100 protein-coding genes, 1 tRNA gene, 1 pseudogene and 2 riboswitches (2 of these 104 running past the window's edge) are annotated in these 115,343 nt (G+C 65.7%); of the genes and pseudogenes, 53 read left to right on the forward strand and 49 right to left on the reverse strand.

Features of this window, described 5'->3' with window-relative positions; all coding sequences use genetic code 11:
- Nucleotides 1-297, forward strand: the end of a protein-coding gene (ligK, locus tag NF551_RS02630) for a 4-carboxy-4-hydroxy-2-oxoadipate aldolase/oxaloacetate decarboxylase (RefSeq protein ID WP_227897509.1). It extends 387 nt beyond the left edge of the window; the window shows 297 of its 684 coding nt (coding positions 388-684); its start codon lies off the left edge, out of view; its stop codon occupies nt 295-297.
- A gap of 33 nt (nt 298-330) precedes the next feature.
- Nucleotides 331-969, forward strand: a complete 639-nt coding sequence (locus NF551_RS02635) for a peptidyl-tRNA hydrolase (protein WP_227897510.1) — start codon at nt 331-333, stop codon at nt 967-969.
- Nucleotides 970-1,008: 39 nt separating this feature from the next.
- Here NF551_RS02635 and NF551_RS02640 read toward each other — a convergent pair whose 3' ends face one another.
- Nucleotides 1,009-1,761, reverse strand: coding sequence for a hypothetical protein (locus tag NF551_RS02640; RefSeq protein ID WP_227897511.1), 753 nt, complete (start codon nt 1,759-1,761; stop codon nt 1,009-1,011).
- 152 nt (nt 1,762-1,913) lie between these two features.
- Here NF551_RS02640 and NF551_RS02645 point away from each other — a divergent pair, with 152 nt between their 5' ends.
- Nucleotides 1,914-4,646, forward strand: a complete 2,733-nt coding sequence (locus NF551_RS02645) for an alpha-amylase family glycosyl hydrolase (RefSeq protein ID WP_227897512.1) — start codon at nt 1,914-1,916, stop codon at nt 4,644-4,646.
- A gap of 132 nt (nt 4,647-4,778) precedes the next feature.
- Nucleotides 4,779-5,081 carry a hypothetical protein gene (locus tag NF551_RS02650; protein WP_227897513.1) on the forward strand — a complete coding sequence of 101 codons (303 nt, stop codon included), beginning with the start codon at nt 4,779-4,781 and terminating at the stop codon, nt 5,079-5,081.
- 30 nt (nt 5,082-5,111) lie between these two features.
- On the opposite strand, the gene nhaA is transcribed toward NF551_RS02650, so the two are convergent.
- The 5 genes from nhaA to NF551_RS02675 form a co-directional block, all read right to left on the reverse strand.
- The gene (nhaA, locus tag NF551_RS02655; RefSeq protein ID WP_227897514.1) at nt 5,112-6,938 is read right to left on the reverse strand and encodes a Na+/H+ antiporter NhaA; all 1,827 of its coding nucleotides are present in this window, start codon (nt 6,936-6,938) and stop codon (nt 5,112-5,114) included.
- Between the two features lie 39 nt (nt 6,939-6,977).
- Nucleotides 6,978-7,361, reverse strand: coding sequence for an RNA-binding S4 domain-containing protein (locus NF551_RS02660; RefSeq protein WP_227897515.1), 384 nt, complete (start codon nt 7,359-7,361; stop codon nt 6,978-6,980).
- Between the two features lie 14 nt (nt 7,362-7,375).
- A complete protein-coding gene (locus tag NF551_RS02665) occupies nt 7,376-8,260 on the reverse strand; it encodes an HNH endonuclease (protein ID WP_227897516.1) in 885 nt (294 codons plus the stop codon).
- A gap of 22 nt (nt 8,261-8,282) precedes the next feature.
- Nucleotides 8,283-8,573, reverse strand: coding sequence for a DUF1540 domain-containing protein (locus NF551_RS02670; RefSeq protein WP_227897517.1), 291 nt, complete (start codon nt 8,571-8,573; stop codon nt 8,283-8,285).
- Between the two features lie 124 nt (nt 8,574-8,697).
- Complete coding sequence (locus NF551_RS02675) at nt 8,698-9,555, reverse strand: hypothetical protein (protein ID WP_227897518.1); 858 nt, start codon at nt 9,553-9,555, stop codon at nt 8,698-8,700.
- A 165-nt stretch (nt 9,556-9,720) separates the two neighbouring features.
- Between NF551_RS02675 and zapE the strand changes: the two genes are divergently transcribed.
- A complete protein-coding gene (zapE, locus tag NF551_RS02680) occupies nt 9,721-10,800 on the forward strand; it encodes a cell division protein ZapE (protein WP_227897519.1) in 1,080 nt (359 codons plus the stop codon).
- On the opposite strand, the gene NF551_RS02685 is transcribed toward zapE, so the two are convergent.
- From NF551_RS02685 to NF551_RS02700, 4 genes are all read right to left on the reverse strand, one after another.
- A complete protein-coding gene (locus NF551_RS02685; protein WP_227897520.1) occupies nt 10,789-11,739 on the reverse strand; it encodes a transposase in 951 nt (316 codons plus the stop codon). The genes zapE and NF551_RS02685 overlap by 12 nt on opposite strands.
- Nucleotides 11,736-12,107 carry a DoxX family protein gene (locus tag NF551_RS02690; RefSeq protein ID WP_227897521.1) on the reverse strand — a complete coding sequence of 124 codons (372 nt, stop codon included), beginning with the start codon at nt 12,105-12,107 and terminating at the stop codon, nt 11,736-11,738. Before NF551_RS02690 ends, NF551_RS02685 begins: the two co-directional genes overlap by 4 nt.
- A gap of 96 nt (nt 12,108-12,203) precedes the next feature.
- Entirely contained in the window at nt 12,204-13,247 is a 1,044-nt protein-coding gene (locus NF551_RS02695; RefSeq protein ID WP_227897522.1) for a LacI family DNA-binding transcriptional regulator, read from the reverse strand.
- A gap of 5 nt (nt 13,248-13,252) precedes the next feature.
- The gene (locus NF551_RS02700; protein ID WP_227897523.1) at nt 13,253-14,977 is read right to left on the reverse strand and encodes a glycoside hydrolase family 13 protein; all 1,725 of its coding nucleotides are present in this window, start codon (nt 14,975-14,977) and stop codon (nt 13,253-13,255) included.
- 278 nt (nt 14,978-15,255) lie between these two features.
- Here NF551_RS02700 and NF551_RS02705 point away from each other — a divergent pair, with 278 nt between their 5' ends.
- The 3 genes from NF551_RS02705 to NF551_RS02715 all read left to right on the forward strand — a co-directional run bounded on the left by NF551_RS02705 (nt 15,256) and on the right by NF551_RS02715 (nt 19,157).
- A complete protein-coding gene (locus NF551_RS02705) occupies nt 15,256-16,545 on the forward strand; it encodes a sugar ABC transporter substrate-binding protein (protein ID WP_227897524.1) in 1,290 nt (429 codons plus the stop codon).
- A 72-nt stretch (nt 16,546-16,617) separates the two neighbouring features.
- A complete protein-coding gene (locus tag NF551_RS02710; RefSeq protein ID WP_227897525.1) occupies nt 16,618-18,225 on the forward strand; it encodes an ABC transporter permease subunit in 1,608 nt (535 codons plus the stop codon).
- A complete protein-coding gene (locus tag NF551_RS02715) occupies nt 18,222-19,157 on the forward strand; it encodes a sugar ABC transporter permease (protein ID WP_227897526.1) in 936 nt (311 codons plus the stop codon). Before NF551_RS02710 ends, NF551_RS02715 begins: the two co-directional genes overlap by 4 nt.
- A gap of 10 nt (nt 19,158-19,167) precedes the next feature.
- Here NF551_RS02715 and NF551_RS02720 read toward each other — a convergent pair whose 3' ends face one another.
- Nucleotides 19,168-20,145: an aldo/keto reductase gene (locus tag NF551_RS02720; RefSeq protein ID WP_227897626.1), complete on the reverse strand. Its 978-nt coding sequence runs from the start codon at nt 20,143-20,145 to the stop codon at nt 19,168-19,170.
- Nucleotides 20,146-20,279: 134 nt separating this feature from the next.
- Nucleotides 20,280-21,113 carry an ACT domain-containing protein gene (locus NF551_RS02725; RefSeq protein WP_227897527.1) on the reverse strand — a complete coding sequence of 278 codons (834 nt, stop codon included), beginning with the start codon at nt 21,111-21,113 and terminating at the stop codon, nt 20,280-20,282.
- A 105-nt stretch (nt 21,114-21,218) separates the two neighbouring features.
- On the opposite strand from NF551_RS02725, the gene NF551_RS02730 reads away from it, so the two are divergent.
- Together NF551_RS02730 and NF551_RS02735 are read left to right on the forward strand one after the other, a co-directional pair.
- Nucleotides 21,219-22,136 (forward strand): CHAD domain-containing protein, encoded by a 918-nt coding sequence (locus NF551_RS02730; protein WP_227897528.1) that lies wholly within the window; start codon nt 21,219-21,221, stop codon nt 22,134-22,136.
- Nucleotides 22,137-22,260: 124 nt separating this feature from the next.
- Nucleotides 22,261-23,826, forward strand: coding sequence for an MFS transporter (locus NF551_RS02735; protein ID WP_227897529.1), 1,566 nt, complete (start codon nt 22,261-22,263; stop codon nt 23,824-23,826).
- Here NF551_RS02735 and NF551_RS02740 read toward each other — a convergent pair.
- Nucleotides 23,823-24,866: an LLM class flavin-dependent oxidoreductase gene (locus tag NF551_RS02740; protein WP_227897530.1), complete on the reverse strand. Its 1,044-nt coding sequence runs from the start codon at nt 24,864-24,866 to the stop codon at nt 23,823-23,825. The genes NF551_RS02735 and NF551_RS02740 overlap by 4 nt on opposite strands.
- 226 nt (nt 24,867-25,092) lie before the next feature.
- On the opposite strand from NF551_RS02740, the gene NF551_RS02745 reads away from it, so the two are divergent.
- Together NF551_RS02745 and NF551_RS02750 are read left to right on the forward strand one after the other, a co-directional pair.
- Nucleotides 25,093-26,166 (forward strand): lipid II:glycine glycyltransferase FemX, encoded by a 1,074-nt coding sequence (locus tag NF551_RS02745; protein WP_227897531.1) that lies wholly within the window; start codon nt 25,093-25,095, stop codon nt 26,164-26,166.
- Nucleotides 26,167-26,397: 231 nt separating this feature from the next.
- Nucleotides 26,398-27,927, forward strand: a complete 1,530-nt coding sequence (locus NF551_RS02750) for a threonine/serine exporter family protein (RefSeq protein ID WP_423722593.1) — start codon at nt 26,398-26,400, stop codon at nt 27,925-27,927.
- A gap of 18 nt (nt 27,928-27,945) precedes the next feature.
- Here NF551_RS02750 and NF551_RS02755 read toward each other — a convergent pair whose 3' ends face one another.
- Entirely contained in the window at nt 27,946-28,791 is an 846-nt protein-coding gene (locus NF551_RS02755; RefSeq protein WP_227897532.1) for a siderophore-interacting protein, read from the reverse strand.
- Nucleotides 28,792-28,823: 32 nt separating this feature from the next.
- Nucleotides 28,824-29,669 (reverse strand): uracil-DNA glycosylase, encoded by an 846-nt coding sequence (locus NF551_RS02760; RefSeq protein WP_423722490.1) that lies wholly within the window; start codon nt 29,667-29,669, stop codon nt 28,824-28,826.
- A 127-nt stretch (nt 29,670-29,796) separates the two neighbouring features.
- Here NF551_RS02760 and NF551_RS02765 point away from each other — a divergent pair, with 127 nt between their 5' ends.
- The 3 genes from NF551_RS02765 (at nt 29,797) to NF551_RS02775 (ending at nt 31,133) form a co-directional block, all read left to right on the forward strand.
- A complete protein-coding gene (locus NF551_RS02765) occupies nt 29,797-30,105 on the forward strand; it encodes a DUF3263 domain-containing protein (protein ID WP_227897534.1) in 309 nt (102 codons plus the stop codon).
- A 32-nt stretch (nt 30,106-30,137) separates the two neighbouring features.
- A complete protein-coding gene (locus NF551_RS02770) occupies nt 30,138-30,743 on the forward strand; it encodes a LytR C-terminal domain-containing protein (RefSeq protein ID WP_227897535.1) in 606 nt (201 codons plus the stop codon).
- Nucleotides 30,744-30,929: 186 nt separating this feature from the next.
- Nucleotides 30,930-31,133: a cold-shock protein gene (locus tag NF551_RS02775; protein ID WP_066301805.1), complete on the forward strand. Its 204-nt coding sequence runs from the start codon at nt 30,930-30,932 to the stop codon at nt 31,131-31,133.
- A gap of 104 nt (nt 31,134-31,237) precedes the next feature.
- On the opposite strand, the gene NF551_RS02780 is transcribed toward NF551_RS02775, so the two are convergent.
- On the reverse strand, nt 31,238-31,858 hold the full coding sequence (locus NF551_RS02780) for a TM2 domain-containing protein (protein WP_227897536.1): 621 nt from the start codon (nt 31,856-31,858) through the stop codon (nt 31,238-31,240).
- Nucleotides 31,859-32,255: 397 nt separating this feature from the next.
- Between NF551_RS02780 and groL the strand changes: the two genes are divergently transcribed.
- The gene (groL, locus tag NF551_RS02785; RefSeq protein ID WP_227897537.1) at nt 32,256-33,890 is read left to right on the forward strand and encodes a chaperonin GroEL; all 1,635 of its coding nucleotides are present in this window, start codon (nt 32,256-32,258) and stop codon (nt 33,888-33,890) included.
- 101 nt (nt 33,891-33,991) lie between these two features.
- On the opposite strand, the gene NF551_RS02790 is transcribed toward groL, so the two are convergent.
- The 11 genes from NF551_RS02790 to NF551_RS02840 all read right to left on the reverse strand — a co-directional run bounded on the left by NF551_RS02790 (nt 33,992) and on the right by NF551_RS02840 (nt 44,632).
- Nucleotides 33,992-34,282 carry a WXG100 family type VII secretion target gene (locus tag NF551_RS02790; RefSeq protein ID WP_227897538.1) on the reverse strand — a complete coding sequence of 97 codons (291 nt, stop codon included), beginning with the start codon at nt 34,280-34,282 and terminating at the stop codon, nt 33,992-33,994.
- A 163-nt stretch (nt 34,283-34,445) separates the two neighbouring features.
- On the reverse strand, nt 34,446-35,897 hold the full coding sequence (locus NF551_RS02795; protein WP_227897628.1) for a sensor histidine kinase: 1,452 nt from the start codon (nt 35,895-35,897) through the stop codon (nt 34,446-34,448).
- Nucleotides 35,898-35,951: 54 nt separating this feature from the next.
- Complete coding sequence (locus NF551_RS02800) at nt 35,952-36,665, reverse strand: response regulator transcription factor (RefSeq protein WP_227897539.1); 714 nt, start codon at nt 36,663-36,665, stop codon at nt 35,952-35,954.
- 123 nt (nt 36,666-36,788) lie between these two features.
- Nucleotides 36,789-37,607 (reverse strand): hypothetical protein, encoded by an 819-nt coding sequence (locus tag NF551_RS02805; RefSeq protein WP_227897540.1) that lies wholly within the window; start codon nt 37,605-37,607, stop codon nt 36,789-36,791.
- Nucleotides 37,600-38,055: a hypothetical protein gene (locus NF551_RS02810; RefSeq protein WP_227897541.1), complete on the reverse strand. Its 456-nt coding sequence runs from the start codon at nt 38,053-38,055 to the stop codon at nt 37,600-37,602. Before NF551_RS02810 ends, NF551_RS02805 begins: the two co-directional genes overlap by 8 nt.
- Nucleotides 38,042-38,491 (reverse strand): hypothetical protein, encoded by a 450-nt coding sequence (locus NF551_RS02815; protein ID WP_227897542.1) that lies wholly within the window; start codon nt 38,489-38,491, stop codon nt 38,042-38,044. The genes NF551_RS02810 and NF551_RS02815 overlap by 14 nt, the downstream gene beginning before the upstream one ends.
- Nucleotides 38,467-39,675, reverse strand: a complete 1,209-nt coding sequence (locus NF551_RS02820; protein WP_227897543.1) for a hypothetical protein — start codon at nt 39,673-39,675, stop codon at nt 38,467-38,469. The genes NF551_RS02815 and NF551_RS02820 overlap by 25 nt, the downstream gene beginning before the upstream one ends.
- Nucleotides 39,672-40,031 carry a DUF6507 family protein gene (locus tag NF551_RS02825; RefSeq protein WP_227897544.1) on the reverse strand — a complete coding sequence of 120 codons (360 nt, stop codon included), beginning with the start codon at nt 40,029-40,031 and terminating at the stop codon, nt 39,672-39,674. The genes NF551_RS02820 and NF551_RS02825 overlap by 4 nt, the downstream gene beginning before the upstream one ends.
- A gap of 180 nt (nt 40,032-40,211) precedes the next feature.
- On the reverse strand, nt 40,212-41,858 hold the full coding sequence (locus NF551_RS02830; protein ID WP_227897545.1) for a DNA repair helicase XPB: 1,647 nt from the start codon (nt 41,856-41,858) through the stop codon (nt 40,212-40,214).
- Entirely contained in the window at nt 41,851-44,286 is a 2,436-nt protein-coding gene (locus NF551_RS02835) for a helicase-associated domain-containing protein (RefSeq protein WP_227897546.1), read from the reverse strand. Before NF551_RS02835 ends, NF551_RS02830 begins: the two co-directional genes overlap by 8 nt.
- Before the next feature lie 40 nt (nt 44,287-44,326).
- Entirely contained in the window at nt 44,327-44,632 is a 306-nt protein-coding gene (locus NF551_RS02840; protein ID WP_227897547.1) for a hypothetical protein, read from the reverse strand.
- Nucleotides 44,633-44,860: 228 nt separating this feature from the next.
- On the opposite strand from NF551_RS02840, the gene NF551_RS02845 reads away from it, so the two are divergent.
- From NF551_RS02845 to NF551_RS02855, 3 genes are read left to right on the forward strand one after another with little or no spacing between them, the layout of a single operon-like run.
- Nucleotides 44,861-45,244, forward strand: a complete 384-nt coding sequence (locus tag NF551_RS02845) for a cold-shock protein (RefSeq protein ID WP_227897548.1) — start codon at nt 44,861-44,863, stop codon at nt 45,242-45,244.
- A 15-nt stretch (nt 45,245-45,259) separates the two neighbouring features.
- Nucleotides 45,260-45,781, forward strand: a complete 522-nt coding sequence (locus tag NF551_RS02850; protein WP_227897549.1) for a DUF3027 domain-containing protein — start codon at nt 45,260-45,262, stop codon at nt 45,779-45,781.
- A gap of 54 nt (nt 45,782-45,835) precedes the next feature.
- Entirely contained in the window at nt 45,836-47,110 is a 1,275-nt protein-coding gene (locus tag NF551_RS02855; protein ID WP_227897550.1) for an MFS transporter, read from the forward strand.
- Nucleotides 47,111-47,160: 50 nt separating this feature from the next.
- Here NF551_RS02855 and serC read toward each other — a convergent pair whose 3' ends face one another.
- Nucleotides 47,161-48,288, reverse strand: coding sequence for a phosphoserine transaminase (gene serC / locus NF551_RS02860; protein ID WP_227897551.1), 1,128 nt, complete (start codon nt 48,286-48,288; stop codon nt 47,161-47,163).
- A 231-nt stretch (nt 48,289-48,519) separates the two neighbouring features.
- Between serC and NF551_RS02865 the strand changes: the two genes are divergently transcribed.
- From NF551_RS02865 to NF551_RS02900, 8 genes are all read left to right on the forward strand, one after another.
- A complete protein-coding gene (locus tag NF551_RS02865) occupies nt 48,520-49,233 on the forward strand; it encodes an iron-dependent transcriptional repressor DtxR (RefSeq protein ID WP_227897552.1) in 714 nt (237 codons plus the stop codon).
- A 68-nt stretch (nt 49,234-49,301) separates the two neighbouring features.
- Nucleotides 49,302-49,505, forward strand: a riboswitch (cyclic di-AMP (ydaO/yuaA leader).
- A 3-nt stretch (nt 49,506-49,508) separates the two neighbouring features.
- Nucleotides 49,509-50,273: a M23 family metallopeptidase gene (locus tag NF551_RS02870; RefSeq protein WP_227897553.1), complete on the forward strand. Its 765-nt coding sequence runs from the start codon at nt 49,509-49,511 to the stop codon at nt 50,271-50,273.
- 124 nt (nt 50,274-50,397) lie between these two features.
- Nucleotides 50,398-50,554, forward strand: a riboswitch (cyclic di-AMP (ydaO/yuaA leader).
- A gap of 4 nt (nt 50,555-50,558) precedes the next feature.
- Nucleotides 50,559-51,353, forward strand: coding sequence for an NlpC/P60 family protein (locus NF551_RS02875; protein ID WP_227897554.1), 795 nt, complete (start codon nt 50,559-50,561; stop codon nt 51,351-51,353).
- A gap of 36 nt (nt 51,354-51,389) precedes the next feature.
- Nucleotides 51,390-52,172, forward strand: coding sequence for an NlpC/P60 family protein (locus tag NF551_RS02880; RefSeq protein ID WP_227897555.1), 783 nt, complete (start codon nt 51,390-51,392; stop codon nt 52,170-52,172).
- Nucleotides 52,173-52,448: 276 nt separating this feature from the next.
- Complete coding sequence (locus NF551_RS02885; RefSeq protein WP_227897556.1) at nt 52,449-52,946, forward strand: HNH endonuclease; 498 nt, start codon at nt 52,449-52,451, stop codon at nt 52,944-52,946.
- Entirely contained in the window at nt 52,946-53,596 is a 651-nt protein-coding gene (gene mobA / locus NF551_RS02890; RefSeq protein ID WP_227897557.1) for a molybdenum cofactor guanylyltransferase, read from the forward strand. Before NF551_RS02885 ends, mobA begins: the two co-directional genes overlap by 1 nt.
- A 43-nt stretch (nt 53,597-53,639) precedes the next feature.
- Entirely contained in the window at nt 53,640-53,921 is a 282-nt protein-coding gene (locus NF551_RS02895) for a DUF6457 domain-containing protein (protein ID WP_227897558.1), read from the forward strand.
- On the forward strand, nt 53,918-55,210 hold the full coding sequence (locus tag NF551_RS02900; protein ID WP_227897559.1) for a molybdopterin molybdotransferase MoeA: 1,293 nt from the start codon (nt 53,918-53,920) through the stop codon (nt 55,208-55,210). Before NF551_RS02895 ends, NF551_RS02900 begins: the two co-directional genes overlap by 4 nt.
- Here the strand turns inward: NF551_RS02900 and NF551_RS02905 are convergent.
- Nucleotides 55,161-57,512, reverse strand: coding sequence for an FdhF/YdeP family oxidoreductase (locus NF551_RS02905; protein WP_227897560.1), 2,352 nt, complete (start codon nt 57,510-57,512; stop codon nt 55,161-55,163). The two genes, NF551_RS02900 and NF551_RS02905, sit on opposite strands and share 50 nt — an antisense overlap.
- 75 nt (nt 57,513-57,587) lie before the next feature.
- Here NF551_RS02905 and fdhD point away from each other — a divergent pair, with 75 nt between their 5' ends.
- Nucleotides 57,588-58,451: a formate dehydrogenase accessory sulfurtransferase FdhD gene (gene fdhD, locus NF551_RS02910; protein ID WP_227897561.1), complete on the forward strand. Its 864-nt coding sequence runs from the start codon at nt 57,588-57,590 to the stop codon at nt 58,449-58,451.
- Here the strand turns inward: fdhD and NF551_RS02915 are convergent.
- Complete coding sequence (locus NF551_RS02915) at nt 58,448-60,118, reverse strand: ATP-binding protein (protein WP_227897562.1); 1,671 nt, start codon at nt 60,116-60,118, stop codon at nt 58,448-58,450. The genes fdhD and NF551_RS02915 overlap by 4 nt on opposite strands.
- 218 nt (nt 60,119-60,336) lie before the next feature.
- Between NF551_RS02915 and NF551_RS02920 the strand changes: the two genes are divergently transcribed.
- Nucleotides 60,337-62,220, forward strand: a complete 1,884-nt coding sequence (locus NF551_RS02920) for an ABC transporter ATP-binding protein (RefSeq protein WP_227897563.1) — start codon at nt 60,337-60,339, stop codon at nt 62,218-62,220.
- On the opposite strand, the gene NF551_RS02925 is transcribed toward NF551_RS02920, so the two are convergent.
- The 5 genes from NF551_RS02925 to NF551_RS02945 are packed head-to-tail and all read right to left on the reverse strand — an operon-like array spanning nt 62,217 to nt 66,722.
- Nucleotides 62,217-63,005, reverse strand: coding sequence for a DeoR/GlpR family DNA-binding transcription regulator (locus tag NF551_RS02925; protein WP_227897564.1), 789 nt, complete (start codon nt 63,003-63,005; stop codon nt 62,217-62,219). The two genes, NF551_RS02920 and NF551_RS02925, sit on opposite strands and share 4 nt — an antisense overlap.
- Nucleotides 63,006-63,011: 6 nt before the next feature.
- Nucleotides 63,012-63,872, reverse strand: coding sequence for a class II fructose-bisphosphate aldolase (locus NF551_RS02930; protein ID WP_227897565.1), 861 nt, complete (start codon nt 63,870-63,872; stop codon nt 63,012-63,014).
- Complete coding sequence (locus NF551_RS02935) at nt 63,869-64,846, reverse strand: 1-phosphofructokinase family hexose kinase (RefSeq protein WP_227897566.1); 978 nt, start codon at nt 64,844-64,846, stop codon at nt 63,869-63,871. Before NF551_RS02935 ends, NF551_RS02930 begins: the two co-directional genes overlap by 4 nt.
- Nucleotides 64,843-65,784 carry an ROK family protein gene (locus tag NF551_RS02940; protein ID WP_227897567.1) on the reverse strand — a complete coding sequence of 314 codons (942 nt, stop codon included), beginning with the start codon at nt 65,782-65,784 and terminating at the stop codon, nt 64,843-64,845. Before NF551_RS02940 ends, NF551_RS02935 begins: the two co-directional genes overlap by 4 nt.
- An 8-nt stretch (nt 65,785-65,792) precedes the next feature.
- Complete coding sequence (locus NF551_RS02945; RefSeq protein ID WP_227897568.1) at nt 65,793-66,722, reverse strand: SIS domain-containing protein; 930 nt, start codon at nt 66,720-66,722, stop codon at nt 65,793-65,795.
- A 305-nt stretch (nt 66,723-67,027) separates the two neighbouring features.
- On the opposite strand from NF551_RS02945, the gene NF551_RS02950 reads away from it, so the two are divergent.
- The 3 genes from NF551_RS02950 to NF551_RS02960 all read left to right on the forward strand — a co-directional run bounded on the left by NF551_RS02950 (nt 67,028) and on the right by NF551_RS02960 (nt 70,219).
- A complete protein-coding gene (locus NF551_RS02950) occupies nt 67,028-68,260 on the forward strand; it encodes an extracellular solute-binding protein (RefSeq protein ID WP_227897569.1) in 1,233 nt (410 codons plus the stop codon).
- Between the two features lie 192 nt (nt 68,261-68,452).
- Nucleotides 68,453-69,310 (forward strand): carbohydrate ABC transporter permease, encoded by an 858-nt coding sequence (locus tag NF551_RS02955; protein ID WP_227897570.1) that lies wholly within the window; start codon nt 68,453-68,455, stop codon nt 69,308-69,310.
- Nucleotides 69,311-70,219, forward strand: coding sequence for a carbohydrate ABC transporter permease (locus NF551_RS02960; RefSeq protein ID WP_227897571.1), 909 nt, complete (start codon nt 69,311-69,313; stop codon nt 70,217-70,219).
- A 26-nt stretch (nt 70,220-70,245) separates the two neighbouring features.
- Here NF551_RS02960 and NF551_RS02965 read toward each other — a convergent pair.
- Both NF551_RS02965 and NF551_RS02970 read right to left on the reverse strand, forming a co-directional pair.
- Nucleotides 70,246-70,319 (reverse strand) — tRNA-Arg (locus NF551_RS02965).
- A 32-nt stretch (nt 70,320-70,351) separates the two neighbouring features.
- Nucleotides 70,352-70,864 (reverse strand): MarR family winged helix-turn-helix transcriptional regulator, encoded by a 513-nt coding sequence (locus tag NF551_RS02970; protein ID WP_227897572.1) that lies wholly within the window; start codon nt 70,862-70,864, stop codon nt 70,352-70,354.
- A gap of 91 nt (nt 70,865-70,955) precedes the next feature.
- Between NF551_RS02970 and NF551_RS02975 the strand changes: the two are divergent.
- Nucleotides 70,956-72,923: pseudogene (locus NF551_RS02975) on the forward strand (MMPL family transporter); the annotation flags it as partial.
- 18 nt (nt 72,924-72,941) lie between these two features.
- On the opposite strand, the gene NF551_RS02980 reads toward NF551_RS02975, so the two are convergent.
- Complete coding sequence (locus NF551_RS02980) at nt 72,942-73,586, reverse strand: hypothetical protein (RefSeq protein ID WP_227897573.1); 645 nt, start codon at nt 73,584-73,586, stop codon at nt 72,942-72,944.
- A gap of 68 nt (nt 73,587-73,654) precedes the next feature.
- On the opposite strand from NF551_RS02980, the gene NF551_RS02985 reads away from it, so the two are divergent.
- The 5 genes from NF551_RS02985 (at nt 73,655) to NF551_RS03005 (ending at nt 80,821) form a co-directional block, all read left to right on the forward strand.
- Entirely contained in the window at nt 73,655-74,458 is an 804-nt protein-coding gene (locus NF551_RS02985; protein WP_227897574.1) for an inositol monophosphatase family protein, read from the forward strand.
- An 80-nt stretch (nt 74,459-74,538) separates the two neighbouring features.
- Nucleotides 74,539-77,052, forward strand: a complete 2,514-nt coding sequence (gene pcrA / locus NF551_RS02990) for a DNA helicase PcrA (RefSeq protein WP_227897575.1) — start codon at nt 74,539-74,541, stop codon at nt 77,050-77,052.
- 201 nt (nt 77,053-77,253) lie between these two features.
- Complete coding sequence (sucC, locus tag NF551_RS02995) at nt 77,254-78,423, forward strand: ADP-forming succinate--CoA ligase subunit beta (protein WP_227897576.1); 1,170 nt, start codon at nt 77,254-77,256, stop codon at nt 78,421-78,423.
- 31 nt (nt 78,424-78,454) lie between these two features.
- Nucleotides 78,455-79,357: a succinate--CoA ligase subunit alpha gene (gene sucD / locus NF551_RS03000; protein ID WP_227897577.1), complete on the forward strand. Its 903-nt coding sequence runs from the start codon at nt 78,455-78,457 to the stop codon at nt 79,355-79,357.
- 81 nt (nt 79,358-79,438) lie between these two features.
- Nucleotides 79,439-80,821, forward strand: coding sequence for a sugar porter family MFS transporter (locus NF551_RS03005; protein ID WP_227897578.1), 1,383 nt, complete (start codon nt 79,439-79,441; stop codon nt 80,819-80,821).
- Between the two features lie 56 nt (nt 80,822-80,877).
- Here NF551_RS03005 and NF551_RS03010 read toward each other — a convergent pair whose 3' ends face one another.
- On the reverse strand, nt 80,878-82,419 hold the full coding sequence (locus tag NF551_RS03010; protein WP_227897579.1) for an alpha/beta hydrolase family protein: 1,542 nt from the start codon (nt 82,417-82,419) through the stop codon (nt 80,878-80,880).
- Nucleotides 82,420-82,559: 140 nt separating this feature from the next.
- Nucleotides 82,560-83,156, reverse strand: a complete 597-nt coding sequence (locus NF551_RS03015) for a hypothetical protein (protein ID WP_227897580.1) — start codon at nt 83,154-83,156, stop codon at nt 82,560-82,562.
- 360 nt (nt 83,157-83,516) lie between these two features.
- On the opposite strand from NF551_RS03015, the gene NF551_RS03020 reads away from it, so the two are divergent.
- The 3 genes from NF551_RS03020 to NF551_RS03030 all read left to right on the forward strand — a co-directional run bounded on the left by NF551_RS03020 (nt 83,517) and on the right by NF551_RS03030 (nt 86,915).
- Nucleotides 83,517-84,572, forward strand: a complete 1,056-nt coding sequence (locus NF551_RS03020; RefSeq protein WP_227897581.1) for a zinc-dependent alcohol dehydrogenase family protein — start codon at nt 83,517-83,519, stop codon at nt 84,570-84,572.
- A 76-nt stretch (nt 84,573-84,648) separates the two neighbouring features.
- A complete protein-coding gene (locus NF551_RS03025; RefSeq protein WP_227897582.1) occupies nt 84,649-85,287 on the forward strand; it encodes a TetR/AcrR family transcriptional regulator in 639 nt (212 codons plus the stop codon).
- On the forward strand, nt 85,284-86,915 hold the full coding sequence (locus NF551_RS03030) for an MDR family MFS transporter (RefSeq protein ID WP_227897583.1): 1,632 nt from the start codon (nt 85,284-85,286) through the stop codon (nt 86,913-86,915). The genes NF551_RS03025 and NF551_RS03030 overlap by 4 nt, the downstream gene beginning before the upstream one ends.
- A 96-nt stretch (nt 86,916-87,011) precedes the next feature.
- On the opposite strand, the gene NF551_RS03035 is transcribed toward NF551_RS03030, so the two are convergent.
- A complete protein-coding gene (locus NF551_RS03035) occupies nt 87,012-88,142 on the reverse strand; it encodes a VIT1/CCC1 transporter family protein (protein ID WP_227897584.1) in 1,131 nt (376 codons plus the stop codon).
- Nucleotides 88,143-88,521: 379 nt separating this feature from the next.
- Here NF551_RS03035 and NF551_RS03040 point away from each other — a divergent pair, with 379 nt between their 5' ends.
- The 4 genes from NF551_RS03040 (at nt 88,522) to NF551_RS03055 (ending at nt 95,215) form a co-directional block, all read left to right on the forward strand.
- The gene (locus tag NF551_RS03040) at nt 88,522-90,228 is read left to right on the forward strand and encodes a long-chain-fatty-acid--CoA ligase (RefSeq protein WP_231704722.1); all 1,707 of its coding nucleotides are present in this window, start codon (nt 88,522-88,524) and stop codon (nt 90,226-90,228) included.
- A gap of 19 nt (nt 90,229-90,247) precedes the next feature.
- Nucleotides 90,248-91,402 carry an AI-2E family transporter gene (locus NF551_RS03045; RefSeq protein ID WP_227897586.1) on the forward strand — a complete coding sequence of 385 codons (1,155 nt, stop codon included), beginning with the start codon at nt 90,248-90,250 and terminating at the stop codon, nt 91,400-91,402.
- 194 nt (nt 91,403-91,596) lie between these two features.
- Nucleotides 91,597-92,175 (forward strand): helix-turn-helix domain-containing protein, encoded by a 579-nt coding sequence (locus NF551_RS03050; protein ID WP_227897587.1) that lies wholly within the window; start codon nt 91,597-91,599, stop codon nt 92,173-92,175.
- 40 nt (nt 92,176-92,215) lie between these two features.
- The gene (locus NF551_RS03055; RefSeq protein WP_227897588.1) at nt 92,216-95,215 is read left to right on the forward strand and encodes an alpha-mannosidase; all 3,000 of its coding nucleotides are present in this window, start codon (nt 92,216-92,218) and stop codon (nt 95,213-95,215) included.
- Here NF551_RS03055 and NF551_RS03060 read toward each other — a convergent pair.
- Nucleotides 95,175-96,839, reverse strand: a complete 1,665-nt coding sequence (locus NF551_RS03060) for an FAD-dependent monooxygenase (protein WP_227897589.1) — start codon at nt 96,837-96,839, stop codon at nt 95,175-95,177. The two genes, NF551_RS03055 and NF551_RS03060, sit on opposite strands and share 41 nt — an antisense overlap.
- A 188-nt stretch (nt 96,840-97,027) precedes the next feature.
- On the opposite strand from NF551_RS03060, the gene speB reads away from it, so the two are divergent.
- The 3 genes from speB to NF551_RS03075 all read left to right on the forward strand — a co-directional run bounded on the left by speB (nt 97,028) and on the right by NF551_RS03075 (nt 101,348).
- Nucleotides 97,028-98,005, forward strand: coding sequence for an agmatinase (gene speB, locus NF551_RS03065; RefSeq protein WP_423722570.1), 978 nt, complete (start codon nt 97,028-97,030; stop codon nt 98,003-98,005).
- The gene (locus NF551_RS03070) at nt 98,002-99,654 is read left to right on the forward strand and encodes a thiamine pyrophosphate-binding protein (RefSeq protein WP_227897591.1); all 1,653 of its coding nucleotides are present in this window, start codon (nt 98,002-98,004) and stop codon (nt 99,652-99,654) included. Before speB ends, NF551_RS03070 begins: the two co-directional genes overlap by 4 nt.
- Before the next feature lie 113 nt (nt 99,655-99,767).
- A complete protein-coding gene (locus NF551_RS03075; protein WP_227897592.1) occupies nt 99,768-101,348 on the forward strand; it encodes a Na+/H+ antiporter in 1,581 nt (526 codons plus the stop codon).
- A 21-nt stretch (nt 101,349-101,369) separates the two neighbouring features.
- Here NF551_RS03075 and NF551_RS03080 read toward each other — a convergent pair whose 3' ends face one another.
- Genes NF551_RS03080 through NF551_RS03090 form a run of 3 tightly spaced genes read right to left on the reverse strand, consistent with a single transcriptional unit; the run spans nt 101,370 to nt 104,448 of the window.
- On the reverse strand, nt 101,370-102,524 hold the full coding sequence (locus NF551_RS03080; RefSeq protein ID WP_227897593.1) for an FAD-dependent oxidoreductase: 1,155 nt from the start codon (nt 102,522-102,524) through the stop codon (nt 101,370-101,372).
- A complete protein-coding gene (locus tag NF551_RS03085) occupies nt 102,521-103,252 on the reverse strand; it encodes a class I SAM-dependent methyltransferase (protein WP_227897594.1) in 732 nt (243 codons plus the stop codon). Before NF551_RS03085 ends, NF551_RS03080 begins: the two co-directional genes overlap by 4 nt.
- Nucleotides 103,253-103,257: 5 nt before the next feature.
- Nucleotides 103,258-104,448, reverse strand: a complete 1,191-nt coding sequence (locus tag NF551_RS03090; RefSeq protein ID WP_227897595.1) for a type III polyketide synthase — start codon at nt 104,446-104,448, stop codon at nt 103,258-103,260.
- A gap of 268 nt (nt 104,449-104,716) precedes the next feature.
- Here NF551_RS03090 and NF551_RS03095 point away from each other — a divergent pair, with 268 nt between their 5' ends.
- Nucleotides 104,717-106,126, forward strand: coding sequence for an MFS transporter (locus NF551_RS03095; RefSeq protein WP_227897596.1), 1,410 nt, complete (start codon nt 104,717-104,719; stop codon nt 106,124-106,126).
- Between the two features lie 48 nt (nt 106,127-106,174).
- On the opposite strand, the gene NF551_RS03100 is transcribed toward NF551_RS03095, so the two are convergent.
- Entirely contained in the window at nt 106,175-107,083 is a 909-nt protein-coding gene (locus tag NF551_RS03100; RefSeq protein ID WP_227897597.1) for a LysR family transcriptional regulator, read from the reverse strand.
- Between the two features lie 142 nt (nt 107,084-107,225).
- Between NF551_RS03100 and mmsB the strand changes: the two genes are divergently transcribed.
- Complete coding sequence (mmsB, locus tag NF551_RS03105; protein WP_227897629.1) at nt 107,226-108,218, forward strand: 3-hydroxyisobutyrate dehydrogenase; 993 nt, start codon at nt 107,226-107,228, stop codon at nt 108,216-108,218.
- Between the two features lie 24 nt (nt 108,219-108,242).
- On the forward strand, nt 108,243-109,727 hold the full coding sequence (locus NF551_RS03110) for a CoA-acylating methylmalonate-semialdehyde dehydrogenase (protein ID WP_227897598.1): 1,485 nt from the start codon (nt 108,243-108,245) through the stop codon (nt 109,725-109,727).
- A 4-nt stretch (nt 109,728-109,731) separates the two neighbouring features.
- Here NF551_RS03110 and NF551_RS03115 read toward each other — a convergent pair whose 3' ends face one another.
- Nucleotides 109,732-110,484, reverse strand: a complete 753-nt coding sequence (locus NF551_RS03115) for a cytochrome c oxidase assembly protein (protein ID WP_227897599.1) — start codon at nt 110,482-110,484, stop codon at nt 109,732-109,734.
- A gap of 166 nt (nt 110,485-110,650) precedes the next feature.
- Between NF551_RS03115 and NF551_RS03120 the strand changes: the two genes are divergently transcribed.
- The gene (locus tag NF551_RS03120) at nt 110,651-110,947 is read left to right on the forward strand and encodes a DUF503 domain-containing protein (RefSeq protein ID WP_227897600.1); all 297 of its coding nucleotides are present in this window, start codon (nt 110,651-110,653) and stop codon (nt 110,945-110,947) included.
- Between the two features lie 3 nt (nt 110,948-110,950).
- Here the strand turns inward: NF551_RS03120 and NF551_RS03125 are convergent, their stop codons facing one another.
- Nucleotides 110,951-112,627: a thiamine pyrophosphate-dependent enzyme gene (locus NF551_RS03125; RefSeq protein ID WP_227897601.1), complete on the reverse strand. Its 1,677-nt coding sequence runs from the start codon at nt 112,625-112,627 to the stop codon at nt 110,951-110,953.
- A 181-nt stretch (nt 112,628-112,808) separates the two neighbouring features.
- Between NF551_RS03125 and NF551_RS03130 the strand changes: the two genes are divergently transcribed.
- The gene (locus NF551_RS03130) at nt 112,809-115,229 is read left to right on the forward strand and encodes a Tex family protein (RefSeq protein WP_231704706.1); all 2,421 of its coding nucleotides are present in this window, start codon (nt 112,809-112,811) and stop codon (nt 115,227-115,229) included.
- Between the two features lie 24 nt (nt 115,230-115,253).
- Here NF551_RS03130 and NF551_RS03135 read toward each other — a convergent pair whose 3' ends face one another.
- A protein-coding gene (locus tag NF551_RS03135; protein WP_227897603.1) for a hypothetical protein crosses the window boundary here: on the reverse strand, nt 115,254-115,343 show its final stretch. Its footprint extends 165 nt past the window's final position; the window shows 90 of its 255 coding nt (coding positions 166-255); its start codon lies off the right edge, out of view — the gene reads right to left on this strand; its stop codon occupies nt 115,254-115,256.

A 115,343-nucleotide genomic window follows, 5' to 3' on the forward strand; every position in this document is an offset into this window, starting at 1 on the left:
CCCGTCTTCAGCCGCGCGATCCATGCCAAGGGAACGGTGAAGGCGACGCTGGGGTCGGTCAACGTGCCCGTGGTCTGCGCCAACGCGCTGGTCCATCCCGGGGACATGGTGGTCGCGGACATCGACGGCGTCGTGGTCGTCCCGGCGGCCCGCACCCGTGAGGTGGCGGAGGCGTCCAGGGAGCGCGAAGAGAACGAAGCGGCCAAACGCAAACGCCTGGCCGCAGGGGAACTGGGCCTGGACATGTACCAGATGCGCGGAAAGCTCGAAGCGGCCGGTCTGCGTTACCTCGGCTAAAAACGCCGGTACGGCGCATGGCAAGCTGGAGGGGTGCAACCGAGTGATACCGTCCAGCCGATCCTGCTTCGCGTCGACAAGGAAGAACCTGCAGCGCACCGCGACGCTGTCGCAGCTGCCGCCGTCGCCGGGGTCCTCGCCTACGCTGCCCGGACCGGTGATGATGCCTGGGCGGACTGGGTCTCGGGACGCTTCACCAAGACCGTGCGGCGTGCCGGACCAAAAGCGTTCGCGAAACTCTGTGCCGAAGCGCCTTCGGGGGTTGTCCGGATAGGCAAGGCCGAGGCAGCCGCTTTCGAACCCCAGCGCTATGAGGACATGCCGCGGGCGGTACGTTCGCTCCAGGTCTCCGGCACGCAGCTTCCCGACGACCAGCCGGCACCCCCTGCCGGGGACGTTCCGGTGATCATCCTGAACCGGGACCTGGGAATGTCCACCGGGAAGGCAGCCGCCCAGGCCGCCCATGCGCTGCTTGCCTGGTACCTGGAACAGGAAACCGCGCACCAGCAGGCATGGGCAGCGCGGCCTGGAGCAACGGTCCTCGAAGTCCCGCAGGGGAGGTTCGGCCACGCCTTGTCCCTGCCGGGCGCCGGGCCGTTGATTGTTGATGCCGGCCTGACTGAAATCGATCCCGGGACCCCGACAGCTTTCGTCGTGGAGCCTGTTGCCTAGTTAGCCGCCTGAGGACGTGGGCTGGAGATCGCCGGCTGCTTAGGTGCTCACCGAAGCTGACCCGAGCCGCCTGGTCTCGCGTGCCCGGGATTCCAGGTCGGCAGCGGCTGGTGCGGGCAGGTCGATGATGCCGCGCAGGGAACCGCGCAGGGTGCGGTAGGCGCCGTCGACTTCCGACGGGGCTGCTGCGCCGTCGAGGATCAGGTTCAGTGCCGCGCGGGCTGTGGCCAGCTTGCCGCGCTCCTGCTCCGTCAGCCGTGACTGTCCGCAGCGGCGTGCGTAATTCTCAGCGGTCCGCAGGGCGACGTCGAAGCGGTCAACGGCGAGATGCAGCCGGTCCGGATCCGTTCCGCGCTCCGCCTCCCGGATGCCCTGCATGGCCACGATGACTTCGCGGATGACCGGATCGGAGTAGTCGGTCATGACCGGGTACTCGATCAGCAGCGATACGTCCGTTTCATAGCGGGACCAGCTCACGAGCGAAGCGTCCCGGCGCTGGCACGCCGCTTCCCAGGAGGCGCTGCGGGCCTGCGACTGCACCCGGAGCCCGCGGCGGGCCTGGAGCCCTTTCGAGGTCCTCCGCACCGTGAAGACCAGCCCTGTCAGGGCGGCGATGGCCAACGGCGGTACAGCGAACGCGAGCACGAACGTGTAGGCAGGCGGAACCGCGCCCCAGACGGCCCAGGCTGCGAAGCTGATCAGCGCATAGACCCCCAGGACGACCATCCCGGAAGCGAAGGCAAACAGGACCAGTGCCGCTGCGGCAATTTTGCGGGCGACTCGTTTCAGCATGCCGACAGAATAGTCCCCCAAGCTGGAGTGCGGCAGGGAACGCAGGCGGGGAATCGGCAACGGACCCACCGAATAACGGGACTTTCCCTAGGGCTGGGCGGATCCGGCGCTTACGGTGTGCCCATCACTGATCTCGATGAGGAGACACCCTTATGCACTCCCGGAATCTGCCTTTGGTGTTCGCTTTGACTGCAGCGCTCGCGGCCGGCGGAGCTGCCGTGCCCTCCGCAGCCCACCCCCGCCACGACCCGAAACCGGACCAGGGGAGCCTGCAGTCACTGCGCGGTCCCGTCACGGATGAGAACTTCTACTTCGTTATGGCCGACAGGTTCGCCAACGGCACTAAGGACAACGACGACGGCGGCCTGGGCCCGGACCCGATGGTTTCAGGCTTCGATCCCACCTCCAAAGGCTTTTACAACGGGGGAGACCTGCAGGGACTGATTGGCCAGCTGGACTACATCCAGGGGCTGGGAACAACCTCGATCTGGCTCACGCCCAGCTTCAAGAACAAGGCCGTCCAGCCCGAAGACAACTCGGCGGGCTACCACGGCTACTGGATCACCGACTTCACCCGAATCGACCCGCACCTGGGCAGCAACGAAGACCTGCGGACCCTGATCGACCTGGCCCACGGGCGGGGAATGAAGGTGTACTTCGACATCATCACCAACCACACAGCGGACGTCATCGGCTATGAGGAGGGCAACCGCACACCCTATGTCTCCAAGGACCAGGTGCCCTACCGCGACGCCGCGGGGCAGGTCTTCGACGACAGGGACTTCGCAGGGACCGCTGCCTTCCCCGAACTGGACCCGGCGTCGTCGTTTCCTTACCTGCCCGTCCTGGAAGCCGGAGAAGAAGACCTCAAAGTACCCGCGTGGTTGAACGACGTGACGCTTTACCACAACCGCGGTGACACCACCTTCACCGGCGAGGATTCCCTGTATGGAGACTTCTTTGGCCTCGATGACCTCTTCACTGAGGACCCGCGGGTCGTGGACGGGATGAAGGAAATATACAAGGCGTGGATTGCGGACTTCGGGGTCGACGGTTTCCGGATCGACACCATGCGCCATGTCAACGACGAGTTCTGGCAGGAATTCGGCCCCGAAGTGCTGGAGTTCGCACGGTCCAAGGGCAAGGACGAGTTCCTCATGTTCGGGGAAGTCTTCGACACCTCCAGGGCCAGGACCTCCCACTTCACCACCGGCGCCCGGATGCAGTCGGTCCTGGATTTCCCGTTCCAGGACGCCGCCCGGAACTTCGCCTCCCGGTCCGCCCCGGCGGCGGACCTGGAGGCCTTCTTCGCCGCCGATGACTGGTACACGGACGCGGATTCGAATGTCTACCAGCTTCCAACCTTCCTGGGGAACCACGACATGGGACGGATCGGCAGCTTCGTCGCAGCAGACAACCCCGGCGCCGCTGAGGACGAGCTGCTGGCCAGGGACCGGCTGGCACATGAACTGATGTATTTCTCCCGCGGAAATCCGGTGATCTACTACGGTGACGAGCAGGGGTTCACCGGACCGGGCGGTGACCAGGACGCACGGCAGAGCATGTTTGCCTCCCAGGTTGAGGAGTACCTGGATGACGATCTCCTGGGAACGGATGCCACGCATGCGCAGGACAACTTCGACACGGGGCATCCCCTGTACACGAAGATCGCGGAACTCGCCCGGCTCACTGCCAGGCACCCCGCCCTGCGCGACGGCGCGCACCAAAACCGGTACGCGAGTGACGGCCCCGGAATCTACGCCTTTTCCCGGATCGACGCAGGAGAACAGCGGGAGTATCTGGTAGCCGTGAACAACAGCACCGAGGCCCAGTCCGCCCGGATTCCCACTGCCTCACCGAGGCAGAAGTTTATGGCCCTGTACGGGACCTCCTCCCGGGGGCTGCACAGCGACCGGCGCGGAAACCTGGCGGTCGAAGTGCCGCCGCTGTCCGCCGTCGTCCTGAAGGCCACCGCAAAAATCCCGGGCTCACGGAATGCTCCAGCCGTCCGGCTGCAGCAGCCTGCCGTCAGCGCCGAAGATGCTGGGCGGATTGAAGTGTCGGCGCAGGTACGCGGAGATTCCTTTTACCAGGTGACCTTCCAGGCACGGACTGCCGGAGGCCGCTGGCAGTCCATCGGCACCGATGACACGGCACCGTACCGGGTTTTCGACGACGTGAGTGACCTGGATGCCGGAACCCGGCTGGAGTACCGCGCGGTCGTGCTGGACAATCGGCGGCACACGGCTGCCTCCCGTACGGTGGCCGCCGTCGTACCTGCCGCAGGCTTGAGCATCACCTCACCCGGGGAGGGAGCACTGGTCAGCGGTGAAGTGACGGTCACTGCAGAGGCGGTTCCGGAGAAGCCGTCGCACGTGGTGGGGATGGAACGGCGCATCGGGGACGGGCCCTGGGAGCAGCTGGCGGCGGACGAGTCCTCTCCCGCCTACACCGTTGTCGATGACCTGGAGCAGCTCGGTCTGACCGAAGGCGCCCGGGTACAGTACCGGGCGGTGCTGCTGAGCGGAGAGCTGAGGTCCTTCAGCGAGGTGCGCACCGTCGTCTACGGCACACCCGAGGTGGTCCAGCCGGCGGCAGTTGCCGTTGCCGGGAGCCTCAACAGCGAGCTGGGCTGCGCGGGTGATTGGGAACCTGCCTGCCCGCAGGCCCAAATGGTGTTCGACGGCGCCACCGGACTGTGGACACTGACAGTTCCCGACCTTCCTGCCGGACGTTATGAATTCAAGGTCGCACTGAATGGCGGCTGGGAGGAAAACTACGGAGCCGGCGGCGTCCGCAACGGAAGCAACGTGGTGCTGGAGCATCCGGGCGGGCGTGTGGAGTGGAGGTATGACCACGCTACCCACATCATCTCGGCCTCGTGAGGCCGGGATCGTCCAGCGGGTCAAGGACGGTACTGGGTGGACGGCGTTTTGAGCGGGAAACACGCCCAATCTTGAGCGAAAATTGCGTCTTTCTATAGCGAACGCACGGGATGGGGTTCCTAATGTCGGGGTATGGGGACTTATAACGCAGTTTCAAGGAAGAGCTCCGCTATCGATTTCTTTTCCCCGCCCGCCGGGGTGGTCCTGTCCGGGAACCGCTGGCTGCACGCCAGCCGGGTGCAGACGGCGCAAACAATGCCGGTGCTCAGCCCGGGCGAGGTCTACGTGACGCGCCGGGGGACGGCGTACCACACCGGGTGGTGCCAGGTGGTGCAGCGGACCTGGGAGTTCAACCGGCCCGCGCTGATGGTCAGCGGGGAAAAGGGCAACCGGCGCCTTTGCCGGTCCTGCGCCGAGGACTCCCGGGGGATGTGACCTGTTGGGCGGGAGCGGCCCGGCAGTGCCTTAGGCATCCCCGGGCCGGCTCGCTTCCAGGGCGCGGATCAGTGAAGCGGCATCATGCGGACCACGGTGCCGGGATCCGTTCACGAAGAACGTGGGAGTCGAGTGCAGGTCCATGGCTTCGGCATCCAGGGCGTCATCCCTGACCCGGTTGCTGACCTGCGCTGACCTCAGGTCCGACTCAAACCGGTCCAGGTCCAAGCCCAGGTTGTCCGCCAATGAGAGCAGATCCGCCGGGCTGAGGCGATCCTGGTTTTGGAACAGGGCGGCTGCGTAGGTGCTGAAGCGCCCTTGCAGAGCCGCAGCCTCGGAGGCCTCCGAAGCTTCCACCGCATGCGGATGGACGCGGGTGAGCGGAAGGTGCCGCCAGACCCAGCGAAGTTCGCTGCCGAAATGTTCGCGGACCTCCTCCACCGCGCCGGTGGCTTTGCTGCAGAACGGACACTCGAAATCGCCGTACTCGACGAGTGTCAGCGGGGCGTCAACTTCACCGGCGATGTGGTCCCTGCCGGGAACAACCGGCCGGGCCAGCTGCCTTCCTACCGGCACCAGCGGTGCCCGCGACTCCAGGACTTTGAAGATGAGCGTGCCGAGCCCAAAGGCGGCCAGTGAGCCGGCAAGGACTCCCACGCGGGCGTCGTTCCGGGCATCGGGGTCCTCAATCGCCAGGCTGATGATGAACAGGGAGATCGTGAACCCGATGCCGGACAGCGCTGCACCCCCGGCGATCCGACCCAAGGTAAGCCCCGGACCGAACTCGCCCAACCGCAGCCGCTGCAGGAGCGAAGAAATCCCGAAGATCCCGACAAACTTGCCGACCGCCAAACCACCCAATACCGCCCACGTCAGGGGTGAGGCAGCAGCGGAGCCCAGCGTAGCGGCGTCGAGCACTACTCCTGCATTGGCCAGCGCGAACAGGGGCAGGATGAGGTAGGAAACCCAGGGGCGAAGAGTGCTCTGCAGACGCTCATTGACCGAGATCGATTCCCGCAGGCTCCCGGCAGCAGCACGGGCATACTCCGAGTTCGGTGATTGGCGGAAGGTCTGCGTCAACGCCACCGCACGTTCAACCTCATGCCGGCGCGGAGCGAAGACGGGTATAAACAAGGCAACAGCGACACCGGCCAGGGTCGGGTGGACACCGGCGTAGTAGAAAGCCAGCCAGGCACAGGCCGCCAGAATTGCATAAGCCGTGCCGCGGCCGCGCGGCAGATAACGGGAAGCAGCCACCGCCGCCAGCCCGGCGAAGCCCGCAAGGAGCGGTACAAGCCTCAGGTCCCGGGTATAAACCACGGCGATGATGCTCAGGGCGGCGACGTCATCCACCACCGCGAGGGTGAGCAGGAAAACCCGCAGCCGTCCGGGGAACCTCGGGCCGACAAGCGCCAGCGCACCAAGCAGGAAAGCCGTGTCGGTGGAGATCACAACACCCCATGCGTGGGCGTACTCCGTACTGCCGGCGATCAGCAGGAAGATGAGGGCCGGAACGGCAAGGCCGACGGCGGCGCCAACCACCGGGACAATGGCCCGTGAGCGGTTGGTCAGTTCCCCCAGCGCGAATTCGCGGCGCACTTCGAGGCCCACCATGAAGAAGAAGACAGCCATGAGCACGTCATTGACGACCTCCTGCAGCGTCAGCTCCAGGTCCCAGTTTCCGGCGCGGACCTCAACTGTGCTCTCCCAAAACCCGGCGTAACTCGGCAGCTGGGGCAGATTCGCCCAGAGCAGGGCGAGGGCCGTGAATATCAGGAGCAGGGCTGCGGCGCGTTTTTCTTCCCCCAGCGCTGCCAGCCGGACGAGCAAGCGGGAAGGGCCCTGGCCGATGGACAATGGCTGGCCTCCCTTCCGGAACTGCCGATGCGTCAGAGACTAGCGTTCGCCCCGAAGCCGTTCCATCTCCCGGCGGTCTTTCTTGGTGGGGCGGCCGGTTCCGCGGTCGCGCTGCGGGATGCCCAGGGCCGGTGCCGGCGGACGCTCGGGGGTGTGGTCCGTGAAGAAGTGCGAGGCCGCTTCCGCACCGACGCGCTTGCTGATCAGGCCGCGGACTTCCAGGATCCGTTCAAAACCCGGCTGCCGGACCCGGATGGTGTCTCCGGGCTGGACGGGCTGCGCAGCTTTCGCGGCGTTGCCGTTGAGCTTCACGTGCCCGGCACGGCAGGCGGCAGTGGCTGCGGAACGGGTCTTGTAGGCGCGGATGGCCCACAGCCACGCGTCAATACGCACGGTCTTTGGGCTGCTGCTGGGGATGCTCATGGTTGATTCAGAGTCTAGTCGGCGCCGGGCTTCCGGTTGCCCAGCAGCTGTTCGGCATCTGCCTGTGCCTGGAGGTCTTCCGGGGTGACCGGCCTTCCCGCCAGGACCTGGGGGACCGGAAGAACGGCCCGGGCAGCCAACAACCGGCGAAGCTCGGCCGGAGTGTAGGGGTCGGGGGACCCGGTATGGGCCATCGCATGGCAGTTGGGGCAGAGGGGAACAAGGTCGGTGACCGGATCCAGCTCGTAGCCGTCCTGCACCAGGCGCGGGGGCACGATGTGGTGGACCTGCATCATGCCTGAGCCGTTCTCACCGAAGGCAGCCCTGAATTCGAAGCCGCAGGCCGAGCACGCCGGGCCATGGTGGACCAGGCAGATCCGGATGGCATCCGGGTCGTTTTCGTAACGGCTGGCCAAGGACCACCGCAGTGCCTCCTGCGGCAAGGTCCCCGGGATGACAGCTGTCGCGGGGCTGGGGAGCGCGGCCAGCTGCAGTGCCCAGGCCGCCCGCAGGTCAGCTTCCTCATCGCGGTCCAGCAGCAGGATTCCGCTCTCCGGAAGGGTGCCGGAGGGCAGCAGGCCGCTGAGCGGAATCTGGTCTCCGAGCGGGAGGAGAAGGTCGATATCCACGTCCACCACGGTGACTGGACCGTCTGGATCTGCCTCGGCATCCGAAATGGCGTAAGGATAGGAGACGACGACGCCGTGGCCGGCTACGCCTTCATGCGCACCAGGGAGGACAAACCAGGTGTCCGCTCCTGGCTCAATGCTGGGGGCTCCGGTGATGTCCCAGACAGCCCGGAACATTCCGGCGTCGGCCGCACCGGCTGCGGCCGACGCATAGTCAGGCTGCCAGGCTTCCGGCCACACAGGGTCCCAGCCGAGAAGGACAGCGCTCAACTGTGGTTCCTCCAGGGACTGCTCAACGCGGCTGGTACGTCAGGCAATCGGCGAGTTCCGCCCCGGGCCCAACCCGTACGTCGTGGGCGTCGCACATCAAATGGTCATTGAAACGGCATTCTTCGCGCTGGCACGCGCCAACGGTGGCCAGGACCTTCGGCAGCCCGCCGGTGGACGAGGTGTCTATGAAGGTAGCGCAGCTGGCATGGTCGGGAGCGCCTCCAACCGTGATGGCATATGCGGTGCAGCCTTCGTGGTTGAAATCGCAGTTATGGACCGAACAATCGGAAACGGGTGCTACGTGGTCAGTCATGGGTTCCTCCCGTGCAGGTTGCCGGAGTGCATGTTGCCCGAAACCCGAACGTACCACCGTTATGCGCGAATAATTAGCACGAATTTTTGGGCTCTAATTGGTACCGGTGCGCCGGAACAGGTGCCTACAGCCGCAGTATTGCCACCGCGGTCAGCACCGCCGTGACAGTGAGCGCCAGCCGGAGAAGGAATGACGCTTCGGGGTAGGAACGGCGGAGGGCCTTGGGGAGCCCGTCCCGTGCCGGCCAGGACCGGGCATCACACCGGATGACCATCGCGGTGTAGACGATCGCCCCGCCGAGCCCGCAGACAGTCGTCAGCACGCCAACAACTGGATTCTCGGTAATCATGCCGCCGGAAAGCAGCACGCCGAGGGCCAGGCCGAACGCGCTGCCCCGACCCACAAAGTCGAGGTACTTCGCCATCGCCGGAAGGAACACTGCCGCAAAGCGGCGTGCGGCACTGGTGCGAAGCAACTGTCCGGCCGACTGTGAAAAGGTCCGTCGGGTGGCCGCGAGTTCTGCCAGGCTTCCCGCTGACCTGACCGCCGATTCCACGGGAGCGAAAGCCTCGGTGACGAGTTCTTCCTGCTCACGGAGGAGCCCTGGGCGTTTCAGCAGCTGGGCCAGGGCCCCTGCTGCGAGGACCCGCTGGCTGCTGTCGGGCCGGGAACGCCGCTGCCGTTCCATCCTTTTGAGCCATCCGGTATCGGAAGAGCCCAAGCCGTGCAGCGGCTCCGCGGTGGCAAGGCCGAGGCGCCGCGCATACGAGATTGTTCTGTTCCGGCCCGAAGGCGCCGGCAACCTGTCGCGGAGGGCCTCAGCACGTGCGGCAACCAGTTCGGTGTACCGGTCCTGCAAGGCCGGAAGGCCGGTGTTGTCCCAGCAGGCCCGAGCCGCGATCACCACACCGAACACTGCTGAAACAAGTGCCGTGGCCTGTATGACCGTCCAGGTATCCAGGACCCGCAGTAGTTCGTGCACAGTTCCCCCACATCGTTCTGCCTGACGGGAACAGCATTTCACGTTCCGTTTCCGGTGCTGGAGTACAGCGTCCGGGACGCGTAACAGTGGGGCCGGCGGGGTATGTGGCTGTCCGGGGAAGCCCCCTTTTTGGTGCCCGGGTGCGCGGCTGGGTATAACCGGGTTATGACCTCCGTGCAGCTGCCCGCCCTTGCAGGCGCCCTGGCCCGCAAAGCAGAAGCAGAGGGGTTGGAACTCGACGCCGCCCAGGCTGCGGTTCTCCCGCTCCTCGCGGCGGCAGAAGAATCGGTGCGCCGCGGAGTTTCCGACGGATCGGTCTATCTGTGGGGACCGCCGGGCGGGGGGAAGACCTGGCTGCTCGACGCGTTCTTCGATGCGGTTCCGGTGGAGCAGAAGCGCCGCCTGCACTTTCACGATTTCTTCCGCGAACTCCATGCCCGCACTTTTGAGGGGTACGGCAGGAAGGGATTCCGGGAACAATCGGCCTTCGCTGAGGGGCTCGATGCGCTGCTGGGCGACGCCCGCCTGCTGTGCTTTGATGAATTCCACGTCAGCGGGCCGGCCGACGCAGCGTTTGTCACCCGCCTGCTGCGGCAGGTGCTTGAGCGCGGCATTGTCCTCGTGGCAACGTCCAACTATGCCCCGGACGACTTGCTCCCGGACCCGATGTTCCACCACCTGTTTGAGCCGGGCATCGAACTGATCCACCGGCACCTCACCGTCGCATGCCTCAACGCCGGCGTCGACTACCGCAGTATCCCTGCAGCCACGCGCCCCAGCACGGGGTTTGCGTCCGGATACCACCTCCGCCGCCCCTATCCCTCGCTGCTGCGGGAGGCGGGCCTGCGGGAACCGGAACCTGAAGAAGCCCGGTCAGTCCAGCCCGGGCCGGTTCCGCTGAGCGCAGCACGAGCAGCGGGAGACCAGGTCTGGTTCCACTTTGCGGAACTCTGCGAGGTGCGCTCAGCGGCCTCCGACTACCTTGCGCTCGCAGGGCAGTTCCGGCACTGGGTTGTGTCCGGAGTTCCGTCCCTCACCGAAGCGGATCCGTATGCCTGGCAGCGCTTCGGGAACGTGGTCGACGTGCTCTACGACGCCGGATGCAGGCTGGATGTGATTGGCTTCGCTGATTACGAAGGACGTTTTCCGGGAACCGGGAACGCCGTGGACCTGGGCCGGATCAGCAGCCGTTTCGGCATGCTGCGGGAGCTCTCCGCGCCGCCGGTTGCCGGTTCAGTGCAGTGACTGGAGCTTGGCCTCGGCTTTGTCCAGCGCCCGGCGCGCCGCCCTCGCCTCACGGCGGGCAGTATCGCGGGAGCGCTCCAGTGTTCCGCGGTGCCGGTCCACAGTGCTGACCTCGCGTTCGAGTTCGCGGATTCGTTCCCTGAGGTCATCGATCTCGTCCGTCAACGCGTCCCGGGCAGCGGTTTGGCTGTCCAGTTCGGCTTGGACGGCGGCAAGCTGTTCCTCAGCCTTCCGCGCGGTTTCCTTCGCGGATGCCAGTGCATCTTCTGCACTGCGGAGCGCCTTGGCCTGCGCTGCCCGCTGTTGCCGGGAGGACATGCCTTCTCCATCCCCACGGACGGGAGCCGGCCGGGACGGCCGCGCTGCGCCGTCGTTCCTGGCGCCAGCCGACACCAGCGGCTGGGCGCTCTCGGGGTCAGCCACGGCGCCGTCCAAGTCCACGGGCTCCCAGCCGTTGGCTTCCAGGCCACGGACCAGGCGTCCGGTAGCAAGGGCCGCGGCCGCGTCCGCATCCGTCATGGCAGCCCACAGCGTCTGTTCCACTTCCGCGGCTACCGCTGCGCTGACCGGATGACCCGCTTCCCCGGCCAGCTCCCGGGCCTGACGGGCCAGGGCGCGCAGCATGCGGTGGCGTTCAGAGTTCAGCCGGCGAAGCTCGTCGCGGTCCAGGTCCGTCTGGGCCTCCCGCAGTGAGGCCCCGAGTGAGAGGACATCGGCGATTGCCTGTCCTTCCTGCCGCACCAGGGTATTGGCCAGCCAGGCGGCGGCAGAGGGCTTTGGCAGGGCCTTCAGCCGCTTGCCGAGTTCCTTGTCGCCGGTCCGGGAGGCCTCAGCAGCGTGCTGGTTGCGGGCAGCAGTGAAGTCGGCAGGGAGCAGCCCGTAGAGTTCCGTGACGACCTCGCCCGGCTCCCTTCCGGCGCCCTGCCTGGCAGCCGTCACCCCGGGTACGGTCCGAACCGGCCGATGGCGATGAAAACGTTCATCGCCAGGAGGATGCAGGGGAGCGCCACCCGCTGCCGTTCACGGCGGCGCAGATGGACGGCGACGGCGCCGGCCATCAGCATGCCCAGGGCGCAGGCGGCAATGGGGGTGAGGATGGGAGCGACATCAGCTGCGGCGGGAATGATGAGCCCGAGAGCGCCGAGAATCTCCGCGAGGCCGATCAGCTTGACAGCCCACGCCGGAAAATCGGCAGGCCAGCGCAGCACCCGGACCAGCTTGTCGTACGGCTGGACCAGCCGCATGACGCCCAGTCCCAGGTACAGCAGGGCCAAGACGATTTCGGCCACCCATAGAAACACCAGCATTGCTGATCCTTTGTCCCCCTCCAGCGCCGGAGCGCACCGGTCACAATATCCTAGCCAGCAGCCCCCGTTCCGGGGTACCGCTGAGAGTCCGCATGGTCAGGTCCGCAGCGTGCCGGGCACGGCCGTGCTGGAACGCACCACGAATTCCGTGGGGTGGAAGCCATGCAGCAGATCCTTGCTGACAGGGCGGTCCTGGAGAAGGTCAAGGACCGCACCGACCGCTGATGCTCCCTGTCCTGCCGGGTCCTGGCTGATCGTGGTGAGCCCGAAGACCTCCGCCAGCTCGTGCCCGTCAATCCCGATCACCGAAAGGTCTTCCGGGACCCGCAGGCCCATCTCACGGGCAGCGAGCACCGTGCCAACGGCGATCTCGTCGGCAGCGCAGAAGATGCCGGTGACCTGCGCGGCAGGATCCGCCAGGAGCCGTTTCGCCGCGGCGAATCCACCGGCGACGCTGAATTCCGAATTGCTGAGCCATTCTGGGGCGACGCTCAGCCCGGCATCTGCCATGGCCTGGAAGTAACCGTCCTGCCGGGTGCTGCCCATACGGAAGTCACGCTCGAGTTCCTCCCCGCCGCCGATATGGGCAATCCGGGTATGGCCCAAGGCAATCAGGTGCCGGGTTGCCAGTGAAGAGATGCTGAATTCGTCCACCCGGACCGTTGGGGTTTCCGGCAGCGGGCCGCCGATTGCCACGATCGGTTTGCCGACTTCCCTGAGCTGTCCCAATTCTTCATCGGTGAGCCGCAGCGCCACCGTAATGACGGCGTCGAGCCGTTTGCGCTGCAGCATCTCCTTCAGCACGCTCTCGCGGTGCCCGGGGCCGTCGCTGGTGTTGTACAGCGTGAGGTCATAGCCCGCCTCGATCAGGGCCGACGCCGCCCCCTCGAGTACCTGGGAAAAGTACCAGCGTCCCACCGTTGGCAGGACAATCCCGATGTTCCTGCTGCGCCCGGAGGCCAGGGACGACGCGTTGTAGGAAATGACGAACCCGAGTTCGTCCGCAGCTTCCTGGACCTTGCGGCGGGTCGCCTCGGAGACCCGTCCGTTGCCGCTCAGCGCCCGCGAGACCGTCGCCGCCGAGACCCCTGCCCGAGCGGCGACTTCCTTGATCCCGGCCCCGCGGGCACCATGCTCCATTGCCGCTACGCCAGCCGGAGCCAGACGGCGGTATCCGGCCCCAGGAAGCCGTCCTGGCCGGCTTCCGGCACGCTCTGCGCAAGCAGTTCGCCCTCGGGCAGCTGCACGGTATTGGTGCCCATGTTCATCACCGCCAGCACGTTGCCGTTGACCAGCGCGACGACGCCGTCGTCTTCGAACTCCGGCCACCACGCGAGGGACCCGTGTCCCAGGGAGAGTTCGCGCCGCAGCTTCAGGGCGGTGCGGTAGAGGCCAAGGGTCGACGCCGGATGGGCAGCCTGTAGGTCCCGGGACAGTTCGCGCCACTCCTCCGGCTGGGGCAGCCATGCCGCTCCGGTGCTGCTGAAACCGTAGGACGGCTCATCTGCGCGCCAGGGCAGGGGGACCCGGCAGCCGTCACGGCCAAGCCGTTCTCCGCCGGTCCGGTGGAACGTGGGGTCCTGCCGGTGCCCGTGCTCAAGCATGGTGTGGTCCGGCATCCCGAGCTCTTCGCCCTGGTAAAGGTAGACGCCGCCGGGCAGGGCCAGCATCAGCAGTGTGGCCGCCCGGGCGCGCCGCAGCCCGAGGTCGTGGTCAGGCTGCAGATCCTCCGGTCCCAGGCCGTCTCCCGGCCGGTTGTGCCCTGCAGTGAGGCCGAAGCGGGAGACGTGGCGGACGACGTCGTGGTTGGAGAGGACCCAGGTGGTGGGAGCGCCGACCTGGTCGAAGGCGGTGAGGCTGGTTTCGATGATGCGGCGCAGTTCGGGTGCGTTCCAGGGGTGGTGGAGGTAGGCGAAGTTGAAGGTTTGGTGCATTTCGTCGGGCCGGACCCAGTCGGTGAGCCGGTCCAGGGGGTCGATGGTCGCTTCGGCGCAGAGCACGCGGTCGCCGTCGTATTCGTCGAGGATTTTGCGCCAGGAGCGGTAGATGTCGTGGATGCCGGCCTGGCCGAACATGGGGGCCTGGTCTCCGGGGAAGCCTTCGGAGGAGGCGCCGTCGGCGCGGCCGCCCCAGTCGGGGAGCCCGGTTTTCTTGATCAGGGCGTGGGCGACGTCGACGCGGAAGCCGCCGACGCCGCGGTCGAGCCAGAAGCGCAGGATGCGTTCGAATTCGTCGTGGACGGCGGGGTTGTCCCAGTTGAAGTCGGGCTGGGTGGAGTCAAAGAGGTGCAGGTACCACTGGCCGGGGGTGCCGTCGGGGTTGGTGGTGCGGGTCCAGGCGGGGCCGCCGAAGTGGGACTGCCAGTTGTTCGGCGGGTTTTCGCCGTGTTCTCCGGTGCCGTCGCGGAAGATGAACATGTCGCGGGCGGGGGAGTTTTCGGGGGCGGCGAGGGCTGCCTGGAAGAGGGTGTGCGCATCGGAGCAGTGGTTGGGGACGAGGTCCACGATGACGCGGATGCCGTGTTTTTTGGCGGTGGCGGTGAGGGTGTCGAAGTCGTCCAGGGTGCCGAAGAGGGGGTCGACGTCGCAGTAGTCGGCGACGTCGTAGCCGGCGTCTTTCTGGGGGGAGACGTAGAAGGGGGAGAGCCAGATCGCGTCGATGTCGAGTTCGGCGAGGGCGGGGAGTTCGGCGGTGATGCCGGGCAGGTCGCCGATGCCGTCGCCGTTCAGGTCGCGGAAGGAGCGGGGGTAGATCTGGTAGATGACCGAGGAGCGCCACCATTGGCGGTCGCGTTCGGCGGAGGCCTCATGCACGGGAACAAGGGAGGCTCCCGGAAGGAGGCCCTCAGGGGCAGCGATGGAGCTAAGCATGCCTTGAATCCTAGGCGATGGTACCCGGGGTAGTGCAAACGCTTCCACAAATTCTCCCTCGTGTTCCTGTCCAAGAGGTGGTGGAATCTTCGGGGCTTTTGACCAGCGGGAGCCGGTACTGGTCGGACGATTCAGCGTCCGCCATGGTGTGACTGGACGCACACTGTGCACACGCTTACACTTGCACCCATGCCACCGCCCGGGTTCCGGACCGGCTGGCGTCACCCGGCCCGCGGAGGGCCTTCACTACAGACCTAAAACACAGAAGAGGTACACCAATGAAGGTGCGCACAACGGGTACGACGGCGTTTCGCCGGCGTACCTTTACTCTCGGTGCCGTGTCGGTCACCGCGGCACTGGTCCTCAGCGCCTGCGGCGGATCGGACGCCGGCGAAAAGGCCGAATCCAGCGATCTGGCCTCCGGCGGCGCCACGACCCTCACGATGTGGGTGGACGCAGAGCGCTCTCCCGCCCTGACCGACGTCACGGAGAAATTCAAGGAAGATACCGGTATCGAGGTCAAGCTCGTCACCAAGGACTTCCAGCAGGTTTCGGATGACTTCATCACGCAGGTACCCACCGGCAAGGGCCCGGACCTGATCGTCGGCCCGCACGACTGGCTGGGCAAGTTCGTCCAGAACGGCGTCGTCGCTCCGATCGAACTCGGTGACAAGGCCGGCCAGTTCCAGGAAAGTGCCATCAAGGCCATGACCTATGAGGGCAACACCTACGGCGTTCCCTACTCGATCGAGAACATCGGCCTGCTGCGCAACACGGACCTGGTCCCGGAAGCCGCCGCCACCATGGACGAGGTCATCGCCAACGGCAAGGCAGTCGTGGCCGAAGGCAAGGCCGAATTCCCCTTCCTGGTACAGATGGACCCCAAGCAGGGCGATCCCTACCACCTTTACCCGCTGCAGACCTCCATGGGCGTGCCCGTCTTCGGCACGGACGAGGCTGGCAGCTACGACGCTTCGAAGCTGGAACTGGGCAACCCCGGCGGCGTCGAATTCGCCGAGAAGCTTGTGGCCTGGGGCGATTCCGGCGAACGCATCTTCAACTCCAGCATCACCCCGGATATCGCCAAGGAAAAGTTCAACGCCGGCGCCTCCCCGTACCTGCTGACCGGCCCGTGGAACGTCCCGGACGCCGAAGCCGCCGGCATCAACCTGGCTGTCGACCCGCTGCCGACTGCCGGAGATTCCCCGGCGCAGCCGTTCGTCGGCGTCAACGGCTTCTTCATCAGCGCCAAGAGCCAGAATGCCCTGGCAGCCAACGAATTCGCCCTGAACTACCTCACCACCGAGGCCGTGCAGGATTCCATGTTCGAGGCAGGCGGACGCCCGCCGGCCCTGACGGCTTCCTTCGACAAGGCTGCCGAAGACCCGATCGTGGCTGCGTTTGGCGAAATCGGTGCCAACGGTGTTCCGATGCCGGCCATCCCGGAAATGGAAGCCGTCTGGGCTGACTGGGGCGGCACGCAGCTGGCCCTCATCAAGGGCGAAGCAGACCCGGCCACGGCATGGCCGGCCATGGTCTCCAACATCGAGTCCAAGATCAGCAAGTAGCGGTACCAACCAGCCGCAGGCGACGAGTGGTCCGGACGGGATTCCCGTCCGGACCACCTGTAGGAGAACTTCATGGCCGTTTCCACGGACGCACCCGTCCGCCCGTCCAAACCCGCACCGGTCCGCGAGCGCAGGCGCAGTCCCGACTCGATCGCCGGAACGCTGGCCAAGATCCTGCTTCTGGGACTCGTGGACGCGTTCGCCGTCTACGTTCTGATGATGCTCTTCCTTGCCGAAGAGTGGGTCATCCTTGCCGTGGCGGCCGGCGTGACGCTGGCGATCAACTGGATCTACCTGCGGCGGGGCGGCCTTCCGGCCAAGTACCTGGCACCCGGGGTGCTGTTCCTGCTGGTCTTCCAGGTTTTCGTGGTCGTCTACAGCGGTTACGTGGCCTTTACGAATTACGGCGACGGGCATAACAGCACCAAGGAAGACGCCGTCGCTGCAATCTCCCTGACCGCCCAGCAGCGGGTGCCCGACTCCCCGGCCTACCAGGTCTCCGTGGTGGAGCAGGGGAACGAGCTGTTCCTGCTGGTTACCGATCCGGACGGACGGGTTCAGCTCGGCGGCAGCGAGCAGCCGCTCGAAGAGGTCCAGGACGCCCAGCTCGGCGGAACCGGCAAGGCGACCGGTGTCCAGGGCTATGAAACCCTCGCCTTCAATGACCTGCTCAACAGGCAGTCGGAGATCCTGGAACTCACGGTCCCTTTCTCCGAGGACCTCGACGACGGGACGCTGAAGACTGCTGACGGCTCCAACGCCTATGTCTACAAGCCGGTGCTGGTCTATGACGAAGCAGCAGATACCTTCACCAGTTCCGAGACGGGAACCGTCTACCGCGACAGCGGCGAGGGGTCCTTCGTTTCCGAAGACGGGGAACGGCTTGCCACCGGCTGGAAGATCAACGTCGGCTTCGAGAACTTCCAGCACGCCGTCACGGACCCGGAGCTCCGCGGACCGCTGCTGAGCGTGATCGGCTGGACCTTTACCTTCGCGGTTGCCTCCGTGGCACTTTGCTTCGGGCTGGGGCTGTTCCTGGCGATCACGTTCAACCACCCCACGCTCAAGGGCAAACGCACCTACCGGGTGCTGATGATCATGCCCTACGCTTTCCCTGCCTTCCTCGCCGGACTGGTCTGGTCAGGCATGCTGAACCAGGAGTTCGGCTTCATCAACGGGACGTTCTTCGGCGGTGCGTCCATTCCCTGGCTGAACGACCCCTGGCTGGCCAAAGCCAGCGTGCTGCTCGTGAACACCTGGCTGGGTTTCCCCTACATGTTCCTTGTCTGCACCGGTGCCCTGCAGTCCCTGCCCGAGGAAGTGAACGAGGCCGCGAGAATGGACGGCGCCTCCGCCTGGCGGATCTTCCGTTCCATCAAGCTCCCGCTGCTGCTGGTCTCCACTGCACCGCTGCTGATTTCCACGTTCGCGTTCAACTTCAACAACTTCAACGTGATCTTCATGCTCACCGGCGGCGGCCCGCGCTTCCCGGGCACCAGCCAGGACATCGGCGCCACCGACCTGCTGATCACCGTGGTCTACAAGGTGGCCTTCGGGCAGGGGACGGGCCGTGACTACGGTCTGGCCAGCGCACTGGCGATCCTCATCTTCGTCATCGTCGCCGTCATTTCCGCCGTCAGCTTTAGGCAGACCAAGTCGCTGGAAGAAGTGAACTCATGAGCACCTCCACCTCAGTTCCGTCCAGGCTCGCCGCGGAAGCCCCGCGCCCCGGGCCCGCCGTCCGGCCCACCCGCCGCAGTTTTGGAGCCTGGTTCAAGGACACCGGATGGCGGCACCTGGTGGGCCTGGTGATGACGGTCTTCGCCCTGCTGCCGCTGGCGTACGTCCTCTCCGCTGCCCTCAGCCCCAGCGGAACCCTGGTTGCCTCGTCCGGACTGTTCCGGGACATTGGGTTCGCCAACTTCCAGGCACTCTTTTCAGACCCGCAGAAACCGTTCGCCCGCTGGTTCCTGAACACCCTGGTGATCGGCGTGGTCACCAGCGTCGCAACGGTCTTCCTGGGGGCGCTGGCCGCCTACAGCTTCTCCCGGATGCGCTTCACCGGGCGGCGGATGGGCCTGCTGAGCCTCCTGCTGCTGCAGATGTTCCCGCAGATGCTGGGGGTAGTTGCCATCTTCCTGCTGCTCTCGGAAATTTCGGACATCGTTCCCTGGCTTGGGCTGGGCAGTCAGCTGGGCCTGATCATGGTCTACCTGGGCGGGGCGCTTGGGGTGAACACCTACCTGATGTACGGGTTCTTCAACACGGTCCCCAAGACGCTCGACGAAGCGGCACGGATTGACGGTGCCGGGCATTTCCAGATCTTCTTCACCATCATCCTTCGCCTGGTGACTCCCATCCTGGCGATCGTGGGCCTGCTGACCTTCATCACCACCACGGGGGAGTTCATGATCGCCTCCATTGTCCTCAACGATCCGGATAGCCAGACCCTCGCCGTCGGGCTCTATTCCTTCGTGGGGGACAACCAGTCCCGGACGTGGGGCGTCTTCTCCGCCGGAGCGGTGCTGGCAGCCGTGCCGGTGATGGTGTTGTTCCTGTTCCTGCAGCGCTACATCGCCTCCGGCCTGGTCGCGGGCGCAGTGAAGGGCTGACGCGGGCAGGTTAGAAGCCGACGACGCCGTGCGGGATGTAGTGCTCGTCCAGCAGTGCCAGGTCCTCCGAGGTGAGCTGCATGTCCAGGGCGCCGACGTCGTCCTCCAGATGCCCCACCCTGGTGGCACCGACCAGCGGCGCCGTTACCACGGGATGCGCCATCACCCAGGCGATGGCCACCTGCGCCCTGCTGGTTCCATGCGCCTGGGCGACCTCACCGACGGCATCGGAGACCAGCCGGTCGGTGGACTCGTACGCGCCATAGAGCCTGTCGTCCAAAGCATCCCGCCCGCGGTGCCTGCTTGGCTCGTCCCAGGGGCGTGAGAGCCTGCCCCGCGCCAGCGGGCAGTACGCCAGGACGCCGATTCCCTGGTCCTCGCAGAGCGGGTACATCTCCCGTTCCTCTTCCCGGTAGATCAGGTTGTAGTGGTCCTGCATGGTGATGAAGGGCGTCCATCCGTGTTCCTGCTGCAGGCAGAGGGCCCGGGCGAACTGCCAGGCGTATGTGGTCGACGCGCCGATGTACCGGACCTTTCCGTCCCGGACCAGCTGGTCCAGGGTGGAGAGCGTTTCCTCCAGCGGCGTCGTCCCGTCCCAGCGGTGGATCTGGTACAGATCGATGTAGTCGGTTCCGAGCCGGCGCAGGCTTTGGTCCACCTGCCACAGGATGTGCTTGCGGGACAGTCCCCAGCCGTTGGGCCCTCGGGACATCTCGCCGTGGACTTTGGTGGCGATGACAACCTCTTCGCGGCGGGCGTACTCGGCCAGCGCGACGCCGAGGATGCGCTCGCTGTCCCCGGCTGAGTAGACGTTTGCCGTATCGAAGAGGTTAATGCCCAGTTCCACGGCCCGCCGGATGAGGAGCTTGGATTCGTCCTCGCGCAGCGTCCAGTCATGGTTGCCGCGGTGCGGGTCACCGAAGCTGAGGCATCCCAGCCCGAGCGCGGACACTGTCAGGCCGGAGTTGCCAAGCTTGGCGTAGCGCATGGAGTTCATGACCTTGCCTCCAAGAATGTTGCCTCGGGCAGCGGGAGCGCCGGCGGCACCGCCGGTACTGCCGATGCTACGGCGGCCGTTGCACGGGGTACAGGGTCAGGGGGCTTCACAGCGGACAGCAGGGCTCAGCCGGGCCGCGCGGTGCGAAGCTCTACAGTCTCGGCGATCTCGGCAAGCCGGCTGGCGCGGGCGGACTCTGCCGGCGTGAACGGCTCCCCGGGCCGGATGAACCTCAGCGCCTCGTCCCAGGCCGTGGGGACCTTTAGGACCGGGGTTCCATATTCCGGCCCGCCCGGAGCGAGGCGGGACGGATCAACCACCAGTTCCGCCGCGAGGAGTTCCGAGACGGCCCAGCCGAGCTCCTGCGGGTTGGCCGCCACCCGTGCGCCCAAGGCCAGGGCCTTGGTTTGGCCGTCGGCCAGGGCCAAAGCCGTCGTGGGCCAAACCAGCACAGACCCGGCTCCGCCGTCGGCAAGCGCCTCGGCCACGTCGTGTTCCCGCAGCCCAGGCGGTCCGGAGACCACGAGCTCGTCCATGACTCCGCCGGGCACTGGTTGCGAGGTAATCGAGAGGATATTCGCACGGGACCGTGCCAGCGCATGGGCCAGGTCCTCCAATGCACCGGGAGTATCCGCGAGGACCACGCGTGCCCTCCAGAGGGTTCCCGAACCGGCCAGCATGCTCCGCTGCCGCAGCGCCGGACCGTGGAGCCAGCTGTGCAGCAGCCGGCGGGCCGAAGGCTCGGCCACCCAAATCACCAGGACCGTGGCGGTGACCGTGAGCAGCAGGACTTTGGACAGGTAGGGAAGATCCGCCTGCAGGACGGCAGCGTGGACCAGGAGTTCGATGGGGAGCATGGCGGCAACGTTGGCGGCCGTGAGGCGGGTACGGCCCGGCCGCGGCAGCTGGCCGCAGGACCCGCAGGCCAGATCGGAAGCGGAGGCAGGGCGTTTCGTCATGGGCCCAGTGTCGCGGGGGACCTGTTTCGCGCGTATTGCGGGTGCGTCAATTGTGCGTGGCACAGGGTCTGCCTCCCGGGCAGGACCGGGACCTATACTTCAGCCATGGTTTTTGCTCCCAAAGGTCCCAGCGCCGGGCAGGACAGCAGTGCGGGTGCGGAGAAGGGCGCCGCAGCCCTGCTGCTGGCGTACCTGCAGGAGCAGCTTGCTGAACTGCTCCGGCAGCAGGAAAGGGTCCGGGCCGAGGAACCGGAGGCCGTCCATAAGATGAGGGTGAGCACCCGCCGTCTGCGTTCGGCGCTGGCCAGCTACCGCCGCCTGCTTGAAAAGGAACCGGCCCGCAGCCTGCGCGGTGACCTGAAATGGCTGGCACAGGTGCTGGGCGGGGCCCGTGATGCACAAGTGATGCGCCACCGGCTGCAGGCCCTCGTGGCATCGCAGCCTCCGGACCTGGTCCTGGGGCCGGTGGCGGCCCGGATCGACGAAGAACTGCTCAGCGACTATTCGTCCGCCGTCCAGTCGGTGCACCAGGCGCTGGACAGCGAGCGCTATGGGCAGATGGTCAAGCAGCTGGCCGGGATGGTAGCGGATCCGCCGTGGAACCAGGCCGAAACCGGTTCGGGGCGGCACACTGCGGAGGCAATGATCCGCCGGGACCGCGGCCGGCTCCGGGCCCGCGTCAAGGAGGCCAAGGCCGAAAAGGATCCCGAAAAGCGTGCGGAGATCCTTCACGAAGCACGCAAGGAGGCCAAGCGGCTGCGCTATGCCGCCGAGGCGTGGAGGCCGGCAGGAGGAAGCGCAGCAGACGCCATGGTGGAAGCCGCCGAGGGACTGCAGAAAACACTGGGGGAGCACCAGGACAGCGTTGTCACCAGGTCGCTGCTGCGCTGGATGGGAAGTACGGCCGGAGAGGGCGAAAACGGGTTCACTTACGGGCGCCTCCATGCGATTGAGGAGCACAGGGGAAGGGCCGCGGAGAAGAACTATCGCCGCCTGTGGAACAAGTTTCCGCCAGGGCCCTGAACCTCGGCCGCTGTGAACGGGCACTCTGGACGCGGCGGAGGTGCCGGACATAACCTTCAGGAAGCGGGGGTCAGGTCTCCGGAACCGCCGGGGCGCCCGGTTCCTGCGCTGACGGAGGGATCCAATGGCATCTCCCTGGGCGCCGCTGCAGAACCGGATGTTCCTCATACTGTGGCTGGCCCAGCTGGGGTCCAACATCGGCAGCTGGATGCAGACCGTCGGCGCGCAGTGGTATCTGGTGGAAACCGGCGCCAGTCCCGCCCTGGTATCCCTGGTGCAAACCGCCTCCCTTGCTCCTGCCCTCCTGCTCGGACTGATTGCGGGCGTCCTCGCCGATGCGTTCAACCGCCGCCGGCTGATCCTGGGCGCCAACCTCTTTGCCGCCGGCGCCGGGATCCTGCTCACGGTCATTGCCGCGTTGGGCCTGCTCGGGCCCGATGCCCTGCTCCTCTACACGTTCCTGATCGGCTGCGGGGTCGCCCTCAGCTCGCCGGCCTGGCAGGCCATAACCCCCTCGCTGGTACCGAGGGACCAGATCCGTTCCGCCTCGGCGCTGGGGTCGGTGGCGATGAATGCCGCCCGTGCCATAGGACCGGCCGTGGGAGGCCTGCTGGTTTCGCTCGCTGGTCCAGCCTTCGTCTTTGGTGTCAATGCGGTGTCTTTCCTGGGCACGGCACTGGCGGTGTTCGTGTGGCGGAGCGCACCGGAGAGTCCTGCGGACCGCGAACGGGTCGGCGAAGCGATGGCAGCCGGCATCCGTTATGTGCGGGCAGCGCCCAGGATCCGCCGCATCCTGCTGCGCTGCGTGATGTTCATGGTTCCGGCCAGCTCCCTGTACGCCTTGCTTCCCATTGCCGTCAACGGCCATCTTCAGCTGGGTTCCTCAGGCTACGGGCTCCTTCTTGGCGCCCTCGGCATCGGTGCCATCCTCGGAGTGGTAATCCAGGGCCGAGTCCGGGAGCTCTTCCCGGATAACGCCCTGCTGGCAGCGTCCGCCGTGGCGTTCGGGGCCTGCGTTTTTGCCGCAGGCTACCTCCCCGCGGTACCGCTGGCTGCCCTGCTGGTGCTGGGCGGAGCAGCATGGATCAATACCTTTTCCACGCTCAACAGTGCTGTGCAGCTGACCCTGCCGGAATGGGTCCGGGCGAGGGGACTTTCCGTCTACCTCATGGTTTTCACCGGAACGCAGGCATTCGGGTCGCTGTTGTGGGGGAGCCTGGCCACGGCGTACGGCTACTCGGCGGTCCTGGCCGCCGCCGGCGTCGTGCTGGTCCTGGTGGCCGCGAGCGTGGCGGTCCTGCCATTGCTTCCCCGCACCGGCAAGCTGGACCGCAGCGTTCCTGAGCCGGACCTTGGGCTGGAGGTCGAAAAGGAGCCGAGACCCGACGACGGGCCGGTGACGGTCTTGGTGGCCTATGAACTGGAACCGGGTGAGTCCGCAGCGTTCGTGCAGGCAATGCATGAAGTCCGGCTCTCGCGGATGCGCACCGGAGCCACAGGGTGGGAGCTGGTGCATTCGGTGACGGATTCCCGCCAGTTCCGCGAGATTTACGACGTTCCGACGTGGCGCGAGTACATGCGCCAGGAGCATGAACGGCTCACCGGTGAAGACCGGAAGAACATTGAGCGGGCGGAATCCCTGGCGGCGGAGGAACCACGGACCAGGTGGTTCCTCCCCGCGAAGGCCTAGTCCCCGGCCGCCAGCGCTTCGCGGACCCGGGGTGCTACCTCGGATCCATAGAGTTCGATGCACTTCATCAGGTTCTCGTGGGGAAGCGTGCCCAGACTGTACTTAAGATCGAAACGCGACAGTTCGAGGGTCCGCGCGGTCCGCACGATCTTTGCCGCCACAGTTTCCGGCGAACCGACAAAGAGCGCGCCCTCAGGACCGGCCGATGCTTCATACTCCGAGCGGCTGACCGGCGGCCAGCCGCGTTCCCTGCCGATCCGGTTCTGCATCGCGGCGTAGTGCGGCCACGCTTCCTCCAGCGCCTGCTCGTCCGTAGCGGCTATGTAGCCGGGAGAATGCGCCCCGACGGGAAGCATCGGCTTGCCGAACTCCTTCAGCGCCCGCTTGAACAGGGAAACGAACGGGGTGAAGCGGGCAGGTTCCCCGCCGATGATGGCCAGCATCAGCGGCAGGCCGTAGTGGGCCGCGCGGACAACGGACTGGGGCGTGCCGCCGACGGCGATCCACGCGGGGAGGGCACCGTTTTCCGTGGGGGGATAAACCAACACGTCGCGCAAGGGAGGCCGGATGGTCCCCTCCCAGCTGACGGGCTTTTCTGCCAGCAGCTTGGTGAACAGATCAAGCTTCTCTTCGAACAGGACCTCGTAATCAGCCAGGTCGTATCCAAAGAGAGGGAAGGACTCGGTGAAGGAGCCGCGGCCAAGGATGATTTCTGCACGGCCGTTGGACACGGCGTCGAGCGTTGCGAAACGTTCGTAGACCCGGATGGGGTCGTCGGAGGAAAGGACGGTCACCGCGGATCCCAGGCGGATACGGCTGGTCTGGCCTGCGATGGCTGCCAGCACGGTCTCCGGCGAGGACACCGCGTAGTCGTCCCGGTGGTGTTCACCAATACCGATGAAATCGAGTCCGAGGGAGTCGGCCAGGACGGCCTCCGCCACCACGTTGCGGACGACCTGGGGCATCGGCAGCTTGTTGCCCCCGCCGTCGAATGTCACGTCTCCAAACGTGTCCAGTCCCAGTTCAATCTGCTGTGCCACTCAGTCCGCCTTCTCTCGATCTCATGCAAATGCATCTAATGATGAGCCTAACCTGTCTTGGCGCACGGGTATTCCCGCCGGTCCGGGTACGGGCCTGCTCCGCCGCGCCGCACCCGGCCGCACGGAGCGCCCCGCGCTCGCAGATAGACTGGAAACCGGTCCGGAGCGCGGCTCCGTGCCCGGGGGCGACGAGACAGATCCACCAACCGAGGACAGTTGAGGAACTTTGCGAGACTTTAGTGCACGCCTGGCCACGCCTGAGGAGATTGCGGACTGGGACAGCCGCGTCCAGGCGAACCCCAACGGCGGCAATGTCCTGCAGTCCGCCGCCTACGCGGAGGTCAAATCGCACCACGGCTGGAACCCCGTCTACGTTGTCTTCACGTGCGCGGACTACACGTCCTACAACCTGGTCATCGAAAAGAAGGTCGCCCTCCTGGGCAGCCTCTGGTACCTCATCAAGGGTCCCGATGCCGCCGCAGCCGAAGACGTGCCGGCCATGGCCCGGGCACTGGGAAGGTTTGCCAAGGAGAGCGGCCGCCGGGTCTTCGCACTCAAGGTGGAGCCGGACATCGTGGACGGAGAAGACGTACGGAAACTCTTCCGCGAAGCCGGGCTGGTCAAGACCTTCAATCTCCAGCCCAACGACTCCACTGCGCTGCTGGACACGACGCCCGACACGGAACAGATTCTCAAGAACATCTCCTCCCGTGCCCGCAACGCCGTCCGGCGGGCGATCCGCGAAGAGGCTGACGTGCGCCGGGTGGAGCCCACCGAAGAGAACATGCGCGCCATGTACAAACTGATGAGCCACATCGAGGACCGCTCTTCGGCGAGGATGCGCTCCTACGAGTACTACCGGCGCTTCTGGTCGAACTTCACGGCCGCCGGACAGGGCCGCTTCTATTTTGCGTTCGAAGACGGCGAGCCGAGTGTCGGTGCGTTCGTCATCGCCTACGGCAAAAAGGGTACGTACAAGGACGGCGGCTCCAAGCCGCGGCGCAAGCAATACGGGGATTCCCACCTGGTGCAGTGGACTGCGCTGACCGAACTCAAGGAAGACTTCGGTATTGAGGAATACGATTTCTGCGGCACGCCGCCGAGCAGCGAACTCAAGAACAAGGAACATCCCCACCACGGACTGGGCCTGTTCAAGACCAGCTTTTCCAAGACCGTCACGGACTTCGCCGGCTGCTGGGACCTGGTGCTGGACCCGCTGCGGTACCGGATCTGGAACACCATCGGTGAACGTGTGACCCGCCAGATCTACTGGCGCAGGCATCACCAGCCTTTCTACTAAACCGCACGTCAAGACGAGGCCAAAGGGGTGGACACTGTGGAGAACGAGAATGAGCGCCGCAACGCTGCCCTGAGCACGCAACCGGAGGCAGGGCTGATCCCTGTGATCAAGGCACCCGAACGGGCGGCGCGGAGCAGCGCCGCCGGCCTGCGCAGCACCAAGCCCAAGCCGCCGCCGGCGACGTCCTCTGTTCCGCGGCTGGAGAAGGGTGCTCCGGCAAAGGCTCCGTCAGTGACCCCCAAGGGCCAGCGTGCGGCCGGTGTCCCGCCGCGTACCGGCAAGCCGCGGGCACGCAAGACGACGCCCCGCCAGCACAGCCCCTCAGCGGCCCAGCGTACGGATTCGTCCTCGGCAGCGGCACGGCGGATGCTGCGCCGGCTGGTGCAGGGGGAAACACCGCCGACGCAGGCCATGTCGATCGTGGAACGACTGGCCGGGAGCCCCTACGCCAACCCCCGGGTACGCTCCGGCGGTCCGGATGCCAGTGCGCGGAAGACCCTCGACTTCGCCCTGGGCATGGCAGAAACCATGTTCAGGTACGGTGCCGGTGCCCTCGAAGTGGAAACGGCCATAATCGCCGTGACCGCTGCCTACGGACTCGAAAACATCGAAGTGGACATCACCAACCAGTCGGTGCTGCTGAACTACTCGCCCAAGGACCAGACGCCCATCACGGTCATGCGCGTCGTCCGGTCCTGGACGAACAACTATGCGGGACTGGCACTGGTGCACCGGCTGGTCACTGACATCGTGGACGGCCACGTCACCCGTGCCGAGGCGTCAGCCCGGCTGGGCGAGATCGTCCATAAACCCAAACCGTTCCCGCGCTGGGCTGTCACCTTCTCCGCCGGACTGTTTGCCGCCGCGATCGTCGCATTTATTGGCGGCGGGCCGCTGGGATCAGCCGTCGGATTTGGCAGCACCATCCTGGTCAGCCTGCTGCAGCGGGTGCTCGGACGCTGGCGGGTGCCGGACTTCTTCACCACGGCTGCGAGCGGGTTCCTCGTGACCGCCCTCGCCATGCTGTTCTGGTGGCTGGACGCAAGCGGTTCGGTGGACCTGAATATTGCGCCCGGAATCGTGGTGGCAGGGGGCATCCTCCTGCTGCTGCCCACCGGACGGCTGGTTTCCGCCGTGCAGGATGCGATCAACGGCTTCCCGGTGACGGCCGCCGGCCGCTTCCTCTCCGCCTTCCTCAGTTTTGGCGCCATTGTCGCGGGAATCGCCGTCGCACTGGTGGTGGGCACCCTGCTGGGGATGCCCTCCCTGGAAGTGACTGAAGAGACGTCGTCCCAGTACCCGTTCGCCGTCACGGTGCTGATACTCGCCGTAGCCCTGGCCACGATCAGCATCACCGAGCAGTCACCGATGAACCTGGTGCTGCCCACGGTGCTGATCGGCGTGGGCGGGTTCCTGGTGGGGACCCTGTCAGAAGCGGTGGGCGTGGGCCCACGGCTGACGCCGGCTGTCGCAGCGATCGCGATCGGCATGGCCAGCCGGATCGTCGCCCTGCGGATGGGCGCGCCGCAGCTGGTGATCGCCGTGCCGGCGATCCTGTTCCTGTTCCCGGGCCTGAGCATCTTCCGTTCCATGTACGGCCTGAGCATCGGGCTGGAGGATATTTCCGACGGCGTCATCGGACTCTTTAACGCCCTCACCGTGATCCTGGCAATCGCCGGGGGAGTGGTCTTCGGTGACAACTTGGCCCGTCCGCTGACCCGGAACCTCAGCGGAAATGACCGCCGCAACCGCAGGCGCTGAAGGCCCGGATACCAGGGGTCAGAGAACCTTGCCGATCGGGGTGCGCTTCTCTGCCTGGAAAGCGTCCTCGGTCCGGCCCGCGGCCCAGTAGCCGGAGAGCGAGACCTGGTCCCGCTCGAGTCCATGCCGGTTGAAGAATATTTCCCGGAGTTCCTTCATGGCTTCGCGCTCACCGTGGGCAAAAACCTGGACGCGTCCGCTGGGCCAGGGGTACGCGGCCACGGCTTCAGCCAGGACCTGTCCCGCTCCTGCGGCCGATCCCCGGTGGAGCCAGGTGATGCGTACGCCGTCAGGCGCGGTCAACGGCAGCTCATCTTCCGGGCCGTGGACTTCGATCAGTGCGGAACCGATGGCGTCGGCCGGCAGGGCTTCCAAGGCGGCCGCCGTAGCGGGCAGGGCGGACTCGTCAGCTGCGAACAGATACCAGTCAGCCTCGGGATCCGGCGAGAAACCGCCGCCCGGACCGCCGAACGTGATCCTCTCACCGGGCTGGGCGCCGGCGGCCCACGGTCCGGCAAGGCCTTCCGCCCCGTGCACCACGAAGTCCATGGCCAGTTCCCGCTTCACCGTATCCACCCAGCGGACGGTGTATGTCCGTGAGACCGGCCAGTTTTCCCGTTCCGTCTGTTCACGCAGCGTTTCCAGGCTCACCGAGCCGTCCAGCGGGCGGCCGTCAGGCCCGAACCAGATCTTGCAGTAGGCGTCCGTGCATTCGCTGGGGTGGAACGAGTCGAACCCTGGGCCGCCAACGACAATCCGCACCATGTGCCGGGAGAGCTGTTCCCGGCGCAGGACCTGCATGGTGTGGACGGGCCTTGCACGCCGGACCGGAGCAGGGGAACGTGTGGCGGGTGCTTCAGGCATGTGTTGTTTCTCCTGGTACGGGGGGACTGCTTCTACGGTACCCCGGGAAGCTGCCAGTCCACCGGGGTGCTGCCCTGGGCGAGTAACATCTCGTTGGCGCGGCTGAAGGGGCGGGATCCGAAGAATCCCCGCGAAGCGGACAAAGGGCTGGGATGAGCCGACTCAACCCTCGGGGCACCGCCCAGCAAAGGTGCCAGGGCCTGCGCCTGCCGCCCCCACAAGACGGCGACGAGCGGGAGGGGTGATCCGTCAGCACGCCGCCGCGCAGCCAAAGCCCGTACGGCCAGATCGGTGATGTCCTCCCAGCCCCGGCCGCGGTGGGAGTTCGCCGCGCCGGCCTCGACTGTCAGGGAACGGTTCAGCAGCAGGACCCCCTGTTCCGTCCAGGCGCTGAGATCTCCATGGGCGGCGGGGGCGATGCCCAGATCCGCCTGCAGCTCCTTATAGATGTTGGCCAGTGAACGCGGAAGGGGCCGGACTCCCGGCTCCACCGAAAAGGAAAGGCCGACGGCGTGCCCCGGTGTTGGGTACGGGTCCTGTCCGGCGATGAGCACCTTCACCTCTGACATGGGGCGGCGGAAGGCACGCAGGATGTTCTGCGGGGCGGGCAGGATGTGGGCTCCGGCACTGCGGCGGCGTTCGAGGTCGTCTCCCAGCCGGTGGATCAGGCCGGCCGCCGGGGCAAGGGCCTCGGCCCAGTCCGGGGCCATCAGCGAGGCCAGCGGTGTCCCGCTGGTGAAAGGAATGGGCGTGCCGCCGTCGGTTTCCTGCTGCCCGCCGCCGGGCGTGGCGGGAGGATCCAGGGGGAACAATGCCGGCTCTTCGCTGTTTCTCACCTGTCCAGTCTTGGATATCTCCCGCCAGAATCCCAACCGCATCCGCGGCACAGCTAAATGACAAGGTTGTTATTCCGGTTTAGGATTACTGCTGGACACAGACTTTCCCCCGCACCGGCATGCCTTACTGCCGCGCCCGGGGGAACAGACCAGGAGACGGGGACACTCAGTGGCAGGAACAGCTGAAGCCGGGGCCTTCTCACCGGACGGCACCGTCGACCCCGAGAGCCCTTTGAGTGAACGCGAGCAGCAGATGCTCTCGCTGGAACGTTCCTGGTGGAAATACTCGGGGGCCAAGGAACAGGCCATCCGGGATCTCTTTGGGCTCTCTGCGACTGCCTACTACCAGATCCTCAACGCGCTGATCGACACGGAGGAAGCGCTGGCACACGATCCGATGCTGGTGAAGAGGCTGCGTAGACTACGTACTACACGCCAGCGTGCGCGCACTGCCCGCCGCATGGGCACCGACGCATAGGGCCCCACAGATCAAGGACAGACAACGCAACCATGAGCCAATACCCCAGGGACGAGTTCGATAAGGTCCCGGAGACCTCCACACGGCAGGGCGTCCACCGCGAACGCCTCATCCCTGCGCGCTCAAGTGGTATTGGCCTGATCATTACGGTTGGTGTCCTGGCACTCCTCGTCGGGCTGGCCGCATATGTGGTCCTGCCCCGTCTCGGCATCGGTGCTGACGGCAACGCGACACCGGTGGCCGCAGAAACGGAAGCTACCGATTCTGCTTCGCCGAGCGCCCCGGCAACACCGTCCAGCCCGCCGTCGCCGTCTGCGGTGCCGTCCAGCAGCCCAGAGCCGACCCCGGTGGAATCGACCCCTGCGGCAGACAAGACCCAGCCGGTGGTCGTCCTGAACGCCAGCGGCATCAGCGGCCTGGGCGCCGGCATCTCCGCCCGGATCGGTGCCGAGGGCTGGATCACTTCCAGTGTCGGCAACTGGGCCGGAGCTCCGCTGCAGGGCTCGGTCATCTTCTACAACGGCGAGGCCCAGCGCGCCAACGCGGAGGAGCTGTCTGCCCTCCTCGGGATCCCCACGCTCAGTGAGTCGCCTGAATTCGCCACTGTGACAGTGGTGGCGGGCCCCGGTTTCCAGTAAATAGCCGAGTGTTGTTAAAACTCGATAACTAATTCCCCGCCCCGGACCGCTGCCGGGTCCCTGTGGCTAAAGTTAGCTCCAGCCGCCGGGGTAACAGCGGTCCTGCCCCACCTCGGCACGGATCTCCCGGCAGCTGTTCCGGCGGAGCACCAGCCCCGGGACTGACCTGGACAAGGGGAGAGAAGCATGGCGCAGGGCATCGTCAAATGGTTCAACGGCGAAAAAGGGTACGGGTTCATCACAGTCGATGAGGCCCAGACTGATGTTTTTGTCCATTGGTCCGCCATCCAGTCAGCCGGGTACCGGACACTGGAAGAGGGCCAGCGGGTGGAATTCGAGATCGGTGAGGGACAAAAGGGTCCCCAGGCCGAAGACGTCCGGACGGTCTAGCCGGACCCCTCCAAGCAAAAGAGCCGGCGGCTCCCTGAATCCAGGGGGCCGCCGGCTCTTTCTCTTTCCGCGTGTTGGGGCGCCCTGGTCTTGGGCGCTGGCCATTACTCCCGCAGCGGCATCCCGCGCGCATCAGTCCGGAAGGTCTGGGCGCCGGCCAGGATCATGATTCCCTCGACGAAGCCCCAAATCGCGCCAGCCCCGAAAGTGAAGAGGGTTACCAGCAGCTGCACGACGCCGATGGTGGTGTAGCCGAGGTAGAACCGGTGGACTCCGAGGCCGCCGAGGAAGATGCCGAGCAAACCAGCAGCGAGGCGGGACTTCGGCGCCCAGCCGTACGGGGCCGGGTAACCCTGCTGGTAAGGATTCGGCGGCCCGGGCTGGTAGTAGCCGGGCGGCGGGCCCGGTGGATATGGGTTCTGGCCCTGGTACTGGCCGGTGGGCTGGTACTCACCGTGGTACTGGCCCGGGTGCCCGGGGTTCGTGTAGCGCCCCTGTCCCGGATACTCGCCCTGATAAGGGCTCTGCCCTGGCTGGCCTGTTTGGCCTTGGCCCTGATAGCCGCCGGGTTCCGGGGACTGGTGCGCCGACTCGTCGTAATCGCCGGGCGGCCGGCCGTAGGGAGGCGGGGCGGCGCTGGATCCATGTGCGGCCTGCGCCGTGGGATCCTGGTCTTCCGGCTGGCCCGGGGTGGGTTGCCCCGGAGGGGGCTCGTTCGTCGCCATTTGCCTACTCCTGAAGATGTCGGGGTCACGCCGCCCGCAGGGAACCCGTTGGTAACGAAAGGGCGTGCATGGGACCAATCTACGCCGTCGGGCAGCGATTTGGAGGCAGCTGGCGGTCCACGGTGGGGCGATGGGGTACCGGCTCGGGTTTTGGATGGAAACCCCGGTCACAACCGGCCGTGACTGCTTGCACTCCCGGTGCGGGAGTGCTAATTATTGACTTAGCACTCTTGCGGGCTGACTGCTAAAAGTCGCCGGTGTTGAGTGAACCAGCAAGCCGCTGGGGTGAGGGGCGGAACGCGCGTAAAGAGATCGTGCGATTCTCCCCGTCCGTCGCGGGCACCTCAGAAGGAATGCAACATCCAAGCATGACTGTTCCGGAAGGACGATAGCCGTTATGGCCAAGATCATTGCATTTGACGAAGAGGCACGCCGCGGCCTTGAGCGGGGCCTGAACACCCTCGCCGACGCCGTCAAGGTCACGCTCGGCCCGCGTGGCCGCAACGTCGTACTCGAAAAGAAGTGGGGCGCTCCCACCATCACGAACGACGGCGTTTCCATCGCCAAGGAGATCGAACTCGACGATCCCTACGAGAAGATCGGCGCCGAGCTGGTCAAGGAAGTTGCCAAGAAGACTGACGACGTCGCCGGTGACGGAACCACCACGGCTACCGTCCTGGCTCAGGCCCTCGTCAAGGAAGGCCTGCGCAACGTTGCTGCCGGCGCCGACCCGCTGGGCCTGAAGCGCGGCATCGAGAAGGCTGTTGCAGCCGTCACTGCCGAACTGCTCGCCTCTGCCAAGGAAATCGAAACCAAGGAGCAGATCGCTGCTACGGCTTCCATCTCCGCCGGTGACCAGCAGATCGGCGACCTGATCGCCGAAGCGCTGGACAAGGTTGGCAAGGAAGGCGTCATCACGGTCGAGGAATCGAACACCTTCGGCCTGGAACTTGAGCTCACCGAAGGCATGCGTTTCGACAAGGGCTACATCTCCGGTTACTTCGTCACCGACGCAGAGCGCCAGGAAGCTGTCCTCGAGGACCCGTACATCCTGATCGTCAACTCCAAGATCTCCAACGTCAAGGACCTCGTTGCCGTCCTCGAGAAGGTCATGCAGTCCGGCAAGCCGCTGCTGATCATCGCCGAAGACGTTGAAGGCGAAGCACTGGCCACCCTGGTGGTCAACAAGATCCGCGGCACCTTCAAGTCCGTAGCCGTCAAGGCTCCGGGCTTCGGCGACCGCCGCAAGGCCCAGCTGGCTGACATCGCCATCCTGACCGGCGGCCAGGTCATCGCCGAAGAGGTTGGCCTCAAGCTCGAGAACGCCACGCTGGACCTGCTCGGCAAGGCACGCAAGGTTGTTGTCACCAAGGACGAGACCACCATCGTCGAAGGTGCAGGCGACGCCGACGAAATCGCCGGCCGCGTCAACCAGATCCGCGCCGAGATCGAGAACTCCGATTCGGATTACGACCGCGAGAAGCTGCAGGAACGCCTGGCCAAGCTGGCCGGCGGCGTTGCAGTCATCAAGGCCGGTGCCGCAACCGAGGTTGAGCTCAAGGAACGCAAGCACCGCATTGAAGATGCCGTCCGCAACGCCAAGGCAGCGGTTGAAGAAGGCATCGTCGCCGGTGGCGGCGTGGCCCTGATCCAGGCCGGCCAGAAGGCATTCGCCAACCTGAACCTCGAAGGCGACGAAGCAACCGGCGCCAACATCGTCAAGGTTGCCATCGATGCTCCGCTGAAGCAGATCGCCTACAACGCCGGCCTCGAGCCGGGCGTTGTCGTCGACAAGGTCCGCGGCCTGCCCGAGGGCTTCGGCCTGAATGCCGCAACCGGCGAATACGAGGACCTGCTTGCTGCAGGCATCAACGACCCGGTAAAGGTAACGCGTTCGGCGCTGCAGAACGCTGCATCCATCGCCGGTCTGTTCCTGACCACCGAAGCTGTTGTTGCTGACAAGCCCGAAAAGGCCGCACCGGCCATGGGCGGCGACGACATGGGTGGCATGGGCGGTATGGGCGGCTTCTAGTCCCCAACCGCCGGCCCCCGGGCCGGCAGCACCACATGCGCAGGAGCGCGGTACCTTCTTGAGGTGCCGCGCTCCGTTGCGTTACCCGCAGGTTCTCCTCCCTAGCGCCGAAAGAGTGCCGTATTTGCCGCCTCCGTGTCTGCGTACTGGACCGAGGCGTACGCCAACGCCTGGTTGATGCTGGCGAGCGACTCTTCGACCCTCGCCTGGGTGGTCCGCCAATCCGTGATGAGCAGCTGGAAGTTGGCCGAGGCCTGTCCCTGCCACGACTCACCGAGGGACAGCAGCCCTGCCTGCATGGAATTGATGTCTGCCTGCAGCCTGTCGATGGTCGCACGGACCTCGGTGCTTTTGGCAGCCAGGATGTCACTGTCGACGACAAACCCCGCCACGGTTTCCTCCTCACATCTGGGCCCGCCTGGTGCGGTCCGTGCTTCCAAGGATCAGGCAGGGCAGGGCAGCCATCCGGAGCGCACGCCAGAGGGTGGACAGTGCGGAGAGCGGGGGTGCGTTGACCGGGCGGTGGAGGACAGGTCCGCCCGGGACGAGCGGGACTTAGGGACGCAGGGCGCCGCCGTCGTCCTCCCGGCTGTCGCCTTCTGCAGTCTCGTCCTCGTGTTCGGGCATGCTGTCAGGCTGCTTATACGGCAGGCGGATGGACATCGTAGCGCCGCCGCCTTCGGTTTCGGTCAGGCGGACCGTGCCGTCGTGCTGGGCCACCAAAGCAGCGACGATCGCCAATCCCAGACCTGTTCCACCCGTTTCCCGGTAACGCGAGGAATCGGCCCGGTAGAAGCGCTCGAAAACCCTGGCTGCGTCCTCTTCCGAGATTCCGGGTCCATGGTCCCGAACTTCAAGCACGGCGTCCATCCGGTCATGAATCACCGGTGCTACGCCTACGGCGACTTCAATGGGTGAGCCTTCCGGCGTATACCGGAGTGCGTTCGTCATCAGGTTTGCCACGACCTGCCGCAGCCGTGCCTCATCGCCCATGGCAGGGGCGCTCCGGGGCGAATTGCCGTCAAGTCCGACCACGCGGATTTCCCGGTCCGGGGCACTGGCCCGTGCGTCAAGGGCGGCGTCGTTGCCCAGGATCATCAGGTCCACGGGCCGGTACTCCAGCGGGCGCTGTTCGTCGACGCGGGCCAGGGTGAGCAGATCCTCCACGAGCTGGCCCATCCGCTTGGCTTCGCTTTCAATGCGGCCCATGGCAGCGGCGATTTCTTCCGGCTTTTGCAGCGCCCCGTGGCGGTACAGCTCGGAAAATCCCCGAATGGTCACCAGCGGTGTCCGGAGTTCATGGGAAGCGTCCTGCACGAAGCGGCGCATCTTCTGCTCGGACTGCGTCCGGGCAGCGAATGCGGTTTCAATATGCGCGAGCATGGCGTTCAGTGACCGGGAAAGCCTGCCGATTTCAGTGGCCGGGTTCCCGACTTCCACGCGGCGGGAAAGATCACCGGCCGCAATGGCTGCGGCCGTCTTCTCGACCTGGCTCAGCGGACGGAACTGCCGCGTGACCGCCCAGTAGGCAATGCCCGTGGCGCCGAGCGTGCCCAGCAGCCCCACGGAAAACACCAGCGAGGCGGCCTCATCCACGGTCTCAGCCACGGAGTCCAACGGGACAGCTACGGCAACAGATCCGGGGAGGTTTGCCACATGGAAGACCTTGACCCGCCATCCCTTGCTGCCGGGGGCGGTGCCGGGCACGTCAAAGCCCCGGCCGTCCCGCGCCGTGACTTCGTCCGACGTGATGTTGAGCAGTATCGGTGTATCAAAGTCGGTGTCGGAGTGCGTCTCGGGTCCGTGCTCGCCGTCGTCATTCAGGTACAGGCCGTAGAAACGGAACAGTGAGGTGTCAGTCGAGGGCGCACCTGAGATCAGGTAGCGCGAAATGGCCGGAGCATTGTCCTGGATGTCTGCATCGAGCCTGCTGACAAGGATCTGGCGCAGCACGTAAATGGTGGCAAGACCGGTAATGGTCACCGTCACCACCATGAGCACGGCCATAATGGCCACCAGCTGTGATCTGAGGGAAGCGGACTTCCAGCGCCGGATCAAGGCTCAGCGCTTCTCCGTGGTGCGCAGCAGGTAGCCGACGCCGCGCTTGGTCTGGATCAGTGCGGGGGCATCAGGGCTGCGGTCGATTTTGCGGCGCAGGTAGGAGATGTAGGACTCCACGATCGAAGCGTCTCCGTTGAAGTCGTACTCCCATACGTGGTCCAGGATCTGCGCCTTGGACAGTACCCGGTTCGGGTTCAGCATCAGGTAGCGCAGCAGCTTGAACTCGGTGGGGGAGAGTTCGATCGTGACCCCGCCGCGCCGGACCTCGTGCGCGTCGTCGTCGAGCTCCAAATCCTCCACGCGGATGACGGCGTCGTCATCGTCCAGGGGCTGGGTGCGGCGCAGGACGGCGCGGATCCGGGCCACGACTTCATCCAGGCTGAAAGGCTTGGTCACATAGTCATCCCCGCCGACGGTGAGGCCGGTGACCTTGTCTTCGGTGTCGTCCCGGGCGGTCAGGAACACTACGGGGAAGTGCCGTCCCGCGGCCCGGAGCCGGCGGGTCAGGGTGAAGCCGTCCATATCCGGAAGCATGACGTCCAGGACAGCCAGGTCCGGGCTGTGTTCGTCCACGGCGGCGAGGGCTTCGCGGCCGTTTCCGGCTGCAACGACGTCGAAGCCGGCGAAACGCAGCGAGGTGGAGAGCAGCTCGCGGATGTTCGGCTCATCATCGACAACGAGGAGGCGTGCTTCGGGTGCAGACGATTTGTTCACCCGCCTAGTTTCTTACATTTAGCTGGACGTTGTCTGTAGGCCGGCAATAAGTCAGCTGGAAATGTCCCATGTAAGCACTGAGGCATCCCGGTACGGTCCTGCGGGAACGGAACCGGTAAAACGTCAGAAGACTGTCAACGCGGAAACGAGGTCGCGGTAGGCCATTCCAGAGGTCACCGGCTCGAGCGTGGCACGCTCCGCGTCAACCGTCAGCAGATGCTGACCTGCCCGGCCCGCGTCCACGTAGCCCCACTCGGGGACCGCACCGGCCGCGGTTTGCACCTGGACACGCCAGATGAACCACGGTTCGCTCCACATCCGGATCCACGCCGGATCCTCCGTCGGCGGCGGCTCGTCTACGGAAGCGATACGGCGGTCGAAGACCTCGGTCGGGAAATCGAGGGCACCCGTCGTGAGGGTCCAGGCGGGACCCAGGCCCAGCCACGAAGCTACCACCTGGGCCAGATCGGGGAGACCGACGAAATCCAGCTGGACGAGGGACTCATAACGGTCGATGCGGCCCGCGTCGAGTTCCGCGCGGGAGGGGCCAGCGAGTACCAGGGCATCCTCGTCATCGATTTGTATCTGCAGCTCGGTGGATCCCTGGGGATGCAGGCAATGGATGCTGACGGAGGCACGTGCTGAGGTCAGCGGTGCCGTGACGGTGATGCCCTCCGGCGTCAGGCGCCCGGCGGTATCCATGAGCCCGGCCTCGACCAGGGCGGCAAGGCCCGCCTTCCGGCCGGCCCGCTGGAAACGGCCGGCATAGCCGCTCTCCGCGGCTGCATCCAGCAGATGTACCGCTTCACCATTCAGCCACGGTCCCCGGGAGCTGAAGGGCTGCCGGGCCGACAGGCCGCCGAGTTCTTCAAGGTCGGCTCCGAGAATCCGGCTCGCGGCCTCATCCAGTGCCGGCTCGCGGTCCGGGACAATATCAACCATTGGAGGGGTCCTTCAGGGTGGCCGAGAGCGCGATGGCGCCCAGGACTTCGTCGTAGGCGGTCAGCTGGTTGGCCGAACAGGAGGTGGTCACAGAGGCGGCCAGTCCGTTGCGGAACAACAGCAGCTGGCTGCAGTGGATCAGCCCGCCGGACCCCCGGTGCAGGTACTCGAGCCGGCGGACGGCTTCCAGTTGGGGGACCGGGTCCACTGAGAGCAGATAGGGGTCTGCCAGGGACGTCAGCAGTGACGCCATAACAACTGTGCTCAGCTGGGTTACGGTGCCGGGGAAGGGGAATGCCGTCACGGCGACGTTCGGGCGGAAGCCGCCCTCCTCCATCCACTTCGTGAGCGGTGCTGCCACCACCAGTTCCGCGTCCGGGTGCGGAATGACCTCCCAGTCGGACGGGCGTTCAAGCGCTACATTGGCGCTGCACTCAGCGGTGAACATTCCTAGGCTTTCGCAGCCAGGAGAACGGGGAGGAATACTCGGGTTTCAGGACTTCGTCCTTGTCCGCACCGCGGTCCAGCCAGTCTTTGTACCACGCGGGCAGCATAATCCGGGGGAGGCGGAAACAGCAGGCGAACGCCACCATGAAAAGCGGGGTGATGGTGAGCACCAGAACCCAGTCGGTGACCCACTCAGCGCCCAGGATGGTAACCAGGCTCAGCAGGACCGCCACAATGATGACGGGCTGCAAATAGAGCCCGAAGAACCCGAGGTAGTTCTGCTTTCCGAACTGATAGACGCTTCTTTGGCCCGCCCACGTACGCCAGGTTCCCTTATAAGCCGCTATGCCGGAAATGAGCATATAAGCGATTCCGCCCACAGCCGCTGCTACGAAAAGGATCATCCCCGCTGTCACCATAGCTTCAGATTCTCCCATGTTTCCTTGAGGCCTCCGCCCACAGCGTCAGCAAGTCCCTTGTCCCTCAGGTTTCTCACGACATTTCCGATGCCTTCTCCGACGGCACCGCCTACCCATCCCCCCACAGCGGCCCCGGCAAGCGTTCCCACCACCGGGATGGGGATCAGGCTGCCCAGTGAAGCGCCGATTGCTGTTCCCGCGATGCTGCCGCCAATGGCACCACCGCCTTCGACAACGGCGGTGGCGGCGGCACTGCCTACACGGTCTCCCGTACTCATCTCAGGATGCTCCAGCTGGTCCTGGTTCCATTGTTCGGACCAGTTCTTGTAGACGGACAAGGCGCCGTCCGCCACGCCCAGTCCATTGGCCACCCTGTTCGCCCAGCGCGGCAGCTCCGGAGCGGCCACGCTGTTTCCACTCGCGTTGGTCCGCCGCCGGGCTCCCGGGACCTGGGGGTCCCGGAACACCGGCCGATGAATGGTCAGCGCCCGCGCGCCCAGTGGCGCGAGCATCGCCGCCATGAGGCTGCCGGCCGGGAGGTAGCGGTACGGCCGGCCGTTCAACCGCAGGGTGACTGATCCGGGCACATTGAGCCGGCGCCTGTTGGAGCCGGGGTCCAAAGCGATCCTAATCAGCCGGGGACCGGGGTTCTGGTGCACTGAAAGGAGTCCGTTGGCCGCCAGGCCGGATGAGACCGCGGCGTAGGGCGACGTTGCGATTCTGTGCGGCTCCAGAAATGACGTGTGCAGACCGGAAATCGCAGCAGCGCAGGCGTCTTCGGCAGCTTGGAGCTCGGCGGCTATCGAGGCTGACTCACGGGTGAGGCGTGCTTCTTCTGACTGTGCGGCGGCCGCGCTTTCCTGGCTGTCGTCGTCCAGCGGCCGGCAGGCGTGGGCTTCCAGCGCTGCCACGAGGGCATCGTAGCGGGGGCGAAGCGCGTCGACGGCGTCGGCGTAGGCATCAAGGGCATTCCGGATTGCGCCGGTCACATCCGCTGTTGCGTCGGTGTAAATGGCCGCTTTGTCCATGGCACCGTGGACTATGTCCTGCTCGGGGGCCTGATAGCTGTCCTGGAGCGCTGTCCAGGTTGCAACCAGATCCTGGCCGTAGTCCTTCGCCCGTTTTCCCGACGCATCGATCGCGGCCGCGTCTTCACGGATGGCGCAGGTGTCCGGCAGTACCGGGAGATTCCCCGCACTCACCGTCCGCCTCCTGTGCTGTCCGCGTCCGCGCCGGCAGCCGGGGATTCGCCGGCCATCCGATTGGCATTGCCGGCCATCTCTTCATCGCCGCGCACATAATGATTGACGGCGTCGCTGGTCGAATTGCAGGCGTTGTCGCCGCGAATGGTGCCGCTGTTGAGCAGCCGGGACAAATAGTCCTCATAGCAGTCCGTGAGTGCCTGAAGGATGACGGGACTGTTGGCGGAGCAGGCAGCGGAGGTGACCGCGTTCTGGAGCTTGGTCTCTTCGGCCTGCAGGTCTTCCACCGTGGCCCGCGCCTTCCCAATGACGCCGCGGACTGCGGCGACCTGGATATCCCAGCCGTTAATCGGCATCTTCCCCCCTGGATGACAGAACGAGCTGCGTTCCGCTGAAGCAAATCTCTGGCTATTGCCTCTAAGAATCTAGCGCAGGAAACACAAATGCCCCATGGGGAGAACTACCCATGGGGAAAACTATCCGCGGCGGGAGCATGGCAGGAAAGTTACACGGCTCGGACGGAAACCCCGCCTCGGCTAGGCGGGCTTTTCGATGTCCGCAGCGTCCTGGATGGAATAGGCGTAGCCCTGCTCGGCCAGGAAGCGCTGCCGCTTCGCAGCGAAGTCCTGGTCCAGGGTGTCCCGCGCGACGACGGTGTAGAAGTGCGCTGCCCGGCCGTCAGCCTTCGGGCGCAGCAGGCGCCCGAGGCGCTGCGCTTCTTCCTGGCGCGAGCCGAAGGACCCGGAGACCTGGATGGCCACCGAGGCTTCGGGCAGGTCGATCGAGAAGTTTGCGACCTTGGAGACCACCAGGGTCTTGAGTTCCCCCCTGCGGAAGAGGTCGAAGAGCCGCTGGCGTTCCTTTACCGGAGTCTCACCCTTGATCACCGGGGCGTCCAGGCGTTCGGCCAGTTCGTCCAGCTGGTCGATGTACTGGCCAATGACCAGGATCTGGTCCCCGGCATGGCGCCGGACCAGGTCCTCAACCACCTTGGACTTGGTTTCCGACGTCGAACACAGGCGGTACTTGTCGCCGTCTTCGGCCATGGCGTACGCAACGCGCTCGTCCCGCGGAAGGTCCACCCGGACCTCGATGCAGTCTGCGGGCGCAATGTAGCCCTGGGCCTCAATGTCCTTCCACGGAGCGTCATAGCGCTTTGGCCCGATGAGGGAGAAGACCTCACCCTCGCGGCCGTCTTCACGGACCAGGGTGGCCGTGAGTCCAAGCCTTCGGCGGGCCTGCAGGTCAGCCGTCATACGGAAGATGGGTGCCGGGAGCAGATGGACCTCGTCATAGATGATCAGGCCCCAGTCGTTGGCGTCCAGCAATTCCAGGTGCGGGTACAGTCCTCCGCGTTTGAGCGTGAGCACCTGGTACGTGGCAATGGTGACCGGACGGACTTCCTTGACCGCACCGGAGTACTCGCCGATTTCGTCTTCAGTGAGCGACGTGCGCTTGAGGAGCTCATCCTTCCACTGCCGTGCCGAGACGGTGTTGGTGACCAGGATCAGCGTGGTCGTGGAGCTGGTAGCCATGGCAGCAGCACCCACGAGGGTCTTCCCGGCACCGCACGGAAGCACCACCACACCCGAGCCGCCGGCCCAAAAATTCTCCGTGGCCAGCTTCTGGTAAGGGCGCAGGGCCCAGCCGTCCTCGTTCAGCAGGATCGGATGGGGAGTTCCGTCAACGTAGCCGGCGAGGTCTTCCGCCGGCCAGCCCAGCTTGAGCAGGAGCTGTTTGAGCTGGCCTCGCATCGCGGACTGCACCACCACGGTTTCCCCGTCGATCCGGGGGCCGAGCAGCGGCTGGATCTTCTTGGCGTGCAGCACTTCCTCAAGGACGGGATAGTCATTGGTCCGCAGCACCAGCCCGTGCTGTGGATCCTTCTCGAGCCGGAGCCGCCCGTAGCGGGACATCGTCTCTTCGATGTCCACGAGCAGGGAGTGCGGAACCGGGAAACGGGAATACGTGAGCAGGGTGTTGAGTACCTGTTCGGCGTCCAGGCCCGCGGCGCGGGCGTTCCACAGCCCCAGGGGCGTCAGCCGGTAGCTGTGGATGTGCTCGGGAGCCCGTTCGAGTTCCGCAAAAGCCGCAATCGCGTGGCGGGCTTCCTGGGCTTTCTCGTGATCCACTTCCAGCAGGATGGTCTTGTCACTTTGGACGATCAACGGTCCGTCAACCATGTGCTGGGCTGCCCTCCACTATTTCCACATCCATTATCCGGTGTATTGACACTACGCGCTCAACGTCGCGCCGCGGATCGAAGACCCTGACCCGGCCCTCGCCTACCGAAAGGGGAACGAAGATCTCCTGCCGTTCATTCCCCTGGCTGTCCACCACTCCCATCCGCACGGAACTCTTGGTGCGGATGGCCTTGCGCAGCGTCTCCAGCCCTACCAGCGGCATCGACTCATCATTATGTTTGGCCACAGCCGGCCCGCGGCCGCGGAGCGCAGCCAGCTGGGCATCCAGGTCCTCATCACTGAGTTCCCATTGGTTCACCCGGGTACTGGACGACGACGGTGCCGGCACAGGGGGGCGGACATGGGAACCGTTGGCCTCGCGGGCCCTGCCTTCCATGACCGGCGCGTAGCCGAGGCCGCGGATAGCCAGTGCGAGTTCCTGCGGCGTGGCAGCGGAGGAAACCACTGTCGGCGCAATCCGCGTCAGCCCCAGCGGCGCGGAGCGGGGATCGGCAACCAGCGCGTTGAGCGCTGCCTCGTCGTCACTGCGCAGGTAGGACCAGGCTGCACCGATGCGCAGGCGCCCATGGCGGCTGGCGGTGTCTTCCACGAGGTAGCGCAGCGGCTGCGGAACCTCGGTGGCAGAGTAGTGGGACAAAAACTCCAGGATCGAGGCGGCGTCCATATCGGCATCAAGGGCGCGGCGGATGGAATCTGCCGAGAAGCGGTAGATCGCGGCAGGTCCGCGGCCCTCGGCATCTGAGATGAGGGAGAGCTGCCGGGCGACTGAAGGATCCAGGTAACCGGGTGCCACCGCGGTCAGGTCGGCCTGGAGCAGGAATGAACTCAGGGGTGCCGGCAGGGCCTGGTTTAGCCTTCCGGTCGCCCTCCCGAAATCGGAGGCGGCCACCGCGTGGCCGAGTTCAGAGAGGGCACCCGATCCGATGAGGCCCAGCTGGGCAGCCTCCTTGAGGATGCCCGGAACCAGGCGGGCGAACCTGCGCTGCAGCCTGGGCTGATGCCAGGTCAGTGCGCCGATCAGGTCCTCGACGTCGAACGCTGCCGAATGGGTTTCCTGGCCAACGCCCGCGGCGGAAAGTTCGGACAGCATTTCCAGGGCCCGGCGCCGCACGAGGGGCGCATCCGGGCGCGAGAGCTCTCCGGCCAGGGCATTAATCACTCCTCCGCCGGGCAGCGGTCCGCCCACCAGCGAGGGCGCCCGCTCTGCCTCCAGCCAGGATTCCACCAGCCGGCGCCACTGCAGCTCGCGGTCCAGGGTCAGCCAATCGGTTTCGGCAGTTCCCCACCGTGCGGTGGCAGCATCAAGAACCAGCAGGCCGGAGAGGGCAGCCAGCTCCAACAGCCAGGCCGTACCCATGGGGTCCAGCCGCAGTGCTTCGGAGACGCGCCGCACCTCCCGCACGCCCACTCCGCCCGACCGCAGGGTTCCAATGGGTGCCTCCGCAGCGACGGCCAGCAGTTCGGTCATGAGGCGCAGGGTTTCAGCTACCGCTCCGAAGGCCGCGTTGTCGCGCAGGGTATTCGGCACCGCCCGCGGTGTCGGGGACACAGGCTCAAGCTGGAAATCAGAAACGATGACATGGCCGCGCGACGCCTGGCCTACGGGACGGGGCAGCTCCACATGCAGGGCATCCAGCGGCACCAGCAGGCCGTGCGCGACGAGCCATTCGACCGGAGTCGGCGAGGGATTATCCAGCACGGCGCGGCTGATGGCGGCCTTCTTCGGGATGGTCCCGACAGGGGAGTACTTGAACCGGCGCAGCAGGTCCCCGGTCTGCGGCGGTGCGTCAGCCAGGAGGGCGTTCCAGCCCGCCGGGTCCGAGACCAGGTGATGCAGGGAATGTGCCGCCGTGGCGGGAGTGTCTGCCTTCTCGATGGGCAGGCCGCGCTTTCTCAGCCCCTCCACGATCTCGACGAGGCGTTGCCCGAACTCGGGCTGCTGGGCAGCGAGCGTGGAATACGGACGGCCAAGCCCTGCCGGGTAGGCGCCCAGCGCCTCACCCAGAACGGACACCGGCAGGTAGAAGCGGCGTCCGGCGTCGGCCTTCGGGGCGCCGGGGTGGGGGCGGGCACGGCGCAGCAGCGCCAGCTGGTGCAGGTAACTGAGGATCGAATCCAGGGCCTTGATGGTTGAACCGGCGATCGAGGCCTTCAGCCAGGAGGCCGTTGTGCTGAGGTGTGAGTCCTCATTGGTCGTGAGATCCAGCGCTTCGAGGACCTGCATCTGGGGAGCCGTGAGCTTTTCCAGCGCCCGCTGGACGCTGATGCGCGTGGATGCGCGGGCCGCCAGGGCCTGGAAATCCGGCACCGGAGGAAGCACCAGGTCAGGCCGGGCGGTCAAAAGCTCACGCAGTTGTTCGTCACTGCGCGCTGCAAGGTCTTCGGCCAATGCTCGGATCGCGGACATCGTCCAATACGTTACCCGAGTGGAGGCGAAAACAAACGGGTCAGCCTCGCCGCCGGCGCACGATTGAGTCAATTACCAGCCCCGCCATCAGCACAAAAGCGATCGGCAGGGCGTAGAAAGCGCCGGCAGCAAAACCGGGCCAGACGCTTTCGCCGCGCAGCGCTTCCAGGAGCAGGGCAGCAAGGCTCGCGACGCCGGCAAGCGCCAGCAGCGCGGCCAGCACCGTCACAATCAGCCGCAGCGGTGAACGGGGGGTGCGGGGGGCAGCTCCGGCGCCCTCGGAATGAGCGGGCCCGCCGGGAGAGTTGGCAGCAGATTTTCCCGGGTGCGGGAGGCGTTCGTCCATGATGTTTAACGCTAACAGCTAAAATTTCCGGCCATCAAAGCGGACACTGGAGTGCGATTAGCAGCGTCGGGATATTCTAAAGGGAACAGACTTCACCGTAGTATCTCTGGAAGTGCCCTGCCGCCCGGCTGGGAGAGCGATGCAGGGAATCAACGGAGATTCGCTGCGGATGCACCACCGTATGCGGCGGGACCGCCGCATCCATTAGCTAAGAACGAGGTAAGCGAAGTGCCCATCGGCAAGGTCAAGTGGTTCGACACTGGCAAGGGATTCGGATTCCTGGCCACTGACGACGGCCAGGAAGTTTTTCTGCATGCCTCCGCACTTCCCTCCGGTGTGAGCGAGGTGAAGCCTGGAACCCGCATGGAGTTTGGTGTGGCGGACGGCCGCCGCGGGCCGCAGGCGCTTTCCGCGCGCATCCTGGAAGCTCCGCCCTCGGTGGCGAAGGCCACGCGCAAGCCGGCTGACGACATGGCCGTGATTACCGAAGACCTTATTAAACTGTTGGACGGCATTTCCAACGGACTGCGCCGGGGCCGGTACCCCGAGAAAAAGCACGCAACCAAGGTTGCTGCAGTGCTGCGGGCCGTCGCCGATGACCTTGACGCATAGGGGCAGATCCACGCAGTGAACACAACCGACACCTTCGTTCCAGAAGAGCCGAAAAAACCCGCGGCACGGAAGCCCCAGCGCCGGCCCTCCAAACCGGACGCCGTGCTGGCAGCTGCCGTGGAGACGGCACGCGCCGGGCTCCTGGAAGTGGTGCCGGAGGTCCAGCTGGGAGAGTGGATCGGGGCAGTGCCTGAAGCTGACCGGCTGGTCACCCACCGGTTCCAGGCGAATCGGGCCGGCTACCGCGGCTGGCAGTGGTACGCCACCGTTGCGCGGGTTCCCCGCGGAAAGGTCGCCACGGTCTGCGAAGTCGGACTGCTGCCCTCCGAGGACTCTGTCCTGGCTCCGGAATGGGTTCCGTGGTCCGAGCGGCTCCGTCCGGAGGATGTTGCTGCCCAGGCAGAAGTAAAGGCAGGGGAGCGCGCAGAGAACGCTGCCCCCGAAAATGAGGAACCCCGGACCGGGGCTGAAGAGCAGGAAAAGGCAGTCGAACCGGAAGAGGACGCAGCCGACGGCGCGGCCATGGAGGACGAATAACAGTTGAGCAGGCGGAACCAGGTTCTTGATCCCGGAAGGGAGAAGTGAATCCACATGTTCCGTTCGCTTCGCATCTTCAACTACCGCATCTGGTTCATTGGAGCCCTGGTCTCCAATATCGGCACCTGGATGCAGCGCACGGCCCAGGACTGGCTGGTCTATGACATCCTGACGAACCAGGATGCCGCGGCCATGGGCATTGTGATGGCGCTCCAGCTTGGACCCCAGCTGCTGCTCGCCCCCTGGGCCGGGCTCATCGCCGACAGTTACGACCGGCGAAAGGTCCTGCTCACCACCCAGGTATCCATGGCTGCCCTGGGCGCCGGGCTGGGATTGCTGGTGCTCTCGGGACATGCGCACCTGTGGCACGTCTACGCTTTCGCGCTGGCGCTGGGTGTCGTCTCGGCGATTGACGCCCCGGCCCGCCAGAGTTTTGTCTCCGAGGTGGTCTCCGAGGAGAACCTGCCCAACGCCGTCGCGCTGAACAGTGCGTCCTTCAACGGTGCCCGCATGGTCGGCCCCGCAGCAGCGGGCCTGCTGACCGTGGCGGTCGGGCCCGGCTGGGTGTTCCTCATCAATACCGTGACTTTTGCGGCGATGGTCCTGGCGCTGCTGAAAATGCGCAGCGCGGAGCTGCGGGTGCTGCCCAAGGCGCCTCCGGGCAAGGGGCGCATCCGGGCAGGGCTGAAGTACGTGAAGTACCGGCCGGACCTGGTCATGGTCTTGGTGGCGATCTTCATCGTGGGCACATTCGGCCTCAACTTCGCCGTATATATAGCAGCCATGGCCCGCACCGAGTTTGGCCAGGACGCGGGAATCTTCGGTCTGCTGAACTCGATCATGGCCATAGGTTCTGTCTGCGGGGCACTGCTCTCCGCCCGGCGGGAACGCCCGCGGCTGCGCTTCATCTTCGGGGCTGCGGGAGCATTCGGGGTTTCCTGCCTGCTTGCGGCGTTCTCCCCGAACCTGTGGATCTTTGCCCTGTCCCTGATTCCCACCGGGCTGTTTGCGCTGACCCTGATGACAAGCGCAAATGCCTATGTGCAGACGACGACGACCCCCGTCATGCGCGGGCGTGTCATGGCGCTGTACTTCGCCATTTTCATGGGCGGGACGCCGCTTGGTGCGCCGATCGTGGGTTGGGTGTCCAACGCTTTCGGACCGCGGTGGAGCCTTGGGGTCGCGGCGGCATCGGGCATCATCACCGCCGTGGTGGGACTGGTCTGGGCCTGGCGTTCCCACCATCTGCGCCTGCACTACGACCGCACCGTCCGGCGGCGCCTCTACCTGACGACCCGGGAAACGGAACAGGACCCCAAACCGCGGTAGCGGCGGGGCCCTGTTCGTGCGGCTGCCCGGCGGGTGCCGGATGCCTGCTGCTAGGAATGCTCGATAACGTAGTCGATGCACTGCAGCAGTGCGCTGACGTCCTCGGGTTCGATCGCCACGAACGTCGCGATGCGCAGCTGGTTGCGGCCGAGCTTGCGGTACGGCTCAACGTCCACCACGCCGTTCGCGCGCAGGGTCTTGGCGATCCCGGCAGCGTCGATCGAATCGTCGAAGTCGATGGTTGCGATCACGTTGGACCGGTCTTCGGCCCGGCCAACAAACGGCGTGGCGACGGAGGACGCTTCGGCCCAGGCATAAATACGGCCTGCTGAGTCTGCCGTGCGGTCCGTGGCGAACTTCAGCCCGCCGTTCGAGTTCAGCCACTCCAGCTGGGCGTTCAGTGTCACCAGGGTGGAGAGCGACGGCGTGTTGTAGGTCTGGTTCAGGCGTGAGTTGTCGATTGCCGTCTGCAGGTTCAGGAAATCGGGGATCCAGCGGTCCGATGCGTTGATCCGCGCTGCACGCTCAATGGCGGCCGGGGAGAACATGCCAAGCCAGAGCCCGCCGTCGGACGCGAAGTTCTTCTGCGGTGCGAAGTAATAGACATCCGCCTCCGAGAGGTCGACGTCGAGTCCGCCGGCAGCGGATGTCGCGTCGATCAGGACCAGGGAATCCTTGTCCGCACCTTCGACCCGGCGGACCGGAGCCGCAACGCCCGTGGACGTCTCATTCTGCGGCCAGGCGTACACGTCGACGCCCGCCTCGGCCTGCGCCTCGGGACGGGTTCCGGGCTCCGCCTTGATGATGCTGGATGCGGACAGGAAAGGCGCCTTGTTCGTAGCCGCAGCGAACTTGGATCCGAATTCACCGAATGAAAGATGCTGTGCCTTGTTCTCCACGAGGCCGAATGACGCAACATCCCAGAACGCCGTGGATCCGCCAACGCCGAGGACTACTTCGTATCCTTCGGGAGCGGAGAACAGCGAGGAAAGTCCCTCCCGGACGCTGCCGACCAGGTTCCGGACCGGAGCCTGGCGGTGGGAGGTGCCAAGGAGCTTTGCTCCGGCACGGGAGAGAGCCTCCATTTGTTCGGGGCGGACTTTGGAAGGACCGGCACCGAAACGTCCGTCCTTTGGAAGAAGATCTGCAGGGATGGTAAGTGCGGTGGTTTCGCCCATTGTTGTATTTGCTCCAAGCGGGTTGGCAGGGTACTTCACGTACCTTTCCATTCAACACCCGGCGGCCGTGACGTTCCTATTTGTGACCGGGTGCCCTAAGGTGGCCCGCGCCATGGTGTTTGGGCCCGTTTCGGTGCGATGGGCTAACGTGGAACCGAACCTGCGGCGCGGTCTGCGCCACGCCGGTTTTCCATCCCTTCTCTTCCGCACGAATGCTAGGAGCGGCTGGTCATGACGGACCTCATAGACACAACTGAGATGTATCTTCGAACCATTCTGGAACTCGAAGAGGAGAACATCGTGGCTCTCCGGGCGCGGATTGCCGAGCGTCTGCGCCATTCCGGTCCTACGGTCTCCCAGACCATCGGCCGGATGGAACGCGATGGCCTGGTTGTGGTTTCGGGAACCCGTCAGCTGGAGCTGACCGAATTCGGACGCCGGCGGGCAACGGAGGTCATGCGCAAGCACCGCCTGGCCGAGCGCCTGCTGGCCGACGTGATCGGACTGGACTGGGCCTACGTCCATGACGAGGCCTGCCGCTGGGAACACGTGATGAGCGAACGGGTGGAACGGCGGCTCTACGACTTGCTGGGACACCCCACAGAGTCGCCCTACGGGAACCCCATTCCAGGCCTGGAGGCGATTGGCGGGCTGCCCTCGGCGCAGACAACCAGCTGCCTGAATTTGGTCTCGGCGGTGGGTTCTGCCCAGCCGGGAGAAGAGATGCTGCTGGAACGGCTGGCCGAACCGATCCAGGTGGATCCCGAACTGCTGACCCAGCTCGATGAAGCCGGCCTGCGGCCCGGCGCCACCATTACGGCGGAGGTGGTAGGCGGCTATATCTCCGTGCGGGTTCCCGGGATTGAAGGCGCACTGGAACTGCCCGCGGAAGTGGCATCCCACGTCTTTGTCGCGCAGCCCGCCCGCGACATTCCGGTGTCCTGATAACGGAATGGTATCTTTTCGACTTTTTACCCTATAGTTGCATCTGACTACAGCAACCCCACCGCTTACCGGTCCGACAGCCGAACCCTGCCACTGGACCGCAGGTGCAACCGTTCGAAGGCAGGGGCGGAGGACCCAATCACCGGCAGCAGGGCTGCCTTGGGGTGAAGCCTCCGAGCAGCATGGAATCCTTGCGGATCCCGTGCGTCAGAGGCCGAGTTTTCTCTACTCGAATCCGACAGCTAACTTCGCAGGCTTTGCAGAGAGGGAAAAACTTGTCGAAGCATGCAGCTTCGGGCAGGCGCAGAGCCGAAACACCGGCTGCACCGCTGCGCCCACGCTCCACCGACCGGTCAACAGGCCGGCGCCGCGCAGAAACAGTCCAGCGCCCCCTTGGGGCGTCGGCACAGAAGCTGGCCATTGGTGCTGCGGCATCGGGCCTGGTCCTGACGGTCGCCCTGCCTACGACCGCTGCTGCCGATATTCCGATGGAGCAGCCCACGCCGTCAGCGGCACCTGCCGTGTCGGCGGATCCGAACGTCACACTGAGCTTCGACCGGGCGGCGCTTACCAGCAAGTTTGATCCGGACGCCAAGCTCCAGGGGCTCACCGTGGCCGGAATGGACGTCACGCCGGCCGCGGCCAAGGGCACACTGGCCACGCCGCTGGAATCCGAACTGGTGCAGGCCTCGTCCTTCGGTTACCGGGTCAGTCCGATCACGGGAGCAGCGGGAGAGCTGCACACCGGCCAGGACTTTGCTGCTGCCTGCGGGACCGAGGTCACGGCAGCAGCCAGCGGCACCGTTACCTTTGCCGGGTGGCATGCCCTCGGCGGCGGGAACCGCGTGGTCCTCGATCACGGCAATGGCGTGGAGACGACGTATAACCACCTTTCCGCCATCAGCGTGTCTGTGGGGGATAAGGTCCAGCGCGGCCACTTGGTGGGCGCCAGCGGCAGCACCGGCGCATCAACCGGCTGCCATCTGCATTTCGAAGTAATGGTAAACGGCACTGCTGTCGACCCTCTTGGGTGGTTGTGATCCGCTCAACACGCTTTCGTGACCTGAGCGTGACATTTCCCTGATGTTGTTATATTCTCGTCACCGTGCCTGGTTCGCAAAGACCGGGCACTCTCGAACAGTTCGCCGAGCTCTGCCACTGTCTGAGATCCGTTCGCAAAAATCGCATGGCAGAGGCGGGGGAACCAATTTTGGGTTTCGTAAGAAGCCCTAGGGGTTAAGTTGCTGGACCTAGCCGTCCGCAGCCGGGTGACTCCCATCCGAATCCGACAGCTCACCTCGCAGGCGTTGGGAGAGGCAAACACTGTGTCATCAAACACGTCCGGACGCCACCGTGCGCCCGCAGTCCAAACCAGCCCGCTTACGGCGCTTTCCAAAGCCGTAACCGCCAACGCAGGATCTGTCGGCCGTCAGGCCGCCGTCGTCGTCGCAGCTTCCGGCCTCGTCCTGGCCGCAGGTATGCCGGCGCAGGCCGCACCGGTCTCCACTGACCGCCAGGCACTGGAATCCACCCCCCTCAACGTTGTGACCTCCAACGGGACCGTCACGGTCTCCGAGCAGGCACCTTTCGAACTTCCGGTTGAGCCCCTTGCCGGCTCGCTTTCCGGTGCCGAGATCCGCGCCGAAATTGCGGCAGCCGAGCTCGCGGCAGCCGAAGAAGCCGCAGCGGCACTCGCCGCCCAGCAGGAAGCCTATGCAGCCCAGCAGGCCGCAGCCGCTCCCGCAGCCGCAGCACAGGCCTCCACCGGCCTCACCACGGCGTCTTCCGCTCCGGTGGCCGAGGTTAGCGCCAGCGGCGTTGCAGCCGGACTGGTAGCTTCTGCCTACTCGCAGATCGGCGTGGCGCAGGACTGCACCGCCATGGTCGAGAAGGCACTGCGCTCGGTCGGCAAGTCCGTCGGCGACCTCGGTCCCTCACAGTTCTTCGCTTTCGGTGCCGTGGTTGGCACTCCGCAGGCAGGCGACCTGGTAATCACCGGCGGCCACGTAGCCATCTACGTCGGCAACGGCCAAGTCATCTCCGGTGGCCTGAACGGCATGAACACCGGCCTGCACTCCCTGTCCGACCTTCCCGGCGCAAGCTTCGTCCGCGTCAGCTGACGCGCGGTTGCCTGAAACTACGGAGAAACACCTTCCATGACCTCGACAACTGAGCGCGCGCGCCACCGGGCTCCTGTCCAGCGCACCAGCACCCTCACCGCCCTGGCCGGCGCAGTCAGCACCAACGCCGGCACGATGGGCCGCCAGGCCGCTGTCATCGCAGCAGCCTCGGGCCTGGTACTGACCACCGGCGTCGCAGCAAACGCTGCCGGCGCGGAGACCTCCCGTGACGTGCAGACCAGCAAGCTGGATCTCTCCTCCATCCCTCTTCAGGTCCCTGCTGATGCAGCAGGCCTGGAGCTGAAGCTCGCACAGGTACCCGGCGTTATTGCTGCCGAGCAGTCTGTTGTGGAAGCAGAAACCGCCGAAACCGCCGAAACCGCCGACATCTCGGTGCAGTCGCAGGAGGTCATCGCTCCCGCAGCGCAGGCCCAGGGCACCGGTACAGCTGCTGCTGCACCCGCCCAGGCGGCTCCCGCAGTTGCCTCCGGTGTCGGCGCGACCATCGCGGCCGCTGCCTACGCACAGCTGGGCGTGATGCAGGACTGCACCATGCTGGCAACGAACGCCCTGGCAGCTGCAGGCATCAACTACCACGGGTGGCCGGCCGGTTACCTTTCCCTCGGCCGCACGGTGGGTGCAGCTGAGGCGCTTCCGGGCGACCTGATCTACTACGCCGACGGCGGCATGGGCCTGGCCCACATTGCTGTTTACGTCGGCAACGGCCAGGCCATCCACGGCGGCTTCTTCGGAAACCAGACAGTGGTTGCCCCGGCAGAGCTCGGCTCGGGCGGCGTCTACATCCGCGTTGGCGGCTAGCAGTACCTCTTCTTGACCTAGCAGTACCTTTTGACACAGCAGTACCTTTTGACACAGTCCGGCGAAGGACCTTCCCCCTCGGGAAGGTCCTTTGCTGGTTCTGCCCGGCTATAGGCGCGGCCGCTCGGCACTCCGCCGATTCCTTGCCTTTCCTTCCCCTTAAATGGCGCGATTGCCTCCCGCGGCTTACTCTTGCAATCAAGATTCGAAGTACCGCGGTGTAAAGGTGGGGCTGCTTCTCCGCCTGCACCGGCGGGCAGGCGAAGAGGAACGTGCATGCGAACCTTGGTTCTGAATGCCGGCTACGAACCGCTGGCTGTCGTAACTTTCAAGCGCGCGCTGGTGCTGGTGCTCACCGGCAAAGCGAGCGTGCTTGCAGAAAGCGGCGATCCGGTGGTCGGCCCCACGGACGTCTTCGGACGCCCCTCAGTGATTCTCCTCAACCGCTACGTGAACATTCCCTACCGCGAGGGAACGGTCGCCACGCGGCGGGGTGTCCTGAGAAGGGACGGGCACTCCTGCGCGTATTGCGGTAAGCAGGCCTCAACCGTTGATCACGTGGTGCCGAAGTCCCGCGGGGGAGAAGACAGCTGGGAGAATCTTGTGGCCTGCTGCCTGAGATGCAACAACCACAAAGGGGACAAGACGTTGAACCAGCTCGGATGGAAACTGCGCTTTACTCCCCGGCCACCCAGGGGTGCCCGGTGGCAGATCCGTGAGCTGGAGCAGCCCGCAGCCCAGTGGAATCCCTTCCTCGGCGATACGGCAGCCTAGTGGCACTGCCGGAACCGCCCCCGCCTGCCTATGACGCCGTCGTCCTGGCCGGCGGACGCTCCTCCCGGTTGGGGGGTGTGCCCAAGGCGGAGCTGGTCCTCGGGGAAAACAGCCTGCTTGAAATCACCCTCGACGCCGCTGCCGGAGCCCGCGAAATAGCCGTCGCCGGACCTGACCGGCTGGAATCAATGCTGCTTAGGCACGGGGATAACTGCGTTCGCGTCCGTGAGGATCCTCCGTTCGCAGGCCCGGCCGCGGCAGTCGGCGCCGCCCTCACGGTGCTTGACCAGCGGTCCGCTGCCCGCGGCCGCCCTGCGCCGGAATGGATACTGGTGCTGGCCTGCGACATGCCCGGCGTGGCCCGTGCAGTTCCCGCCCTGGTCGCTGAAGCCGCCCGGGATCCCCGAGACTCCCTCATGGCAGTCGATGCAAGGGGCAAGGCGCAACCGCTGGCGGCACTGTACCGGAGCGCCGAGCTGCGGCGCTGCGTGGCAGCGCGTCCGGAGGGACTGGAGAATCTGTCAATGTTCAGCCTGCTTGCTAGGGTGCAGTGGAGAGAGGTCGCCGTTCCAGCGGGAAGTACCGCGGACGTGGACACCTGGGAGGATGCCGGAAGATGGGGCATCAGCCCGGGTAACCGCACCGCCTGAAACCTGCTGCTTCCGGTGCTACGCGACGGACAAAGGAGCCACTATGGGAACCCAGCAGCAGCAACTTGAAGCTTGGACGCAGCGCCTGCTGCAGTCCTTGGAGCTCGAAGGCACAGAGGTGGACATCGACGCGGTCCTCGACTTGGCCGCAGCAGCAGCACACAACGTCGTGCGGCCTGCTGCACCGCTCACCACCTTCGTCGCCGGGCTGGCCGCCGGCCTGGCTGCGGGAAGCGGGCAGGCTGATGAGGCACTCGCCATGCGGGCAGCTATCCGGGCAGCCCAGCGTGAATGCGACGCCGCCGGGACGCAGGAGCAGAAGTGAACGGCGCCGCACCCCTCATTCTGCCGCTGCAGCCGAACACTTCCTGGGAACAGGCACGGCGGGCTTCCCACGCCGCGGCCCGGCCGCTGCCGTTTGAGACGGTCCCGCTGGCTGAAGCACTTGGCCAGACACTTGCCTCCGACGCCGTTGCCCTCCAGCCCGTGCCGCACTACCCGTCGTCCGCCATGGATGGCTGGGCCGTGGCCGGAGCACCGCCGTGGACGCTTGTGACGGCCGAAGAGCCCGAACATGAGCGCTGGCAGATCCACCGCGAATCGGGCCGCCGTCCGCTGCAGCGGGGACAGGCCGTGCCGATCCTGACAGGTGGACTGATTCCGGCCGGAGGAGAAGCGGTGCTGCGTTCCGAAAACGGGGTGCTGCGTCCCGGGGATCCCCAGACCATCGTTCCGGGGCCTTCTGCCCGGGCTGACGAACCGCGGCCCGGTGAACACATCCGCCCGGCGGGGGAGGAAGCAGCAGCAGAAGAAACCACGATCCCCGCGGGGACGGTGCTGAACCCGGCCCACATCGCGCTGGCTGCGGTCTGCGGCCATGACACGCTGCCAGTGCTGCGGGCCCCACGGGTTTCGCTGCTGTTCACCGGGGACGAAGTCATCGAGTTCGGCCTGCCGGACTCCGGTCAGGTGCGGGACACCTTCGGCCCCCAGCTTCCGCAGCTGGTGGAAATGCTCGGCGGCAGGATTGATGCCGTGCGGCGGCTTCCGGACCGGCTGGAGGACGTCGTCGCGGCGCTGAGCACCGATGCTGTGGACGAAGCGTCCCTGGCGATGTCCTCCGGCGATGTGCTGGTGACCACCGGCGGCACGGGAACATCAGAGGCGGACCATTTGCGCCGCGCGCTGGAGTCCGTCGACGCAGAGCTGCTGATAGACGGCATCGCGATGCGTCCGGGCCACCCCACCCTGCTGGCACGCCTTCCCGACGGCCGGTTTGTGGTTGCCCTGCCGGGCAACCCCCTGGCCGCGATGATGGCGGTGTTCACGGTCCTGGAGCCGCTGCTTGACGGGCTTCGCGGCGCAGCGGCGGCACCGGAGCGCCATGTGCTGGCAGGGGTCAGCATCGACCCGATGCCGGGCAAGACCCGCCTGGTGCCGTGCCGCATCCAGGACGGGCGTGCCATGCCCTCGCAGTACTACCGCTCAGGCATGCTGCGGGGACTGGCCGACGCTGACGCCGTGATGGTGGTACCCGAAGGCGGCTGCAGCCCCGACCAGAGTATTACTGCGCTGCCGCTGCCGTGGCCGGTGAAGCAGGCTCCAACCGGATAATCACCGATTTCGATGTGGGGGTGCCGCTGACGTCAGCAACCGAGTCCAGCGGCACCAGCACATTGGCCTCCGGGTAGTACGCGGCGGCACAGCCCACAGGGGTGTTGTAGGCGACCGCACGGAAGCTCTCGGCGCGCCGCTCCACCCCATCCTCGTACTCCGAGACCATGTCCACCAGGTCACCGTCCTTGAGTCCGGCCGCCGCCAGATCGGCGGCATTGACGAAGACGACCCTCCGCCCGCCGTAAATGCCCCGGTAACGGTCATCCTTGGCATACACCGTGGTGTTGTACTGGTCGTGCGCACGCAGGGTCTGCAGGATGAGGCGGCCCTCGGGCACCTTGGGGTACTGCAGTTCATTCGCCGTGAATCGGGCCTTGCCCGTCGCAGTGGCAAACTTCCTGCCGTCACGGGGGCCGTTGGGAAGCACAAAACCTCCGCCGCCCCGCTTGATCTTGGACTCGAAGCCCTCGAACCCGGGAATGACGTTCTCGATGTGGCGGCGGATCACGGAGTAGTCCGCACGGGCAGCCAGCCAGTCCAGCTGCGGGGCGTTGTTCCGGAAGGGCGCTTTGGTCCCGGTGAAAAGCCGTTCCGCGAGTTCGCTGACGATCGCAACCTCGGAGCGGACCTGCGGGCCGGGCGGGTCCAGCCGCCCCTGGGATGCGTGGACGGCGCTCATCGAGTCTTCCACAGTGACCCGCTGGTCCCCGCCGGCCTGCGTGTCGCGGTCGGTACGGCCCAGGGCCGGAAGGATGAGGGCCCTGGTGCCATGGACCAGGTGCGACTTGTTCAGCTTGGTGGAGACCTGGACCGTCAGCGCCGTGTTGCGCAGGGCATCCTCCGTGACCAGGGAATCCGGGGTCGCGCGGATGAAGTTGCCGCCCATGGCCATGAACACGCGGACCTTCGAATCCCGCATGGCACGGATCGCGTTGACGGTGTCGAAGCCGTGGCGGCGCGGGGACTGGAATCCGAATTCGTCGTCGAGCCGGTCGTGGAAAACTTCCGGCATGCGCTCGAAGATTCCCATGGTTCGGTCACCCTGGACGTTGGAATGTCCGCGCACCGGGCACACTCCGGCTCCCGGACGGCCGACGTTGCCCTGAAGCAGCAGGACGTTAACGATGTCGCGCAGCATCGGTACGGAATGCTTGTGCTGCGTCAGACCCATGGCCCAGCACACCACGGTGGATTTCGATGCGGTCAGGCGGGCGCCGGTGGCTTCGATCTGTGCGCGGGTCAGGCCGCTGGCAAAGCAGATTTCATCCCAGCTGGTCCGGCGGAGTTCGGCAAGGTACGCGTCCAGCCCGTCTGTGTAGGACTTGATGAAGGCATGGTCGAACACGTTCCCGTGCTCTTCCTCCTGCTCGAGCAGGTATTTGCCGAGTCCCTGGAAGAGCGCCTGGTCCCCGCCCAGACGAATCTGGAGGAAGTCGTCGGCGAGCTGGGTTCCGCCGCCGAACTTGGTGCCGAGGATGCCCGACGCCGTCTGCGGGTTGTCGAAACGCAGCAGTCCCGCTTCCGGCAGGGGATTCACCGCGATGATGGTCGCGCCGTTCTTCTTGGCCCGTTCCAGGGCGGTCAGCATCCGGGGGTGGTTGGTGCCGGGATTCTGGCCGGCCACGATGATCAGGTCCGAGCCCTGCACATCGTCCAGGCTGACGGTGCCCTTTCCCACGCCCAGGGTTTCGGTCAGCGCCGAGCCGGAGGATTCATGGCACATGTTCGAGCAGTCGGGCAGGTTATTGGTTCCGATGCCCCGGACCATGAGCTGGTAGAGGAACGCGGCCTCGTTGGATGTCCGTCCCGAGGTATAGAACACTGCCTGGTCGGGGGAATCCATGGCGCCGAGTTCCTCGACGATCAGGTCATAGGCAGCGTCCCAGCTGATGGGGCGGTAATGGGTGTCACCGGCCTCGAGCACCATGGGGTCAGTGAGCCGGCCCTGCTGGCCCAGCCAGTAGTCGTCCATCTCCAGCATCTCGGCCACGGAGTGCTCAGCGAAGAACTCCGGCGGAACCCGGCGCTTCGTGGCTTCTTCGGCTACGGCCTTGGCCCCGTTCTCGCAGAACTCTGCGGCATGCCGCTTGTCTCCTTCAGGCCAGGCGCAGCCGGGGCAGTCAAAGCCCTTCTTCTGGTTGACGTTCATGAGGGTCTGCGCGCTGCGGAGCGCACCCATCTGGTCGAAGGAAATACGCAGGGAATTGATGACGGCCGGAAGGCCGACGGCATGGGTCTTGGGTTCACCCACCCGCAGTTCGGATTCGTCGATTCCGTTCTTCGGAGCCTTGCTTGGCACAGCCACCACGTCCTCATGTAAGAATTCACCTAGTCTGAAGTGAGGCCAGTCTAAGACTTATTGAGGAGCGATGGGATGGGACGGGTTTCACGGCGTGCCCGAATTACAAGGTTCCGCATCGACGGGACGGCCAGCAAGCGCGACGACGTACTGGCCGGCGAGGAACCGCTCGAGATCCGCTTCCAGGGCCGATCCTTCACGGTGACCATGCGGACGCCGGGCGATGACTTTGACCTGGTGGCGGGCTTCCTCGTCTCCGAAGGCGTGATTTGGGAAGCCGGCCAGCTCATATCGATGCGGTACTGCGCCGGCGTCGACGAGGAAGGCCAGCAGACATTCAACGTCGTGGACGTGCAGCTGCGCCCCGGTACGGCGCTGCCGGACACGGGCATGGAACGCCACGTCTACACCTCCAGTTCCTGCGGCATCTGCGGTACGGCCTCCATTGAAGCAGTGCGAAAGTCCTCCCATTTCGATGTCGCCGACGACGGCGTGCGGGTACCCCTGGACGTGCTGGCGTCGCTGCCGGACAGGCTCCGCGGGAGCCAGGCGCTCTTCGACAAGACCGGCGGAGTGCACGCGGCCGGACTCTTCACGGCCGAGGGAGAACTGCTGTGCCTCCGCGAGGACGTTGGCAGGCACAACGCCGTCGACAAGGTGGTGGGCTGGGCGCTCCGCAACGGCCTGCTGCCGCTGCGCGGCACGGTTCTCCAGGTCTCGGGCCGGGCCTCTTTTGAACTTGTTCAGAAAGCCCAGCTGGCAGGTATTCCGGTCCTGGCGGCGGTCTCGGCGCCGTCCTCACTGTCAGTGGAACTGGCGCGTGATGCCGGCATGACGCTTGTGGGGTTCAGCCGCGGCAATTCGCTGAACTGCTACTGCTTCCCGGAACGGATCGAAGCGCGGGCAGAGGTCGCCGCGGGCACCGGGGCGGGTTCCTAGCCGCTGGGCAGCAGTACTTCGACGCAGGTGCCCTCGCCCACGGCGGAGTCAATGGTGAGCGTACCGCCGTGCTGGTGCACGATGTCCTGGACGATCGCCAGGCCCAGTCCGGTACCGGGGATGGCTGCAGCTGTGGCGTTCGACGCGCGGAAGAACCGTCCGAAGAGCCTGGGCAGGTCTTCAGCGGGGATGCCGATACCGGTATCCCGGACACAGATGCGCAGCATAGGAGCTTTGCCGTCCGTAACGGGAACGCGGCAGGCCTCCACATTGACCGACCCGCCGGGCGGCGTGAACTTCACCGCGTTGGAAACCAGGTTGCTGAAGACCCGTTCAAGCTGTTCGCGGTCGCCGTCCAGGCGGAACGCCGAATCCGTCTCCTGCAGCGTGAGGCCGATATTCCGGCTTGCAGCAGCGGGGGTCAGGGAGGCGATGACCTGATCCAGGAGTTCGCTCAGGATCAGCTCCTCCACGTCCATCCGGGGTTCCTCGGCGTCTGAGCGGGAAATGGTCAGCAGGTCGCCGATCAGGTGGTTCAGGCGGCTGGCGTTGCGGCCGACGATTTCGAGCATCTGCGCGATTTCGGGCGAGATCCCGCCGCCTGACCCGTCGAGGATGAGATCCAGGTATCCGGTGATGGATGTCAGGGGCGTGCGCAGTTCATGGTTGATCGTGGCCACGAAGTCGGTTTTCTCCCGGTCCAGCTCGCGCTGGCGGGCCAGGACGGTGCGCTGGGCCGTAATCAGGTGGCCCTGCACCAGTCCGTGGGCGAGGTTGCCGCTGACGTGCTGGATCAGTGAAAGCTCCGTGGGAGTCCAGATTCGCTCCGTGTTTTCTCCCGCCAGCCAGATGATGCCGAACGGCCGGTCCCCGTGGCCCAGGGGCACGATCACCGAGGTGCGCAGCCCGGCCTCCCGCGGAGCCGGGTGCAGGATCGGGTGCGTGTCGCATTCAGGATCCCAGTGGTCCCGCGCGGCCAGCACCCGGCCGTTTTCCCACAGCATTTCCGCTACTTCGATGGCCTGGCCCGGGTCGGGGGCCGGGATCGCGGCACGGGTTCCGGGCCGGCTCCAGGAGGTCAGCAGCTCCGGCACCCGTTCATCGGGGAAGGTTGTCAGGGCGACGTGGTCGGCACCGAATACGCCGCCCAGACCGGAGACAACGGCGTCGGCCATGACATGGGGGTCGTTCGTGGCGCGGACAGCAGCGGAAATGACACGCGCCTTGCCGCGCAGCAGGTTGTTCACCTCCCGGCGGCGGCGCACGGCCAGGGACTCGGCCCGGATCAGCGCCGCGCGGTAGGACAGCTCATTGCCGGCCAGCGGGCTCAGCACAAAGTCCGTGATGCCGCGCCGCACCATGTCCTCCACATCAAGGAGCTCACCCGTAGTGATGAGGATGACAGGGGGACCGGAGCCGTCGGCACCGGGGAGCAGCCAGCTGCGCAGGTCCGGCCCTGCGGCCTCCACCGTGGCCGTGTCGACGACGGCGAGCACGGGAAGCGGAGCGTCCGGGACACTGCCGGAGGACACCGGACGCAGCCGGGCGAATGAAAGCGCTTCTTCCACTGCACTGCGCAGTGTCGTGTCGCTGACGGCAACCAGCGCCGGCAGGTCATCGCCGGGGCTGTCGGTAGACAGCCCCTCGTGGGTCGGCGCCGTGGGCATAGCGGCCCTTTCACTCTGTGTTCCCGGCTGTGTGCGGGCGGTTTGAGTGTATCCCAGCGCCGGGCCTATCCCGTGGTGCAGGACACATCGTTACCTGTGTCCCCTCCGGCTGCTGCCGCGCCCGGGAATGACGCGGAAGCGGCGGCGGTTATGAACGGCAGGCACAGGGACTCCGTCGCTTAAGCTGGTAGGTGCCGCCAAGTAAGGAAGTTAGACGCATGAGCATGGAAGGTGCTGCGTGGAGTTCTCTGTATAAGATCTCCACGGCCAAAGGCACAGACAAGAAGATTTCCCGCGAGACGCTGAAGCGTATTCTCGGGTTCGCAGCCCCTTACCGCAGGCAGCTGATCGGCTTCCTGGCGCTGTCCACGCTGGGAGCGTTCCTCGCCGTAGCCACGCCGGTCCTTGCCGGTGAGGTGGTGAACGCCCTCGTGGCCCAGACCTCCGTGGAGACCGTCATCTGGCTGGCGGCGCTGATCGCCGTGGTGGCAATCGCGGATGCGGGGGTTTCCCTTGCCACCCGCTGGTTCTCCTCCCGGATCGGCGAGCAGGTCATCCTGGACCTGCGGACCGCCGTCTTTGACCACGTCCAGCGCATGCCGATCGCCTTCTTCACCCGGACCCGCACGGGCGCGCTGGTCAGCCGCCTGAACAATGACGTCATCGGCGCCCAGCAGGCTTTCAGCGGAACGCTCTCCGGTGTGGTGAGCAACGTCGTCGCACTGGTCCTGACACTCATTGTCATGCTCAATACGTCGTGGCAGGTGACCGTGCTGGCCATGCTCCTGCTCCCGGTGTTCCTGGTGCCGGCGCGGCGGATGGGCGGACGGCTTGCCGCGCTCCGGCGCGAGGCCGCCAACCACAACGCCTCCATGGGCACCCAGATGACCGAGCGGTTCTCCGCTCCCGGCGCCACCCTGGTGAAGCTCTTCGGCCGGCCCGAGGCGGAATCCACGGAATTCGCCGTCCGTGCAGCACGGGTCCGGGACATTGGCGTGAAGACAGCCATGATGCAGTCCATCTTCGTGACGGCACTGACCTTGGTTTCCGCGCTCGCACTGGCCCTGGTGTACGGGTTGGGCGGCTACTTTGCCCTGACCGGCACCCTGAACACGGGCGACGTCGTGACCCTGGCCCTGCTGCTGACACGGCTGTACGCACCGCTGACCTCGCTGGCGAATGCCCGGGTGGAAATCATGAGCGCCGTCGTCAGCTTTGAACGCGTATTCGAGATCCTGGACCTCAAGCCGCTGATCCGGGAGAAGGAAAAGACCGCTCCGGTTCCCGCCGGACCGCTGGGCGTGGAGTTCGACAACGTGAGATTCGCCTACCCCACGGCGGACAAAGTCTCCCTGGCCTCCCTGGAAGACGTGGCGGTCCTGGACAGCCGCGGAGGAGAAGACGTGCTCCACGGAGTGTCGTTCAGGGTGGAGCCCGGCCAGACGGTGGCACTGGTAGGCAGCTCCGGCGCCGGCAAATCAACGATCGCGCAGCTGCTCTCCCGCCTGTACGACGTCGATTCAGGGGCTGTCCGTTTCTCCGGCACCGATGTCCGCGACCTCAGCTTTGAAGGCATGCGTTCGGCGCTTGGCATGGTGACGCAGGACGGGCACCTGTTCCACGAGACGATCCGTTCCAACCTGCTGCTGGCGAACCCCGAAGCCACCGAAGAAGAGATCTGGGATGCCCTGCGCCGTGCGCGGCTCGAAGACCTGATCCGGTCGCTGCCGGAGGGGCTGGAGACCATGGTCGGGGAGCGGGGCTACCGGCTCTCCGGCGGAGAACGCCAGCGAATGACCATCGCCCGGCTCCTGCTGGCCCAGCCGCGCGTCGTCATCCTCGATGAAGCGACCGCCGCACTGGACTCCACTTCTGAGGCAGCGGTCCAGGCAGCCCTTACCGAAGCGCTCGAAGGCCGTACCGCCGTCGTGATTGCGCACCGCCTCTCCACGATCCGCAACGCGGACCGAATCCTGGTGGTGGAGGACGGGCGGATTGTCGAGCAGGGCACGCACGCGGAACTGCTGGCGGCCCGGGGCCGCTACGCCGAACTGCACAACACCCAGTTCGCGACCGGCGAGCCGGCGTCCGTGGCTGACTAGGCGCCGGCGACGATCACCTTTGTGCCTGCGGCTTCGAAGGCGGCTTTTTCCTCTGCAGTAATCCCTGAGTCCGTAATCAGGTTGCTGAAATTGAAGCCGCTGAGCGTCGCGAAGCTGCGGGCACCGATCTTGGACGAATCGGCCACTACGTAGGTCTGGGAGGCACGCCGGGACATCAGCGCATTCACGGCGGCTTCGGCTTCGTCATTGATGGTCGGGCCCACCTCCGGGTCCAGGCCGTTCACCCCGACAAATGCCAGGTCCAGCGCCACCCGCTGCAGGATGGTGTCCGTGTACGGTCCCACCAGCTCATAGGAACGCGGATTGACGACGCCGCCGGTCACCATGACGCGGATATTCGGCCTGACGACCAATTGGGCAGCGATGTTAATGGCGTTGGTGACAACCGTCAGTGTCGGCTTGCTGGAGGTTTCCATGAGGTCCCGGCGCATGCCGAGCGCGTGGGCGATCGCCGTGCTTGTGGTACCGCCGCAGAGTCCGATCACTGCGCCCTTGGGCACCAGGGCGCTGGCAGCCTGGGCGATTGCCTGTTTCTGGGCGGCCTGGTCGTCGCGCGCGTACCGGGAGGGAAGGTCGTAGGCAACCGCGTCCATCCTGGCCCCGCCCCTGGTACGGGTGAGCAGCCGCTGCGCGGCGAGGGCATCAAGATCCCGGCGTGCCGTGGCGGGAGAAACCTCCAGCTGCGAGACGATGTCCTCCACCAGGACCTGGCCCTGCGCGGCGAGCAGATCGAGGATTGCGTTCAGCCGCTCTGTCTTTTCCATGGGTTCCTAGTCTTCGCCGGGGCAGTGGCACCCATGGAGCGAGAAGAGCGTCAGCAACCGGCCTGCCTCCGGTGCCAGAGCCTCCCGGCCCGCGCGGAGGTACTTCCGTGAATCCACCAGAGACGGGTTCTGTTCGAGCGCCCCGCGGACTGCACGGGTGAAGAAGCTGTTCAAATGGGTGGAAACATTTATCTTAGTCATCCCCGCCCGAATGGCCGCGACCAGCATGGCGTCGCTCACACCGGAGGATCCGTGCAGGACCAGCGGAACGTCCAGGCTCCTGCGCAGCTCGGCAATCAGCTCCAGGTCCAGGGCGGCTGACCGATCGGTCATGGCATGGGAGGACCCGACGGCGACCGCCAGGGCATCGACTCCCGTTGACAGGACAAAGTCCACGGCTTCGAACGGGTCGGTGCGGATTCCGGGGGCGTGTGCGCCGTCCTTGCCTCCAATCTCCCCGAGTTCCGCCTCCACGAAGACGCCTGCTGCCTCGGCATGCTTCACCACTCGTGCTGTTGCGGCAACGTTCTCGCTGTACGGCAGGCGCGAAGCGTCGAACATGACGGAGCCGAATCCCAGCTCGAGCGCGCTGTGCACCAGTGCTTCGTCCTCGGCATGGTCCAGATGCAGTGCCACGGGGACGGAGGCAGCGGATGCCACGGACCTGCAGGCCAAAGCCAGCGGTTCCAGGGCCCCGTGGTACGCGGAGCAGTTTTCCGAGATCTGCAGGATGACCGGCAGCCCTGCTTCCTCCGCACCCATGACGATCGCCTCGGCTGTTTCAAGGTGCAGGACGTTGAAGGCGCCTATGCCGGTTCCGGTCGCAGCTGCGTCCTGCACCAGCGTGCGGGTAGGTGTGAGGCTCATGCGTTTTCCTCCTGTGTCAGGGCTGCGCCCCGGGTAACCCGATGTACCTGCACTTCGTCCGCGAAGGAGGCATAGCGGGGAGATATTTCGCCGGCAGCCGGCATGAGAACAGCGGCTGCGGACCAGGCCGTCGCGGCCCGCAGCCAGGACGCCGGATTACCGTTGCCGGCGGCCAGCTGGACGGCAACCGCCGCGACGGCGGCGTCCCCGGCTCCGGTGGGATTTCCCGGCAGGCTGTGGCCCAGTGATGCAGTGTAGAAAGCGCCCGTCTCCTCCGCGGTAAAAAGCCACATTCCCTCAGCGCCCGCGCTGACCAGGACGTTCCGGGCTCCGGCCCGCAGGAGCGCTGCCGCGCCTGCGGGGACGTCAGCCTGCCTGGTTGCCTCCGCCAATTCCTCGCGGTTGGGTTTGAGCAGGAAGGCGCCCGCGGCCGCGGCCTCCAGGAGTGCGGGGCCGGAGGTGTCAATGATGCACGGCAGCCCGGACGCGTTGCCGAGCCGGACCAGCCGGGCGAAAAAATCGGGGGGAGCCTGCGGCGGGAGGCTGCCCGCACCAACCAGGCAGCCTGCATGGGGGAGTTCGGCTTCGACAGCTCCCAGCAGGTGCTCCCCTTCCCCCGGCGAAAGCGGGAATCCTGTTTCGTTGAAGATGCTCGTCAGCCCGCTCCCCTCATCAACGAAGGCCATGCTTCGCCTAGTGGGTGCTGCGGTGTCCACGAGCACGTGGGGCAGGCCGGAAGAAGCCAGTTCGGCTCGGAATATTTTCCCCGCCGGACCGCCGGAGGGAGCGACCGCCAGCGCCCGGTAACCGAGCTGGTGTGCCACGCGGGCCGCGTTGATGCCTTTGCCTCCGGCCCGGGCCAGCGGAGGCTGCACGCGGTGGGTGCTTCCCGGTATCAGGGCGGGAACGGCGTACGTCTCGTCGAGAGCGGGGTTCGGGGTCAGGGTGAGGACCGTGCCGGGAACCTGGTTCATGCGGTTGCCGCCAGCAGGTCCCGGGCGCGCAGCGCGGCCCCCGTCAGGCCGGCATCCTGTCCAAGGACGGAGCTGAGCAGCCGGGGACGGCGGTGGAAGGAGAGGCGGGAATCAACCAGCCGTGCCACCGGATCCAGCAATGCGCTGCCGGCCTGGGACAGTCCGCCGCCGAAGATGACCGCTTCACTGCCCAGCACCGCGGTTATCGAGGCGACGACAGCGGCGAGGGCCTCGACCGCCTCGTTCCAGATCCTGGCGGCGTCGGTGTTCCCGGCAGCAGCCGCGGCCAGGACCTCCCGGGCGCCGGAGACAGGCACACCGGTGAGCTCTGTGTAGCGGCGGGCAATGGCACCTGCTGAAGCGACAGTTTCCAGGCAGCCCGAGGCGCCGCACGCGCAGGGGATGCCGCCGGCCACCGGGGCATGCCCGATTTCACCGGCGAACCCGCCGCCATGGACGCGCCGGCCGTCGCAGAACAGGGCTCCGGCGATCCCGGTGCCGATGACCATGACGACGGCATCCCGCAGTCCGCGTCCGGCGCCGAGCCGCATCTCGGCTTCACCGGCCAGGCCGACGTCGTGTCCGAACGCCACCGGCAGTCCGGTCGCCTCCTCGACATTGCGGGAGAAGGGATAATTCCGCCAGCCGAGGTTCGTGGAGAGGATGCCGACGCCGGATACCTCATCCACGAGGCCCGGAACCACCAAACCGATGGATCGGACGGGCACACTGCCTGCCTGCTCCTGGTAATCCGCCAGAAGCCGGGCGACCTCTTCGACAACGACGTCGCCTGGACGCCGGGCGTCGCGGGGCGTGGAGAGCCGTCTCAGGCCGTGGAGTGTGCCCGAGCCGTCCTGGAGGGCGACCTTGATGTCGGTGCCGCCGACATCGAGGGCGAGGACGAGTCCGTTCCCGTCCCGGGGAACCAAGGGGTGCATTTGGAGTCCTAGTCGTCCAGGATGACGGAGCGGGTCAGGTTGCGGGGACTGTCAGGGTTCAAACCAGCGGCCAGTGCCCTTTCCAGTGCGACTTTGTGGACCCGGACGAGTTCGGCCAGCGGATGCCGGCCTTCGGCCTCGAACCGCGCGCCCGCAGCACGGACGTCATCGCCGAGTCCAGCGGGCTCCGGAGCCAGGAGCCAGGTGACCCTCCCCGGTGCAGCTATCGCAATCGGGCCGTGGCGGTATTCCATGGCGGGATACGATTCCGTCCACTCCTGGGCTGCTTCCCGCATTTTGAGGGCCGCCTCGTGGGCCAGGCCGACGGTCCAGCCCCGGCCCAGGAAAGTAAACTGTCCGGCTTCCAGCAGGGGCGCGGGAGTGCTTTCCTCCAAGACCCCGCGGGCATCGGCGACCGCGTCCGAGAGATCCCAGCCGAGGGAGGAAAGCAGGTAGCAAAGCGCTGCCGTGGCGAAGCGGGTTTGGACAACGGATCTCTCGTCGGCGTACGGCAGTGCAATGACGGCATCGGCCAGTTCGGCGGCAGGCGTTCCCGTTGCTCCCAGCACGAGGACCGTCCGTGTTCCTGTGCCGCGGAGGCTGGACATGAGTTCCAGGATTTCGCTGGTGGTCCCGGAGCGCGTGATGGCAACTACGGTGTCGTATCCCCGTGCCGTAAGGCCGGCGGCTTCAGAGGCGGCAAAAGCGTCGGTGACTCCGTGGCCGGCACTCTCACGCGCAGAGGCGTAGGCCTGTGCCATGAACCATGAGGTGCCGCACCCCACCACGGCCACTCTCGCTCCGCTGCCCGGGAGCAGCTGCTCGCCGCCTGCCTGGCTGATCGCGCGTTCCCAGATCCCGGGCTGGGACTGGAGTTCTTCGCGCATCCACTGCCCCCGAAGGGTGGCGGCGGATGCTGTGGTCGCAGATTCGGGCATTTCGGGCTGTGCTCCTTTTCGAAGGATGCGCCTCACTCCCGGGGCGCGCGATTACTTCATGGTGCATCTTGATTGCTTTAGATGTCCAGCAATCATAAAAAATCATCCTAGCTGGTGGCTCGTTTCCGCCCGCAAAGCCACGAAGTCCGCACGTTTCGGTGTCATGAACTTTTTCCAACCTCTTGACTCTGTGCACTGGGCAGGAAATTATGTGGCATCTGCTTGCTTGCTTGTGATTGTGCACAGGTAGAAAAAGTCATGATTTATCACGAGCCCTACCGGTCCATCACTTGAAAGAGGATTCAATGAAGAGAAAACTCCCCCTGGGCCTCATGGCGGCCGTCGCCGCCGGCACCCTGGCAGTCTCCTCCTGCGGCTTCGGCGGGGGAGGGGACAGCGAAGACGGCGCCACCACCCTGAACATGCTGGTCCCCACGTATTCCGACGGCACCAAGGCCCTGTGGGAGGGTGTCATCGAGGAATTCGAGGCGGCCAACGAGGACATCGACATCAATCTCCAGGTCGAGTCCTGGGAGAACCTTGAATCAGTCCTGCAGACCAAGATCCAGGCAGGGGAAGCGCCGGACATTTACAACGGCGGTGCTTTCTCCGCCTTCGCGGAAGAGGGACTGCTCTACCCCGCGGCGGATGTTGCCTCCGAGGAGACAATCGCCGACTTCCAGGAATCGTTCGCGGAGAATGAGGCGCTGGACGGCACACAGTATGGCCTGCCGCTGATTGCTTCGGCACGTGCCCTGTTCTACAACCAGGACCTGTTCGACGCAGCCGGCGTCGAGGCTCCGCCCACCTCCTGGGATGAGCTGCATGAGGCCGCGAAGAAGATCTCGGCGACAGGAACCCCCGGATACGGCATGCCGCTGGGGTCCGAGGAAGCCCAGGGTGAGAGCCTGATCTGGTTCGCGGGCAACGGCGGCGGCTTCGGCGACGAATCGGAAATCACCGTCAACAGCCCGGAAAACGTTGAAGCGGCGGAGTTCATGAAGAAGATGATCACCGACGGCGTCACGCAGCCGGACCCCGGAGCCACCCAGCGCACCCCCATGCTGAACGTCTTCGCACAGGGCCAGATCGGCATGGTCTACGCCCTTCCGCAGACTGTGGGACAGATTGAGGAAGCGAATCCTGACCTCAACTACGGTGTCACCAGTGTTCCGACGAACACGGGTGAGCCGTCCACCCTTGGCGTCGCTGACCGTCTCATGGCGTTCAAGAACGACGACACCAAGGCCGAGGCCATTACCGCGTTCATGGACTTCTTCTTTGCCGAGGACCAGTACGTGAACTGGGTCCAGACGGAGGGCTTCCTTCCCACGACGAAGAGCGGATCCGAGGCCATGGCGTCGGACGAAACCCTGAAGCCCTTCCTCGAGATGCTGCCCAGCGCCAAGTTCTACCCGACAACGAACCCGGCCTGGAATGCCACCGACGGTGCCTTCAAGTCCCTGATGGGCCAGTTGGAAGACCAGGACGCGGCTACGGTCCTGGAGCAGATCCAGTCCAAGGCAGACGCTTCCTAGACCGGACAGAGCAGCACGGATACAGCAGAACAGATGCAGCAGCAGGGGCCGGTCCGCACGCCGGGGGCCGGCCCCTCAGCCCGAGAACGGTAGCCAGACATGAGCATACTGACCACGCCGCGGACATCGGTTCCGGGACGGAAACCGCCGAAACCGAAACCACGGACGAAGGCACAGAGGTCCCGGGAAATATTGGCAGCCCTTCCCTGGATAGGCCCGGTGCTGCTGCTGATATTTGGCGTGGTGGTCTTTCCCGCCGGTTACATGATCTACAGCTCAACGCGGAAGATCAGCCAGGCAGGCACCAACGTCGAAGGTGTGGGCCTGGCAAACTTCGCCACGATCTTCAGCGATCCCCATCTTCCCCGCATCCTGCTCAATACGGTCGTGTGGGTAGTCGTCGTCGTGAGCTTGACGGTGCTGATCTCGCTCGCCCTGGCGAACTTCCTCAACAAGCCGTTTCCCGGCCGGACACTGGTGCGCATGGCCGTCGTCGTGCCTTGGGCCGCCAGCGTCGTCATGACCACCACTGTGTTCTATTACGGGCTGGACCGGGACTACGGAATCATCAACAAGTTCATGGTGGACATCGGGCTGATGGACAGCCCTTACGGCTTCACCAAGAACGTTGCCTCCGCCCTTGCGGCAGCGATCATCGTGGGAGTCTTTGTGTCCCTGCCGTTCACTACCTACACCCTGCTTGCCGGATTCCAGGCTATCCCCGGCGACACACTGGAAGCCGCGAAAATGGACGGAGCCGGCCCCGCCAAGACGTTCTTCAGCGTCGTCCTGCCGCAGCTGCGCGGTGCCCTGGCCGTTTCGGTGCTGATCAATATCATCAACGTCTTCAACAACCTGCCCATCCTGAGGATCATGACGGGTTCCATTCCCGGATACAACGCGGACACGTTGATGACCTACATCTTCAAAGTGCTCCAGTTCGAGCGGCGGCTCGACATTGCCAGTGCGCTCAGCGTGGTCAATTTCGCCGTGGTGCTCGTGATCGTCGCGGTGTACGTCAAAGTCGTCAAGCCCATGAAGGAGGCCTAGATGGCCGCCACCGCGCCCGTTCCCGTTCACGTCCCGGCACCGCTGATGCTCCGGACACGCGGCAACAGCACCGCCGAAAACAGCCGGCGCCGCATGGGCCTGCGCTCTGCAATCGGGGCAGTCATTGCGCTGGTATTCCTGACGCCTTACCTGATCATGCTGGTCGGTTCGCTGAAGACCCGGTCCGAAATCCTCGCTGTGCCCCCGGCCTACTTTCCCCAGGACGGACTGCAGTTCGGCAACTACGCCTCCATGTGGGACACGCCTGAAACGCCGCTGACCTTTAACTTGATGTCTACGGTCATCATCGCCGTGTGTTCGACCATCCTGGTGCTGCTGGTGGCTACCCCGGCCGCGTATTACACGGCACGCTTCCGCTTTCCGGGACGGATGGCCTTCCTGTTCCTGGTGATCATCACCCAGATGCTCCAGCCCGCTGTCCTGACCGCCGGGCTGTTCCGGCAAATGCTGTGGCTGGACCTGAACGACACGTGGCTTGCCATGATCCTCATTAACGCCGCCTTCAATCTCTGCTTCGCACTCTGGATCATGCACAGCTTCTTTGCCGCCATTCCCAAGGAAATCGACGAGGCTGCACAGATCGACGGCGCAGGGCGGCTGCGGGTGCTTTTCACCGTGAACCTCCCGCTGGTGTGGCCCGGCATTGTCACCGCAGTGATCTTTACCTTCGTGTCGGCGTGGAACGAATTCGCCGCCAGCCTGGTCATCATGTCCACGGCGGAGAACCAGCCGCTCTCAGTGGCACTGACGAAGTTTATTGGCCAGTACTCCACCAGCTGGCAGTACGTCTTCGGAGTCTCAATCGTCGCGATCGTCCCGGTGATCATTCTCTTCGCAGTCATTGAGAAACGGCTCATCGGCGGCCTGACAGCCGGCTCCGTCAAATAGCCGGGAGGCCGCGGGGCATAAAAAAGTGCCCCCGGCCGGAATCGAACCGACGACCTGCCCTTTAGGAGAGGGCCGCTCTATCCTACTGAGCTACGGAGGCGTGGCTGCCGGGTGCCGGCAGCGATAGACAGCTTACCTGTTTTCCCCGGCTGATGCGGCGCCGGCCTCGGCCGCGCCGCCGGACTCCTCCAGCGCCTGCAGATGTTGGGAGTAGGCCTGCCGCATGCCGTTGAGGAAGCTGTGGATGGTTTCCAGCTCATCCTCGCTGTAGCGGTCCATGACCTGGCTCGTCAGCAGGCCCAGCGGGCCAAAGTAGGCGCCGGCGAGCTGGCGGGCCAGGGCTTCGAAATGCAGCGTCACTTTGCGGCGGTCCTGCTCCGAACGGGTCCGGTGGATGTGCCCGATCCGCTCCAGCCGGTCGATCACTGCAGTCGTGGCTCCGGTGGATGTTCCCAGCAGGCTGCTGAGCCTTCCCGCGGTCAGCGGTTCTCCCCGCACTTCGGCTTCCATAATCAGGGTCAGTGCCCGCATGTCGGTGGAGTTCAAACCGTGGCTGTGGGCGAAAGCGTCCGCGACCAGCTGGCCGTCCAGGCCCAAGCCCCGCACGGCATTCACGATCTCAAGCCTCAGCTCATTTCTCTCCACGGGTACATAGTAGCTCCATGTTGAAGTATCTCTAAATAAGAGATACTTTGTTCCCTAGTTACTTTTTCCAGCCCCCAAACAGGAGTCCGAAATGCATGCAGGGATAGTTCGCTCGGCCAGGGCGGCGTTGGTCACGCTGTTCCTTGGCCTGGTAGTGATCGTGGGGCTTTTTGCCATTCCGGTCCCCGAAAACGAGTCCTCGACCGTGGGCCAGCTCAGCGATAAGTACCAGGTCACCCAGGTGCAGGAGCTGCTCAAGGAATTCCCTGATGCGCAGCAGTCCACCGCGCTGATTGTGGTTTCGCGCGAAGACGGCGGCGAAATGAGCGAGGCTGACATTGCGGGCATCGCTGACATCAGTGCCGCAGCAACGGACGCTGGCGTCGAAGCACCGCCCGCCCAGGTTCCCCCGATGGTCTCCGAAAACGGCGTAGTCGCGATTATCCCGGTCACGCTGCAGGCAGCCAGTGACGACGGCGACGCCGTGGGCGAAGAGGTTGCCAACCTGCGCGAGGCCGTCAGCGGCGCGGCGCCGGAGGGAATCAAGGCGGAACTGACCGGCGGAGCTGCGTTTACCGCAGACCTGGCCGGCGTTTTCGCCGGAGCCAACTTCACGCTCCTTGCCGTGACCGCAGGAGTCGTTGCCCTGCTGCTGATCGTCACTTACCGCTCACCGTGGCTGTGGATCGTCCCGCTGGCGGTCGTAGGCACCATCGAACAGCTCTCCCTGCGCATGGTGGACGTGCTGGCCCCGCTGGTCGGGATTCAAGTCGACCCGTCCGCAGTTGGCATCACCAGTGTCCTGGTGTTTGGTGCCGCCACGAACTACGCGCTGCTCCTCATTGCCCGCTACCGCGAAGAACTCCGGCTTCACGACAGCGTCTACGCGGCCATGGGCAAGGCACTCACCCGCACCCGTGAAGCGATCATCGCCTCCGGCGGCACCGTCATCCTGGCACTGCTGACCCTGCTCTTCACCGACACCATGAGCTACCGCGGACTCGGGTTCTCCGCCGCATTGGGCATCGTCTTCGCAATCCTGAGCGCCCTGATCCTGCTGCCGGTTGCACTGGTGCTCCTGGGCCGGAAGCTGTTTTGGCCGTTTGTGCCCAAGGTCGGAGACCCTGCACGCGAAGGCAAGTTCTGGGGCAAGCTCGGCGACGCAACGGCCCGCCGGCCGAAGACGATCGCCGGCATCGCCGTCGTGGTTCTCCTGGTCATGGCCAGCGGCCTCTTCAGCGCCAAGATCGGCCTGAGCGAGAACGAACAGTTCACGGACAAGCCCGAAGCCGTAACTGCTGCGGAGACCCTGTCCGAAGGATTCGCTGCGGGCAGCACCTCCCCGGTGATCGTCCTGGTGAAGTCGGATGAGGCAGAGGCAGCAACGGAGGAGCTCGGCTCCCTGGACGGCGTGGACAGCGCCTCCATCACCGACGAGCACGATGGTCTGACCCGGATTGACCTGATCAATTCCTATGAAGCAGGAACCGGGGAATCGAACGACTTCATTCGGGATCTGCGCGCTGAGCTCGCGGAGACCCCGGAGTACGGAGCCCTGGTTGGCGGCGAAGCAGCCGAGCGGGTTGACCAGCTGGATGCGAACACCCACGACGTGACCCTGGTGGTTTCACTTGTCATCATCCTGGTGTTCCTGGTGCTGCTGGTCCTGCTGCGGTCCCTCGTTGCGCCGTTCCTGCTGGTCGGTTCGGTGCTGCTTACCTTCTTTGCCGCCAGCGGCCTGAGCTGGCTGCTGTTCGTGAACGTCCTGGGCTTCCCGGCCCTGGACACGCTGACCCTGCTGTACAGCTTCCTGTTCCTGGTGGCGCTGGGTGTGGACTACAACATCTTCCTGGTCACCCGGGCCCGGGAGAACGCCGGCACCATGGGAACCAAGAAGGGCATGCTGGCAGCTCTGCGTTCCACCGGCGGCGTGATCACCAGCGCCGGTATCCTGCTGGCCGCAGTGTTCGTGGTGCTGGGCGTCCTGCCCCTGGTCACACTGACCCAGGTGGGCATTACCGTGGCCATCGGTGTCCTGTTCGACACCCTGATCGTGCGGACCGTGATTGTGCCGGCCCTAGTGTTTGTCCTCGGCGACAAGTTCTGGTGGCCGAGCCGTCCGGGAGCTAAACACGGCAAGCACGGACGCCACCAGGCTGAGCCCGAGGAGGACCCAGCGGGCAACCGTCAGGATGCTGGCCAGGCCGGCGTCACCGGCCGCTAGCTCCGCAGACCCCAGGGCGTTGTCAATCGCGACGTTCTCCCACAGATCCGCAATGACGAACAGGATCGGCGCGGCCCACAGCACCCAGCGCAGCGTTCGTCGCTGGGTGTTGAGGCCGATGATCAACAGCCAGGCAAATCCGAACATGAGGGGAAATATGGTGCCCGCCGTCTTGTGCAGGTAGCTGAGCTGGCCCAGCGCATCGGCATCCATTGCCGAGCGCAGGGCAGCCAGGTACTCCATGTCGTACCCGCCGATCAGCGAGTCCGGCATGGCCAGCCCGCCCGACAACTGGGACATCTGGTTCAGCCCCAGAAGGTGGTAGTACCAAAACATAAACAGCGCGGTGGCCGCCGCGGCGATCAGGATCAAATTGGCGTTGTTCCTGGCCTGCTGCGGTGTCCGCTGCGTTGTTTGGTTGGCAACCATTTCCCGCTGGACAGGAGTCAGAGCCTTCTCGCCGTGCTTTGCTGCGCGCTGTGCCGGAGTTTTTCCCATAACTACAGTATGGGGGAGGGGGCTTGTGGACGGCGGCGGGGCCTTGCGCGGGCCGCTAGGGTGGGGCCATGAGCGCGTTCGCCACTGAAGAAGATTTCGTCCTGGCCGCGTCCCTGGTCCGCGAGGCGGGTGCCCTCGCCTTCGCGATGCGCGAAGAGGGGCTGACCGGAAGGCAAAAGACGTCGGTGTCCGACGTCGTCACGGCGGCTGACCATGCCGCCGAAAAGCTGGTACTTGAGACGCTCCGAAGACTGCGGCCGGACGACGGCATTGTGGGGGAGGAGGGTGCGAGCCACCAGGGGACCTCCGGCCGGACCTGGGTCATCGATCCGGTGGACGGGACCTACAACTTCCTCTCGGGTTCTCCCTACTGGTGCTCCGCCCTGGCGCTGCGTGCCGACGAGGATACGGACCAGCCCGTGGACAACCCCGATGTCCTCCTTGGAGCAGTCTTCCAGCCGCAGGAGGACAAGCTCTGGCTCGGTGGGCCCGGGAGAGCAGCGACCCTGAACGGGGGCGCCCTGCCTGCCCTGCCCGACGCCGGCCTGGACCGCCTGAGCGCGGGAACTTACCTGCACCCCACTTGGCTCATGCGCAGCGAAGTTGCCGGTCCCTGGACCAGGGCGGCTGCCGGTGCGGCCACCATCCGCATGCTGGGGTCCGGTTCATGCGACCTTGGTTCAGTGGCCACCGGGCGGCTCGGTGTCTGGTTCCAGCACAGCTGCCCGGAATGGGACTGGCTTCCAGGCAAGGCCATCGTGGAAGCGGCGGGAGGAGCCACCGCGGTGATCGAGGTCAACGGCTTCCGGTGGTACGTCGCCGGTCCGGTTGCCGCCGTCCGCGACGTGCAGCGGCTCCTCGTTGAGGGATAACCGCTGCCGGCGATGGTTGTCCCCGGCCAGCACGGCCCTTCGGCAAAATGTCAGGGCCAGGACCTAGACTTAACCGCACCATGGACTATCTCTTTGATCCGTACTTTTCCACGCCCGGCAAATCCAAGACTGCCTCCGGTGCTGCCGGGGATGACGCCGCCCCGAACACTGAGGGCCAGGCAGCGGGTGCCGTTGCCGAAGCGCCAAAGGCTTCCGGGGGCCATGCCCGCGGTGGGCGGGGCGTGGATGAAGCACGGGCAGCCGACCTGCTCCGCGGCCTGAACCCGCAGCAGGAAGAAGCAGTGAAGCACGCGGGCTCCCCGCTGCTGATCGTGGCCGGAGCCGGTTCCGGAAAGACCCGCGTGCTCAGCCACCGGATCGCGTACCTGATGGCCACAGGCCGTTCGAACCCCGGCCAGATCCTGGCGATTACCTTCACCAACAAGGCCGCAGCGGAAATGCGTGAGCGGATCGAATCCCTGGTGGGCGGCGTCGCCAAGACCATGTGGATCTCCACCTTCCACTCCTCCTGCGTCCGGATCCTGCGCCGCGAGGCCAAAGCCGTGGGCATGAATTCGAACTTCTCCATCTATGACTCCGCAGACACGCTCCGGCTGATCACCCTGGTGGCGAAGGGCCTGGACCTGGATCCCAAGCGTTTTGCCCCGAAGGCCATCGCGAACAAGATCTCCGGGCTGAAGAACGAACTGATCGATGATGAGTCCTATGCCTCCAGCGCCAATTACTCCGATCCGTTCGAGCAGGCCGTTGCACAGGTGTACACCGGATACACCCAGCGCATGCGCCAGGCCAACGCCATGGACTTCGATGACCTGATTGCCCAGACGGTCTACATGTTCCGTGCCTTCCCGGGTGTCGCCGAGTACTACCGGCGCCGTTTCCGCCACATCCTCGTGGATGAGTACCAGGACACCAACCATGCCCAGTACGCCCTGGTGCGTGAGCTGGTAGGCGTGCCCAGCGAGGATAACCAGCTGGACATTCCGCCGGCCGAACTGACCGTCGTCGGCGACTCGGACCAGTCCATCTATGCCTTCCGCGGCGCCGACGTGCGCAACATCGTGGACTTCGAAAAGGACTACCCGTCCGCCCGGACCATCCTGCTGGAACAGAATTACCGTTCCACCCAGACCATCCTCTCCGCCGCGAATGCGGTGATTTCCCGCAACCCCAACCGGCCGGAGAAGAAACTCTGGACGGCGGAGGGCGACGGCGCGAAGATCGTGGGCTACGTCGGCGAGAACGAACACGAGGAAGCCCGGTTCATCGCCGAGGAAATCGACCGGCTTCAGGATGAGGAAGACCTGCGCCCGGGCGACGTCGCCATTTTCTACCGCACCAACGCGCAGTCACGGTCGCTCGAGGACGTGCTGGTCCGGGTGGGCCTGCCCTACAAGGTAGTGGGCGGCACCCGTTTCTATGAGCGTAAGGAAATCAAGGACGCGCTGGCGTACCTGCGGGTGCTGGCGAACCAGGACGACGTCGTGAACCTGCGCCGGATCCTGAACGAGCCCAAGCGCGGCATTGGCGACCGGGCCGAGTATTCGATTGCGGCCCTGGCCGAGCGGGAACGGATTAGCTTCATGACGGCGCTGCGCCGGGCCGAGGACGCTCCCGGCCTGGCAACGCGCTCGCTGAACTCGGTCAACGGTTTCGTGAAACTCATCGACGACCTCGCCGAGGTTGCGTCCGGCTCCGGGGCTTCCGCAGCGCTGGAAGCCGTCCTGGAGCAGACCGGCTATCTGGCGCAGCTGAGGCAGAGCTCGGACCCGCAGGACGAATCCCGGGTCGAGAACCTGGCTGAACTCGTCGCCGTCGTGCGCGAGTTTGAACGCGACAACCCCGAAGGCACGCTGGAGCAGTTCCTGGAGCAGGTGTCCCTGGTGGCCGACGCTGACCAGATCCCGGACGCACCGGAGGGCTCCGCGGAAGAAGTAGCCGCGGCGGTCGAGGAATCCCGCCGGCAGGGCGTGGTGACCCTGATGACGCTGCATACCGCCAAAGGGCTGGAGTTCCCGGTGGTGTTCCTCACCGGAATGGAGCAGGGAATCTTCCCGCACCAGCGCTCGGCCACGGACCCGGCCGAGCTGGCCGAAGAACGCCGGCTGGCCTATGTAGGACTCACGCGCGCCCGGCAGCGGCTCTATCTCACCCGGTCCGAGGTCCGGAGCATGTGGGGGCAGAGCCAGTACAACCCCGCGAGCCAGTTCGTGGCCGAGGTGCCGTCGGAACTGATCGAGTGGAAGCGCGAAGGCATGGACCGGCCGGCGTGGGGCGGCGGAGGCAGCATCACCTCCAGCCGCTACAGCGGATCGCACTGGGGAGCCGGCGCGGCATCATCCACCGGCGGCAGCATCGCTGCAGCCCCCGTGTCCAAGGCCATCGGCCGGGTCCAGCCGCAGAAGGAAGTCATTTCCGTGACGGTGGGGGACAAGGTCAACCACACCTCCTTTGGCCACGGCACGGTCCTGTCCGTCGAAGGCGCAGGGGACAAGACCGTTGCCAAGGTGAAGTTCGACGCCGGCGAGAAACGCCTGCTGCTGCGCTATGCGCCGCTGACCAAGGAGTTTTAGCACACAGGCACGGCCATAACCGAAAGACCGCAATTTCTACAAACCATAGAACTGTGCGCTTCATCACTAAAGCGGTAGTCTGTGAAACGCGTTCGGCGCCAAGGGACTAAAGTGCCAATGGGGCAGCCCGGCTTCACGCATCTGCTTCTCGATCAGCTGATCGATATGTAAACCTACTTCGACGTAGAAGGACACTAGCCCGTGGACCTGTTTGAATATCAGGCGCGCGATCTGTTTGAGGCGCACGGTGTACCCGTGCTTGCCGGAATCGTGGCGCACACTCCTGAAGAAGCCAAAGCTGCAGCCGAAAAGATTGGCGGCGTCGTCGTCGTCAAGGCCCAGGTCAAGGTCGGCGGCCGCGGCAAGGCCGGCGGCGTCAAGGTAGCGAAGACCGCTGACGAGGCGTTCGAGCATGCCAGCAAGATCCTCGGGATGGACATCAAGGGCCACACGGTCAACAAAGTGATGATCGCCCAGGGTGCCGACATCGCCGAGGAGTTCTACTTCTCCGTCCTGCTGGACCGCGCCAATCGCAACTACCTGGCCATGTGCTCGGTTGAAGGCGGCATGGAGATCGAGCAGCTCGCCGTGGAGCGTCCCGACGCCCTCGCCCGGGTAGCCGTTGATCCCGCCGTTGGCATTGACACCGCGAAGGCAGAAGAAATCGTCGACGCTGCCGGTTTCGCCCCTGAGCTGCGCGAAGGCGTTGTCAACGCGATCCTCAAGCTGTGGGATGTCTTCGTCAAGGAAGACGCCACGCTCGTCGAGGTCAACCCGCTCGTGAAGACCGGTGCAGGCGACATTGTTGCCCTGGACGGCAAGGTCTCCCTGGACGAGAACGCTGACTTCCGCCAGCCCGGCCACGCCGAGCTGGAAGACAAGGAGGCAGCTGACCCGCTGGAGGCCAAGGCCAAGGCGAACGACCTCAACTACGTCAAGCTCGACGGCGAAGTGGGCATCATCGGCAACGGTGCAGGCCTGGTTATGTCCACGCTCGACGTCGTTGCCTATGCCGGCGAAAAGCACGGCAACGTCAAGCCCGCCAACTTCCTGGACATCGGCGGTGGAGCTTCGGCCTCCGTCATGGCTGCCGGTCTGGACGTCATCCTGAATGACTCGCAGGTCAAGTCTGTCTTCGTGAACGTCTTCGGTGGAATCACCGCCTGTGACGCTGTCGCCAACGGCATCGTCAAGGCCCTGGAGATCCTCGGCGACGAGGCCAACAAGCCGCTGGTCGTCCGCCTGGACGGCAACAACGTCGAGGAAGGCCGCCGCATCCTGGCCGAGGCCAACCACCCGCTGGTTACCCTCGCCACCACCATGGACAACGGCGCCGACAAGGCTGCCGAGCTCGCCTACGCAGCTCGCTGACCGAGCCGATCCCCAGAAAGAGAATTCACATATGTCTATCTTCTTGAACAAGGACTCCAAGGTCATCGTTCAGGGCATCACCGGCGGCGAAGGCACCAAGCACACCGCCCTGATGCTCAAGGCCGGGACCCAGGTCGTCGGCGGCGTCAACGCCCGCAAGGCCGGCACCACCGTGACCCACGGCGATGTTGAGCTGCCCGTCTTCGGTACCGTGGCCGAGGCCATGGACAAGACCGACGCTGACGTCTCCATCGTCTTCGTGCCGCCGGCCTTCACCAAGGACGCCGTCATGGAAGCAATCGACGCCGGCATCGGCCTCGTCGTGGTCATCACCGAAGGCGTTCCCGTCCAGGATTCCGCCGAGTTCTGGGCCCACGCCCAGTCCAAGGTCGACGCCGACGGCAACCAGGTCACCCGCATCATCGGCCCGAACTGCCCCGGCATCATTACCCCCGGCGAAGCCCTTGTCGGCATCACCCCGAACAACATCACGGGCAAGGGCCCGATCGGCCTCGTTTCGAAGTCCGGCACCCTGACCTACCAGATGATGTACGAACTGCGCGACCTCGGTTTCTCCACCGCCATCGGCATCGGCGGCGACCCGGTCATCGGCACCACCCACATTGACGCCCTCGCAGCCTTCGAAGCTGATCCCGAGACCAAGGCGATCGTGATGATCGGCGAAATCGGCGGCGACGCCGAAGAGCGTGCAGCCGAATTCATCAAGGCCAACGTCACCAAGCCGGTTGTCGGCTACGTGGCAGGCTTCACGGCTCCCGAAGGCAAGACCATGGGCCACGCCGGCGCCATCGTCTCCGGTTCCGCTGGAACCGCCCAGGCCAAGAAGGAAGCCCTCGAAGCTGCAGGCGTGAAGGTCGGCAAGACGCCGTCCGAGACCGCCACGCTGCTGCGCGAAGTCTTCGCTGCGCTCTAAAGTTCCACCAGTACCGCCCCCGTGCCCGGATTCGTCCGGTGCACGGGGGTTTTGTGCGTTCACCATCAGAAAGACATATCAATGAGTTCCACGCCAGCTTCCCGCACAGCGCCCGGAGACCATCGCCGGGCCCTGCGCCGGGCCACCTGGATCGCCACACTGGGCGGCTTCCTCTTCGGGTACGACACCGGAGTGATCAACGGGGCGCTGCCCTACATGCAGGACGATCTGGGACTGACACCCTTCACGGAAGGCCTGATCACCTCCAGCCTGCTCTTCGGTGCGGCGTTCGGCGCCGTGGGAGCCGGACAGCTGGCTGACCGGATCGGGCGGAAAAAGCTGCTGCTGATCCTGGCCGGTGTATTCATCGTGGGTGCTGCCGGGACCGCCGCGGCACCGGGTGTGGGGATCATGGTGCTGGCACGTGTTGTCCTGGGCCTCGCCGTCGGCGGTGCGTCCGCGGTTGTCCCCATGTTCCTGGCCGAGCTGGCACCGGCTGCCCGCCGCGGGCAGCTGGTGACCCGGGACCAGCTGATGATTGTTTCCGGCCAGCTCGCAGCCTTCGTCTGCAACGCCGTGATCGGCAACCTCTGGGGCGAGGAAGGCAACGTCTGGCGCTGGATGCTCCTGGTCGCGACCCTTCCGGCCATCGCCCTGTGGATCGGCATGAACTTCGTGCCCGAAAGTCCGCGCTGGCTGGGATCCAAGGGCCGGTACGCGCAGATGCTGACCGCGCTGCAGAAGATCCGCAGCGCCGAAGAAGCGCAGGCGGAGTATGAAGAGATCAAGGGGCTCGCCGGCACTTCGCGCACCGGCCGGCTGAAAGACTTCGCCGAGCCGTGGCTGCTGCGGGTCCTGCTGATCGGCATGGGCCTGTCGATTGTCCAGCAGATCACCGGCGTCAACGCGATCATCTACTACGGCACGCAGATCCTTGCCGACGCCGGTTTCGGAACGGAAGCGGCACTGACGGCGAATATTGCCAACGGCGTCGTCTCTGTTGGGGCTGCACTGCTGGGTATCTGGCTGCTGGGCAAGGTTGGGCGGCGGCCGATGCTGCTGACGGGCCTGATCGGCACCAGCAGCATGCTGGCCCTCATCGGGATCGCCTCGATCCTCATGCCTGAAGGGACTGCCCGGGGTTTTGCGGTGCTCTCCATGACTGTCCTGTTCCTGGCTTTCCAGCAGGGCGCCGTTTCGCCGGTGACATGGCTGATGCTGGCCGAAATCTTCCCGCTGCGGGTCCGTGGCCTGGGTATCGGCCTGTCCGTGTTCGTGCAGTGGATGGCCAACTTCGCGGTCGGCTTCTCCTTCCCCATGCTGATGGCCGCCCTGGGCATCTCCAACACGTTCTTCATCTTCGTTGCCCTGGGCATCTGTGCGGTGCTCTTCGTGAAGCGGTACCTGCCAGAAACCCGGGGACTTTCCCTGGAAGAAGTGGAACGGCAGATGCGCACGCTCTGACCCTGCCGTGCAGGAAATGGCCCCGCCGGGAGCCCGGCGGGGCCATTTCTCTGCGGCTAGGGCACCACCGGGTAGCTGGCGATGACCGGGAGAGACACAGAGGCGGTGAAAGAGGTCAGGGCGGTGACCTTGGGGGAGGTGTAGACCGAGGAGCTGGGGGTGACCTGCAGTGCCAGTTTGGTTTGCGGCGTCACGTGGTAGGAGATCTCCTCCAGCGGCACGGTTACGGTACGTTCCGTGCCGTCCAGGATCAGCGGCACGGGAGTCACCTGGTTGCCGGCGACCAGTGAGCTTCGGGACTTGTCGATGATCTGCGCGTAGACGTGTGTATTGGGTGTCCGGGAGGTGCCGCGGTAGGTCAGTGTGAGCTGCGGTGCTCCGAAGACCTGCGTCGCGGCCGCCGGAGCCGTGATGGGTGCATTAACCGCTACCGGTGCCCACGCTGCGGCAATGACTCCGCCGCTGACCGCGGCGGGGGAAAGCAGCAGTTTGCCCTTGCCCGAACCCGTCAGCGTACCGACAGGCTGGGGATAGCCGTTGGAGGCCCTGGTTGTGCCCTGCTGGTCGATGAACTCGAAATCCGTGCCGGTGGAGACATCATTGCCGTCCAAATGCTTGCTGAACCAGTTGAGGACTGCACCCGTGATGCGGTCCGGTCCCGCCACACCGGAGCTGCACAGGCCGTGGCCGCCGCAGAACTGCAGCATCTTCACGTCGGTCCCGGCGGATTTGAGGAGGTTGTAGTTGCGCGTGGCCTCGTCCAGTGTGAACAGGGTGTCCACGGTTCCCTGGATGATCAGCGTCGGGGCCGTGATCGAGGTGAACATGCTCTCCGGTGTCAGGGACTCGAAGTAGGCAACAGACTCCGGACTCAGCCGGTTCGGGTAGGTCAATCCTTCGCGGCAGGCTTTTCGCACCGGGGCAGCCAGTGCGCCGCGGTTGCCCACAAGCTCGCCAAGCTGGCCGGTGACGCTTCCTTCCAGGCACAGCAGGGCTCCCCAGCCCGATTTGAAGGAGCCTTCCTTGTAGAGGCTGGTGGTCAGGTCATTCCAGGCGATGGTTGGAGCGATTGCGTCAACGCGCTCATCCAGCGAGGCCAGGACGAACTGGATGCCGCCCCCATAGGAGGCACCCGCCATGCCCAGTACCGGGTCGCCCGGGGCATCCAGGGCCGCTTCCGGCTGGGAAGCGATGAAGTCGATGAGGACCTGACCGTCACGGCCTTCGAACTCCGGGTTGTTGACGTACGCCTCGCCGCCGCTGAAACCGAAGCCGCGGGGATCCCAGGTCACCACGTTGTAGCCGGCTTCCCTGAGCGGGGCAATGCCGATGGAGCCAACCAGTGCGCTGGTGGAGGTGTTTGGGATTCGCCCTCCAGGCAGCCCGAATCCAGGTCCAACCATCACGGTCGGCGCCTGTTCGCCGGCCTGCAGCCCCAGCGCCGGAAAGAAGTTGGTGTGGATGGGGGTGCCGTCGAAGGAAGGAACGACGACGTCGGTCCGGGGAGCCGGCGCGGGGGCTGCGTGCGCGGCCGGTGCGGCCAATAGTGAACCGAATGCCAGGGCGCCTGCGGTGAGCAGGGCGAGTGATTTTTTCATGGAAGACCTCAGCGACTTCATTGTCAGAAGGTGCGGTTACCGGCCGGTAACCTGAGGCGAGCTTAGGGTTCCTAAATATTTGGGCACAAGCATCCAACGCGAAAATACGGCTGCCCCAGCCGATATTCCGCTCGCCGCGGTTAGTTGAGGGGTTTTCCAGCCGCCGGGTCGTGTGCGGGATCAGAGGAGCATCCGCTGACGATTTCGACGGACTGCCGGTAGTCATTGGCAGCGTAGCGAACCGTTACGCCTGAGTGGCTGCCTACGTAGGTGAAGTCCGTGGAAGGTGCGGCTTCAGGTCCCGGCGTCAGTGCCGAAAGCATCTCGGTCCCCAGGGTGCCCAGGATGTGCTGGGCCTGGTCCCGGGACGCCACGGCGGACTCAGGCGCCGGCCCGGTCAGGCGCGTGGTGAGGACCTGCCGCCGCGGCCCCGTCCCTGTGCCGCTGGTGCCCCGGCCGGACCCCCGCAGCACGGTGCACGGCGTGACCTGTGGCCGCAGTGTTCCCTCGGCATAGGCCGTGCCGTCCGAGGAGGTCCACCCGGCCGGCCCGAGCGCGCCGAGCAGGCCGCGCAGCAGTTCCTCCTGCGCGGCCACGATCTCGGCTGCAGAAAGTTCGGCGCCGCCGGCTGGGGGACCGGCGGCGGGGGCAGCGGGCGGTGGGGGGACCGCTGATCCTGCTGCCAACACGATCCCTGCGGCTATGACGCAGAGTGATCGCGGGTCTGTCCTCCTCATCTGCGGCATTGTGCCGGTGGGAAGGAGAAGTGTCGAGAGTACTGCCTCAGGCCTTCGTGGTGCAGGGGCGGGACCGGCTCCAGTTGCGGCGGCAGAGTGTCCTGGGAATCCGCGCGCGCGGAACCAGCCGGACGGGCGCTTCTTTGCAGTGCCTAAGCATTTTCCACCTGTTTATGTTTGTGCCGCTGTTCTGACGGATCCTGCAAAGAGCAGCGTTGCGGCGTCTCGGTTTTAAGCTCAGCAGCCACGCTAGTGCGGATTCCCGGATCCGGACATGGGGAGAACTACCCATGCTCCTGGCTTTCCCTTTCCCGGCTAGGCTGGTAGGCGACGAACAGGCACCAACCCAGGAAGGCTCCCATGCGCGCCACCATCATCCACGGCCCCGGCGATATCCGTGTCGAGGACCGGGACTATCCCCGGGTCGAGCTTGATTCCGACGCCGTCGTCCGGGTCAGTGCCGCGTGCGTCTGCGGGTCCGATCTGTGGCCGTACCGGGGTGTCCGTGAGACGCGTGAGCCACGCGCGATTGGCCACGAGTTCATCGGTGTGGTGGAAAGCGTTGGATCAGGAATCTCCTCGCTGGCCGTCGGCGATTTCGTCATTGCGCCTTTCACCGGCAACTGCGGCCACTGCCCAGCCTGCCGGGACGGGGTCACTGTGGCGTGCGAGCACCTGGTCAGCTGGGGCAGCACGGACGAGAAGGGACATTTCGTGCAGGGCGCCCAGGGGGAGGCAGTGCGGGTGCCGAATGCCGAGGCCACCCTGGTCAAGGTACCCGGCGTTAAGGATCCTGATGACGAACTGCTGGCAGACCTGCTGACGCTTTCGGACGTGATGGGGACGGGGCATCACGCGGCAGTCAGTGCCGGAGTTGGCCCGGGCTCCACGGTGGTTGTCGTGGGCGACGGCGCTGTAGGGCTCTGTGCCGTCCTTGCCGCCAGCCGGCTCGGCGCCGATCGCATCATTGCCATGTCCCGCCATGAGGACCGGGCAGCGCTCGCCCGGGAATTCGGCGCCACAGATATCGTTGCCGAACGAGGCAAGGACGGCGCGGACCGGGTCAGGGACCTCCTCGGCGGAGTCCTGGCCGGTGCCGTCCTGGAGTGCGTGGGTACGGCCGAATCCATGGATCAGGCGCTTCGCTGCACCCGGCCCGGCGGCCGGGTTGGTTTCGTCGGCGTCCCCGCGGGCGGTGCCGAACTCCCGATCGGCCTGCTTTTCGCCAAGAACATCACTGTTGGAGGTGGAATGGCTCCGGTTCGGACCTATCTCCCCGAACTCCTTGATGACGTCCTTGCCGGCAAGATCCATCCCGGCCGGGTGTTCGATTCCGTGCTGTCCCTGGAAGAGGCGCCCCGGGCATACGCCCTCATGGATCAGCGGCAGGCAGTCAAGGTCATGCTGAAGCCCTAGCTGGTACGCATGTGATTTCTTGCACTTCTGCAATTTTGCAGTTGTGAAAAGTTTCCCCGGGTGACAAAGTAGTTCGGTGAGTCAACAACTTTCCCTCCGCGATCGCAAGCGCGCTGAAACCTGGGCAGCGCTGCACGCGGCGGCAGCCCGCCGGGCCATCGAAAACGGGCTGGACTGCGTCAATGTGGAAGTGGTTGCCGAAGATGCCGGCGTTTCGTCCCGGACGTTCTTCAACTACTTTGCCTGCAAGGAAGACGCGGTCCTCGGACTGCAGGAGCCTTCGGTCAACCAGGAGATGCTCGAGGACTTCGACATCGAAGGGGACCTGCTCAGCGAGGTCTGCAAGCTCATGCTCTCCGTCCTCCGCACGATCCAGGGCGGAGATGACTCCAATGACCTGCGCAGCCGCATTTACCAGGCCTACCCGCACCTGCGCCACCGGCGCTACCAGTACATCCTCAAGGTCGAACAGCTGGTCCTTGAAACGGTAAGCAGCCAACTGGCGGAATCACGCCGCTGGCGCGAGCAGGGGCCCGATTCCGGCTGGAGCGGGCACGACGTCGACGACGTCGCCTCCACGATTGTCCTCACCGCCGGCACCCGCATGCGCCACGTCATGCAGAAAACCTGGTCCAACCCCACCCAAACCGCCCAGTTCCAAGCCCTCGATCAGGGCATGGAACTTCTCAGAGACGTTCTCAAGGAAATCCTATGACGCGATCCGCTGCAGGTGCAGCTCCCCAAAGCACTGGGAAAAAACCCAGTCTCGTGCTTGTCTTCACGGCCCTGGTCCTGGCGATGCTCCTCTCGGCGCTCAACCAGACCATCCTGGGCACGGCCCTTCCCACCATCGTCGGCGAGCTCAACGGGGCCAACCTGATGCTCTGGGTGATCACCGCCTTCATCCTCGCCTCGACCGTGATGATGCCCATCTACGGGAAACTCGGCGACCTGATGGGACGCAAGTACCTCCTGGTAGCCGCAATCCTGATCTTCCTGGCAGGGTCCGTTGTCGGTGCACTTTCCCCGGACATGACGTGGCTGATCGTCGCCCGCGTCATCCAGGGCATCGGCGCCGGCGGCCTCATGATCCTCTCCCAGGCCATCATCGCCGACGTCGTACCCGCACGTGAGCGCGGAAAGTACATGGGCTGGATGGGTGGAGTCTTCGCGTTCTCCTCCGTTGTGGGTCCGCTGATCGGCGGCTGGCTGACCGAAGGTCCCGGCTGGCGCTGGGCGTTCTGGTTCAACATCCCCGTTGGGGTGCTCGCACTGCTCGGCGCGCTCTTCTTCCTCAAGCAGCGCGCCGTTCCCTCCCGGCCGAAGATCGACCTCTGGGGCATGGTTTTCATTGCCCTTGCCACCACCGGGCTGGTCCTGGTCAGCAGCTGGGGCGGCAGCAACTACGACTGGAACGATCCGCTGATCCTCGGACTGATCGCGGGCACCGTGCTCGCAGCCGTGATCTTCGTGATGGTGGAACGGCGCACCCCCGAGCCCATCATCCCGATGGAGCTTTTCCGCGACCGGAACTTCAACCTCGCCACGGCCTCCGGCCTGCTGACCTCCGTGGCCATGTTCGGTGCCATCGGCTACCTGCCCACCTACCTGCAGATGGCCACCGGCGCCAGCGCCACCGAAGCCGGCATGCTGATGATACCCATGATGGGCGCCCTGCTGGTGAGCTCTGTGGTCTCCGGTTCGCTGGTCTCCAAGACCGGGCGCTACAAGTGGATGCCGATCACAGGTTCTGCGGTCATGGTGCTGTCCCTATTCCTGATGGGCACCATCACGGCAGACTCACCCGTCTGGCAGCTGTGCGTCTACATTGCCATTCTTGGCCTCGGCCTGGGCCTCAATATGCAGATCCTGGTCCTGGTCGTGCAGAACTCGTTCCCCATGCGCCAGGTCGGCACCGCGACGGCAGCCAACAACTACTTCCGCCAGATTGGCGCGACCCTGGGCTCCGCCGTCGTCGGCAGCCTTTTTGCCCACCGCCTGACGGACCTGCTCAGCGAAAAGCTTCCCGCCTCCGCTGCCACGGCCACGGGAGGCGGCAATTCCCTGACCCCCAAAATGGTCCACGAGCTGCCCGACGCGATCCAGGGCATCATCATCACCTCCTACAACGAGGCGTTGATTCCGCTGTTCCTCTACATGGTGCCCATGGCAGTGCTGGCGACAATCCTGTGCCTGTTCATCAAGGAAAAGCCGCTGGCTACACGGCTGGAACCCGAAGTCATGCCGGAGGCTATCGGTGAGGGCAACGTCCTGATCAGTACCGAGGACGAGGGCAACGGTCCGAGCACCACGGAGATCCGTCAGGTCAGCCAAACGCGCTGACGCACTCCGCTTTTTTACGACCCCCAAAAAATCGAGGGGCCAGTTGCGGCTCTTCTGACGCGTCAGAAGAGCCGCAACTGGCCCCTCGGTGGTTTCTTAGGCGGGGCCGGTGCCGAAGAGCAGGCCCAGTGCGTAGGTGACCGCGGCAGCACCCAGGCCGATGGCCAGCTGCCGCAGCCCCCGCTTCACCGGCGAGGCTCCGGAGAGCAGGCCCACCACCCCGCCGGTCAGCAGCAGGGCGATTCCCACCAGCGTGCAGGAGAGGACGACGGCGGAGAGCCCGCCCATGCCAAACAGGTACGGAAGCACGGGGATGATGGCGCCCGAGGCGAAGAAGCAGAAACTGGACAGGGCCGCGCCGATCCCGGTCCCGACGGACTCGTGGTCATCTCCGGCGGCTTCCTCCATCTTTTCCGGCCAAAGGGAAAGCGACGGATCGCAGTCGCAGGTGAAGAGCCCCATCCTCTCGGCGGCCCGGTGCTCTGCGGCTTCCCGGCTCATCCCGCGGGCACGGTAGACCAGGACGAGTTCGTTGGCGTCAATGTCCAGTGACTTTGCCGCCGACAGGGTTACCTGTGTGGGCCGGGAGGCTTCGAGCAGCTCGCGTTGGGAACGGACGGAGACGTATTCCCCGGCTCCCATCGACAGGGCGCCCGCCAGCAGCCCGGCAATTCCGCTGAAAAGGATGAACGTACTGGAAACCCCGGTGGCTCCAATGGCCATGACCAGTGCCAGGTTGGAGACCAGGCCGTCATTGGCACCGAAAACCGCTGCCCGGAAATTGCCGGACAGGCGTGTACGGCCCCGCGTCGCCAGGCCCCGGATTACCTCTTCGTGGATCTGTTCGTCGGCTGCCATGGCGCTGGTGGCTGAAGGATCGTCGCTGTAGGGGGAGCGGCCCTCGGCGCGCTGGGCAAGGGCCAGGACGAAGACTGAACCGAAGCGGCGGGCGAGCAGGCCCAGCATGCGGTTGCGCAGGGACGGGCGGGTGGGTTTGTCCGCCTCGTGGCCCAGCAGCTGGCGCCAGTGCTCTTCATGGCGGCGTTCAGCGTCGGCCAAGGCGAGGAGGATGTCCCGTTCTTCGCCCTGGCGGCGCTCAGCCAGATAGCGGTAGGTGGCTGCTTCAGCCTTCTCATCAGCCAGATACTGCCGCCATCGGCGACGCTCTGCCGCGGACGGTTCGCCACGGTCTGGGGGCTGGGGCCCGGAAGTCGGTGGGGTGCTCACTTATGCTCCTGCTCATGGCCGGAGCGGAAAAAGGGGCTCCGGCCAGCTGTCAAAAACCGGCCGAAGGTCTCGCTCGCCGGGTGCCGGGCACCGCGGTGGACTGCCGGGCTGCTGCTGCAGCCAGTATGTCGACAGGCCTCGATTTGAGCCGATTTCATTGCGCACGACGGCGAAACTAAAATTGGAACAAACCTGAGCTACTCCCCTTCGGTTCCCCAGTCTAGCGGAGGAGCCGGCGCACCCGCTGCGCAGTAAGGGAGAGGGAGATGCTGGTGCGTACACCCGCCAAAGCCGGGTTCCTTAACCTGGCTGTGAACCGGATAGAGTCAATGCCGTGAGCAAAGCTGTCAAAGGACTTTTCGAACATAACAGGCCCTGGATGCGCCACTATGCCGAAGGAGTGCCTACGGACCTTGTGCTCCCCAAGGGCTCCCTGGTGGACATGATTGAGGAATCCGTCAGCAAATACGGTTCGAAGCCGGCACTCCAGTTCTTCGGTGCCACAGTTTCCTACCGTGAGATGGGTGAACAGATCCGGCTGGCTGCAGCTGGCTTGAAGCGGCTGGGGGTGCGCCCCGGAGACCGGGTCGCGCTCGTGCTGCCGAACTGTCCGCAGCATGTCGTCGCGTTCTACGCGGTGCTCCGCCTCGGGGCGATCGTCGTCGAACACAATCCGCTGTACACGGACCGCGAGCTGCGGCACCTGTTCGAGGACCACGGTGCCACCGTGGCAATCGTCTGGGACAAGGCAGTCGACCGGATCCAGGGACTTCCGGCGGACATTCCCGTCCGGACCATCGTGTCGGTGGATCTGATCAGCGCCATGCCGCGCACCATGCGGCTGGCGCTGAGCCTTCCGATCCCCGCCGTCCGACGGAGCCGGAGCGCCCTGACCGCGGATAAGAAGCCGCGGAGCGCCGGACGGCCCGTCCTGGAATGGAAGAAATTCCTGGATAACCGCCCCCTGCCGCGGCGCCACCCGCGTCCGGCGGCCGGGGACCTTGCTGCGATCCAGTACACCTCCGGCACGACGGCTGACCCCAAGGGTGCCATGCTCACCCACGCGAACCTCATGGCTAATGCGGCCCAGGGACGGGCCTGGATTCCAGGGCTGCGCATGGGCAAGGAAACGGTTTATGGCGTCCTGCCGATGTTCCACGCCTACGGCCTGACGCTGAGCCTGACCTTCGCGATGAGCATTGGCGCGAAGCTTGTCCTTTTCCCGAAGTTCGACGTCGACCTGGTGCTGAAGGCTGCCAAGAAAACCCCGCCGACATTCCTGCCCGCGGTACCGCCCATTTATGACCGGATCGTGGAAGGTGCCGCCAAGGAGGGCGTCTCACTCAAGGGCGTCCGCTTCGCGATTTCCGGGGCCATGAACCTGCCTGTCGCCACAGTGGAAGCCTGGGAAAAGGCGACCGGCGGCTACCTGGTCGAGGGCTACGGCCTGACCGAGACCTCGCCTGTGGCACTGGGCAATCCCATGGGGCCGACCCGGAAAGCCGGAACCGTCGGAGTCCCTTTCCCGCTGACGGACATCAAGGTTGTCGACCCGGAAGACCCCACCAGGGAAAAGCACCGCGGCGAGGCCGGGGAACTGCTCATCCGTGGCCCGCAGGTCTTCCAGGGATATTGGAACAAGCCGGCCGAAACACGCGCGGCACTGCTCGACGGCGGCTGGTTCCGCACCGGTGATATCGTCTCGGTGGACGACGACGACTTTGTTACGGTCCGGGACCGGATCAAGGAACTGATTATCACCGGCGGCTTCAATGTCTCTCCCTCGGAAGTGGAAGAGGCACTGAAGCGCCACCCTGCGGTCGCTGAGGCGGCAGTTGTGGGCCTGACCCGCCGCGGTGGCGGGGAAGACGTGGTGGCCGCCGTGGTCGTCCGTCCCGATGCCGATTTTGACCCTGACAACCTGCGGACCTACGTACGTTCCGAGCTGGCGGCTTACAAGGTGCCGCGCCGGATCGTGCAGATCCCGGACCTTCCGCGGTCCTTGATCGGCAAGGTGCTCCGCCGCCACGTGCGGGAATCGCTCCAGCCCAAAGGAACCGGCGAAGACACCGGAACCACAACTTAGACGGGGGACCCAAGAATCCATGGATAGCGAGCCCGGCTCCAGGCCGAACACGACAGAGCCACGCAGGCAGCAGGGGTATTGGAGCGACGGCCTTGGCCACGCTGCCCTGCGCTCGGCGCAGGTCCTCCTGGTCCTCCTCCTGATCGCGGTAGCCGTCTTCGCCCTGAGGCAGGTGACCCTGGTGGTCATCCCCGTGCTGCTGGCACTGATCCTGGCAGCCGCGATCGCGCCCTTCGTGAACTGGCTGCGCCGCAAGGGCTGGCCGGGTGCGCTGGCGACGGGGACTTCTTTCCTGCTCCTGCTGGTTGTCTTCGGCGGACTCGTCACCGGGATCGTCTTCGCGGTCCGCAGCGAATGGCGCACCCTGGTGGACCAGGCAGTGGCAGGCTTCGACGAGCTCTACGCGCTCATCCAGAGCGGCCCCCTGGCCATTGATTCGGCCGTCATCGAGGACACCCGGGACGCGGTACTCGACTTCGCGACGTCGTCCACGGTGGGCAACGGCGCCCTGGCCGGGCTTTCGGCGGCAGGCTCCTTCGCCACCGGTTTTGTACTCATGGCTGTCGTGCTGTTCTTCTTCCTCAAGGACGGCGACAAGATCTGGACCTTCATCCTGCGCTGGTTCAGCGCAGAGAGCCGGCAGAAGGCTGACCTCTCCGGAGCCCGCACCTTGGAGGTCCTTGGCAATTACGTGCGGGGGACCGCCATCGTGGCGGCAGTCGACGCTGTCTGCATCGGCGCGGCCCTGTTCTTCCTTGGCGTGCCGCTGGCACTGCCGCTTGCCGTGATCGTCTTCGTCGGCGCCTTCATCCCGCTGGTGGGTGCGACGGCTGCAGGTGTCCTGGCAGCGCTGATCGCCCTGGTGGCGAACGGGCCGTTCGTGGCACTGATCGTCATCATCGTGATCATTGCGGTGAACCAGCTCGAGGGGAACTTCCTCCAGCCGGTGGTGATGGGCAAGACCCTGAGCATCCATGCCCTGGTGATCCTGCTGGCGCTGACCGCCGGAACCATCCTGGCCGGCATCATCGGAGCCATCCTGTCGGTGCCGATCGCGGCTGTCGGATGGGCAGTCATCAAGGTCTGGATCGGCGAGGATACCGGCGACCCGGCCGAGGTGCCCGAAGCGGCGGCCACCCGCGAAGACGAGCTGCAGCAGGGGACCGAGCCCTAAAAAGAGCACCGGGGCCGGACGGGCAGGGGATGAACCGTCCGGACCCGGTGCAGCACTGGGGCCGGGGTAAACCGGCGGGGGATAAGGGAAACTTATGTTTACCTGTACGCTAGTGCGCAGCCCAGCAACCGTCAATTAGGCCGAAACGCAAGGGTAAAGCACCGTCTTATCCGCAAAAAAAGGATCTCCCGTTCATGAAGGCTTTGTCGGTTGAACCCAGCAACGCACCGTTGGCTATTGGTTCCCGGATCAGGACTGCACGCCAGGCCAGGCACCTCACGATCGAACAGGTGGCGGATTCGACCGGCCTGACCAAGGGATTCCTCAGCCGGGTGGAAAGAGACCTGACGTCGCCCTCCGTGGCGTCCCTGGTGACGTTGTGCCAGGTGCTGTCCATCTCCATCGGCGACCTTTTTATGCCACCCGAAACCACGCTGGTCCGCTGGCCGGAAGCTCCCGGCATCAACCTGGGCGGGGACGGCATCAACGAGCGGCTCGTAACGCCCCGCACTGAACGCCGGGTCCAGGTGATCCGGTCGGAAATCGTCCCCGGCGGCTCCGGGGAAGCGGAACTGTATTCCGTGGACTGTGACGTCGAGGTGCTGCACGTGGCCGCGGGACGGCTGGACCTGGTCTTCACGACCGAAACCATGTCCCTGACGGCCGGGGACACGGTGACCTTTCCGGGCAAGGAGCCGCACTCCTGGCGTAATCCCGATGACGCGGCTCCCGCCGTCGTGATCTGGACCCTGGTCAGTCCCGGCACGGCCTAGCCCCCTACCAATCCCCGGGGCCGGCGCGCACAGTGGGCGCATGCACCAGGACCGCGAACTCACCGAACGCCGCATCGCCCGTTTCCTGGCCCAGCGCCTGACCCCCTCGATCTGGACCGCGCCCGTCCCGCTCCATGCCCAGGCGTGGGACTGTCCCGGCGAGCCGGTTAGCTTTGCGGAGGCAGCCGCGCAGGACTATCGGCCGTTTCCACCCGGCAGCCCGTGGGGAAGGCCCTGGCAGACGACGTGGCTCAGGCTCACCGGGTCCGTCCCGGCCGCTCCGGACGGATTTACTGCCGAAGCCGTGATTGATCTGGGGTTCAGCACCGATATGCCCGGTTTCCAGGCGGAGGGCCTCGTCTACTCGGCGGACGGAACCGTCCTGAAGGCCCTGGAGTCCACCAACATGGCCGTACCGCTGACGGGCCCGGCCGGGTCAGACGTGACGCTTTTTGTCGAAGCTGCCGCCACCCCCAACGTGATCGGCAGCTTCAGTTTCCTGCCGACCCCGCTGGGAGACCGGGAAACCGCGGGGACGGAGCCGCTCTATCTCTTCCGCCGGGCGGACACAGCGCTGCTGGACCGCCAGGTCTGGAACCTTGCCCAGGACTTCGCCGTGCTCTGGGGCCTGATGCACGAGCTCCCCATGGACTCACCCCGCCGGCACAACCTGCTGCGCGCGCTGGCGGAAGCCGTCAATGCCGTGGTCCCGGACGACGTGCACAACAGTGCTGCAGCAGCCCGGCGCATCCTGGAACCGGCACTGTCCGCGCCGGCGGCGGCCAGCGCCCACCGCGTGCACGCCGTCGGGCACGCCCACATTGACAGCGCCTGGCTGTGGCCCGTGCGTGAAACCCGGCGCAAGGTCGCGAGGACCTTTGCCAATGTCCTCGCGCTGATGGAGACGGACCCGGACTTTGTGTTCACGGCGTCCTCGGCGCAGCAGTACGCCTGGCTGCTGGAGGACCACCCGCAGCTCTTTGCCCGGGTGGCAGAGCGCGTTGCAGAGGGACGGTTCGTGCCCGCCGGCGGTATGTGGGTGGAGGCGGACACCAACCTGCCCTCGGGGGAGTCACTGGTGCGGCAGTTCACCTTCGGGAAGCGTTTCTTCATGGAGAACTTCGGGGTTGAACCCCTGGACGTCTGGCTGCCGGATTCGTTCGGGTATTCGGGGGCCCTGCCGCAGATCGTCCGGTCCGCGGGATCCCGCTGGTTCCTCACCCAGAAACTGAGCTGGAACGAATCCGACGTGATGCCGCACCATACGTTCCTGTGGGAAGGCATCGACGGGACACGGGTGTTCACGCATTTCCCTCCGGTGGACACCTACAACTCCGCCCTGACCGGCCAGGAACTGGCCCGGGCCGAACGGCAGTTTCGGGAAAAAGGCGCAACGAACCTTTCCCTGGTGCCCTACGGCTGGGGCGACGGCGGCGGCGGTCCAACGCGCGAAATGCTGGCTGCCGCGCACCGCACGGCGTCGCTGGAAGGATCTCCCCGCGTTCAGCTGTCCAGTCCGCGCACGTTCTTTGAAGAAGCCGAGGCCGACTACGCAGACCCACCGGTCTGGTCCGGCGAAATGTACCTGCAGTTCCACCGCGGAACCTACACGTCCCAGGCCCGGACCAAGCGCGGAAACCGGCGCAGCGAGTCAGTGCTGCGCGAAGCCGAACTGTGGGCAGCGACCGCCGCCGTCCGCACTGCGGCGCCGTACCCCTACGAGGAACTGGAGGAGGCGTGGAAGACGGTGCTCCTGGGACAGTTCCACGACATCCTGCCGGGTTCCTCGATTGCCTGGGTGTATCAGGACATCGAACAGGCCTATGAACGCACCGCAGCGGCGCTGGAAACCATCATCGGCCAAGCCCAGCGGGAGCTGGCCGGCAGCGGCGGCAGCACGCTGGTCTTCAACGCCGCACCGATACCGCTCCAGGGTGTCGCACCGCTTGCGGCTGAATCCGCTGCGTTGCCGCCCGTGCCGGGCCGCTTGACAGAGCTAGACGGCGGCGGCTGGGAACTCTCCTCCGAGCACCTGAGCGTGCGCATCGACCCCTCAGGCGCAATGACGTCCCTTCGGGCTGCCCAGGGGCGGGAACTGCTGCTGCCGGGCCACCCGGGGAATGTGTTCCAGCTCTTCCGGGACACTCCCAACCAGTGGGACGCCTGGGACATCGACGCGGCAGATCGGAGAAGCGCCGCTGCCCTCCTGATGCCGGACTCGGTGGAAGCCGGGGATGGGAGTCTCACTGCCACGTACGTTTTCGGAGTATCACGGCTGCAGGAGCGGGTGTGCCTGAGTCCGGACGGCCGGTCGGTTGACCTGGTGGTAACCGTCGACTGGCACGAGCGGCAGAAACTGCTCAAGCTGGCGTTTCCGGTGGGGGTGCTGGCCGACCGGGCTGCCTCGGAGATCCAGTTTGGCCACATCCAGCGGCCCACCCACGCCAACACCTCCTGGGACCACGCACGTTTCGAAACACCGGCGCACCGCTGGGTGCACGTGGGGGAGGACGGGGAGGGGATCTCCCTGGCGAATGACTCAACCTACGGCTATGACATCACCCGCACCGGGAACCGCGACGCCGGCACCGGAACGCTGGTTCGCGCTTCGCTCCTGCGCGCTCCGCTCTTCCCCGACCCCGGTGCGGACCAGGGCGGGCACGTGTTCCGTTTCTCGCTGCGTCCGGAGGCCGCCGTGGCCGACGCCGTGGCCGAGGGGTACCGGCTGAACCTTCCGCCAAGGACCGTCTCCGGGTGCGCCTCCACTCAGGTGCCCCCGGTTGTGTCCCTGAGTCCCGCCGGCGTTCTGGCCGAAGCCGTGAAGCTGGCCGATGACCGCAGCGGCGACGTGGTGCTGCGGCTCTACGAATCACTCGGCAGGCACACCGCTGCGTTCCTGGAACCGGGGTTCGAGGTCCGGGACGCTGCCCTCACCGATCTGCTGGAACGCCCGGCGGGCGAGGCCCCGGCCCGGAACGGGCGCGGATACGTCCTGGACTTCAGGCCGTTCGAAGTGAAGACTCTTCGCTTGTCCCGGTGAGCCGCCCCAGATAGCCCAGTGCACCGTTGATGTCGGTTCCGGAGGAACGGAATCCGATGTAGCCGTCGGGGCGCACCACGATGATCTCGGGGCGGCGGGCGGAGAGTCCCAGCCGTTCAAACGCCAGCCCGCTGGTGTCCTGGATGATGCCCGGACCGCCGGGAGTCAGGCGGCTGCCAACCACCAGCCGGTGCACGCTGAGCAGGCCGTCAACGGCCGGGAGTGCGGCATGGAACTGCTGCGGGGTGTCCTCAGGCCATCCGGGGCCGGTGAGCAGGACGTGGAAACCGGGGGAAGACACCAGGTCCTGGAGCCTGCGCTCGTGCTCCTGGTAGGTCACGGCGGCGTCCGGCAGCCGGTCCCCGGGGCGCGGCCCTGACGCCAGGACGGCAGGCAGCCGGTTCCCTCCGGTCTCGGAGAGATCGCTGCCACGATAGTGGATGCCCAGCTGGGACATGGTGCGGAAAGCCCGGCTTCGCAGGCGCTCGCTTGCTGCGGCAACGGGAGCCAGAGCGGGAAGCAGTTTGGTGCGCGGGAGCTTCTTCACACCGTTGCGGGTAGTGGCGAGTTTGAAGAGCCGGTCGGTGAACCCGACAATCTCCCGCGCTACCGGACGCCGCTCGGCGTCGTAGCTGTCAATCAGCTCATCGCTGGCCAGGCCGCGTGCACCCAGGGCGAGCTTCCACCCGAGGTTCAGTGCGTCCTGGATCCCGGTGTTCATGCCCTGGCCGCCGATGGGGGAGTGCACGTGGGCCGCGTCTCCGGCCAGGAAGACCGATCCCCACTGGAAATACTCGGCCATCTGGTGGGAGAGCCTGAAGGTGCTCATCCAGTGCGGATCCCGCAGCTTCAGCGTTCCGCCGGAGAACTTGTCGGCGGTTTCCTGCAGGCTTGAGAGCGTGGTCTCGCTTGTGTCGCCCTTGTCCTTGAGGCTGATCATCCGCCAGGACGCGGGCGAACCAAGCGGGAAAAGCACCATAAAACCGTCGTCGGTGGGGTAGGCGTGTACGGCGGAGGGTTCCGCGCCGTCGATCTCCAGGTCCGCCAGGACAAAGGAATCTTCGTAGCCCGAACCGCGGAAATCCATTCCGGCGCGGCGGCGGACGGCGCTTCCCACGCCGTCGGCCCCGACAACGTAGCGGGCCCGGATACGGTCGATCCCGCGGTCCTGGCGCTGGACGCGTGCTTCCATGCCGGCAAAGGGATCCTGGGGGTCCAGACGGTCGAGCTCCAGCAGTTCGGCGCCGCGTTCCACGCGTACGCCGCGGCTGGCGAGGTAGGACGTGAGGATGTTTTCCGTGTCCGACTGGGGCAGGAAAAGCAGCTGCTGGTAGGCGGAGTCTTCAACGCCGGCGTCGAAGAGGCCGATGGACACAGTGTCTTCAGGAAGGTGCAGGTGGAGCTGCGTGGCCGCGTTGCCGCGGCGGACCATGGCATCGCTGACGCCGAAGGGCCGCAGCGCCTCCAGCGTGCGCGGCTGCACGGCAAGCGCCTTGGATTGGGTGGACGGGGCTTGCCTGCGGTCAATGATCCGGAAGCTCGTGCCGTAGGTGGCCAGCTGGGCCGCCAGCGCGAGTCCGGTTGGTCCGGCGCCCACGATCAGGACATCGACGTCGTAGTTCATTCCATTATTCTTCGCACTCGGTTCCGTGTCCGCCATAGTCACAGCCTAGTCTTGACGCCGAGAGCTGTTCCACTTTAGCGTGGCGATAAACATTTGATGCATATTGGATAACTTTTGCCGGTTCGGCCGATAGCATCAAGGTAAGCGCCGTTCCGGCACCGAAGCAGATGAACCGGGAGATATACCTAGTGGACAAGCCAAACACCCAGCCCCGCGTCAACGCCAACGGCAAGGTTGGACCGATTGATGCCGCGCAGGTGCCGCGTTATGCAGGTGCCGCGACGTACGCGCGCCTGCCCCGGCTGGACCAGGTGGACCACGCAGACGTCGCCGTCGTGGGCGTTCCGTTCGACACCGGCGTCTCCTACCGGCCCGGCGCCCGGTTCGGCGGAAACCATATTCGTGAAGCCTCCCGCCTGCTGCGCCCCTACAACCCGGCCCAGGACACCTCGCCGTTCGAAAACCTCCAGGTCGCAGACGCCGGTGACCTCGCCGTGAACCCGTTCAACATCAACGAGGCGATCGAGACCATCCAGGCCGGTGCCCTGGACCTGACCGAGGGCGGTACCAAGCTGCTGACCCTGGGCGGGGACCACACCATCGCCCTGCCGCTGCTGCGCGCCGCGGCCGAGCGGGCAGGGGAGCCGGTGGCCATGCTGCACTTCGATGCGCACCTGGACACCTGGGACACCTACTTTGGTGCCGAGTACACCCACGGCACCCCCTTCCGCCGTGCGGTGGAGGAAGGGATCCTGGATACCGAGGCGATCTCCCACGTCGGTACCCGCGGCCCGCTGTACGGCAAGAAGGACCTGGAGGATGACAAACGCTTCGGCTTTGGCATCGTCACCAGTTCCGACGTCTTCCGCCAGGGCGTGGATGAAGTCGTCGCCAAGCTCCGGGACCGGATCGGAAACCGCCCGCTGTACATTTCGGTGGACATCGATGTGCTTGACCCCGCCCATGCCCCGGGTACCGGAACACCGGAAGCCGGCGGCATGACCAGCCGCGAACTGCTGGAAATCCTGCGCGGCATGCGCGGTATGAACCTCATCGGAGCCGACGTGGTGGAAGTGGCTCCGGCCTACGACCACGCGGATATCACCGCCGTCGCCGCCTCGCACGTAGCCTATGACCTGATCACCCTGATGGGCCTCACCTCATGACCGGGGCAGCGGACGGCGCAGTACGCAACGGCGGGGACCTCGTCGTCGAGACCCTGGAAGCCCTGGGCGCCACCACGGTGTTCGGGATCCCCGGCCAGCACGCGCTGGGCCTGTTCGATGCCCTCTCCCGCTCCACGCTGGAGTTTGTCTCCTCCCGCGTGGAAAACAACGCAGCGTTCGCTGCCGACGGCTTTTCCCGCGCCACGGGCAAGGTGGGCGTACTGTTCCTGTCCACCGGCCCCGGAGCGCTCACCTCGCTGGCGGGCCTGCAGGAGGCCTATGCGACAGGCGTTCCCATGGTCGTCGTCGCCAGCCAGATCCCGATTGAAGGCCTGGGAGCGCGGCGGCGGGGCATGCTGCACCAGCTCGATGACCAGAAAGCCTCGGCAGCGAACGTCACCAAGAGCCAGCGCCTGATCCAGCACGCCTCGGGCATCCCGTCGGCCATCCAGGATGCCTGGACCGAAGCGATTTCCGCGCCCATGGGACCGGTCTGGATCGAGGTTCCGCAGAACGTCCTGCTCGGCCCGGTCATGGTGCCGGCTGTTGAAGACGCACTCGCGGAGCCGTTCGACAACCCGCCGCGCAGCGAGCTGGTCACCGAAGCGGTGAAGTGGCTCAGCACGGCCCGGCGTCCGGCCATCATTGCCGGCGGCGGCACACGCCGCGGCCACGGCGAAGAGCATCTGCTTTCGATTGCGGAGAAGCTGCGTGCCCCGGTCATTTGCACGCCCGGCGGCAAGGGCGCCTTCCCCTGGGCCCATCCGCTGTCTCTGCAGTCCTGGATCGAGGACCGCTGGGCCACGGACGTCCTCGAAGAGGCAGACGTCCTCGTTGTGATCGGATCCTCCCTGGGGGAAATCACCTCCAACTACTTCACGTTCGCGCCGCGCGGCCGGATCATCCAGATCGACGCCGAACCCCGGGTCCTGGAATCCAACGGTCCGGCACTGGGTATCCGGGCGGATGCCGGACAGGCGCTGGCAGCGCTCGACGCCGCACTTCCGGTCCCGGAGCAGGCGCCGGAATGGCACGGCCAGTCCCCCGAAGAGCTGGTCGGGGATACCTTGAACCGGATTGCCGCCCGGCTGGACGCCCAGGACCTGGCTCCGGAACGCACGTTCATGGCAGATATCCGCGCTGCGGTCCCGGCTGGGATGCAGACGTTCTGGGATATGACCATTGCGGCGTACTGGGCCTGGAGTTGCTGGGATGCCAAATCCGGCCAGTTCCATTCGGCCCAGGGTGCCGGCGGCCTGGGCTTCGGCTACCCGGGAGCGCTCGGTGCGGCCGTCGGGACCCGGGACAGGGTGCTTGCCGTCTCCGGTGACGGCTCGGCCATGTACTCCATTGCCGAGCTGGCGACCGCCCGGCAGCATGACCTGCCGGTCACTTGGCTGATCGTGGACGACGGCGGCTATGGAGTGCTGCGCGAATACATGGTTGACGCGTTCGGCAAGGCTACGGCCACCGAGCTGGCCGGTCCGGACTTCGTCCGCCTGGCAGAGTCCTTTGGAATCCCGGCGAGGCGCGCCGATCCGGGGAACGTAAGGCAGGCACTCGAAGAATCCTTCGCCGAAGAAGGGCCCAACGTGGTGGTGGTGGAAACCGTCCTGCGGCTCTTCGCCCCCACGCACCTGGTGCCCTAGTATCCAGCAGCCTTCCAGCTGCCTGCGATAAAGTTATCTCAGGCAACTAAGTGGAGGTGTCCGGTGAACATTGTTCCCAGGCGGCAGAACGCTGCCCTTGGAGGGCCCAGCGCATGGAATTCCTGATCCTGCTGATCGGACTGCTGTTCGGCACGGTGCTGGTGGTAGGCATCGGAGAGCGCATCCGGCTGCCGTACCCGGTGCTGATGCTGATCTTCTCCGCGCTCTTCGCGTTCCTGCCGATGATTCCGGAGATCCACATCGACCCGGAACTGATCCTGCCGCTGTTCCTGCCGCCATTGCTCTACGCGGCTGCCCAGCGGAGCTCGTGGTCTGTGTTCCGGCTGCGCTGGCGCTCGCTCATCCTGCTGGCAGTGGCCCTGGTTGCCGTAACTGTTGCCGTGGTGGCCGGGGTTTCCTGGGCGCTGGTTCCGGCCCTGGGCCTGCCGGCTGCCATTGCCCTGGGGGCGATTGCCGCCCCGCCGGATCCGGTGGCGGTGGAAGCCGTCGCCGGCAAGGTGAACATGCCCCGCCGGCTGATCACCGTGCTGCAGACCGAGGGACTGTTCAACGACGCGATCGCAATCGTCATTTTCCAGGCCGCCGTCGCCGCGGCAGTCAGCGGCGGCGAAGTTGGCTGGTCGATCATTCCCAAGTTCCTCATCGGTGCCGCCGGCGCCGTGGTCCTTGGCCTGGCCATGGGATGGCTGGTGGGCGCGCTCAACCGGTTTGTGCCGAACCTGGTGGCACGGTCCGCCGTGACGCTGGTGGCACCCTACGCGGTCTACATCCTGGCGGAGGAGATGCATTTCTCCGGTGTGGTCGCCGTGGTGGTGACCGCCCTGGAGCTCGGCCGCCGTGCCCGTCCCCAGGACTCGGAGGAACGGCTCACGCGCACAGCCTTCTGGGACGTCGTAGAGCTGCTCACCACCGGCGTGGCCTTCGGGCTGGTGGGCATCGAGATGCGGTACGTCATCGAGGACGAAGGCCGCGAAATCTTCAGCTTCATCCCGGGCGTCGCTGCCGTCTGCGCCGCGGTGATCCTGGTCCGCTTCCTCTGGATGTACGGGCTCTACCGGTTCGGCAGCACCGAACGGCTCCGCCGCGTACCCGGCTCCATGAAGGAAGTCCTGGTCCTCTCCTGGTGCGGCATGCGCGGTCTGGCAACGCTGGCGCTGGCGCTGGCGCTGCCTGCAACCACGCTGGCGGGTGAGGCCCTGCCCGGCCGGAACTTCATGATCGTCACAGCCGGAGCTGTCCTGCTGGTCACCCTGGTGCTGCCCGGTCTGACCCTGCCGTGGCTGATGCGCCGCCTGTTGCTGCCCAGCGACCACGGCGCGGTTGCCAAGCAGGAACGGGAACTGGCGCGGCGGGCCGAGCGGGTGGCCATGGAAACCATGAAACGCTCGACGGCGGCGGACAAGCTGCCGCCGGAGCGCCGCGCGGCACTGGCCCGCCGGATGTCCTCCCTGCACTCCATCCTTGAGCGCGACTCGGAATCGGATCCGCAGAAGATGCTGCAGCTCAAAGCCACGCTGGAAGTCATGGACATGGTCCAGCGCGAGGCCCTGGCCGCGGCCCGGAAGGAAGTACTTGCTGCTCGCCGGCAGTCCGGCATGGACCCTGAGGCCGTGGACCGGGTGCTGCGGCGCCTGGACCTGCGGACCGTGACCCTGGACCGCGGAGGCCACTAGGTGTCCCGGTAGAACCAGGGACTACTGCATGGTGAACCTTCGGGCCACCGCATCGCCCAGCCGCCGTGACTGGAAGAACGATGCCAGGACCAGGTTGCGGGCTTGCATCACCCCGGCCGGCAGCGGGCGGCCAAGCGCCATGTTCAGCTGCGCCTGCGCGGAGGCGATCTGCGCTGCCCGGCGCCGGCGGCGGGTGAACTGCCCGAGTTCACTGCTGATGTCTTCTCCGCGCAGTCCGGCGGCGAGCAGCGGTGCCAGCTCCGCCGCGTCGAGCCAGCCCAAGGTCATGCCCTGCCCGCCGATCGGGCTGACTTCATGGGCTGCGTCACCGATCAGTACCGTACGGCCGTGCACCAGCTCCCGCACCAGCGTGGTGTTGACGGAAAACGCGCTCAGCATCGTGTGCCCGGCGGCATCAATGTCACGCCCGGTGCGCTGCCGGACCAAGCGTGCCAGGTCCTTTGCATCGGCATCCGCGTGGAGCGTGCGCGTGTGCACAACCCAGCGCCGTTTGCCGCCCGGCAGCGGAAACGACTCCACGATGCCCTCAGGCTCCAGGTACAGCACACCGACGGGACCGTCGCCGGTCGTGTCCGGAAAATCTCCCATCAGGTAGGAATCCTTCAGCCGCCTGCCCCGGGCGCCGGCACCCAGCATGGTCCGCAGCGCCGACCGGGCGCCGTCGGCCGCCACCACCCAGGAGGCACGGAGACGGACCGGCTCGCCGCCGGACGTCCCCTCCAAGGTGACCCCGGCGCCGTCGTCCGCCAATGAGGTGACGGTCCAGCCGCGCCGCAGCGCCCGCGGGTCCAGGGCGCGAAGCCTGTCCTCGAGGACGTGTTCCGTACGTTCCTGCGGCAGCGCCAGGACGTACGGGTACCGGGTGGAGGTGTTGCTGAAACGCAGGGAGACGAGGTCCCGCTCCCGGGACCGTGCCTCACCGTGCCGGATCTGGACGCCCTCCCGGGTCAGCTGCTCCGTGACGCCGGTGCCTTCGAGCGCCGCCAGCCCGGGAGGATGGATGCCGATCGCCCGGGAATGGCTGCTCCGCACGGTCCGGCGTTCCAGGACCCGGACGCTGGCACCTGATTGCAGCAGCAGGATGGCCAGGGCCAGGCCAACGGGACCGCCGCCAACAACGGCGACGTCGACGTCGGCCGCTGGCTTCCCGGTCACCGGCGGGCCCGGTAGAGGAGCAGGTTTTGCCAGGGATGCTGGCGGCGGGTTTCCCATCCGGCGGGAGCCGCGGCAGCCAGCTCCGCCGCGGTGTAGCTGCGGCGGATGGAGGTCAGGCCGTCGGCACGGATGAAGGATCCGTGGAAGAACGGCAGTGTGCCGGCTGAGAACAGTCCGTAGGCCCAGGGACTGCGCTCAATGTCGCTGTGCAGGACAAGGCCGCGGGCCAGCTTCTCGGAATCCGCCAGCAGCCCATGGAACGCTCCCGGGTCCAGATGATGCAGCACGTGGTTGGAGATTACGACATCGAAGACCTTCCCCTCGGCTACCAGATCAGAGCTGAACAGGGGACGGAACACCAGGCCGGGAACAGGCCTGCGGGAGGCAGCGTAAGCGTGTGCCCTCGGATCCGGGTCGATGCCGGTGACCTGCACCTCAAGGCCGTCACGCCGGGACCAGCGGGCCAGTGACCGCGCCAGGTCCCCGCCCCCTGAACCGACGTCCAGGATGGTTCCGCCTCCCCGGGCAGCCAGCGCCGGGCGCACATAGCGGCGGTAGTTCCGGCGCCATCCGGAGACGACGGCGTTGATCAGCGGGAACTGCGCATAGGTGCGTTCCAGCCGCACCGGGTCACAGTTCGGACTGTCCATCTGCTCGGCCGCATCCAGCGCGCGGGTACTCAGATCCGGCGGAAGGAACGGAGGAGCGTCAGGGCTCACCACGCTCACCGGCGCTACCCGACGGCGGCAGGGACGTGCTCTGCCGCGGCTGCCTGCGCCGCGGCTGCCTGGGCCGTCCCGGCAACGCGGGTGAACAGTCCGGTTTCGACGGTCAGACCTGGCCCGAAGGCCATGGAACAAATCCGCTCGTTACCCCCGTTGAAGGGCTGGTCCAGGATGTGCTTGAGCACGAACATCACGGTGGCCGAGCTCATGTTGCCGAAGTTCCGCAGTGTCTCACGGGCGGGAACCAGCTGTTCCTCGGTGAGTTCCAGCTTTGCTTCCACCTTGTCCAGGATGCTGCGGCCGCCGGGATGGATGGCCCAGTGCTCAATCTCGTTGTAGGCCCGTCCCGCCAGCGACGGATCATGTCCCAGCAGCGGTTCCAGGGCGCCGACGATGTGGTCGTCAATGATGTGCGGGACATAGGTTCCCAGGACCATCTCAAAGCCGTGGTCACCGATGTTCCACGCCATGGACTCCTCACCCACGGGGGTCAGGGTGGTTTCGAAGTGGTCCAGCACGATCGCCGGGTTTTCGCCCGGGAGATCCCGTGCGGTGACAACTGCGGCAGCGGCACCGTCGGCGAACAGCGAAGATCCCATGATGATGTCCGGGTCGTTGGAGGAACGCACGTGCAGCGAGCAGAGCTCGGTGCTGACAACCAGCACAACGGCGTCGGGATCCGCGTCGCAGAAGGCCTTGGCTGCCCGCAGGGCAGGGAAGGCGGCATAACAGCCCATGAACCCCAGGTGATAACGCTGCACCGAAGGTTTCAGGCCCAGGGCGCGGACCAGTTTGTAGTCCGGACCCGGGTTGAAGAACCCGGTGCAGGAGACGGTGACCACGTGGGTGACGTCTTCGGGGGAGATGCCGGGGCAGTTCTCCACCGCCTTGCTGCCCGCCTCGATGAAAAGCTTGGTGGCTTCCGCGGCGAAGATGTCGTTGCGGGTCTTGGTGCTGGGCATCAGCAGGAGGCCGGTTTTCGGATCGAAGAACTGTGGATTTTCCGCCGTTGACGCAAGAGTCAGCTCCTCCAAAGCGGTCCGGCGGGTCTCAATCGCAGCCGAGTTGAAGCAGGTGTTCACTAATCGCGTGCCGAGCCTGGTCAGCCCCGGCTGGGCGGCGAAGACATCGCGGACCTGGTCCTGCACCAGGACCGTAGGCGGGACAGCAGTTTCTAGGGATCTGAGCGTAACTGGCATCCTCCATTGTTAGGGGAACTACCTTCAGTACACAATGGTCCGGCGTGGCCGGACCATTGTGGCCGCCCTGTTCCAGGCCCGGAAGTTCCCGCCCGGAAAGCCACCGACCTGAGGGCACTGTGCATTTGTGCAGATACGCCATGCGGTATTGGCGATTGAGCGGTCCCGTGCAAGGCACCATACTCATCCTTACTCCGCCGGGACGGACCCGCGCCCGGCGGCGGCCTGCTGGCCGAGTGTCAACGAGGACACCAAAGGAGACGAGTGGATGAGCACTGATAATCGACCAAGGGGTGGCCGCACCAAGGCACCCGTCCCCGAAGGACTGCGTAAGGTCGTAGTCGCTTCCATGGCCGGCACGGTGGTGGAGTGGTACGAATTCTTCCTGTACGCGGCGGCGTCAACCCTGGTCTTCGCCCGGCTGTTCTTTCCGAATGCCGAGACGGAATTGGACGGCATCATTGCAGCCTTCGTGACCTACGCCGTCGGTTTCGTAGCCCGTCCGGTCGGCGGAATCGTGTTCGGCCACTTCGGCGACAAGTTCGGCCGCAAGAAGCTGCTGCAGCTCAGCATCATCCTGGTGGGTGTTTCCACTTTCCTCATGGGATGCCTGCCCGGCTTCGACTCCATCGGCTACTGGGCTCCGGCCATGCTGGTGGCCCTGCGGTTCATCCAGGGCTTCGCAGTCGGCGGCGAGTGGGGCGGAGCAGTGCTCCTGGTCGCAGAGCACAGCCCGAACAAGTCCCGGGGATTCTGGTCCAGCTGGCCGCAGTCCGCGGTTCCGATGGGCAACCTCCTCGCGACAGGTGTCCTGTTCCTGCTCTCGGCCACGCTGACGGATGAGGCATTCCTCGGCTGGGGCTGGCGGGTGGCTTTCTGGCTGTCGGCAGTGATCGTGCTGGTTGGCTACTACATCCGGACAAAGGTCTCCGATGCGCCGATCTTCCTGGAAGCGCAGAAAGAGGTGGAGCAGGAAGCCAAGGGCTACGGCGTCCTGGAAGTTTTCAAGCGCTACCCGCGCGGCGTCTTCACCGCCATGGGCCTGCGCTTTGCGGAGAACATTCTCTACTACCTGGTGGTCACGTTCTCCATCACCTACCTCCGGACCGTGGTGGAAACGGACACGTCCCGGATCCTGCTGCTGCTGCTAATTGCGCACTTCATCCATTTCTGTGCCGTGCCGGTGGCCGGCCGGATGTCAGATGCCCTGGGCAGGCGTCCGGTGTACCTGGCCGGCGCGATCCTCGGCGCAACCTGGGGCTTCTTTGCCTTCCCAATGATGGACACTGCGAACGACTTCATGATCCTCGCGGCGGTGACGATCGGCCTGCTCTTCCACGCCCTGATGTACGCCGGACAGCCCTCGATCATGGCGGAAATGTTCCCGACCCGGATGCGGTACTCCGGCGTCTCGCTGGGCTACCAGGTGACCTCCATTGTGGCCGGTTCCCTGGCACCGATCATCGCGACGTCGCTGCTGGCGAGCTATGGCTCGTCCACTCCCGTGGCGCTGTACCTGCTCGGGGCATGCATCGTCACGGCAATCTCCGTGCTGCTGCTGCGGGAGACCAACGGCATTTCCCTGCACGACGTCGATGCAGCGGATGCGCAGGGCACTGCCGACCTGCTCGCAGCGTCGAAGTCAAAAGAGGAGCGCGGCACACCCCAGGGCAGCTAGTCCCGCAGCCGGACGGAAGCCGCTGTCCGTCAGGAATCCCGCTGTCCGTCAGGAGGCCAACAGGTCCTGGCGGGCAGCGGCTTCTGCCTGGATGGCTGAAACGACGGCCTGGACACGGGGTGAGCGCAGGGCCTCCGGGCGGGCTACGGCCCAGATGGGCAGCCGGCGTTCGAATTCAGTGGCCAGCACGGGTTCGAATCCCTCCCGTCCGGCCACCATGAAGTTCGGCAGCAGGCCGATCCCGGCTTCACGGCGCACTGCTTCCACCTGCGCGAAGATACTCGTGGCCTGGAAGGTTGAGCGGGGATCGGGGAGCCCTGTGGACCGGTGGCCCAGTTCTTCCACCAGGAGCGTTGACTCGACGTAGGAGACGAAGCCGTGCCCGGACAGCTCATCAGCCGTCTGCGGTATCCCGTGGCGCTGGAGATAGCCGGGGGCGGCATAGAGCCGCAGCACGTAGTGGCCCAGGGGAATCGACTGCGCCGTACTGACGTCGGTGTGCCCCACCACCACCTCCAGGTCCACTCCGGAGCGGTTCTGGCTCACCTTGCGGGTAGCGGAAAACATCTCGACGCTGATGCGCGGATGCTCGGCCTGCAGGCGGACCAGGGCGGGCGTGACGAACTCCGCTCCAAACCCGTCAACGGTGCTGATCCGCACCAGGCCAGCCAGGGGATCGGCATCCCGTGCGAGCGCGCAGCGCAGGTTCCCGAGGCTCTCTTCGATTGCTTCGGCAGCCCGCACAGCCTCGGCTCCCAGTGCTGTCAACTCCCAGCCGCGCGGGGTGCGCGAGAGGGTGCGGCCGCCCAGCTGCTTCTCCAACGCGATAATGCGGCGCGAAATGGTGGTGTGGGTGGTGCCCAGGGTCTCTGCCACTGCGTTGAAGCGTCCCAGCCTGGCGACGGTGAGAAGGATGAGCAGGTCATCGGGACTGGGCAGGCGGCGATCAGTTTCCACGACCGTGTTCCTCCTCCTGGTGGCTGAGCCGGACGCCGCTGCCACCCCGGCGGCTTCCCGGGAAGGAAACAGCACCGGTGTGCACGGCTGCACATGCGGTCTGTGCATTCTGGCCTTGAACGCACCCTAGCAGGGTGCGAGTCTGGTTCCGCGGCGGACGCGCAGCCCTCTCTCAGCAACAGCAGGACCTAAGCAAAGGAGCTTAACCATGGCAGAAGTGGGATGGATTGGACTGGGGAACATGGGCGGGCCGATGGCCGCGAACCTGGTCAAGGCCGGTCATAACGTACGCGGTTTCGATCTCAGTCCGCGGGCTGTCGCGGCAGCCGAAGCAGCCGGAGTCCAGGCCGTTGCCAGCATTGCCGAAGCGGTGGCCGGCGCCGACGTCGTCTTCACCATGCTCCCCAAGGGTGAGCACTCCCGCGCCGTGTACCTGGAACCGGACGGAATCCTGGCCCACGCCTCGATGGACACACTGCTCATCGATTCCTCGACGATTGATATTGAATCCGCCCAGACGCTGCATGATGCAGCGGCTGCGGAACGGTTCCGTTTTGTGGATGCCCCGGTCTCCGGTGGCATGAGCGGGGCACAGGCCGGCACCCTGACGTTCATGGTCGGCGGCGCCGAAGACGCGGTTGCCGATGCCGCCGTGTTCATCGAGCCGATGGCCGGCAACGTGATCCCTACCGGCGGCCCCACCACGGGACAGGCCGCGAAGATCTGCAACAACCTCATGCTGTTCATCAACCTGGCGGCCACCGCGGAAGGAGCGGTCCTGGCCGACAGGCTGGGACTGGATAAGCAGGTGTTCTGGGACATCGCCTCCGTCTCCTCCGGAGACAGCTGGGCGCTCCGCACCTGGTACCCGGTTCCGGGTGTCGTGGAGACGGCGGCGTCGAACAATGATTTCGAACCTACGTTCACCACGGAACTGGCGAACAAGGACATCAACCTCGCCATCGCCGCAGCCCGGGACACCGGGACTCCGCTGGAAATCGGTGAGCATGTCCAGCAGCTCTTTGCCCGGCTGATCGACGCCGGGCAGGCCGGCAAGGACTGCTCCATGATCGTGAAACTCGTGGACGGCTCCCTGCAGGGCACCACGACGCCCGCCCAGGTCCCCGCGCCGTAGCGGCGCCCAACGAATCGAGAACCCATGCAGCGCATACCGCACGTCATCAACGGCAAACACGTCCCGGAAGCAGAGCGCTACGGGCCGGTCTTCAACCCGGCGACCGGAACCCAGGAAAAAGAGGTGGCCCTGGCCTCCGTGTCCCGGGTGGAGGAGGCCATCCAGGCTGCACGCGTTGCCCTGCCGGGCTGGCGTGCCACGTCCCTGGCCCGGCGCACCAACATCTTCTTCAAGGTCCGCGAACTGCTCACCGAACGCAAGGGCGAACTCGCGGCCATCCTGACCAGCGAGCACGGGAAGGTCCTCTCCGACGCTGAAGGCGAGATCACCCGCGGACTGGAGAACATCGAGTTCGCGACAGCCCTGTCCCAGACGCTGAAAGGGGAGCGGTCGGAGCAGGTGGCCTCCGGCGTCGACGTGCATTCCATCCGCCAGCCGGTTGGCGTAGTTGCCTGCATTACCCCGTTCAACTTCCCGGCCATGGTGCCGCTGTGGATGATTGGAAGCGCCCTGGCCTGCGGCAACACCGTCCTGCTGAAGCCCAGCGAAAAGGACCCCTCCGCCTCCGTGTTCATCGCGGAGCTGTTCGCCGAAGCCGGCCTGCCGGACGGCGTGCTGAACGTGGTGCACGGAGACAAGGAAGCCGTGGACGTGCTCCTGGAGCACCCGGAGGTGAAGGCCGTCAGCTTTGTCGGGTCGACGCCGATTGCCCGCACGATCTACCGGCGCGCGGCGGAACACGGCAAGCGTGTCCAGGCCCTGGGCGGCGCCAAGAACCACATGGTAGTCCTGCCCGACGCCGACCTGGACATGGCTGCTGACGCTGCAGTCTCCGCAGCCTACGGGTCGGCGGGAGAGCGGTGCATGGCAGTCAGCGTCCTGGTGGCCGTGGGCAGCATCGCCGATGACCTGGTCGAGGCTGTGCGCTCGCGGATGGTGGGCTTGAAAATTGGCCCCGGCACGGATCCCTCCTCCCAGATGGGTCCGCTGATCACCGCCGAGCACCGGGACAAGGTGGCCTCCTACGTGGCCGGTGCCGCTGAGGAAGGCGCCACCGTGGTGGTGGATGGCCGGGAAGCACAGTTCGACGGCGACGGGTTCTTCCTGGGCGTCAGCCTGCTGGATCATGTGAAACCGGGTATGAAGGCCTACGACGACGAGATTTTCGGGCCCGTGCTCTCCGTCGTCCGCGTTCCGACCTACAACGACGCCGTGCAGCTGGTGAACGAGAACCAGTACGGCAACGGGACGGCGATCTTCACCCGCGACGGCGGTGCGGCCCGGGCCTTCGAGTTCGACGTCGAAGCCGGCATGGTGGGCGTGAACGTTCCCATTCCCGTGCCGGTGGGGTCCTTCTCCTTCGGCGGCTGGAAGGACTCGCTCTTTGGCGACACCCACATGTACGGTCCGGACTCGATCCGCTTCTACACCCGCGGCAAGGTGGTCACCACGCGCTGGCCGGACCCGGCGACGTCGGAAATCGACCTGGGTTTCCCGCAGGTACTGTAGCGGCTTAGGCGCGTCGGATCTGGGGCAGCAGCCGGGCCGGGCCCAGCTGCTGCCCCAGCAGGATCCAGCCCAGGATGCCCTGGACGGCAATGCCCGCGAGAAGCAGCACCAACGCTCCGGCAGCGGTATTCCCGGCGCCGTCGGGAGGCGCCAGCCACAGCCAGCCTGCCAGTCCCGCATGGACGACGGCGGCGGCCAGCAGTGCGCCGGCCCGAAGCGGAAAACTGTGCCGTACCGGTCCGGTTCCCAGCACCGCAGCGGTGAACAGGCAGCCTGTCGCCGCCAGATAGACGGTGACAAGCCAATGGACGGGCATCGACTGCTGCATCGCCGTGAACAGTCCGGTATGGAACATCGCCCACATTCCGCCGGCAACCAGCACGGTGGCGGCCACCGGGTGTGTCAGGAACCGTGCCGCCGGCCCATTGACCAGGCGGCGGAGCCGGGACGCCGGAACGTCGTCGAGCGTTTTCATCGCCAGGGCCACCGGACGTGAGAGCACCAGCAGCAGCGGTCCGGCCATACCGGCCAGGACGTGGGACAGGCTGAGGGCCGTGAGGTCCACGTGCGCCCATCCCGCGATCGGTTCCAGCACTGTCAGCAGTACCGTCAGCACCCCGGCGAGGAAACTCACCAGCCGCCAGGCCGGCCAGTGCCCGGACTTCTTCGAGACGGCACCGGCCCAATATGCGGCCACGGCGGCCACGGCGGGTATCAGGAAAAGGGACTCTGCCGGGAAATCGCCGTGGTTATGCATGCGCTGCTGCCGGACGGGTCGGTGGACAGGGGAAACACACTGTCTGGGAACGCACTGTCTGGGACGGCGTCATGTTTCCGAACGTAACACCGCACCGGTCCCGGATGAACCCTCCTGCCCTAACCCGCACGTTGACAGATCCCGATCCCCGGCAAGGATAGAGGGCATGTGGACGGGGACCCTGGAATTCGACCTGCTGCTTGACGACGTGCATTCACTGAAGCAGAAGCGGTCGCTGGTGCGCCCGCTCGTAGCGGAACTGGCACGCAGGTTCGCTGTTTCCGCCGCCGAGACCGGCCAGCTGGATCTTCACCGTCGCGCGGAGATTGGAATCGGAATTGTGTCTGCGGACCGGGCCCACGTCGTCGAGGTGCTCGACGCCGCCGAGCGGCTGGTGGCCTACCGGCCGGAAGTGCAGCTGCTCAGCACCCGCAGGCGGGTGCTGAGCAGCGAGGATGAGTAGGGCCTAGTACGCCTTGACCCGCTGCTCCACGATCAGGTGGATCAGTGCGAACTTCTTCTCTTCATCAATGGCCTTCAGCGCCGCCTCGATCGCTGCGGGTACATCGGCGTCGTTCTCCACACGGACGCCGAACCCGCCGAACGCCTGTGCCATCAGCGCGAAGTCCGGGTTCTTCAGCTGGGTGCCGGAGATGCGGTCCGGGTAGTGCCGTTCCTGGTGGGTGCGGATGGTGCCGTATTCCTGGTTGTCCATCACCACCACCAGCGGGGTGGCACCGTACTGCGCCGCGGTGGCAAGCTCCTGCCCGTTCATCATGAACTCACCGTCCCCGGCGATGGTGACGACGCGGCGGCCCGGGTACGCCAGGGACGCGGCAATTGCCGAAGGCACCGAGTAGCCCATGGAACCGTTGCGGGCACTGAGCATCGAGGCGTAGCGGCGGGTGGGGAAGTACCGGTGCGCCCAGTTGGTGTGCTCGCCGGCGCCCAGGGTGATCATTGCGTCCTGAGGCAGGGTCGGCACCAGGTTGGCCATCAACGTGTCCATCCGGGCCGGGCCGGAGCCGGGTTCGGCCGGGGGAAGCGCCGCAAAGGACTCCTGCTCCTTCCGCATGCGGGAGGTCCAGGCCTTCCACTCGTCCTTCACCGGCAGGTCCATCATGACCAGGTCACGGACGAAGACATCCGGCTTGGCGACGATCTGGTAGGACACCGGGCCGGAGCGTCCGCGCAGCGAAGGATCGATGGTGACCAGGAAGTTCTTCTTCTCCCAGTCCTGCCGCACCACGAAGCCGTCGGTGATCACATCGCCCGGGACGGTCCCCACGAACACCAGCAGGTCGGTTTCTTCCAGCAGGTCGTAGGTCGGCTTGGGCCGGCCGTACCCGATCGGGCCCACATAGGACGGCGAATCGAAGGAAATGGTGCCTTGGCAGCGCCACTCAGCGGCTGCCGGAAGATGGTGTTCCTCCAGCCAGCGGGTGAGGGACTCGGCGCCTTCCTGGGTCCAGTCGTTGCCGCCGGTAACGAACAGCGGCTTGTCTGCCTCCTTGAGCGCAGCCTGCAGGGCCTTCCAATCCGTGACGGTCATACCGCCCGGAGCAACGGGGATGGGCGGGTGGAGCGCCGGGCTCACCTCGCGGCGGATGACGTCCTCAGGCAGGCCGACGACGACGGGGCCCGGGCGGCCGCTCATGGCGGCGAAAAACGCTTCGGCCACGATCTCGGACGCCCGCTCGGCGTGGTCCAGCACCATCACACGCTTGGCGCCGGTATCGAACCAGGCTTTGATGTCGAATTCCTGGAAGGCTTCGCGGTCCCGGTGTTCAAAGGGGATGAGCCCTACGAAGAGGACCATGGGGGTGGAGTCCTGCCAGGCGGTGTGGAGGCCAACGTGGGCGTTTGCGGCGCCGGGGCCGCGGGTCACCATGGCGATGCCGGGGAGCTGGTTCATCTTGCCGTCAGCTTCGGCCATGTAGGCCGCGCCGCCCTCGTGGCGGCACACTACGGTTTCAATCTCGCTGTTGTGCAGTCCGTCCAGCACATCGAGGAAGCTTTCTCCGGGAACCACATAGGTGCGCTGAACGCCGTGGGCAATAAGGGAGTCGACAATGACGTGGCCGGCGGTCTTCACCTCCGCCCGGTCGGCAGGGGGAGAGGATACCGGTGCAATCTGAGTCATCTTCGACCTTTCTTCCTTGAAACGTTGAGCTGCCTCCCCGGCCGGCACTGGCCGGGACGGCGCATCCCTATGTTCTACCCCATTCGCAGGCCGGTTCAGCAGATCATGAGCCAATGTGAAGGCTTTCTTTCCGGCGCCTTCATCCCCTCCTGGTGGCCGCCCGCGCCAACCATGCGGAACAATGGGGCGGGTGAGTTCCCCAGCCGCCCCGCAGCCAGTGTCCACCACCCGTTCCTCTGCCCCTGCCCAGAGCAGCGACGAACGCCTTTATGCCCAGATTTATGCCCAGATTGCCGCCGAGCTCGGTGTGGCCGCGTGGCAGGTGCGTGCCGCCGTCGAACTCCTGGACAGCGGATCCACCGTGCCCTTCATTGCCCGCTACCGCAAGGAAGCCACCGGCACGCTGGATGACACCCAGCTCCGCGAACTCGATGAACGCCTGCGCTACCTGCGCGAACTGGCGGACCGGCGCCGGGCGATCCTGGATGCTGTCGATGCCCAGGGCAAGCTCACGCCCGAGCTGCGTGCGGCGATCGAGGCTGCGGACACCAAGTCCCGGCTGGAAGACATTTACCTGCCCTATAAGACCAAACGGCGGACCAAAGCGCAGATCGCCCGTGAGGCCGGGCTGGAGCCCTTGGCCGAGGCGCTGCTGGCCAACCCGTCCCTGGACCCGGGGAAGGAAGCCGGCCGCTACCTGGGAGAGGGTGTCCCGGACGCTGCTGAAGCGCTCGCCGGTGCCCGCGCCATTCTGATCGAACGTGCAGGACAGGACGCAGACCTGCTAACCACTGCACGGGAGAAACTGTGGAAGCAGGGGCGCCTGCGCTCGCAGGTCCGGGCCGGAAAGGAAACAGAAGGGCAGAAGTACGCGGACTACTTCGACTTCTCCCAGGCGCCGTCGGGGATGCCGTCACACCGGGTGCTGGCACTGCTGCGCGCGGAGAGCGAAGGGATCCTGGAACTGGGCCTGGCGGAAGCCGATCCGGGGGACACGCAGGCCCTGGCCCAGGCACGGCAGCGGTTCGAGAACACTGTGGCAGCCCGGCTCGGCGTAGCAGCGCGGGGACGGCCGGCTGATGCCTGGCTCCAGCAGACCGTGCAGCTGGCCTGGCGGCGGATTCTGGCGAAGCTCTCCGTGGACCTGAGGGTCCGGTTGTTCCAGGAGGCAGAAACCGAAGCCGTCCGGGTCTTCGCTGCCAACCTTCGGGATGTCCTGCTCGCGGCTCCGGCCGGCAACCGGGCCACCCTGGGCCTGGACCCGGGCCTGCGCACCGGCGTGAAGGCAGCGGTGGTGGACGGCACGGGCAAGGTTGTCGCCACGGACACGGTCTACCCGCATGCACCGGCCCGCAAGTGGGATGAGGCACTGGTCCGGTTGGGCAACCTGGTTCGGAAACACGGGGTGGATCTCGTCGCGATCGGCAACGGAACGGCGTCCCGCGAAACGGACAAGCTGGCGGCCGAGCTGATGCGGCTGGTTCCGGAGGCGAAGCTGCAGAAACTCGTGGTCTCCGAAGCCGGAGCCTCCGTGTATTCGGCGTCCGCGCTGGCCGCAGCCGAACTGCCGGGCATGGATGTTTCCCTCCGCGGAGCCGTCTCCATCGCCCGGCGGCTGCAGGATCCGCTGGCCGAGCTGGTCAAGATTGATCCGAAGTCCATCGGCGTGGGCCAGTACCAGCACGACATCACGGCCGCCCGGCTGGACCGGTCGCTGGACGCGGTCGTGGAGGACTGCGTGAACGCCGTTGGAGTGGATGTCAACACGGCCTCCCCGGCGCTGCTCAGCCGGGTTGCCGGCGTCGGACCGCTGCTGAGCGAAAACATCGTGGCCTACCGCAACGCCAACGGGCCGTTCGCCCGGCGCCGGGACCTGATGAAGGTCCCGCGCCTGGGCGCCAAGGCGTTTGAACAGTGCGCAGGGTTCCTGCGCATCACCGGAGGAAGCGATCCGCTGGACGCTTCCAGCGTCCACCCGGAGTCGTACGGGATTGCCCGCAGGATCCTCTCCGCGGCCAAGGCAGAGATGACTCCCGCCGGTGCGGACCTGCAAGGGCTTGACCCGGCGGCCTTCGTGGATGAGAACACCGGCCTGCCGACCGTCATGGACATCATGAATGAACTGCGCAAGCCCGGACGCGATCCGCGCCCGGCGTTCAAGACCGCCACCTTCTCCGAGGGCATCGAAAAGATCGCTGACCTGCGGCCCGGCATGGTGCTCGACGGCGTGGTCACCAACGTGGCGGCCTTCGGTGCCTTCGTGGATATTGGCGTTCACCAGGACGGGCTCGTGCACATCTCGGCCATGTCTTCCACGTTCATTTCGGACCCGCGCGACGTCGTGAAGTCCGGCCAGGTGGTGAAGGTGAAGGTGATGGAGGCCGATCCCGAGCGGAAGCGGATTTCGCTGACCCTCCGGCTCGAGGACGAACTGCCCTCCAGTACCCGCAAGGAAACCGGGCGTCCCGCACGGGCGGGACGCCCGGCCCCGGCGTCCAAGGCGCAGCCAGGCAAAGCAGGCCGCCCGCCGCGCCGGGAAACGGCCGCCCCGCAGCCGGAAGGGCCGATGGCGGAAGCGCTGCGCCGGGCCGGTCTGGCCTAGCGCCGGCAGCTTAGCGCCGCGGGCTCAGCCGTCGGCCGAGGTCGGTTCCTGGAGTGCGTCTTCGGGACGGCGGTGATCGTGTTCTGCTTCGTCAGCTCCGCCGGAATGGGCAGC

The sequence above is a fragment of the Arthrobacter caoxuetaonis genome (assembly GCF_023921125.1).
GTDB classification, from domain to species: domain Bacteria; phylum Actinomycetota; class Actinomycetes; order Actinomycetales; family Micrococcaceae; genus Arthrobacter_B; species Arthrobacter_B caoxuetaonis.

Coding starts and splice junctions, on each gene's coding strand:
- NF551_RS02640 (WP_227897511.1), bottom strand. CDS start 1,761: ATGCTGAAACGAGTCGCCCGCAAAATTGCCGCAGCGGCACTGGTCCTG.
- NF551_RS02645 (WP_227897512.1), top strand. CDS start 1,914: ATGCACTCCCGGAATCTGCCTTTGGTGTTCGCTTTGACTGCAGCGCTC.
- NF551_RS02650 (WP_227897513.1), top strand. CDS start 4,779: ATGGGGACTTATAACGCAGTTTCAAGGAAGAGCTCCGCTATCGATTTC.
- NF551_RS02660 (WP_227897515.1), bottom strand. CDS start 7,361: ATGAGCATCCCCAGCAGCAGCCCAAAGACCGTGCGTATTGACGCGTGG.
- NF551_RS02670 (WP_227897517.1), bottom strand. CDS start 8,573: ATGACTGACCACGTAGCACCCGTTTCCGATTGTTCGGTCCATAACTGC.
- zapE (WP_227897519.1), top strand. CDS start 9,721: ATGACCTCCGTGCAGCTGCCCGCCCTTGCAGGCGCCCTGGCCCGCAAA.
- NF551_RS02690 (WP_227897521.1), bottom strand. CDS start 12,107: ATGCTGGTGTTTCTATGGGTGGCCGAAATCGTCTTGGCCCTGCTGTAC.
- NF551_RS02695 (WP_227897522.1), bottom strand. CDS start 13,247: ATGGAGCATGGTGCCCGCGGGGCCGGGATCAAGGAAGTCGCCGCTCGG.
- NF551_RS02700 (WP_227897523.1), bottom strand. CDS start 14,977: ATGCTTAGCTCCATCGCTGCCCCTGAGGGCCTCCTTCCGGGAGCCTCC.
- NF551_RS02705 (WP_227897524.1), top strand. CDS start 15,256: ATGAAGGTGCGCACAACGGGTACGACGGCGTTTCGCCGGCGTACCTTT.
- NF551_RS02710 (WP_227897525.1), top strand. CDS start 16,618: ATGGCCGTTTCCACGGACGCACCCGTCCGCCCGTCCAAACCCGCACCG.
- NF551_RS02715 (WP_227897526.1), top strand. CDS start 18,222: ATGAGCACCTCCACCTCAGTTCCGTCCAGGCTCGCCGCGGAAGCCCCG.
- NF551_RS02720 (WP_227897626.1), bottom strand. CDS start 20,145: ATGCGCTACGCCAAGCTTGGCAACTCCGGCCTGACAGTGTCCGCGCTC.
- NF551_RS02725 (WP_227897527.1), bottom strand. CDS start 21,113: ATGACGAAACGCCCTGCCTCCGCTTCCGATCTGGCCTGCGGGTCCTGC.
- NF551_RS02730 (WP_227897528.1), top strand. CDS start 21,219: ATGGTTTTTGCTCCCAAAGGTCCCAGCGCCGGGCAGGACAGCAGTGCG.
- NF551_RS02735 (WP_227897529.1), top strand. CDS start 22,261: ATGGCATCTCCCTGGGCGCCGCTGCAGAACCGGATGTTCCTCATACTG.
- NF551_RS02755 (WP_227897532.1), bottom strand. CDS start 28,791: ATGCCTGAAGCACCCGCCACACGTTCCCCTGCTCCGGTCCGGCGTGCA.
- NF551_RS02760 (WP_423722490.1), bottom strand. CDS start 29,669: ATGCGGTTGGGATTCTGGCGGGAGATATCCAAGACTGGACAGGTGAGA.
- NF551_RS02770 (WP_227897535.1), top strand. CDS start 30,138: ATGAGCCAATACCCCAGGGACGAGTTCGATAAGGTCCCGGAGACCTCC.
- NF551_RS02775 (WP_066301805.1), top strand. CDS start 30,930: ATGGCGCAGGGCATCGTCAAATGGTTCAACGGCGAAAAAGGGTACGGG.
- NF551_RS02780 (WP_227897536.1), bottom strand. CDS start 31,858: ATGGCGACGAACGAGCCCCCTCCGGGGCAACCCACCCCGGGCCAGCCG.
- groL (WP_227897537.1), top strand. CDS start 32,256: ATGGCCAAGATCATTGCATTTGACGAAGAGGCACGCCGCGGCCTTGAG.
- NF551_RS02795 (WP_227897628.1), bottom strand. CDS start 35,897: ATGGCCGTGCTCATGGTGGTGACGGTGACCATTACCGGTCTTGCCACC.
- NF551_RS02805 (WP_227897540.1), bottom strand. CDS start 37,607: ATGGTTGATATTGTCCCGGACCGCGAGCCGGCACTGGATGAGGCCGCG.
- NF551_RS02810 (WP_227897541.1), bottom strand. CDS start 38,055: ATGTTCACCGCTGAGTGCAGCGCCAATGTAGCGCTTGAACGCCCGTCC.
- NF551_RS02815 (WP_227897542.1), bottom strand. CDS start 38,491: ATGGGAGAATCTGAAGCTATGGTGACAGCGGGGATGATCCTTTTCGTA.
- NF551_RS02825 (WP_227897544.1), bottom strand. CDS start 40,031: ATGCCGATTAACGGCTGGGATATCCAGGTCGCCGCAGTCCGCGGCGTC.
- NF551_RS02830 (WP_227897545.1), bottom strand. CDS start 41,858: ATGGTTGACGGACCGTTGATCGTCCAAAGTGACAAGACCATCCTGCTG.
- NF551_RS02835 (WP_227897546.1), bottom strand. CDS start 44,286: ATGTCCGCGATCCGAGCATTGGCCGAAGACCTTGCAGCGCGCAGTGAC.
- NF551_RS02840 (WP_227897547.1), bottom strand. CDS start 44,632: ATGGACGAACGCCTCCCGCACCCGGGAAAATCTGCTGCCAACTCTCCC.
- NF551_RS02855 (WP_227897550.1), top strand. CDS start 45,836: ATGTTCCGTTCGCTTCGCATCTTCAACTACCGCATCTGGTTCATTGGA.
- serC (WP_227897551.1), bottom strand. CDS start 48,288: ATGGGCGAAACCACCGCACTTACCATCCCTGCAGATCTTCTTCCAAAG.
- NF551_RS02865 (WP_227897552.1), top strand. CDS start 48,520: ATGACGGACCTCATAGACACAACTGAGATGTATCTTCGAACCATTCTG.
- NF551_RS02880 (WP_227897555.1), top strand. CDS start 51,390: ATGACCTCGACAACTGAGCGCGCGCGCCACCGGGCTCCTGTCCAGCGC.
- NF551_RS02885 (WP_227897556.1), top strand. CDS start 52,449: ATGCGAACCTTGGTTCTGAATGCCGGCTACGAACCGCTGGCTGTCGTA.
- NF551_RS02895 (WP_227897558.1), top strand. CDS start 53,640: ATGGGAACCCAGCAGCAGCAACTTGAAGCTTGGACGCAGCGCCTGCTG.
- fdhD (WP_227897561.1), top strand. CDS start 57,588: ATGGGACGGGTTTCACGGCGTGCCCGAATTACAAGGTTCCGCATCGAC.
- NF551_RS02915 (WP_227897562.1), bottom strand. CDS start 60,118: ATGCCCACGGCGCCGACCCACGAGGGGCTGTCTACCGACAGCCCCGGC.
- NF551_RS02920 (WP_227897563.1), top strand. CDS start 60,337: ATGAGCATGGAAGGTGCTGCGTGGAGTTCTCTGTATAAGATCTCCACG.
- NF551_RS02925 (WP_227897564.1), bottom strand. CDS start 63,005: ATGGAAAAGACAGAGCGGCTGAACGCAATCCTCGATCTGCTCGCCGCG.
- NF551_RS02930 (WP_227897565.1), bottom strand. CDS start 63,872: ATGAGCCTCACACCTACCCGCACGCTGGTGCAGGACGCAGCTGCGACC.
- NF551_RS02935 (WP_227897566.1), bottom strand. CDS start 64,846: ATGAACCAGGTTCCCGGCACGGTCCTCACCCTGACCCCGAACCCCGCT.
- NF551_RS02940 (WP_227897567.1), bottom strand. CDS start 65,784: ATGCACCCCTTGGTTCCCCGGGACGGGAACGGACTCGTCCTCGCCCTC.
- NF551_RS02945 (WP_227897568.1), bottom strand. CDS start 66,722: ATGCCCGAATCTGCGACCACAGCATCCGCCGCCACCCTTCGGGGGCAG.
- NF551_RS02950 (WP_227897569.1), top strand. CDS start 67,028: ATGAAGAGAAAACTCCCCCTGGGCCTCATGGCGGCCGTCGCCGCCGGC.
- NF551_RS02960 (WP_227897571.1), top strand. CDS start 69,311: ATGGCCGCCACCGCGCCCGTTCCCGTTCACGTCCCGGCACCGCTGATG.
- NF551_RS02980 (WP_227897573.1), bottom strand. CDS start 73,586: ATGGGAAAAACTCCGGCACAGCGCGCAGCAAAGCACGGCGAGAAGGCT.
- NF551_RS02985 (WP_227897574.1), top strand. CDS start 73,655: ATGAGCGCGTTCGCCACTGAAGAAGATTTCGTCCTGGCCGCGTCCCTG.
- pcrA (WP_227897575.1), top strand. CDS start 74,539: ATGGACTATCTCTTTGATCCGTACTTTTCCACGCCCGGCAAATCCAAG.
- sucD (WP_227897577.1), top strand. CDS start 78,455: ATGTCTATCTTCTTGAACAAGGACTCCAAGGTCATCGTTCAGGGCATC.
- NF551_RS03005 (WP_227897578.1), top strand. CDS start 79,439: ATGAGTTCCACGCCAGCTTCCCGCACAGCGCCCGGAGACCATCGCCGG.
- NF551_RS03010 (WP_227897579.1), bottom strand. CDS start 82,419: ATGAAAAAATCACTCGCCCTGCTCACCGCAGGCGCCCTGGCATTCGGT.
- NF551_RS03015 (WP_227897580.1), bottom strand. CDS start 83,156: ATGAGGAGGACAGACCCGCGATCACTCTGCGTCATAGCCGCAGGGATC.
- NF551_RS03020 (WP_227897581.1), top strand. CDS start 83,517: ATGCGCGCCACCATCATCCACGGCCCCGGCGATATCCGTGTCGAGGAC.
- NF551_RS03030 (WP_227897583.1), top strand. CDS start 85,284: ATGACGCGATCCGCTGCAGGTGCAGCTCCCCAAAGCACTGGGAAAAAA.
- NF551_RS03040 (WP_231704722.1), top strand. CDS start 88,522: ATGCGCCACTATGCCGAAGGAGTGCCTACGGACCTTGTGCTCCCCAAG.
- NF551_RS03045 (WP_227897586.1), top strand. CDS start 90,248: ATGGATAGCGAGCCCGGCTCCAGGCCGAACACGACAGAGCCACGCAGG.
- NF551_RS03050 (WP_227897587.1), top strand. CDS start 91,597: ATGAAGGCTTTGTCGGTTGAACCCAGCAACGCACCGTTGGCTATTGGT.
- NF551_RS03055 (WP_227897588.1), top strand. CDS start 92,216: ATGCACCAGGACCGCGAACTCACCGAACGCCGCATCGCCCGTTTCCTG.
- NF551_RS03060 (WP_227897589.1), bottom strand. CDS start 96,839: ATGAACTACGACGTCGATGTCCTGATCGTGGGCGCCGGACCAACCGGA.
- NF551_RS03070 (WP_227897591.1), top strand. CDS start 98,002: ATGACCGGGGCAGCGGACGGCGCAGTACGCAACGGCGGGGACCTCGTC.
- NF551_RS03075 (WP_227897592.1), top strand. CDS start 99,768: ATGGAATTCCTGATCCTGCTGATCGGACTGCTGTTCGGCACGGTGCTG.
- NF551_RS03090 (WP_227897595.1), bottom strand. CDS start 104,448: ATGCCAGTTACGCTCAGATCCCTAGAAACTGCTGTCCCGCCTACGGTC.
- NF551_RS03095 (WP_227897596.1), top strand. CDS start 104,717: ATGAGCACTGATAATCGACCAAGGGGTGGCCGCACCAAGGCACCCGTC.
- NF551_RS03110 (WP_227897598.1), top strand. CDS start 108,243: ATGCAGCGCATACCGCACGTCATCAACGGCAAACACGTCCCGGAAGCA.
- NF551_RS03115 (WP_227897599.1), bottom strand. CDS start 110,484: ATGCATAACCACGGCGATTTCCCGGCAGAGTCCCTTTTCCTGATACCC.
- NF551_RS03120 (WP_227897600.1), top strand. CDS start 110,651: ATGTGGACGGGGACCCTGGAATTCGACCTGCTGCTTGACGACGTGCAT.
- NF551_RS03125 (WP_227897601.1), bottom strand. CDS start 112,627: ATGACTCAGATTGCACCGGTATCCTCTCCCCCTGCCGACCGGGCGGAG.
- NF551_RS03130 (WP_231704706.1), top strand. CDS start 112,809: ATGGGGCGGGTGAGTTCCCCAGCCGCCCCGCAGCCAGTGTCCACCACC.